100 protein-coding genes, 3 tRNA genes, 1 pseudogene and 1 riboswitch (2 of these 105 running past the window's edge) are annotated in these 113207 nt (G+C 63.0%); of the genes and pseudogenes, 61 read left to right on the top strand and 43 right to left on the bottom strand.

The features are described 5' to 3' along the window. Positions 1-1939 carry the 5' portion of a PAS domain S-box protein gene (locus DCO45_RS09975; protein ID WP_116925694.1) on the bottom strand. 581 nt of this gene lie to the left of the window's left edge, so the window shows 1939 of its 2520 coding nt (coding positions 1-1939); its start codon is at positions 1937-1939; the stop codon falls past the left edge of the window. Positions 1940-2155: 216 nt separating this feature from the next. Between DCO45_RS09975 and aceE the strand changes: the two genes are divergently transcribed. From aceE to lpdA, 3 genes are read left to right on the top strand one after another with little or no spacing between them, the layout of a single operon-like run. Continuing rightward, positions 2156-4861, top strand: coding sequence for a pyruvate dehydrogenase (acetyl-transferring), homodimeric type (aceE, locus tag DCO45_RS09970; protein WP_116925693.1), 2706 nt, complete (start codon positions 2156-2158; stop codon positions 4859-4861). A 21-nt stretch (positions 4862-4882) separates the two neighbouring features. After that, entirely contained in the window at positions 4883-6571 is a 1689-nt protein-coding gene (aceF, locus tag DCO45_RS09965) for a dihydrolipoyllysine-residue acetyltransferase (protein ID WP_116925692.1), read from the top strand. A 15-nt stretch (positions 6572-6586) separates the two neighbouring features. Beyond that, positions 6587-8452, top strand: coding sequence for a dihydrolipoyl dehydrogenase (gene lpdA / locus DCO45_RS09960; RefSeq protein WP_116925691.1), 1866 nt, complete (start codon positions 6587-6589; stop codon positions 8450-8452). Between the two features lie 100 nt (positions 8453-8552). Here lpdA and DCO45_RS09955 read toward each other — a convergent pair whose 3' ends face one another. After that, positions 8553-9194 (bottom strand): DUF2621 family protein, encoded by a 642-nt coding sequence (locus DCO45_RS09955; protein WP_116925690.1) that lies wholly within the window; start codon positions 9192-9194, stop codon positions 8553-8555. A gap of 295 nt (positions 9195-9489) precedes the next feature. Here DCO45_RS09955 and DCO45_RS09950 point away from each other — a divergent pair, with 295 nt between their 5' ends. From DCO45_RS09950 to DCO45_RS09935, 4 genes are all read left to right on the top strand, one after another. Beyond that, positions 9490-10410: a tripartite tricarboxylate transporter substrate binding protein gene (locus tag DCO45_RS09950; RefSeq protein WP_243419313.1), complete on the top strand. Its 921-nt coding sequence runs from the start codon at positions 9490-9492 to the stop codon at positions 10408-10410. Positions 10411-10558: 148 nt separating this feature from the next. Continuing rightward, positions 10559-11539, top strand: a complete 981-nt coding sequence (locus DCO45_RS09945) for a tripartite tricarboxylate transporter substrate binding protein (RefSeq protein ID WP_347707644.1) — start codon at positions 10559-10561, stop codon at positions 11537-11539. Positions 11540-11729: 190 nt separating this feature from the next. After that, a complete protein-coding gene (locus tag DCO45_RS09940) occupies positions 11730-13058 on the top strand; it encodes a putative DNA modification/repair radical SAM protein (protein ID WP_116925688.1) in 1329 nt (442 codons plus the stop codon). 11 nt (positions 13059-13069) lie between these two features. Further along, positions 13070-13975: a TIGR03915 family putative DNA repair protein gene (locus tag DCO45_RS09935; protein ID WP_116925687.1), complete on the top strand. Its 906-nt coding sequence runs from the start codon at positions 13070-13072 to the stop codon at positions 13973-13975. A 22-nt stretch (positions 13976-13997) separates the two neighbouring features. On the opposite strand, the gene DCO45_RS09930 is transcribed toward DCO45_RS09935, so the two are convergent. Further along, entirely contained in the window at positions 13998-14951 is a 954-nt protein-coding gene (locus tag DCO45_RS09930) for a bile acid:sodium symporter family protein (RefSeq protein WP_116925686.1), read from the bottom strand. Between the two features lie 770 nt (positions 14952-15721). On the opposite strand from DCO45_RS09930, the gene DCO45_RS09925 reads away from it, so the two are divergent. From DCO45_RS09925 to DCO45_RS09915, 3 genes are all read left to right on the top strand, one after another. Beyond that, positions 15722-17029: a cation:proton antiporter gene (locus DCO45_RS09925; protein WP_243419308.1), complete on the top strand. Its 1308-nt coding sequence runs from the start codon at positions 15722-15724 to the stop codon at positions 17027-17029. After that, positions 17019-18131, top strand: coding sequence for a YbdK family carboxylate-amine ligase (locus DCO45_RS09920; protein ID WP_116925684.1), 1113 nt, complete (start codon positions 17019-17021; stop codon positions 18129-18131). Before DCO45_RS09925 ends, DCO45_RS09920 begins: the two co-directional genes overlap by 11 nt. A gap of 94 nt (positions 18132-18225) precedes the next feature. Next, positions 18226-19008: a glutamine amidotransferase gene (locus tag DCO45_RS09915; RefSeq protein WP_243419307.1), complete on the top strand. Its 783-nt coding sequence runs from the start codon at positions 18226-18228 to the stop codon at positions 19006-19008. Here DCO45_RS09915 and DCO45_RS09910 read toward each other — a convergent pair. Next, positions 18981-19295 (bottom strand): DUF2322 family protein, encoded by a 315-nt coding sequence (locus DCO45_RS09910; RefSeq protein WP_116925682.1) that lies wholly within the window; start codon positions 19293-19295, stop codon positions 18981-18983. The two genes, DCO45_RS09915 and DCO45_RS09910, sit on opposite strands and share 28 nt — an antisense overlap. A 130-nt stretch (positions 19296-19425) precedes the next feature. Beyond that, complete coding sequence (locus tag DCO45_RS09905; RefSeq protein WP_116925681.1) at positions 19426-19908, bottom strand: EVE domain-containing protein; 483 nt, start codon at positions 19906-19908, stop codon at positions 19426-19428. Between the two features lie 454 nt (positions 19909-20362). Here DCO45_RS09905 and infA point away from each other — a divergent pair, with 454 nt between their 5' ends. From infA to DCO45_RS09890, 3 genes are all read left to right on the top strand, one after another. Beyond that, a complete protein-coding gene (infA, locus tag DCO45_RS09900; RefSeq protein WP_021028051.1) occupies positions 20363-20614 on the top strand; it encodes a translation initiation factor IF-1 in 252 nt (83 codons plus the stop codon). A gap of 82 nt (positions 20615-20696) precedes the next feature. Continuing rightward, positions 20697-20773 (top strand) — tRNA-Pro (locus tag DCO45_RS09895). A gap of 274 nt (positions 20774-21047) precedes the next feature. Beyond that, positions 21048-21124 (top strand) — tRNA-Pro (locus tag DCO45_RS09890). A 93-nt stretch (positions 21125-21217) separates the two neighbouring features. On the opposite strand, the gene DCO45_RS22675 is transcribed toward DCO45_RS09890, so the two are convergent. Next, positions 21218-21412: a hypothetical protein gene (locus tag DCO45_RS22675; protein WP_133248128.1), complete on the bottom strand. Its 195-nt coding sequence runs from the start codon at positions 21410-21412 to the stop codon at positions 21218-21220. Positions 21413-21601: 189 nt separating this feature from the next. Between DCO45_RS22675 and nrdA the strand changes: the two genes are divergently transcribed. The 12 genes from nrdA (at position 21602) to DCO45_RS09830 (ending at position 38565) form a co-directional block, all read left to right on the top strand. Next, complete coding sequence (nrdA, locus tag DCO45_RS09885; protein WP_116925680.1) at positions 21602-23881, top strand: class 1a ribonucleoside-diphosphate reductase subunit alpha; 2280 nt, start codon at positions 21602-21604, stop codon at positions 23879-23881. A gap of 14 nt (positions 23882-23895) precedes the next feature. Further along, on the top strand, positions 23896-25029 hold the full coding sequence (nrdB, locus tag DCO45_RS09880; protein WP_116925679.1) for a class Ia ribonucleoside-diphosphate reductase subunit beta: 1134 nt from the start codon (positions 23896-23898) through the stop codon (positions 25027-25029). Next, the gene (gene yfaE / locus DCO45_RS09875; RefSeq protein WP_116925678.1) at positions 25026-25328 is read left to right on the top strand and encodes a class I ribonucleotide reductase maintenance protein YfaE; all 303 of its coding nucleotides are present in this window, start codon (positions 25026-25028) and stop codon (positions 25326-25328) included. The genes nrdB and yfaE overlap by 4 nt, the downstream gene beginning before the upstream one ends. 429 nt (positions 25329-25757) lie before the next feature. Beyond that, positions 25758-27860: a hydantoinase/oxoprolinase family protein gene (locus DCO45_RS09870; RefSeq protein WP_116925677.1), complete on the top strand. Its 2103-nt coding sequence runs from the start codon at positions 25758-25760 to the stop codon at positions 27858-27860. 2 nt (positions 27861-27862) lie between these two features. Further along, a complete protein-coding gene (locus DCO45_RS09865) occupies positions 27863-29539 on the top strand; it encodes a hydantoinase B/oxoprolinase family protein (RefSeq protein WP_116925676.1) in 1677 nt (558 codons plus the stop codon). Between the two features lie 78 nt (positions 29540-29617). Next, positions 29618-31000: an MFS transporter gene (locus DCO45_RS09860; protein ID WP_116925675.1), complete on the top strand. Its 1383-nt coding sequence runs from the start codon at positions 29618-29620 to the stop codon at positions 30998-31000. A 182-nt stretch (positions 31001-31182) separates the two neighbouring features. Then, positions 31183-32127, top strand: a complete 945-nt coding sequence (locus DCO45_RS09855) for a LysR substrate-binding domain-containing protein (RefSeq protein ID WP_116925674.1) — start codon at positions 31183-31185, stop codon at positions 32125-32127. 96 nt (positions 32128-32223) lie between these two features. Next, positions 32224-32495, top strand: a riboswitch (cobalamin riboswitch). Between the two features lie 239 nt (positions 32496-32734). Continuing rightward, the gene (locus DCO45_RS09850) at positions 32735-34771 is read left to right on the top strand and encodes a TonB-dependent receptor (RefSeq protein ID WP_243419306.1); all 2037 of its coding nucleotides are present in this window, start codon (positions 32735-32737) and stop codon (positions 34769-34771) included. A gap of 12 nt (positions 34772-34783) precedes the next feature. Continuing rightward, positions 34784-35884: an ABC transporter substrate-binding protein gene (locus DCO45_RS09845; protein ID WP_243419305.1), complete on the top strand. Its 1101-nt coding sequence runs from the start codon at positions 34784-34786 to the stop codon at positions 35882-35884. Further along, entirely contained in the window at positions 35881-36987 is a 1107-nt protein-coding gene (locus tag DCO45_RS09840; protein WP_243419304.1) for an iron ABC transporter permease, read from the top strand. Before DCO45_RS09845 ends, DCO45_RS09840 begins: the two co-directional genes overlap by 4 nt. Next, on the top strand, positions 36984-37775 hold the full coding sequence (locus tag DCO45_RS09835) for an ABC transporter ATP-binding protein (protein WP_116925671.1): 792 nt from the start codon (positions 36984-36986) through the stop codon (positions 37773-37775). Before DCO45_RS09840 ends, DCO45_RS09835 begins: the two co-directional genes overlap by 4 nt. Beyond that, complete coding sequence (locus DCO45_RS09830) at positions 37768-38565, top strand: (2Fe-2S) ferredoxin domain-containing protein (RefSeq protein WP_116925670.1); 798 nt, start codon at positions 37768-37770, stop codon at positions 38563-38565. Before DCO45_RS09835 ends, DCO45_RS09830 begins: the two co-directional genes overlap by 8 nt. A 10-nt stretch (positions 38566-38575) precedes the next feature. Here DCO45_RS09830 and DCO45_RS09825 read toward each other — a convergent pair whose 3' ends face one another. Continuing rightward, the gene (locus DCO45_RS09825; protein WP_116925669.1) at positions 38576-39490 is read right to left on the bottom strand and encodes a LysR family transcriptional regulator; all 915 of its coding nucleotides are present in this window, start codon (positions 39488-39490) and stop codon (positions 38576-38578) included. Between the two features lie 184 nt (positions 39491-39674). Between DCO45_RS09825 and DCO45_RS09820 the strand changes: the two genes are divergently transcribed. The 6 genes from DCO45_RS09820 (at position 39675) to DCO45_RS09795 (ending at position 48017) form a co-directional block, all read left to right on the top strand. Next, positions 39675-40526, top strand: coding sequence for an alpha/beta hydrolase (locus DCO45_RS09820; RefSeq protein ID WP_021028037.1), 852 nt, complete (start codon positions 39675-39677; stop codon positions 40524-40526). 216 nt (positions 40527-40742) lie between these two features. Further along, complete coding sequence (locus tag DCO45_RS09815; RefSeq protein WP_116925668.1) at positions 40743-41993, top strand: efflux RND transporter periplasmic adaptor subunit; 1251 nt, start codon at positions 40743-40745, stop codon at positions 41991-41993. Between the two features lie 24 nt (positions 41994-42017). Continuing rightward, a complete protein-coding gene (locus DCO45_RS09810) occupies positions 42018-45263 on the top strand; it encodes an efflux RND transporter permease subunit (protein ID WP_116925667.1) in 3246 nt (1081 codons plus the stop codon). 21 nt (positions 45264-45284) lie between these two features. Continuing rightward, positions 45285-46805, top strand: a complete 1521-nt coding sequence (locus tag DCO45_RS09805) for an efflux transporter outer membrane subunit (RefSeq protein ID WP_116925770.1) — start codon at positions 45285-45287, stop codon at positions 46803-46805. Positions 46806-46969: 164 nt separating this feature from the next. Continuing rightward, positions 46970-47046, top strand: a tRNA-Pro gene (locus tag DCO45_RS09800). A 149-nt stretch (positions 47047-47195) separates the two neighbouring features. After that, a complete protein-coding gene (locus DCO45_RS09795) occupies positions 47196-48017 on the top strand; it encodes a heparan-alpha-glucosaminide N-acetyltransferase (protein WP_116925666.1) in 822 nt (273 codons plus the stop codon). A gap of 22 nt (positions 48018-48039) precedes the next feature. On the opposite strand, the gene DCO45_RS09790 is transcribed toward DCO45_RS09795, so the two are convergent. Beyond that, positions 48040-49137, bottom strand: coding sequence for a site-specific integrase (locus DCO45_RS09790; protein ID WP_116925665.1), 1098 nt, complete (start codon positions 49135-49137; stop codon positions 48040-48042). A gap of 127 nt (positions 49138-49264) precedes the next feature. Here DCO45_RS09790 and DCO45_RS09785 point away from each other — a divergent pair, with 127 nt between their 5' ends. Beyond that, entirely contained in the window at positions 49265-50350 is a 1086-nt protein-coding gene (locus DCO45_RS09785) for a DNA-binding protein (RefSeq protein WP_116925664.1), read from the top strand. A gap of 84 nt (positions 50351-50434) precedes the next feature. On the opposite strand, the gene DCO45_RS09780 is transcribed toward DCO45_RS09785, so the two are convergent. Beyond that, positions 50435-50881 carry a ribonuclease HI family protein gene (locus tag DCO45_RS09780; protein ID WP_116925663.1) on the bottom strand — a complete coding sequence of 149 codons (447 nt, stop codon included), beginning with the start codon at positions 50879-50881 and terminating at the stop codon, positions 50435-50437. 221 nt (positions 50882-51102) lie between these two features. On the opposite strand from DCO45_RS09780, the gene DCO45_RS09775 reads away from it, so the two are divergent. The 5 genes from DCO45_RS09775 to phnX all read left to right on the top strand — a co-directional run bounded on the left by DCO45_RS09775 (position 51103) and on the right by phnX (position 57279). Next, positions 51103-52137, top strand: coding sequence for a putative 2-aminoethylphosphonate ABC transporter substrate-binding protein (locus DCO45_RS09775; protein WP_116925662.1), 1035 nt, complete (start codon positions 51103-51105; stop codon positions 52135-52137). A gap of 137 nt (positions 52138-52274) precedes the next feature. Beyond that, complete coding sequence (locus DCO45_RS09770) at positions 52275-53369, top strand: putative 2-aminoethylphosphonate ABC transporter ATP-binding protein (protein ID WP_207788066.1); 1095 nt, start codon at positions 52275-52277, stop codon at positions 53367-53369. Between the two features lie 81 nt (positions 53370-53450). Then, entirely contained in the window at positions 53451-55172 is a 1722-nt protein-coding gene (locus DCO45_RS09765; protein ID WP_116925661.1) for a putative 2-aminoethylphosphonate ABC transporter permease subunit, read from the top strand. 44 nt (positions 55173-55216) lie between these two features. After that, positions 55217-56350, top strand: coding sequence for a TIGR03364 family FAD-dependent oxidoreductase (locus DCO45_RS09760; protein WP_116925660.1), 1134 nt, complete (start codon positions 55217-55219; stop codon positions 56348-56350). 92 nt (positions 56351-56442) lie between these two features. Next, on the top strand, positions 56443-57279 hold the full coding sequence (phnX, locus tag DCO45_RS09755; RefSeq protein WP_116925659.1) for a phosphonoacetaldehyde hydrolase: 837 nt from the start codon (positions 56443-56445) through the stop codon (positions 57277-57279). Positions 57280-57378: 99 nt separating this feature from the next. Here the strand turns inward: phnX and ggt are convergent, their stop codons facing one another. Both ggt and DCO45_RS22665 read right to left on the bottom strand, forming a co-directional pair. Further along, on the bottom strand, positions 57379-59379 hold the full coding sequence (ggt, locus tag DCO45_RS09750) for a gamma-glutamyltransferase (protein ID WP_116925658.1): 2001 nt from the start codon (positions 59377-59379) through the stop codon (positions 57379-57381). Positions 59380-59554: 175 nt separating this feature from the next. After that, positions 59555-59905 carry a hypothetical protein gene (locus tag DCO45_RS22665; protein WP_133248126.1) on the bottom strand — a complete coding sequence of 117 codons (351 nt, stop codon included), beginning with the start codon at positions 59903-59905 and terminating at the stop codon, positions 59555-59557. 101 nt (positions 59906-60006) lie between these two features. On the opposite strand from DCO45_RS22665, the gene DCO45_RS22660 reads away from it, so the two are divergent. The 10 genes from DCO45_RS22660 (at position 60007) to DCO45_RS09700 (ending at position 66556) form a co-directional block, all read left to right on the top strand. Continuing rightward, positions 60007-60468, top strand: a complete 462-nt coding sequence (locus DCO45_RS22660; protein WP_133248125.1) for a hypothetical protein — start codon at positions 60007-60009, stop codon at positions 60466-60468. A gap of 211 nt (positions 60469-60679) precedes the next feature. Then, a complete protein-coding gene (locus DCO45_RS09740) occupies positions 60680-61906 on the top strand; it encodes a replication initiation factor domain-containing protein (protein ID WP_165841171.1) in 1227 nt (408 codons plus the stop codon). Between the two features lie 23 nt (positions 61907-61929). Further along, entirely contained in the window at positions 61930-62247 is a 318-nt protein-coding gene (locus DCO45_RS09735) for a hypothetical protein (protein ID WP_116925655.1), read from the top strand. A 2-nt stretch (positions 62248-62249) separates the two neighbouring features. Then, positions 62250-62471 (top strand): hypothetical protein, encoded by a 222-nt coding sequence (locus DCO45_RS22655; protein WP_133248124.1) that lies wholly within the window; start codon positions 62250-62252, stop codon positions 62469-62471. A gap of 203 nt (positions 62472-62674) precedes the next feature. After that, positions 62675-62806: a hypothetical protein gene (locus DCO45_RS23350; protein ID WP_279324807.1), complete on the top strand. Its 132-nt coding sequence runs from the start codon at positions 62675-62677 to the stop codon at positions 62804-62806. Then, positions 62806-63021: a hypothetical protein gene (locus DCO45_RS09725; protein WP_116925653.1), complete on the top strand. Its 216-nt coding sequence runs from the start codon at positions 62806-62808 to the stop codon at positions 63019-63021. The genes DCO45_RS23350 and DCO45_RS09725 overlap by 1 nt, the downstream gene beginning before the upstream one ends. A gap of 77 nt (positions 63022-63098) precedes the next feature. Continuing rightward, positions 63099-63341: a hypothetical protein gene (locus DCO45_RS09720; RefSeq protein WP_116925652.1), complete on the top strand. Its 243-nt coding sequence runs from the start codon at positions 63099-63101 to the stop codon at positions 63339-63341. Positions 63342-63448: 107 nt separating this feature from the next. Further along, positions 63449-64870 carry a hypothetical protein gene (locus DCO45_RS22940; RefSeq protein ID WP_165841170.1) on the top strand — a complete coding sequence of 474 codons (1422 nt, stop codon included), beginning with the start codon at positions 63449-63451 and terminating at the stop codon, positions 64868-64870. Between the two features lies 1 nt (position 64871). Then, a complete protein-coding gene (locus tag DCO45_RS09705) occupies positions 64872-65195 on the top strand; it encodes a DUF2523 family protein (protein ID WP_116925650.1) in 324 nt (107 codons plus the stop codon). Next, on the top strand, positions 65192-66556 hold the full coding sequence (locus DCO45_RS09700) for a zonular occludens toxin domain-containing protein (RefSeq protein WP_116925649.1): 1365 nt from the start codon (positions 65192-65194) through the stop codon (positions 66554-66556). Before DCO45_RS09705 ends, DCO45_RS09700 begins: the two co-directional genes overlap by 4 nt. Positions 66557-66678: 122 nt before the next feature. Here DCO45_RS09700 and DCO45_RS09695 read toward each other — a convergent pair whose 3' ends face one another. Further along, the gene (locus DCO45_RS09695) at positions 66679-66903 is read right to left on the bottom strand and encodes a hypothetical protein (protein WP_116925648.1); all 225 of its coding nucleotides are present in this window, start codon (positions 66901-66903) and stop codon (positions 66679-66681) included. Between the two features lie 250 nt (positions 66904-67153). On the opposite strand from DCO45_RS09695, the gene DCO45_RS22650 reads away from it, so the two are divergent. Beyond that, on the top strand, positions 67154-67918 hold the full coding sequence (locus DCO45_RS22650; RefSeq protein WP_133248123.1) for a hypothetical protein: 765 nt from the start codon (positions 67154-67156) through the stop codon (positions 67916-67918). A 230-nt stretch (positions 67919-68148) separates the two neighbouring features. Here the strand turns inward: DCO45_RS22650 and DCO45_RS09690 are convergent, their stop codons facing one another. From DCO45_RS09690 to DCO45_RS09630, 13 genes and pseudogenes are all read right to left on the bottom strand, one after another. Further along, a complete protein-coding gene (locus DCO45_RS09690; protein WP_133248122.1) occupies positions 68149-68409 on the bottom strand; it encodes a hypothetical protein in 261 nt (86 codons plus the stop codon). A 79-nt stretch (positions 68410-68488) separates the two neighbouring features. Further along, complete coding sequence (locus DCO45_RS09685) at positions 68489-69013, bottom strand: hypothetical protein (RefSeq protein ID WP_133248121.1); 525 nt, start codon at positions 69011-69013, stop codon at positions 68489-68491. 340 nt (positions 69014-69353) lie between these two features. Then, a pseudogene (locus tag DCO45_RS23205) lies at positions 69354-69440 on the bottom strand (tripartite tricarboxylate transporter substrate-binding protein); the annotation flags it as partial. Positions 69441-69489: 49 nt separating this feature from the next. Further along, positions 69490-70440: a 2-hydroxyacid dehydrogenase gene (locus DCO45_RS09675; RefSeq protein ID WP_116925644.1), complete on the bottom strand. Its 951-nt coding sequence runs from the start codon at positions 70438-70440 to the stop codon at positions 69490-69492. A 74-nt stretch (positions 70441-70514) separates the two neighbouring features. Next, positions 70515-71195: an amino acid ABC transporter permease gene (locus tag DCO45_RS09670; RefSeq protein WP_116925643.1), complete on the bottom strand. Its 681-nt coding sequence runs from the start codon at positions 71193-71195 to the stop codon at positions 70515-70517. Between the two features lie 10 nt (positions 71196-71205). Further along, a complete protein-coding gene (locus DCO45_RS09665; RefSeq protein WP_116925642.1) occupies positions 71206-71889 on the bottom strand; it encodes an amino acid ABC transporter permease in 684 nt (227 codons plus the stop codon). Further along, positions 71886-72683, bottom strand: coding sequence for an amino acid ABC transporter ATP-binding protein (locus DCO45_RS09660; RefSeq protein WP_116925641.1), 798 nt, complete (start codon positions 72681-72683; stop codon positions 71886-71888). The genes DCO45_RS09665 and DCO45_RS09660 overlap by 4 nt, the downstream gene beginning before the upstream one ends. Positions 72684-72723: 40 nt before the next feature. Further along, positions 72724-73578, bottom strand: a complete 855-nt coding sequence (locus DCO45_RS09655) for a transporter substrate-binding domain-containing protein (RefSeq protein ID WP_116925640.1) — start codon at positions 73576-73578, stop codon at positions 72724-72726. A gap of 197 nt (positions 73579-73775) precedes the next feature. After that, complete coding sequence (gene hydA, locus DCO45_RS09650) at positions 73776-75248, bottom strand: dihydropyrimidinase (RefSeq protein ID WP_116925639.1); 1473 nt, start codon at positions 75246-75248, stop codon at positions 73776-73778. Positions 75249-75397: 149 nt separating this feature from the next. Then, positions 75398-75817 carry a VOC family protein gene (locus DCO45_RS09645; protein WP_116925638.1) on the bottom strand — a complete coding sequence of 140 codons (420 nt, stop codon included), beginning with the start codon at positions 75815-75817 and terminating at the stop codon, positions 75398-75400. Positions 75818-75908: 91 nt separating this feature from the next. Then, the gene (locus DCO45_RS09640) at positions 75909-76943 is read right to left on the bottom strand and encodes a threonine/serine dehydratase (protein WP_243419303.1); all 1035 of its coding nucleotides are present in this window, start codon (positions 76941-76943) and stop codon (positions 75909-75911) included. After that, positions 76943-77956 carry an N-carbamoyl-D-amino-acid hydrolase gene (locus DCO45_RS09635; RefSeq protein ID WP_116925637.1) on the bottom strand — a complete coding sequence of 338 codons (1014 nt, stop codon included), beginning with the start codon at positions 77954-77956 and terminating at the stop codon, positions 76943-76945. The genes DCO45_RS09640 and DCO45_RS09635 overlap by 1 nt, the downstream gene beginning before the upstream one ends. A gap of 148 nt (positions 77957-78104) precedes the next feature. After that, complete coding sequence (locus tag DCO45_RS09630; RefSeq protein ID WP_116925636.1) at positions 78105-78773, bottom strand: aspartate/glutamate racemase family protein; 669 nt, start codon at positions 78771-78773, stop codon at positions 78105-78107. Between the two features lie 178 nt (positions 78774-78951). Between DCO45_RS09630 and DCO45_RS09625 the strand changes: the two genes are divergently transcribed. Continuing rightward, positions 78952-79896, top strand: a complete 945-nt coding sequence (locus tag DCO45_RS09625; protein WP_116925635.1) for a LysR family transcriptional regulator — start codon at positions 78952-78954, stop codon at positions 79894-79896. 93 nt (positions 79897-79989) lie between these two features. Here the strand turns inward: DCO45_RS09625 and dkgB are convergent, their stop codons facing one another. Then, on the bottom strand, positions 79990-80793 hold the full coding sequence (gene dkgB / locus DCO45_RS09620; protein ID WP_116925634.1) for a 2,5-didehydrogluconate reductase DkgB: 804 nt from the start codon (positions 80791-80793) through the stop codon (positions 79990-79992). Between dkgB and DCO45_RS22645 the strand changes: the two genes are divergently transcribed. After that, complete coding sequence (locus DCO45_RS22645) at positions 80792-80995, top strand: hypothetical protein (RefSeq protein WP_133248120.1); 204 nt, start codon at positions 80792-80794, stop codon at positions 80993-80995. The genes dkgB and DCO45_RS22645 overlap by 2 nt on opposite strands. A gap of 66 nt (positions 80996-81061) precedes the next feature. On the opposite strand, the gene DCO45_RS09615 is transcribed toward DCO45_RS22645, so the two are convergent. Continuing rightward, positions 81062-82243, bottom strand: coding sequence for an MFS transporter (locus DCO45_RS09615; protein WP_116925633.1), 1182 nt, complete (start codon positions 82241-82243; stop codon positions 81062-81064). Between the two features lie 75 nt (positions 82244-82318). On the opposite strand from DCO45_RS09615, the gene DCO45_RS09610 reads away from it, so the two are divergent. Then, the gene (locus DCO45_RS09610; protein ID WP_116925632.1) at positions 82319-83221 is read left to right on the top strand and encodes a LysR family transcriptional regulator; all 903 of its coding nucleotides are present in this window, start codon (positions 82319-82321) and stop codon (positions 83219-83221) included. Between the two features lie 85 nt (positions 83222-83306). Here DCO45_RS09610 and DCO45_RS09605 read toward each other — a convergent pair whose 3' ends face one another. Together DCO45_RS09605 and DCO45_RS09600 are read right to left on the bottom strand one after the other, a co-directional pair. Further along, entirely contained in the window at positions 83307-85274 is a 1968-nt protein-coding gene (locus tag DCO45_RS09605; RefSeq protein ID WP_133248119.1) for an AI-2E family transporter, read from the bottom strand. Positions 85275-85436: 162 nt separating this feature from the next. Continuing rightward, entirely contained in the window at positions 85437-87827 is a 2391-nt protein-coding gene (locus DCO45_RS09600) for a Tex family protein (RefSeq protein WP_116925630.1), read from the bottom strand. 223 nt (positions 87828-88050) lie between these two features. Between DCO45_RS09600 and DCO45_RS09595 the strand changes: the two genes are divergently transcribed. Next, positions 88051-89217 carry a DUF72 domain-containing protein gene (locus DCO45_RS09595; protein ID WP_116925767.1) on the top strand — a complete coding sequence of 389 codons (1167 nt, stop codon included), beginning with the start codon at positions 88051-88053 and terminating at the stop codon, positions 89215-89217. Between the two features lie 151 nt (positions 89218-89368). Continuing rightward, a complete protein-coding gene (locus DCO45_RS09590; RefSeq protein WP_116925629.1) occupies positions 89369-89860 on the top strand; it encodes a hypothetical protein in 492 nt (163 codons plus the stop codon). 53 nt (positions 89861-89913) lie between these two features. Here the strand turns inward: DCO45_RS09590 and DCO45_RS09585 are convergent, their stop codons facing one another. Beyond that, the gene (locus DCO45_RS09585) at positions 89914-90924 is read right to left on the bottom strand and encodes a bile acid:sodium symporter family protein (protein WP_116925628.1); all 1011 of its coding nucleotides are present in this window, start codon (positions 90922-90924) and stop codon (positions 89914-89916) included. Positions 90925-91012: 88 nt separating this feature from the next. On the opposite strand from DCO45_RS09585, the gene DCO45_RS09580 reads away from it, so the two are divergent. The 4 genes from DCO45_RS09580 (at position 91013) to DCO45_RS09565 (ending at position 93869) form a co-directional block, all read left to right on the top strand. Further along, positions 91013-91933 (top strand): LysR family transcriptional regulator, encoded by a 921-nt coding sequence (locus tag DCO45_RS09580; protein ID WP_116925627.1) that lies wholly within the window; start codon positions 91013-91015, stop codon positions 91931-91933. 108 nt (positions 91934-92041) lie between these two features. After that, positions 92042-92578, top strand: coding sequence for a superoxide dismutase family protein (locus tag DCO45_RS09575; protein WP_116925626.1), 537 nt, complete (start codon positions 92042-92044; stop codon positions 92576-92578). A gap of 74 nt (positions 92579-92652) precedes the next feature. Continuing rightward, positions 92653-93324, top strand: coding sequence for a pyridoxamine 5'-phosphate oxidase (gene pdxH / locus DCO45_RS09570; protein ID WP_182341255.1), 672 nt, complete (start codon positions 92653-92655; stop codon positions 93322-93324). After that, positions 93324-93869: a GNAT family N-acetyltransferase gene (locus DCO45_RS09565; RefSeq protein ID WP_243419302.1), complete on the top strand. Its 546-nt coding sequence runs from the start codon at positions 93324-93326 to the stop codon at positions 93867-93869. The genes pdxH and DCO45_RS09565 overlap by 1 nt, the downstream gene beginning before the upstream one ends. Here the strand turns inward: DCO45_RS09565 and DCO45_RS09560 are convergent. From DCO45_RS09560 to DCO45_RS09535, 6 genes are all read right to left on the bottom strand, one after another. Continuing rightward, complete coding sequence (locus tag DCO45_RS09560; protein WP_279324806.1) at positions 93866-94813, bottom strand: AEC family transporter; 948 nt, start codon at positions 94811-94813, stop codon at positions 93866-93868. The genes DCO45_RS09565 and DCO45_RS09560 overlap by 4 nt on opposite strands. Positions 94814-94965: 152 nt before the next feature. Continuing rightward, positions 94966-95436, bottom strand: a complete 471-nt coding sequence (locus DCO45_RS09555) for a GNAT family N-acetyltransferase (protein WP_116925624.1) — start codon at positions 95434-95436, stop codon at positions 94966-94968. 29 nt (positions 95437-95465) lie between these two features. Continuing rightward, positions 95466-96602 (bottom strand): NAD(P)/FAD-dependent oxidoreductase, encoded by a 1137-nt coding sequence (locus DCO45_RS09550; RefSeq protein WP_116925764.1) that lies wholly within the window; start codon positions 96600-96602, stop codon positions 95466-95468. Between the two features lie 90 nt (positions 96603-96692). Beyond that, the gene (locus tag DCO45_RS09545) at positions 96693-98213 is read right to left on the bottom strand and encodes an efflux transporter outer membrane subunit (protein ID WP_116925763.1); all 1521 of its coding nucleotides are present in this window, start codon (positions 98211-98213) and stop codon (positions 96693-96695) included. 20 nt (positions 98214-98233) lie between these two features. Beyond that, positions 98234-101404: an efflux RND transporter permease subunit gene (locus tag DCO45_RS09540; RefSeq protein ID WP_116925623.1), complete on the bottom strand. Its 3171-nt coding sequence runs from the start codon at positions 101402-101404 to the stop codon at positions 98234-98236. Positions 101405-101430: 26 nt separating this feature from the next. Then, positions 101431-102672 carry an efflux RND transporter periplasmic adaptor subunit gene (locus tag DCO45_RS09535; RefSeq protein WP_279324805.1) on the bottom strand — a complete coding sequence of 414 codons (1242 nt, stop codon included), beginning with the start codon at positions 102670-102672 and terminating at the stop codon, positions 101431-101433. Positions 102673-102964: 292 nt separating this feature from the next. On the opposite strand from DCO45_RS09535, the gene DCO45_RS09530 reads away from it, so the two are divergent. The 3 genes from DCO45_RS09530 (at position 102965) to DCO45_RS09520 (ending at position 105738) form a co-directional block, all read left to right on the top strand. Then, a complete protein-coding gene (locus tag DCO45_RS09530) occupies positions 102965-103369 on the top strand; it encodes a CbiX/SirB N-terminal domain-containing protein (RefSeq protein WP_116925621.1) in 405 nt (134 codons plus the stop codon). 170 nt (positions 103370-103539) lie between these two features. Continuing rightward, positions 103540-104481, top strand: coding sequence for a CysB family HTH-type transcriptional regulator (locus tag DCO45_RS09525; RefSeq protein WP_116925620.1), 942 nt, complete (start codon positions 103540-103542; stop codon positions 104479-104481). Positions 104482-104574: 93 nt separating this feature from the next. After that, positions 104575-105738 carry a pyridoxal phosphate-dependent aminotransferase gene (locus DCO45_RS09520; protein ID WP_116925619.1) on the top strand — a complete coding sequence of 388 codons (1164 nt, stop codon included), beginning with the start codon at positions 104575-104577 and terminating at the stop codon, positions 105736-105738. 78 nt (positions 105739-105816) lie between these two features. Here DCO45_RS09520 and rng read toward each other — a convergent pair whose 3' ends face one another. The 7 genes from rng to DCO45_RS09485 all read right to left on the bottom strand — a co-directional run bounded on the left by rng (position 105817) and on the right by DCO45_RS09485 (position 112596). Next, positions 105817-107304: a ribonuclease G gene (gene rng, locus DCO45_RS09515; protein WP_116925618.1), complete on the bottom strand. Its 1488-nt coding sequence runs from the start codon at positions 107302-107304 to the stop codon at positions 105817-105819. A 21-nt stretch (positions 107305-107325) separates the two neighbouring features. After that, positions 107326-107940, bottom strand: a complete 615-nt coding sequence (locus tag DCO45_RS09510; RefSeq protein WP_116925762.1) for a Maf family protein — start codon at positions 107938-107940, stop codon at positions 107326-107328. A gap of 153 nt (positions 107941-108093) precedes the next feature. Further along, positions 108094-108561 carry a 23S rRNA (pseudouridine(1915)-N(3))-methyltransferase RlmH gene (rlmH, locus tag DCO45_RS09505; protein ID WP_116925617.1) on the bottom strand — a complete coding sequence of 156 codons (468 nt, stop codon included), beginning with the start codon at positions 108559-108561 and terminating at the stop codon, positions 108094-108096. A 73-nt stretch (positions 108562-108634) separates the two neighbouring features. Beyond that, entirely contained in the window at positions 108635-109354 is a 720-nt protein-coding gene (rsfS, locus tag DCO45_RS09500; protein ID WP_116925616.1) for a ribosome silencing factor, read from the bottom strand. Between the two features lie 258 nt (positions 109355-109612). Next, positions 109613-110548: an oxygen-dependent coproporphyrinogen oxidase gene (gene hemF, locus DCO45_RS09495; RefSeq protein WP_116925615.1), complete on the bottom strand. Its 936-nt coding sequence runs from the start codon at positions 110546-110548 to the stop codon at positions 109613-109615. Between the two features lie 54 nt (positions 110549-110602). Beyond that, positions 110603-111880 carry a phosphoribosylamine--glycine ligase gene (purD, locus tag DCO45_RS09490; protein WP_116925614.1) on the bottom strand — a complete coding sequence of 426 codons (1278 nt, stop codon included), beginning with the start codon at positions 111878-111880 and terminating at the stop codon, positions 110603-110605. Then, positions 111877-112596, bottom strand: coding sequence for a YebC/PmpR family DNA-binding transcriptional regulator (locus tag DCO45_RS09485; protein WP_116925613.1), 720 nt, complete (start codon positions 112594-112596; stop codon positions 111877-111879). Before DCO45_RS09485 ends, purD begins: the two co-directional genes overlap by 4 nt. A 78-nt stretch (positions 112597-112674) precedes the next feature. Between DCO45_RS09485 and DCO45_RS09480 the strand changes: the two genes are divergently transcribed. After that, a protein-coding gene (locus DCO45_RS09480; protein WP_116925612.1) for a helicase HerA-like C-terminal domain-containing protein crosses the window boundary here: on the top strand, positions 112675-113207 show its beginning. 988 nt of this gene lie beyond the right edge of the window; the window shows 533 of its 1521 coding nt (coding positions 1-533); its start codon is at positions 112675-112677; its stop codon lies off the right edge, out of view.

The following is a 113207-nucleotide window of genomic DNA, read 5'->3' as shown; positions in this document are numbered from 1 at the left end:
TCTCCAAGGCCCCCAGCAGCGCTTCTTCGCTCAGGCTCCCGTTCTTGACGCGGGTGATCATGCCCGAGCAGTAGTTGCTGATCGCCGACAGTGGCTGGTTCAGCTCATGGGCCACGCTCGACGCCATCTCGCCCATGGTCACCAGGCGGCTCACGGTGGCGGCCTTCTCGGCCTGGCGCGCGGACTGCTCCTCGGCCTGGCGGCGTGGCGTGATGTCAGTGGCGATCACCATCTGCGCCAGGCGCCCGTCCACCCAGTTGAGGTAGCGCGAGCGCACTTCCAGCCATTTGCCCAGCTCGGCGATATAGATCTCGGCATTGCCGCTGACAGCAGTGGTGATCTCGTCACTGGGCAGGCCCATGAGCCCATCTTCATCGTCCATGCTGGTGTTGGCATTGCTGTTGCTGGGCAACACGCCGGCCTGGGCCACCAATTGCAAATGGCCCACGGTTTGCGAGCCAAACCACTGCCGGTAGAGCTTGTTGGCGAACAGCAACTCGGCACTGCCCAGCGGCGCGACCGACACCGAGGCGTCCAGTGCCTCGAGCACGATGGTGAAGCGCTCATACGACGCCGAGAGCTGCTCGCGGATGCGGTTGGGCTCGGTGATATCGGTCATCGAGGTCATCCAGCCGGTCTGGCGGCCGTGGCCGTCAATCAGCGGCGAGACATAGAGCCGGGCCTCGAACATCGTGCCGTTCTTGCGCTTGACCCGCATCTGGAAACCACCGGGAAACACCTTGCCGCTCATCTCGTCGATCAGCATGTCGTGGTAGGTGCTCTGGTCGCCCTCGGGCCAGTACGGGTAGGGCGGCAGCTTGCCCACCAGCTCTTCCTCGCTCCAGCCGGTCATCTGGCAAAAGGCGGCATTCACATAAGAGATGCGGCCTTGCAGATCCAATGCGCGCATGCCCGTGAGCACGCTGTTTTCCATCGCTCGGCGGAAATTGGTCTCACCCTGCAGGGCTTCTTGCGCGCGTATGCGCTTGCGGGTGTGGCGCCAGGTCGCCACCAGCAGCCAGGCGGTCATAAAGCTCAGCACACAGACCAGCCAGAACAGGCCGTTGCTGACCAGGCCGAGCGAGGTGTGGTAGCCCTGGGCGCGCAGCTTCAAACTGTTACCCACGGGAGCGACTGGCATCTCGAATTCATTGGGCGCCGCGCGCCAGGGCAGCAGCCGCTGGGCGGCGACACGTGGGGTGAGCGGAGTGCCGGCCAGCGTGGTTCCCTTGCCGTCCTGCAGGGTCACCGCGTAGCGGGCCAGGATCTCGGTGGGCGTGCCGTAACGCAGCAGGTTGTCGATCGAGAACTCGGCCAGCAGCACGCCGCCAAAGCGGCCCTTCTGGCTGATGGGGACCTCCAGCAGCAGCATGGGCGCTGTCTCGCTGGTGGCCAGTGGCTGCGAGAACACAGGCTGCTGCAGATCGCGCGCCATCTCAAAGAGCTCGAGCAGCTCCTTTTTCTGGATCACCTCGTCCACGGTGAGCAGGTTCTCTGCGGCCACGCTGGGGCCAAACTGGGTGGCGCGCACCTGGCGGCCGGTATCAATCCAGGTCAGGGCCTGCAGCTCGGCGTACTGGCTGATCAGCGTGTCAGCCCGGTCGTTGAAGCCATTCTTGTCCACGTCCTGGTTGCCCACGTCGCGGGCCAGGCGCATCAGTTGCTCCTGGCGCTCGGACAGGCGCAGCCGAATGCGCTGCTGGGCATATTCCACATCGCGGCGCATGGCCTCACGCTCACGCTCGAGCTCTTCGCTGCGCAGGTACCAAAAAGCGGCCACGATGGCGATGAAAAACATCACCACGGCCACCAAGGGCGCAATGGCCGCATAGCGATCTTGTCTCGAAGGTGACAATCCTCGCCACCAGGTCTGCCACATCTGCACCAAACGAGGACGGCTGTTTGGGGATGGGGTGGCGGGGCGCTCGGTCGAATTCATGGAGGGTGAGTGTAGTCCAGGGCAGGGCGGCCATGCCCTGATGCCGGGCAAATCGTTGATCTGGTCCCCGATGCATCCTGCTGCAGCGCCCATGGATTGTGCGTTTGCAGCAATTTCCCATAATATGAAAATGAAGACCGCTATTTGAAATCTTCAAAAAATGTGAGAAACTCTGGCACAGTCATTCATAGCAGATCACTTGAAGGAGACGCGAGCATGTCCGAACCATCCGAACAAAAAGCCGTCAACGGCCCCACCCGCACCGACGACCAAGAAACCCGAGAATGGATGGACGCGCTGTCCGCTGTGATCGACCGTGAGGGCGCAGATTACGCCCACTCGCTGATCGAGCAATTGCTCGAGCACGCGCGCCAGAACAGCGTCGATCTGCCTTTCTCCGCCAAGACCGGCTACGTCAACACCATCGAGACCGAGCAGGAAGCGCGCAGCCCCGGCAACCTCGAGATCGAACAACGCCTGCGCGCCTACATGCGCTGGAACGCCATGGCCATGGTGGTCAAGGCCAACCGCCTGCACCCACCAGAAGGCGGTGACCTGGGCGGCCACATCGGCTCCTTTGCCTCGCTGGCCAGCATGTTTGGCGCCGGCTTCAACCATTTCTGGCATGCCGAGAGCGACAACCACGGCGGCGACTGCCTCTACATCCAAGGCCACGTATCGCCCGGCATCTATGCCCGCGCCTATCTCGAAGGCCGCATCAGCGAAGAGCAGCTGCTCAACTTCCGCCAGGAAGTGGACGGCAAAGGTCTGTCGAGCTACCCGCACCCCAAGCTGATGCCCGATTTCTGGCAGTTCCCCACCGTCTCGATGGGCCTGGGCCCCATCATGGCGATCTACCAGGCGCGCTTTTTGAAGTACCTGCACGCCCGCGGCATTGCCAACACCGAAAACCGCAAGGTCTGGGTGTTCTGTGGCGACGGTGAAATGGACGAGGTCGAATCCTTGGGCGCGATCGGCCTGGCCGCGCGTGAAAACCTCGACAACCTGATCTTCGTGATCAACTGCAACCTCCAGCGCCTCGATGGCCCGGTGCGTGGCAACGGCAAGATCATCCAGGAGCTCGAAGGCGAGTTCCGCGGTTCCGGCTGGAACGTGATCAAGCTGATTTGGGGCAAGGGCTGGGATGCCTTGCTGGCCAAGGACCATGACGGCGCGCTGCGCAAGATCATGATGGAGTGCAACGACGGCGACTACCAGGCGTTCAAGGCCAATGACGGCGCCTATGTGCGCAAGAACTTCTTTGGCCGCGATCCACGCACCCTGAAGATGGTCGAGCACCTGAGCGACGACGAGATCTGGAACCTGCAGCGCGGCGGCCACGACTCGCAAAAGGTCTACGCTGCCTTCCACGCAGCGCAAAACCACCAGGGCCAGCCCACCGTCTTGCTGGTCAAGACCGTCAAGGGCTTTGGCATGGGCAAGGTCGGTGAGGGCAAGAACAATGTCCACCAGACCAAGAAGCTGGCCGATGAGGACATCAAGGCCTTCCGCGACCGTTTCAACATCCCGATCCCGGACAGCCAGATTGCCGAGCTGCCTTTCTACAAGCCAGCCGACGACACCCCGGAGATGAAGTACCTGCACGAGCGCCGCAAGGCCTTGGGCGGTTACCTGCCCAAGCGCCGCGAAAAGGCCGACGAGCAGTTCACCGTGCCTCCGCTGGACACCTTCAAGGCCGTGCTCGAAGCCACGCCCGAAGGCCGTGAGATCTCGACCACGCAAGCCTATGTGCGTTTCTTGACCCAGCTGCTGCGCGACAAGGAAATCGGCCCCCGCGTGGTGCCCATCCTGGTGGACGAGGCCCGTACCTTCGGTATGGAAGGCCTGTTCCGCCAGATCGGTATCTACAACCCGCATGGCCAGCAGTACACCCCGGTCGACAAAGACCAGGTGATGTACTACAAGGAAGACACCAAGGGCCAGATCCTGCAGGAAGGCATCAACGAAGCGGGCGGCATGTCCAGCTGGATTGCTGCGGCAACCAGCTACAGCCACAGCAACCGCATCATGATTCCGTTCTACATCTACTACTCGATGTTCGGATTCCAGCGCATTGGCGATCTGGCCTGGGCCGCTGGCGACCTGCAGGCACGCGGCTTCTTGCTGGGCGGCACCTCGGGCCGTACCACCTTGAATGGCGAAGGTCTGCAGCACGAAGACGGCCACAGCCACATCCTGGCCGGCACCATCCCCAACTGCATCAGCTACGACCCGACCTTCTCGCACGAAGTGGCCGTGATCATGCACGAAGGCCTGCGCCGCATGGTGCAGAACCAGGAAAACATCTTCTACTACCTGACGCTGCTCAACGAAAACTATGCGATGCCAGGCCTCACGCCCGGCACCGAGGAGAAGATCCTCAAGGGCATGTACCTGTGCAAGGCCGGTGGCGCCGGCGACCTGCGCGTGCAACTGCTGGGCTCGGGCACCATCCTGCGCGAATCCTTCTTTGCGCAAGAGCTGCTGGCTGCCGACTGGGGCGTGACTGCCGACGTCTGGAGCTGCCCATCGTTCAACGAACTGACCCGCGACGGCCAGGATGCAGACCGCTGGAACCTGCTGCACCCGCTGGAAACCGCCAAGGTGCCGTTTGTGACCGCCGAGCTGGGCAACAGCACCGGCCCGGTGATCGCCTCGACCGATTACATGAAGTCCTACGCCGAGCAGATTCGCCCCTTCATCCCCGCGGGCCGCACCTATAAGGTGCTGGGCACGGACGGCTTTGGCCGCTCGGACTTCCGCCGCAAGCTGCGCGAGCACTTCGAGATCGACCGCCACTACATCGTGGTAGCCGCCTTGAAGGCGCTGGCCGAAGACGGCAAGCTGCCCGCGCAAAAGGTCGCCGATGCGATTGCCAAGTACGGCATCAACGCCGACAAGATCAACCCGCTGTACGCCTAAATTGCACCAGGAGACACCACAATGGCATTGATTGACATTCAAGTCCCCGATATTGGCGACTTCGCAGAAGTGGGCGTGATCGAGTTGCTCGTCAAGCCCGGTGACACCGTCGCCAAGGACCAGTCGCTGATCACTGTCGAGTCCGACAAGGCCTCGATGGAGATCCCGTCCAGCCACGCTGGCGTGGTCAAGGAAATCGTCGTCAAGATTGGCGACAAGGTGGCCGAAGGCTCGGTCATCATCAAGCTCGAAGCGGCCGATGCGGCCGATGCCGCTGCTGCCGCTGCTGCCGCACCCGCTGCGCCGGCACCAGCCCCCGCCGCTGCGGCAACCGCTCCTGCAGCTGCACCTACGCCAGCACCCCAGGCTGCTGCTGCGCCTGCGGCCTCGGGCCCGGTCGAAGTGAAGGTCCCCGATATCGGTGACTTCAAGGATGTGGCCGTGATCGAGCTGCTGGTCAAGGTGGGCGATACCGTCACCGAAGAGCAGTCGCTGTTCACCGTCGAGTCCGACAAGGCCTCGATGGAGATCCCATCGCCCGCCGCTGGTGTGGTCAAGGAGCTCAAGGTCAAGATTGGCGACACCATCAATGTTGGTGATCTGGTCGCCATTCTGGAAGGCAGCGCCGCTGCTGCTCCAGCGTCCGCACCGGCTACGCAAGCACCGGCGGCAGCTGCGCCGGCTTCCGCTGCCAGCGCACCTGTCCCTGCTGCAGCACCTGTCGCCGCACCGGCTGCAGCTGTTCCCGCCCACAACCCCACCGTGCCGCCCTCGGGCGCGATGCCCTATGCATCGCCATCGGTGCGCAAGTTTGCGCGTGAGCTGGGTGTGCCGCTGGACGAGGTCAAGGGCTCGGGCAACAAGGGCCGTATCACCGCCGATGACGTGCAAGCCTTCACCAAGCAGGTGATGGCTGGTGCCGTGCAGACGAAGGCACAGGCTGCCAAGGCGCCTGCCGGTGGCGGCTCTGGCGCAGGTCTGGATCTGCTGCCATGGCCCAAGGTCGATTTCAGCAAGTTCGGCGCTGTCGAGCGCAAGGACCTGTCGCGCATCAAGAAGATCTCGGGCGCCAACCTGCACCGCAATTGGGTGATGATCCCCCACGTCACCAACAATGACGAAGCCGACATCACCGAGCTCGAAGCCTTCCGCGTCTCCACGAACAAGGAAAACGAGAAGAGCGGCGTCAAGGTCACCATGCTGGCCTTTGTGATCAAGGCCCTGGTCTCTGCACTCAAGAAGTTCCCTGAGTTCAACACCAGCCTCGATGGCGACACCCTGGTCTACAAGCAGTATTTCAACATCGGCTTTGCCGCTGACACGCCCAATGGCCTGGTGGTGCCGGTGCTCAAGGATGCCGACAAGAAGGGCATCATCCAGATCAGCGCAGAAATGGGTGAGCTGGCCAAGAAGGCACGCGATGGCAAGCTGGGCGCGGCCGACATGCAAGGCGGCTGCATCTCCATCTCGTCGCTGGGCGGCATTGGTGGCACGCACTTCACGCCTATCGTGAATGCCCCTGAAGTTGCCATCCTGGGCCTGTCCAAGTCGGCGATCAAGCCGGTGTGGGACGGCAAGCAGTTTGTGCCACGCCTGATGCTGCCACTGAGCCTGTCGTACGACCACCGCGTCATCGATGGCGCCTCGGCCGCACGCTTCAATGCCTACCTGGGCCAGGTGCTGGCGGACTACCGCCGCATCATCCTGTAATCGGAGACGCACACTATGGCAATCGTAGATATCAAAGTCCCCGACATTGGTGATTTCGCTGAAGTGGGCGTGATCGAGCTGCTGGTGCAGCCTGGCGACACCGTCGCCAAGGACCAGTCGCTGATCACCGTCGAGTCGGACAAGGCCTCGATGGAGATCCCGTCGAGCCATGCCGGCGTGGTCAAGGAGCTCAAGATCAAGATCGGTGACAAGGTCGCTGAAGGCTCAGTGATCCTATCGCTGGAAGCCGCAGAAGGCGCAGCTGCTGCCCCCGCACCTGCTGCTGCACCTGCAGCCTCGTCGCCCGCTCCGGCCCCTGCAGCAGCGGCGCCTGCTCCCGCAGCGCAGTCCGCACCAGCTGCAGCGCCGTCCCCGGTGGCCAGCAACTACAGCGGCCAGGTCGATGAAGACTGTGACGTGGTCGTGCTCGGTGGCGGGCCAGGCGGCTACTCGGCCGCCTTCCGCGCCGCTGACCTGGGCCTCAAGGTGGTGCTGGTCGAGCGCTACAAGACGCTGGGCGGTGTCTGCCTGAACGTGGGTTGCATCCCCTCAAAGGCTTTGCTGCATGTGGCTGCCGTGATGGACGAGGTCAAGCACCTGGACGTGGCCGGTATCAAGTTCGCCGCGCCCGAGGTCAATATCGACCAGCTGCGCGCCCACAAGGATAAGGTCATCGGCAAGCTGACCGGCGGTCTGGGCCAAATGGCCAAGATGCGCAAGGTCACGATCGTGCGCGGCTATGGCAATTTCGTCAGCGCCAACCACATCGAAGTGCAGGAAACCTCGGGCGATGGCCAGGAGCAGACCGGCGCCAAGAAGGTCGTGCAGTTCAAGAAGGCCATCATTGCTGCAGGCTCGCAAGCCGTGCATCTGCCCTTCATGCCCAAGGACGAGCGCGTGGTCGATTCCACGGGTGCGCTGGACCTGAAGGCCGTGCCCAAGCGCATGCTGATCCTGGGCGGCGGCATCATCGGCCTGGAAATGGGCACCGTCTACAGCACGCTGGGCGCACGCCTGGATGTGGTCGAGATGATGGATGGCCTGATGCAAGGCGCTGACCGCGATCTGGTCAAGGTCTGGCAGAAGATGAACGCGCCGCGCTTTGACAACATCATGGTCAACACCAAGACCGTGGCCGCCGAAGCAACGCCCGAAGGCATCAAGGTCTCGTTCGAGCCAGCCAAGGAGGGCGTCACCGTGCCCGAACCTCAGGTGTACGACCTGGTGCTGCAAGCCGTGGGCCGCACGCCCAATGGCAAGAAGATCGGCGCAGAGGCTGCAGGCGTGTCCGTGACGGACCGTGGCTTTATCAATGTCGACATCCAGATGCGCACCAATGTGCCCAACATCTTCGCGATCGGCGACATCGTGGGCCAGCCAATGCTGGCACACAAGGCTGTGCACGAAGCGCATGTGGCCGCCGAAGTCATCGCCGGTGAGCTGCAAGACAACAAGGAGCTGGCCGCTGCCGCTTTCAATGCCCGCGTGATTCCATCGGTGGCCTATACCGATCCCGAAGTGGCATGGGTGGGTCTGACCGAAGACCAGGCCAAGGCCCAAGGCATCAAGGTCAAGAAGGGCCTGTTCCCCTGGGCTGCCTCGGGCCGCGCCATTGCCAATGGCCGCGACGAAGGCTTTACCAAGCTGCTGTTCGACGACTCGCCCGAAGCCCATGGTCACGGCAAGATCCTGGGCGGCGGCATGGTCGGCACGCACGCCGGCGACATGATCGGCGAGATAGCACTGGCCATCGAGATGGGTGCAGACACTGTGGACATCGGCAAGACCATCCACCCGCACCCGACCTTGGGCGAGAGCATTGGGATGGCAGCCGAAGTGGCCCATGGCACCTGCACCGATGTGCCGCCAGCGCGCAAGTAAGACCAGCCGGTCTTGATCTAATCCGCAAAAGACAGCCTACGGGCTGTCTTTTTTTGCCTGTGCGCCCAGCGTTCAATGCCGTGCAGACCACGGCATGGGTTTACTCATAGTCAAACTCCGCCCGGTACTCATCCGGGTTGATGCCTTCGGCGCGCAGCGGCTCCACCAGGCGAAAGCGCGTGACCTTGGCCGATGCGGTGATATAGCCTTTGATGACCCACTCGCGGGTGACGGGGCTGCGCGCCTCCTGGGCCAGCTGTTCGATGATGCGCGTGGTCTTGCGCCGGGCCAGCATGCGAAAGAACGCCGGTACATGGGCGAGCAGGCGCTGGAGCAGGTGCTCGGCATCGGCGGTCCATTCGCCTTGCTTGGGCAGCTCGGGCACAAAGCCCCATTCGTCTTCTGTCAAGGCGCGCCACAGCACGATGGCATGGCCATCGGCATCGCTCACGCAGGCCATTTCTTCGAGTTCAGGGGTGCGCATCGGCGCATAGCGTGAGGTGCTGCCTGCCGCCAGCAGGCTTTGGTAGGCCTGGGCCACATCGGCCACCTGCAGGCGCAGGCTCGTCTGCGACTCCACCTTGGGCACCTGCAGCAGCCGCAGCAGAGCGCTGCCGGTGTCGATATCGACATAGCCCTCGCCGCTGCGCGCAGCGGCAAAGCCGATCACATCGCGCCAGAGATGCGTGGCCTTTTCCAGATCGCTGCAGGGAAGGACAAGGTGGCTGATTCCAAAAAACATGGCATACGCTGTGAACAATAAGAGCGCCGATGATAGCGGCCTGCGTGCCGTATCGATCAGAACTGATCGATGCGTACATGCGAGGCGCCACCCACTCGCAGTTGTCTTGGTGACAGGCGAGGCGGCCAAGGCGAGTCAGGATGGGCGAAGATTCCCGGCTAGAAAAAGCCTGCGCAGCGCATCGGCACTTTCTGCCACAGCGCCTGCTGCTCTTGAGGAGACCCACCCCATGACCCCCCATGCGTTTGCCACTACCGCCGCATTGGCCATTGCCGCCAGCTTGGCCGCCGCTGCCATGCCAGCAGCCGCTGCCTACCCGGACAAGCCCATCAAACTGATCGTTCCGTTCCCACCGGGTCAGGCCACCGATATCTTTGCCCGCGCGCTCGCCGAGAAACTGGGCCAAAAGCTGGGCCAGCCGCTGGTGGTAGAGAACAAGGCCGGCGCGGGCAGCAATATTGGCTCCGAGCAGGTCGTCCGCAGCGCCGCCGACGGCTATACCTTGTTGGTCGCGGGCAGTGCAATGGCAGTCAACCAGACGCTCTACAAAAAGGTGAACTTTGACCCCCGAGTGGACCTGGTCGGCATCAGCTTGATCGCCAAGGTGCCGCTTGTCTTTCTGGCCAACCCGGCCAGCGGCATCAAGAGCATGAACGACCTGGTGGCCAGGGCGCGGGCCGAGCCGGGCAAGCTGAGCTATGCCAGCGCCGGTATTGGCGGCACCCAGCACTTGAGCGCGGAGATGGTCAAGGCCCGTGCTTCGCTGCAGATCGAACATATTCCCTACAAGGGCAGCGGCCCGGCCCAGGCGGATTTTCTGGGCAACCAGGTGCCGTTGATGGTCGACTCAGTCACCGCCGCGCTGGCCAATATCCAGGCTGGCAAGGCCGTGCCGCTGGGGGTGACGTCAGCCACACGCTCCAGCCAGTTGCCCCAGGTGCCAACGATTGCTGAATCCGGCCTGCCGGAGTTCAAGGGCTTTGAGGCGGTCGGTTGGCTGGGCCTGATGGCCCCCAAGGACACGCCCAAAGCCATCGTCGACAAGCTGAACCAAGAGACGGTGGCCATCCTCAACAGCCCCGAGATGCAGAAGTTCATTCGCGACCGGGGCTCCGAGCCCGCGCCGACCAGTGGCCCGGAGATGGACCGCTTTGTCGCCAGCGAAATTGCCGAATGGGGCAAGGCGGTCAAGCAGTCGGGCGCGACCGTAGAGTAGGGCGTCGCCATCGGCCTCGCCGGCCAGTGCAGGCCGGTTCGCAGTCAGAATCCTTACGGGCTGCCGACCATGTCACCCATGCGTCCCCGTGCCTGGGAGCGCTTTTCTACACTCTTTGTCGCCTATAGACTGAAATGGAGACAAAGAGATGGTGTTGACGCGCAGAAGCATGCTGCAAGCGGGGGCTGCCACGGCAGCTGGTGCATGGATGGGGGCGGGCGCATCGCTGGCCCATGCCAGCAAGACCTTTCCCACCCGGGCGATCAAGCTGGTGGTGGCTTTTCCGGCCGGCGGCCCCACGGATCTGACGATGCGCCAGCTCGCTGAGAACGCGGCCAAGGTGCTGGGCCAGCCGATTGTCGTGGAAAACCGCCCGGGTGCGGCAGGATCACTGCCCGCTACCCAGTTGCAGAACACCGCAGCGGACGGCTACACCATCGCCCAGCTGCCGATGAGCGTGATGCGCCTGCCCTTTACCACCGGCCTCAAATGGAACCCGGTGGAGGACCTGAGCTACATCCTCAATGTCACCGGCTATGCGTTCTGCATGGTGGCCAGCACCCAGTCCGGGCTCAAGAGCTGGCAGGACGTGGTGGCCTGGGCCAAGGCCAATCCTGGCAAGCTCACGCTGGGCAATACCGGCACCTACACCTCGCCCCATGTCACCTCGGCCATCATTGCGCAGCAGCTGAGCCTGGATGTTGTGCATGTGCCTTACAAGGGCTCGTCCGAGCTGATGCGCGCCACGATGGCGGGTGAGGTGATGGTCGCGGCCGATACCAGCGCCGTGATCCCCTATGTGGACCAGGGCCGCATGGTCGCCTTGAACGTCTGGACCGAAAAGCGCCTGCCGACCTTGCCCAACACCCCCACCTTGATCGAGCTGGGCCTGCCGACCACGCAGTACTCGCCCTTTGGCCTGGTGGGCCCCAAGGGCATGCCCGCCGATGTGCAAGCGGCCTTGCACAAGGCCTTCAAGGAAGCGATGGAGATGGAAAGCTACCAGGCCATGCTGCAGCGCTTTGAGATGCTGCCCATCTACATGAACAGCGCCGACTACAAAAAGTTTGCCGCCGAGTCCACCGTCAAGGAAAAGGCCGTTCTGGCCAAGCTGGGGCCGCAGGCTTGATGGGGCTGTGATGGCTGTCTGGGGGCAGTTTTCCTGAAAGCTGTATTTATATACAGTATTTGCAGAAAACTACTCCGGTCTGAATAGCGCCGCCATGCGTCCCGGAGGGGCGCGCTCCCAAGGAGGATCACTCCCATCTTGGTGAACGCGAGGAGATTTTGCTAGAATACTGTACATATACACAGTATTTATGCAAACCCTCACCAAACTCCAGGTCCTGGCCGATGCCGCCAAATACGATGCCAGCTGCGCGTCGAGCGGCAGCAAGCCCCGCAACTCCCTGGGCGGCAAGGGGATGGGCTCGACCGAGGGCATGGGCATCTGCCACAGCTATACGCCCGATGGCCGCTGCGTGTCACTGCTCAAGATTCTGCTGACCAATTTCTGCATCTACGACTGCCGCTACTGCATCAACCGCAAAAGCTCCAATGTGCAGCGTGCCCGCTTTAGCGCGGCAGAGGTGGTGGGCCTGACCTTGGACTTTTACCGCCGTAACTGCATAGAGGGCCTGTTTTTGTCCAGCGGCATCATCCAGTCGTCGGACTACACGATGGAGCAATTGGTGGAGGTGGCGCGCAGCCTGCGCGAGGACCATGATTTTCGCGGCTATATCCACCTGAAGACGATTCCGGATGCTGCCCCTGAGTTGCTCGCCATGGCAGGCCGCTATGCCGACCGGCTCAGCATCAATATCGAGCTGCCCACCCAGCAGGGCCTGCAGCAGTTGGCGCCCGAGAAGGATGCCGTAGGTATTGCCGCGGCCATGCACCAGGTGGCCGAACATATCGAGCTGGCCCGGCAGCAGACGCAAGACCAGCAGGGCAGCAAGCTGGTATCGCTGCCCCGCCAGCGCCAGGCAGCCCGGGCCGCAGCGCCCAGCTATGCGCCCGCTGGCCAAAGCACACAGATGATAGTGGGCGCCGACAGTGCCAATGACGCCACCATCTTGCGCACAAGCAGCGCGCTCTACACCGGCCAGCGCCTGCGCCGCGTCTACTACTCGGCCTTCAGCCCCATCCCCGATGCATCGTCCGATCTGCCGCTGCAGGCGCCGCCGCTGATCCGCGAGCACCGGCTCTACCAGGCCGATTGGCTGATGCGCTTCTACGGTTTCAGCCCTGCCGAGATCACTGCGCCAGCCGCCGGCGGCATGCTCGATCTGGAGCTGGACCCCAAGCTCGCCTGGGCGCTGTCGCAGCGCCAGCATTTCCCGGTGGACCTGAACCGTGCGGCCAAGGCATGGCTGCTGCGGGTGCCGGGCTTGGGCGTAGGCAGTGTCGAGCGCCTGCTCGCTGCCCGCCGGGTGCGCCGGCTGCGGCTGGCCGATCTGCAGCAGCTGCGCGTTGCCACCAGCAAGGTGCTGCCTTTTGTCGAGTTGGATGACTACCACCCGCCGCTGGCCATGCTCGACAGTCCCAGCTTGCGCCAACAGCTGCTGGCCCAGATGGGGCAGGGCGCGGTGCAGCGCCGGCACAGCGGTATGCAGTTGGCGGCTGCCGCGCAGATGGCGCTGTTTTGAGGAGGCCCGGCATGCAGGCAGAGAACGACAGCTTGACCGTAATGTTGGAAGCACCGGACGACTTTGCCGGCTTTCGCCAAGCGGCGCGGGTATTGCTGGCCCTGGGCGCAGCGCCCGAGGTGGTGCATTGGCGCTGGACGGATGAACTGTCCACCCAGGCCGAGGATGGTGATTTGTTTGCGGATGCTGGGGCAGCCCATGCTGCGGCTGCCGGTGCTTGGGTTGCCGATGCGCCGGCCCGCGTTATTACCCCCGATGCGTTGGACCGTTTGACCATTGCACCCGGCCAGCCGGTGCATATCCGCAAACCCCAGCTGGCTGTGCTGCGCCATGCCTGCTGCCACCGCAACCCGGGCCGCTTTATGCTGTGCTACCGCTGGTTGTGGCGGCTGCAGTGCATGCCCAGCCTGGCAGGCGATGCGCTCGATGCCGATTGGCGCGAGATCGAACGCCTGGCCCGTGCGGTGGGGCGAGAGATCCACAAGATGCATGCCTTTGTGCGCTTTCGGCCCGCGCAGGACGAGAAGGGCGCACCGTTGCATGTGGCCTGGTTCGAGCCCGAGCACCACATCGTGCGCGCGGCCTCGGGCTTTTTTAGGGAGCGCTTTAGCAATATGCGCTGGGCGATTCTGACGCCAGGCTGCAGCGTGCTCTGGGACCAGGAATGCCTGCAATGGGGGCCTGGCGCCACGCAAGCCCAGGCACCGGGCCCCGATGCGGGCGAGGCGCTGTGGTTGGCCTATTACCAATCGACCTTCAATCCGGCGCGGCTCAAGGAGCAGGCCATGCTGCGCGAAATGCCGCGCCGCTACTGGAAGAACCTGCCCGAGACGCAGCTGATCAGCGGCCTGGTCGCAGGCGCACGCAGCCGCACCGGGCTGATGCTGGCGGCGCAACCAGCAGCGCAGCGCGCCTGATCAGCCCTGCGGATCTGCAAGATCAGTGCAGCGAAACGTCTTCGCGGCGCACATGGTCATTGGCCGTGCCCGTGGGGCGGCTGGACCAGTAACCGGCCAGCAGCGAGCCAGAGATGTTGTGCCAGACCGAGAAAATGGCGCCCGGCAGCGCGGCCATGGGGCTGAAGAACTTGGCGCCCAGGCTGGCTGCCAGGCCCGAGTTCTGCATGCCCACCTCAATGGCCAGGGTACGGCAGACCGATTTGTCAAAGCCCAGCAGGCGACCGCCCCAGTAGCCACCCAGGTAGCCGATCAGGTTGTGCGCAATGACGCCCGCCAGCACGACGCCGCCGACGGTAGCAATGCGGTCACGGCTCAAGGCCACCACGGTGGAGAGCACCAACAAGATCGCCACCATCGATACGAGCGGCAGCAGGCGCTCTACGCGCTTGATCTGCGCATGCCAGAAATGGTTCAGCAGCAGGCCCAGGCCAATGGGCAGCAGCACGATCTGCGCAATTTCCATCAAAAGCGCGCTGACCGGCACGTCGATCGAGGCCGAGATATACAGGCGCGCGAGCAGCGGCGTGGCCACAATCCCCACCAGGGTCGACAGCGCACTGATCGTCACTGACAGCGCCACATCGCCTTTGGAGAGAAAAATCATCACATTCGAAGAGGTGCCACTGGCCACGCTGCCCACCAGCACCATGCCTGCGGTCAGCTCGGGCGGCATGTTCAGCGCCTTGGCAATCAGCCAGGCCGCTAGCGGCATGATGAGGTAGTGCAGGAACAGACCCGCCGCAATCGGGGCCGGGCGCTGCAGCACGCGGCTGAAATCGGCCACGCGCAGGGTCACGCCCATAGCAAACATGATCAGCATCAGCAGCTGGGCAATATGGGGCTTGAAGCCCAGGAAGGCCGAGGGCGCGCTGTAGGCGATCAGCGCCATCACAGCCGCCCAGACGGGGAAAAGACGGGTCAACAAGGCAAGCACGGATATATCCAGACCAAAAACGGGCCCCAGGTTGTGCGGAGGGACAAATCCGGATGCACAGGGGCCAAAAAGCAGGGAGTGGCTGATGCGTGGTCGCGGCTGCGCTGTCACGCTCGTCCGCCGGGCAAGGTGCCCGACCAGGGATAGCGGTCCGGGGCAGCGAAAGGGCGGTGAACGCGGCGCTACCGGTGGGTAGCGGGCAGGCGCTGGGAGCTTGTGGCTGGCCGCATCAGAGCCGCGATCATACGGTTACGGCTGCAACTGGTTGGGGCGGGCGGCGGGGTGGCATCACTGCGCAGTCGGATATTGGCGCGCACTGCCTGGCGGTGCTGGGGCAGGTGCGGGCACCGGGCTTGCCAGTGCAGCTTACCGATGGGATGCTGGCATCTTTTGTACCCACCGCATGCTACGTTCCAAATAGCACGCTTGGGCGCCAATGCAGGGCTGGGTGCTCGGCACACCTGCCTGGTAAAAAGAGCAGCTCATGCGGCCTGCATTGTAGGACTGAAGGCTTTTTGTGCCCAGCGCCGGCATGCTGTGGTGGCAATCGGCAGATCATCCAGTAAAGTTGTTGAGATTGGTTAACGATCTGATGCATAAGTGCAACAAGGTGCCTGGGCACCACGCTGGTGCATCCCCTGCCTCGCAGTGCCTGCCATGGTCTGGCTTTTGAAGCTGGCCACGTCAGACAGCGGCACTGCCAGGCGATCTACAGCTCTGTGCCCTGCGGCCATGCATGCAGGACACACTTTTTGGAGGAGGGTGCAGATATGCCACCCCAAGCAGCATCTTCCATGCCGCTGCCGCAGATCGGCGGCTGGCTTGAACACAGTGTGGGCCCCTTGATGAGTTGGTGCGTGCTGGTTGCAGCTGCGGCACTTGCCGGGCACGCGGTTTTCCGACTCACCGGTTTTCCGCGCATGCTGGGCTATACAGTGGTGGGCCTGCTCGCTGGCTGGCTGGGCTTTGGCGATCTGCCCTGGCCGCTGCAGGGCAACACCCAGGTGCTGCTGCACACGGCAGTGGGCACCAGCATGCTGATTGCGGCCTCGCAAATCTCCCTGAAATGGCTGATGCGACAGCCATTTTTGCTGTTGCAAAGCCTGGTCGAATCGATGGCCGCTCTGGTGCTGGTCACGGCCACTTTGCAATTGCTGGGCATGGGTTGGGCGGTGTCGCTAGGGGTAGGGGTGGTGGCCATGGTGGCCTCGCCCTCGGTGCTGCTGCGCATCTCGGCCGACCTGCGCTCCAGTGGCGCCGTGACCGACCGCAGCTTGCTGATGGCCACCTTGGGCTGCATATATGCGCTGGTGCTGGGCCTGGTGGTCACCGTGGCCTGGTCGCCCGTCGCGGGCACGGATGCGCAATCGGGCCTCGTGCTGACGGCAGCTGGCATGGGCCACTTGCTGTGGAGCCTGGGTTTGACCCTGCTGTGGGCGCTGCTGACCACCGCCGCGCTATGGCCGGTGCTGCGCTGGCGATCGTCGCGCAGTGATTCCACGGCGCTCTACATGCTCGCGGTGCTGGTCGCTGCCAGTTTGCTCGCGGAGCGTCTTGGCGGCTCGGCGGCGCTGGGCTTTGTGCTGGCCGGTGTCATGCTGCGCAACCTGAGCCCCAAGCCCATGGTCTGGCCCTCGGCCTTTATGGCCGGCAACACCATGCTCAATTTGCTGATGTTTGTGCTGGTGGCCAGCATGGCCGGCCAGATTGCACCCAGCGCGGCGCTGATCAGCCTGGTCGCTGCCGTCAGCCTGGCGCGGCTGCTGGGCAAGATGGGCGGCGTGCTGCTCTTGGGCGCGGGCACCGGCATTGGCTGGTTGCGCCAGTGGCCGGTGGCCTGCGCACAGTCGCCCAGCTCGGGCCTGGCCTTGCTGCTGGCTTCCGGCCAGGTGGCGCAATGGGCTGCGATCAACCCGGAAGTGGCAGTGAGCGTGTCGTCCATCGCGCTGCCGATGATTGTGCTGTGCGAGGTGATTGGCGTGCTGCTGGCCTCGCTCGCTTTGTGGCGCAGTGGCGAGGCGCACCGCGGCATCGGCCTGTCTGCCCTCACCAGCAAGGAGAAACGCCATGACGCTTGAAGCCTTCCACCAGTCCGAGGCCTTGACGCTCGGCGTCGAGCTGGAGCTGCAGCTGGTCAACACCAACCACTATGACCTGACACCTTATGCGCCCGATATGCTGGCCTTGCTGAAAAACGCGCAGGTGCCCGGCTCCATCGTGCCCGAGGTGACCACGAGCATGATCGAGATATCGACCGGCATCTGCACCGACGCCCAGGACGCCTACCAGCAGCTGAGCGTCACGCGCGATGCGCTGGTCAAGGCGGCAGACAAACTCAATATTGCGCTGGCCGGCGGCGGCACGCACCCGTTCCAGCAGTGGCACCAGCAGCGCATCTACAACAAGCCGCGCTTCAAGGAGATCACCGCGCTCTACGGCTACCTCACCAAGCAGTTCACCATCTTTGGCCAGCATGTGCATGTGGGCTGCCCGGGCGCCGATGCGGCGCTGATGATGCTGCACCGCCTCTCGCGCTATATCCCGCACTTTATTGCGCTGTCGGCCTCCAGTCCATTTGTGCAGGGGCAGGATACGGCCTTTGATTCGGCGCGGCTCAACTCGGTGTTTGCGTTTCCGCTCTCGGGCCGGGCGCCGTTTGCGCTGCACTGGGAAGACTTTGAGCGCTACTACGACAAGATGACGGCCACTGGCGTGATCCACAGCATGAAGGACTTCTACTGGGATATCCGGCCCAAGCCGGAGTTCGGCACGGTGGAGGTGCGGGTGTTTGACACGCCGCTGTCCATCGAGCGTGCCGTGGCGCTTGCTGCCTATGTGCAGGCGCTGGGCGCCTGGTTTCTGGCCGAGGAGCCGTTCGAGCCCAGCGAGGACGATTACCTGGTCTACACCTACAACCGCTTCCAGGCCTGCCGTTTTGGCCTTGAAGGCGCCTATGTGGACCCGGCAACCAGCGAGTCCTTTGGGCTGCGCGAGCATATCTTGCTGACATTGCAGCGCATCCAGTCCTATGTGCCGGAGAACAGCAAGGAGGCCTTGCAGCAGTTGCGCAAGACCGTCAACGAAGGCGTCAACGACGCGAGCCGCCTGCGCGAAGCCTATGCCCATGCCCAGCAGCTGCCTGAGGTGGTGCGCCAGTCGACCTTGCGCTTCCGGTACTGAGGCAAAACCGGCAATTAAATCCACCGGGTTGAAGGCCATCCGGGGCTGGCCTGCATTACAGTGCATGGGCCAGCCCTTCTTTTTGCCTTCACCCGTGTCTGAAAAAACTCTGCTGCTTATCCAGGTCGGCACACCGCCCGACGACATCCGTGCCCAGGTCGGCGATCTGCCGCTGTGGTTCTCCGCCGTCCTCGCCGCTGGGCCTGCCTTCCAGGTGGTGCGGGTGTTCGAGGGCGAACCCTTGCCGCCGCATGATGCACACAGCGCTGCGATCATCACCGGCTCCTGGGCCATGGTGACGGACCTGCTGCCCTGGAGCGAGGCGACCGCCCAATGGATACGGGAGGCGATGGCGCGGGACATGCCGCTCTTTGGCATTTGCTACGGCCACCAGCTGATGGCCCATGCGCTGGGCGGCCGGGTGGACTACCACCCCCAGGGGCGCGAGATGGGGTGCCTGGATATTGCGCTGCTGCCAGGCGCAGAGCACGAGGCCTTGCTCGCTGGCTCAGGCCGGCACTTCAAAGCCAACCTGACCCATATGCAGACGGTGCTGGAGCTGCCGCCCGGCGCCCGGGTGCTGGCCCGCTCGGCCCATGATCCGCACCAGGTCGTGCGCTATGGGCCCCATGCGGTGTCCACCCAGTTCCATCCGGAGTTCAGCCCGGCTGTGGCTGCCGCCTGCATCGAGCTGCGCGCGCAGGTGCTGCAAGCTGAAGGTTTTGACCCGGCGGCGATGCTCGCGCAGCTGAGCGACACGCCCGTGCCCCAGCAGATGCTGCAGCGCTTTGTGGCCGCCTATGCCGGCCAGCCAGCAGCTGCGCCGGCGCTGCAAGCGGCCCAGGTGCCTCAGGCCGAGACGATCTTGACGGTATAGCCCTTGCCGGAGGCGATCACCTCCATCAGGCGATCAATATTGGGATGCGCGCCGGGGCGGGCCTTGGCGTCATCCGTGTGCTCGGCAAAGATCGTGAGGCCTTCTTCGGCCGCTGCCACATTGATGCCGCCATGCTTGGCCGCCAGCGCGTTGTAGACCTTGACCGAACCGGCTTTGCCCGGTGCATTGGGAATGGTGGCCGCCACCTGGCCATCGGCAGCGATCAGTTGCAGCTCGGCGATATGGTCGATGGAGGGCAGGGACTGGAGGTTGTCAGCAAAAGCCATGGGGATTCCTGGGCGCAAAGGTAGTATCAAAAAAATAGCTGCCGGTGCTTATTGCATGGGCAGCTCACGGGTTTTGTATTATGCAGCAGCGCTTGCCGCCAACGGGGGCTGGCAGCGCTCCTCGCGCGCATTAGCCCTGGGCCTTGACCAGGTCCATGATAAAGCGCCAATGCGCCTCGTCCACCGGCGTGATCGACAGGCGATTGCCTTTTTGCAGCACGCGCATCTCTTGCAGCTCTGGGTACTGGCGCAGTGCAGCTACCGTGATCGGCCTGATCTTGCGCAGCGCCTGCACATCGAGCATCAACCAGCGCGGGGCCTCCGGCTTGGACTTGGGGTCATAGTATTTGGACTGCGGGTCAAACTGGCTGGTATCGGGCCGCAGCTGGCCTGCAATGCGGGCAATGCCGTAAATACCGGGCTCGGCGCAGCTCGAATGCCAGTACAGCACACCGTCACCCACCTGCATGTCATCGCGCATGAAGTTGCGCGCCTGGTAATTGCGCACCCCATCCCAGGCAATGGTGGCATCGGGGGCGCTGAGCGCATGGTCGATCGCATAGTCGTCCGGCTCGTTTTTCATCAGCCAGTAGCGGGGGGATGCAGCATTCATGGTGTTCGTTGGTGAAGGGGAGGGAGCCATCGGGTTGCACGGCCTGGAGCCAGCCGCGCATGCATGCGCCATGCTAGCCGATGCGCCGGCGCTGCTGCTGCCAGCACAGCCATGCGGGCCTGCGGATCACCGGCGGCGTTTATACGAGACAAGCCACAGCGGAATTGGCAGCAACATAGTACAATAGAGAGCTTTGCAAGCTTTTATAGCTTGGAGGCGTTGGCTGCCCTGGCAGCTGCGCCGTCAATATTGTGTGGGATGCTGGCTGTTGCGCCCCGTTGTCGGGCTGGCAGATATCCGCTTGGTTGCCTTGAAGGCCCTTGCCCCTTGGGTGGCGAGAGTTGGCAAGGCCCTCCCGAACCATGGAGAGAGCCACCGCTTGTTGGTGGCACTGAGAACAGCATGGCGAACCGGTTTCGCACATGCACCACTAGACAAGGATTCGTCGACTTATATGGCTAAAGAAGAACTGATTGAGATGCAAGGCTCCGTGACCGAAGTGCTGCCCGATTCGCGCTTTCGCGTGAAGCTGGACAACGGCCACGAGCTGATCGCTTACACAGGCGGCAAAATGCGCAAGCACCACATTCGCATTCTGGCCGGTGACAAGGTGTCGCTGGAGATGTCGCCCTACGATCTGAGCAAGGGCCGCATCACTTTCCGTCACCTGCCTGGCCGTGGCCCGGCACCGACCCAACAACGTTAACCGCATCGGTGGTGGCCGCTGTAAAAAAATCGTCAAATACGAAATGCAGCTGCCCAAACCCTGGTTACAATAACGGCTTAGTCGGAGCGTAGCGCAGCCTGGTAGCGCATCTGCTTTGGGAGCAGAGGGTCGCGAGTTCGAATCCCGCCGCTCCGACCATTCCATTTAAAAACCTGTTGCATGCAAATGCAGCAGGTTTTTTGTTTTGGCAATTCTTGGCAATTCGCGATATGGCGCGGTTTATCCTGATGGCGCGCCGGCAAGCATCTTTCACATGCTGCTTCATGCACGGCGGGTGGCGCGGCCCTCTCGGTTTTGCTGTGCAAGCGGGCAGGGCGGCTGTCTCGCCAACCACCCCAGCAGATGAAAAGTTGTCAAAGTAATCATTTTTCGCCGGAAGGCGCTCCAGCTCGATATACAATAGCGGCTTAGTCGGAGCGTAGCGCAGCCTGGTAGCGCATCTGCTTTGGGAGCAGAGGGTCGTGAGTTCGAATCCCACCGCTCCGACCATCCTTATCGAAACCTGTTGCACGCAAGTGCAGCAGGTTTTTCGTTTGGGCGGTGCTGCAAAAGGGTAAGGTACCGCCTGCCATTCAGCTTGGTCTATGGCTTGATGGCCCAGGCGATCAACCAGATGGTGATCGCCATCAACATCGGGGGATGATGCCCCTCTTCATCACCGGGAATGTGCCCGCCCGGATACATATATTTACCGGCGCTCTGCGCGTTGATTTTGCAGCATTCTTCGCCCAATCCGCCAGTGCCTAGCAGAAATCGAGCCTGATTTTCTGCTGCCAAGAACGCTACAGGTAGCGTACACTCAAGCCCATAGACACCATATGTAGTGTCCACCGCTTCCCCACAGGTTGTTGATGCTGGTCTCGCTCCAGCCAAAACGCGCCAGCCATGCCTGGCGCGTTTTGGCGCGGGACTGCCGCGTCTTGCGCCCGTGGTCCTGCGTTTTTTATCCCATTAGAAACATCGCAAATGAACCAGACAAGCACTATGAGAGTCACCAAGCGTGACGGTCGCGTTGAGCCTATCGACCTCGACAAAATCCACCGGGTGATTGACTGGGCGGCCAAAGGCCTGAGCAATGTGTCGGTCTCCCAGATCGAGCTGCAGTCGCATATCCAGTTTTATGACGGCATCCGCACCGATGCGATCCATGAAACCATCATCAAGTCTGCGGCCGACCTGATCTCCGAAGACGCACCCGACTACCAGTACGTGGCAGCGCGCCTGGCCATCTTCCACCTGCGCAAGATCGCCTTTGGCCAGTTCGAGCCGCCCCATTTGTACGATCATGTGCAAAAGCTCACCGAGCTCAAGAAGTACGACCCGCACCTGCTGGCCGATTACAGCCGCGAAGAGTACGACGAGATCAATGGTTTCATCGACCACTGGCGCGATATGGACTTCTCCTACGCAGCCGTCAAGCAGCTCGAAGGCAAGTACCTGGTGCAAAACCGGGTGACCAAGCGCATCTACGAGAGCCCGCAGATCCTCTACGTGCTGGTGGCGATGAGTCTGTTTGCCAAGTACCCGGCCGACCGCCGTCTGCAGTACATCAAGCGCTTCTATGACGCCGTCTCGCGCTTCAAGATTTCGCTGCCCACGCCCATCATGTCGGGCGTGCGCACCCCGCTGCGCCAGTTCAGCTCCTGCGTGCTGATCGAGTGCGATGACAGCCTCGACAGCATCAATGCCACCACCAGCGCCATCGTCAAGTACGTCTCGCAGCGCGCCGGTATCGGCATCAACGGCGGCCGTATCCGTGCGCTGGGCAGCGAGATCCGGGGCGGCGAGGCACAGCACACCGGCTGCCTGCCTTTCTTCAAGATGTTCCAGTCGGCCGTCAAGTCCTGCTCGCAAGGCGGCGTGCGCGGCGGTGCAGCCACCTTGTTCTACCCGCTGTGGCACCTGGAGGCCGAGTCGCTGCTGGTGCTGAAGAACAACCGCGGCGTCGAGGAAAACCGCATCCGCCATCTGGACTACGGTATCCAGATCAACCGCATGCTCTACCAGCGCCTGATCAAGGGCCAGAGCATCAGCCTGTTCTCGCCCCATGATGTGCCCGGTCTGTACGAGGCCTTCTTTGCCGACCAGAACAAGTTCGAAGAGCTGTACGTCAAGTACGAGGCTGACGAATCCATCCGCAAGCGCACCCTGCCAGCAGTGGAGCTGTTCTCGCTGATGATGCAAGAGCGCGCCAGCACCGGCCGTATCTACATACAGAACGTTGACCACTGCAACACCCACAGCCCGTTCAACCCGGCCGTGGCTCCCGTGCGCCAGTCGAACCTGTGCATGGAAATCCTGCTGCCCACCAGCCCGCTCGAAGACATCAAGGACGAAAACGGCGAAATTGCGCTGTGCACCCTGTCTGCCTTCAACCTGGGCGCGCTCGAGTCGACCGATGAGCTCGAAGAGCTGGCCGACCTGATCGTGCGTGCGCTCGATGCACTGCTGGACTACCAGGACTACCCGGTAGCCGCTGCCCGCATTGCGACCGAAAAGCGCCGCTCGCTGGGCGTGGGCGTGATCAACTACGCCTACTACCTGGCCAAGAACGGCGTGCGCTACTCCGACGGTTCGGCCAATGGCCTGACCCACCGCACCTTCGAAGCCATCCAGTACTACCTGCTCAAGGCCTCGGTGCAGCTGTCGCGCGAGTTCGGCCCTTGCACCGCCTTTGCCGAGACCAACTACGCAGCCGGCATCCTGCCGATCGACACCTACAAGAAGGATATCGACGCGCTGACCGATGAGCCCCTGCACCTGGACTGGGAAGCCCTGCGCGCCGAGATCAAGACCCACGGCCTGCGCAACTCGACCTTGACGGCGCTGATGCCCTCCGAGACCTCCAGCCAGATCGCCAACGCGACCAATGGCATCGAGCCTCCACGCGGCTTTGTCTCGGTCAAGCAGTCCAAGGACGGCATCCTGCGCCAGGTGGTGCCGGAGATCGATCGCTTGAAGGGCCAGTACGAGCTGCTCTGGCAAATGCCCAACAACGATGGCTACCTCAAACTCGTGGGCCTGATGCAGAAGTTCGTCGACCAGTCCATCTCGGCCAACACCAACTACGATCCCCAGCGCTTTGCCGATGGCAAGGTGCCGATGCAGCAACTGCTCAAGGACCTGCTGCAGGCCTACAAGTTTGGTGTGAAGACGCTCTACTACCACAACACCCGTGACGGTGCCGAAGACATGCAGGGCGCAGCGGCAGAAGACGATTGCGCCAGCGGCGCCTGCAAGATCTAAGCGGAGAGAAGGCGATGGCATACAGCACCTTCTCCAAGGTCGACAATGACCAGCTCAAGGAACCGATGTTCTTTGGCAATTCGGTCAATGTCGCCCGCTACGACCAGCAGAAGTACCCGATCTTCGAGAAGTTGATCGAAAAGCAGCTCTCGTTTTTCTGGCGCCCTGAGGAAGTGGACATCACGCAGGACCGGATCGACTACCAGAACCTGCCCGACCACGAAAAGCACATCTTCATCAGCAACCTGAAGTACCAGACGCTGCTCGACTCCATCCAGGGCCGCAGCCCCAACATGGCCTTCCTGCCGCTGGTATCGCTGCCCGAGCTCGAGACCTGGATCGAGACCTGGGCGTTTTCCGAGACCATCCACTCGCGCTCGTACACGCACATCCTGCGCAACATCGTCAACGATCCATCGGTGATCTTTGACGACATCATGCGCAACGAGAGCATCAAGCTGCGCGCGGGCGATATCTCGTCGTACTACGACGACCTGATCCGCGATGCGATGCTGCACGCCCAGCTGGGCGCAGGCAGCCACACGATCAATGGCGTGGTACACCAGATCGATGTGTACCAGCTCAAGAAGAAGATGTACCTGTGCCTGATGAATGTGAACATTCTGGAGGCCATCCGCTTTTATGTGAGCTTTGCCTGCTCTTTCGCGTTTGCCGAGCGCAAGCTGATGGAGGGCAATGCCAAGATCATCCGCCTGATCGCCCGCGATGAAGCGCTGCACCTGACCGGCACCCAGCATTTGCTCAACATCATGCGCTCGGGCCAGGACGATCCGGACTTTGCCAAGATCGCCAAGGAGACCGAGCAGGAATGCTTTGAGATGTTCAAGACGGCGGCGATGCAGGAAAAGCAGTGGGCCGAGTACCTGTTCCGCGACGGCTCGATGATTGGCCTCAACAAGGACATCCTGAGCCAGTATGTGGAGTACATCACCAATATCCGCATGACCGCGATCGGGCTCAAACCGGCGTTTGACAACGCCAAGAGCAACCCGATCCCCTGGATCAACACCTGGCTGTCGTCCGACACCGTGCAGGTGGCCCCGCAAGAGGTGGAGCTGAGCTCCTACCTGGTGGGCCAGATCAACGCCGAAGTCTCGCTCGATGACCTGAGCGGAATCGAGTTGTGACCACCGTCAGCACCACGGACACCCTTATACGCGTGCTGCCAGGGGAGAGCCTGCTCGAAGCGCTGGAGCGCACGGGCCACGATGTGGAGTACCAGTGCCGTGGTGGTTATTGCGGCAGCTGCCGCCTCACCTTGGTGGAGGGCGAAGTCGTCTACACCCAGGAGCCGCTGGCCTTTGTCGGGCCCAATGAGGTGGTTCCCTGCTGCTGTGTGGTCAAGACCCCCATCAAGGTGGAGTGCAGCCTGCGGCAAGTGGAAACCAGCGCCGACGATAAGAACCAGCTGGCCCTGGACTTGTAATTCTTCTGCCGTTCTGCGCACAGGCCCCAAGCTTTGCTTGGGGCTTTTTTTGTGGCGTGGTGGCAAGCGCAAAGGCAGCCGATCTTGGGTTCCGTCTGGCGCTCAGGCGCCTGGTTTTTCCTCCCTCGTCAAAGCTTTACACAAGCAAGTCCTGATGGTTTTACAGCACCTGTCCGCCCTGATTGGTGCAAGCATGCCGCCGCATGCTGCAGCACTGTGCAGCGCTGGTGCATGGCCGACCAAAAATATGGTCTTTTTGCACTGTCGACGTGCATGGCCACCGGGTAAGCGCGTAATGGTTTTTACCCGCGAAGCACAGCTTGTGCCCGCCCTCGAATTTCTTGTTTGCGCCGACTGGGCGATCACTTGATCATCGCTGCCAGGTCAGAGCTTCTGATCCACACAGCTTGCATGATTCGGAGATACCAGATGGCAACAAGCCAAGTCATACGCGCCGGGGCAGACATCGGCGGCACTTTCACAGATATCGCGCTCGAGGTCGATGGCGTCCTGTTCAGCGAGAAGGTCCTGACGGACTATGAAAAACCTGAGCGCGCCATCGTCACAGGCCTCAAACAGGCGGCAGCCCAGGCAGGCATTGCGCCAGCGCAGATCGGCACGGTGATCCACGGCACGACCCTGGCCACCAACTCGCTGATCGAGCGGCGCGGCGCCAGAACCGCCTTCATCACCAGCGAAGGTTTTCGCGATGTGATCGAGATGCGCAACGAGGGCCGTTTTGAGCAGTACGACCTGGCCATCCAGCTGCCCGCGCCGCTGATTGCCCGCAACCACCGCTATACGGTGCAGGGCCGGCTCGATGCCAAGGGCCAGGAGCTGCAGCCGCTCGATGAGGCAGAGGTGCAGGACGTGATTGCCCAGCTGCGCGAGGGTGCATACGACAGCGTGGCCGTGGGCCTGATGCACAGCTACAAGAACCCGGCCCATGAAAAGCGGGTGCGCGCGCTGATTGTAGAGGCGCTGCCCCAGCTGTCGGTGTCCATCTCCAGCGAGGTCTCGCCGCAGATCCGTGAGTTCGAGCGCTTCAACACCGTCTGCGCCAATGCCTATGTGAAGCCGCTGATGTCCTCCTACCTGCAGCGCCTGGCCCAGGCCTTGGTGGCAGAGGGCATGCATTGCCCGCTCTACCTGATCCACTCGGGCGGCGGGCTGATGTCGCTGGCCAATGCGGCCGAGTTTCCGGTGCGCCTGCTCGAATCCGGCCCGGCCGGTGGCGCCATCTACGCCAGCGATTTTGCGGCCAAGTACGGCCAGGACAAGGTGGTGTCCTTTGACATGGGCGGCACCACCGCCAAGATCTGCCTCATCGACCAGCATGTACCCAAGACAGCGCGCGTGTTTGAAGTGGCGCGTAGCTACCGCTTCAAAAAGGGCAGCGGCATGCCGATCTCGATCCCCGTCATCGAGATGATCGAGATCGGCGCGGGCGGCGGCTCCATCGCCCATGTGGATGACATGCGCCAGGTGCGCGTGGGGCCGGAGAGCGCGGGCTCGGAGCCGGGCCCTGCCAGCTACGGCCGGGGCGGCGCCCGCCCGACGGTGACCGATGCCGACTTGCTGCTGCATAAGCTCGACCCGGCACGCTTTGCCGGCGGCAGCATGCGGCTGAACATGCCTGCCGCGCAAGACGCGATGGCAACCCATGTCGGCCAGGCGCAAGGCCTGGACGCGGTGCGTGCGGCCTATGCCGTGGCCGAAGTGGTGGACGAGAACATGGCCAATGCCGCGCGCATGCATGCCGTGGAGTCCGGCCAGGACCTGGAGGCCTACACGATGATCGCCTACGGCGGCGCTGCGCCGCTGCATGCCGTGCGGCTGTGCGAAAAGCTGGGCATCCATCGCCTGCTGATCCCGACGGGCGCCGGCGTGGGCTCGGCCATCGGCTTTTTGCGCGCGCCCTTTGCCTATGAGTCGCTGCGCAGCTCGGTGATACGCATGAGCCAGTTCGATGGCGAGGCCGTCAATGCCATGCTGCGCGAGATGGAGGTGGAGGTGAGCGCCTTTTTGCACGACACCGGCTACGACGGCGAGACCGTCAAGGAGCTGCGTGCCTTTATGCGCTACTGCGGCCAGGGCTGGGAGATCCCTGTGTCGGTGCCGGTGCAGCACTTTGGAGCGGACAGCGTGCCCGCCCTGAACGCGGCCTTTGTGCAGAACTATGTGGCCTTGTTTGGCCACGCGATCGACGGGCTCGACATCGAGGTGGTGAGTTGGGCACTGTCCTTGCGTTCCAAGACCTTGCCGCCGGCCAAGGCCGCGCTGCAGCGGGGCGGCACGCCCCAAAAGGGTGCCGGTACGGTGCTGGACCGCCGCGAGGTGTTTGACGGCAAACAGGGACAGTTCTATGCCTGCGATATCTATGAGCGCCTGGGCCTGCCCCGGGGCCAGGCCGTGCCCGGCCCGGTGGTGATTGTGGAGAAGGAAACCTCGACCTATGTGAGCCCCGGATTCAAGGTGGTGCTGCAGGCAGATGACTGCATGCTGGTCGAGCGCATGGACAGCGGAGTGTGATCATGGCAAACAATACAGACGTTCATTACCAAATCATGTGGAACCGCCTTATCTCGGTGGTCGAAGAGCAGGCGGTCACCTTGATTCGCACCGCCTTTTGCACCAGCGTGCGGGAGGCGGGGGACTTGTCGGCCGGCGTGTTCGACAAGCAAGGCCGCATGATGGCCCAGGCCGTGACCGGCACCCCAGGTCACGTGAACTCGATGGCCGAGTCGGTCGCGCATTTCGCCAAACGCTTTGAGCGCAACACGCTGCAAGATGGCGATGTGCTGGTCACCAACGACCCCTGGCTGGGCACCGGCCACCTGCACGACATCACCGTCGTCACCCCAGTCTTCTATGGCCGCGATGGCCACAGCGCCCATATCGGTTACTTTGCCGCCACCGCCCATGTGGTGGACATCGGCGGGCGCGGCTTTGGCCCGGACGGCAGCGATGTCTACGAGGAGGGCCTGTGCATTCCGCCGATGAAGTTCTTCCGCGCCGGCGCACTCAATGAGGACCTGATCGAGATCCTGCGCAACAACGTGCGCGAGCGCGACCAGGTGATTGGCGACTTCCATTCGCTGGCCGTCTGCAATGCCACGGGCATGCGCCGCTTGAAGGGCATGCTCGACGAGTTCGGGCTCCATGACCTGGAAGACCTGGCCGGCTTTATCTTTGCCAACAGCCAGCGCGCCACCCGCGAGCGCATTGCCGCCTTGCCCGACGGCACGCAGCGCTACGCGATGACCGTGGACGGATACGAGAAGCCCATCGAGCTGGTCGTGGCCGTGGAGATTGCGGCCGACAAGCTGCGAGCCGACTTCACCGGCACCTCGGATCCCAGCCGCTACGGCATCAATGTGCCGCTGACCTACACCAAGGCCTATGCCTCCTATGCGCTCAAATGCGCGATTGCGCCGGAGATCCCCAACAACTGGGGCTCGCTGGAGCCCTTTGAGATCAGCGCGCCCGAGGACTGCATCCTCAATGCCCACCGCCCGCGCCCGGTGTCGGTGCGCCATGTCATCGGCCACCTGATCCCCGATGTGGTGCTCGGCGCGCTGCAACCCATTTGCCAGGGCGAGATTCCGGCCGAAGGGGCCAGCTCGCTGTGGAACCTGCAGATGCGCTTCAAGGGCATCAGCCCGGCCACGCGCAACCAGCAGCACGAGATCCTGATGTTCAACACCGGCGGCACCGGCGCGCGCCCCTCGAGCGATGGCCTCAGCGCCACCGCCTTCCCCAGTGGCGTGCAGGCCATGTCGGTCGAGGTGACCGAGAGCATCGGCCCCATCATCATCTGGCGCAAGGAGCTGCGGCCCAACTCGGGCGGCGCCGGCCGCTGGCGGGGCGGCCTGGGCCAGCGCATCGAGGTGGGCTCGGCAGAAGGCTTTGAGTTTGACCTGAACGCCATGTTTGACCGCGTGCATTTTGCAGCGCGCGGCCACAACGGCGGCCAAAGCGGCGCACTGGGCAAGGTGTCGCTGGACGACGGCACCGCCTTGCGCGGCAAGGGCAAGCAGCAGATCCCGGCTGGGCGCCGATTGATTTTGGACTTGCCCGGCGGTGGCGGCAACGGCGATGCGGCGCTGCGCCCCACCGCGCTGGTGCAGCGCGATGTGGCTTATGGCTATATCAGCGCCGAACAAGCCAAAACCGATTACGCCCAGGCCACGCCGCTGCCCCCGGCCTGATCGCGTGCCCAAGTCCAGCGGCATAGCCGCTGGTCCTTTCCCATATTTCTCCCCCTGCAGGACACCAAGGACTTCCCGATGCGCACCCACAATCCCATGGCAGATGGCTTTGCCGCCCCAAGTGCAAGCCTTTCGGACTGGTCATCCCCCCATGCGGCGGCGGCGCCGCGCGCGGTGCAGTCCAAGGAGCTCAACCGCATAGTGCTGGCCTCGGTGGTGGGCAGCTTTGTCGAGTGGTTCGAGTTCTCGGTCTACGGCTACCTGGCAGCGGTGCTGGGCAAGGTGTTCTTTGCCACCAGCTCGCCCACCATGCAGATCACCGCATCCTGGGCGGCCTTTGCGATTGCGTTTTTTGCCCGGCCCATTGGCGGCATCTTCTTTGGCTCGCTGGGCGACAAGTACGGCAGAAAGCGGGTGCTGACCATCACCATCATCATGATGGCGATCTCCACCTTTTTGATTGGCGTGCTGCCCGGCTATGCGAGCATCGGCATTGCCGCGCCGCTGCTCCTGATCGTGCTGCGCCTGATGCAGGGGCTGTCGGCCGGTGGCGAGGCCAGTGGCGCGGCCATCTTTGTGGCCGAGTACTGCCGCGACCGCAACCGCACCTTGCTCACCAGCTGGGTTGAGGTGGGCTGCATGGCGGGCTTTTTCTTCGGTGCCTCGGTCTCGGCCATTCTGACGATGTTCTTCAGCGCCGAGCAGATCCTGGACTGGGCCTGGCGCATTCCGTTTCTGATTGCGCTGCCGCTGGGCGCCATTGGCCTCTATATCCGCAAGTACCTGGAAGAGACCCCCACCTTCATGGCCATGAAGCAGCAGCATGACGCACTGGCCCAGGCGAGCTGGAAGGTGCTGTTTGCCACGCACAAGAAAGAGCTGTTCCAGTCCGCTGGCATCATCATCGTGACCAATGTCACCTTGTTCACCGTCGTCACCTATATCCCGACCTACTTTGTCAGCGCGCTGCATGTCGATGTGGCCACCGGCCTCAAGCTCTCGCTGGGCCCGCAGCTTTTTTTGGTGGTGATGATTCCCATCATGGGCCTGCTGGCCGACAAGCTCAGTCGCAAGACGATGATGATCGCTGCGAGCCTGGCGATTGCGGTATTGGCCGTGCCTTGCTTTCACCTGCTGCTCGAAGGCAGCACCGCCGCCAAGATCTCGTCCTTGATGGTGCTCAACTTCTGTCTGGCCATGCTGCTGGGCAGCATCTACTCGATCATCCCTTCGATGTTCCACACCAGCGTGCGCTTCAAGGGCATGGCGCTGAGCTACAACGTGGCTGTGGCGATGTTTGCCGGCACCGCGCCGATGATCAACTCCTGGTTGATTGCCCGCACCGGCAACCCGGTCGTGCCTGCCTACTACCTCATTGGCGCGGCAATCATTGGCCTCATCGCCCTGGTCAGCAGCCGGGACCGCACCGGTCTGCCGATGCATGGTGATCCGGTCCAGTAAGGCCATGCGCTGCTGAGCGCTGCGCCAGCCCGAACGCATCCCTTCTGGATGCGTTTTTTTATGCATCAGCGGGGCAGGGCGCAGCAGGCAAGAGCGGTGGCATGCCGGCCCGCTGGGCGCCGGGCTGCGACCTATAATCATCGCCAGCCCGGGCTCTGCCTCTCCTGGCCTGGCGCTCCTCCATGAAATACAAGCTCCCGCCCCTGCAGCCACTGCGCGTGTTCGAGTCCGTCTACCGCCATGGCTCGATCCGCAAGGCGGCCGACGAGCTGTGCCTGACGCCACAGGCCGCCAGCCAGCAACTCAAGCAATTGGAAAGTGCGCTGGATGTGCAACTGTTCGAGCGCGGCGCGCGGGGCCTGGCGGCCAGCGCCGAGGCGCAGACCTTGTACCACTATGTGGAGCAGGGGCTCGATGCACTGAGCCAGGGGCTGGAAGCCGTGCGCTCCCACCACAAGGCTGCGCAGTTCCATATCCAGGTCAGCCCATACTTTGCAACCCAGTACCTGATCCGCTCGCTGCCCTCGTTCACCAAGGATTACCCGGAGCTCGATCTGCGCATCTCCATCGGTGTGGAGCTGCCTTCGTTCGATAGCGGCGATCTGGATGCAGCCATTGTCTGGGGCTACGGCGGTGTGGACCACCTCGATGAAACGCCGCTGCTCGAAGACCTCAAGGTGATCGTGGCTGCGCCGCAGCTGCTGGCCGAGCACCCGGTGGAGACAGCGCAGGATTTGCCGCACCACCGGCTGATATCGCCGCTGACGCACAACAGTCTGTGGCAGGACATTTATGCGATGCTGGGCCTGGAGCCCGGCGGCAAGCATGTCAGCCCCATGCTGCTGCACACGCACGATGCGATGCTGCAAGCCGTTCTCAGCGGGCAGGGCGTGGGCCTACTGTCCTATGTCGATGCGCTCAGCTATATCCACAGCGGCAAGCTGCTCGCACCCTTTGGGGCGGAGCTGCTGCGACAACTGCCGATGGACAGAACGCCCAAGTTCCACCTCTACACCCGCCGGGGCGGGGGAGAGCGCCCAATCCAGGCCAGCTTTCGGCAGTGGCTGCTGGGCCAGCTGCGCAGCACTGACTTCATCGGCTATGCGACGCGGCTGCCGCAGGGCTGATACAGCCACTGGGGCATGCGCTGTATCGCCCAGCTGACACAGGCCATGGCCAAAAGGCACTGCCCGGGCTTGCGGCTGGTACACTGGCTGCGCTTTGAAAAAAGCCTATCTACAGGTGCTCGCATGCGAGTGAAACGGGAACAAGGTCGGGAGTGCGCTCCCCCAAGCCTTGGCTGCCCCCGCAACGGTAGACAGGAAACGTAGCCGATGCGGCCCGCTCCCACGCGGGCCCAGTCACTGGGGTTGAGAGAGTGTCCACGCCTGCCAGGCAATAAGACACCCGCACCCTGGGAAGACCGGCTACCGGGTCAGCGCCTGCGCTGCACCGCCTGTAAGCCCGGAGACCGGCCTGTTCCTAGTCGCAGTGCGCGCTGTGCCTCTGGCCAGCACGTGCTCTCTCAACTGTCTGCGGGGTGTGGACGGCGGTTCTTCGCGCGACCCCGTCTTGGGGGGTGACCGCGTGCAGTGCAGCCCCCGCATCAGGCAGTTAGCGCCTTTTGTTGAAATGACTGCAGTTCCTTTTCCGAAAAACCGGCTCCTGGCCGCCCAGCGGCTCTCTTCCTCCTTGCGCCTGGTTGGCAGCTCCTGTGTTCTGTGTTTGCCCGCCTTGGGCATCACAGTAGCCCATGCCCAAGAAGCCTCACTGCCTGAAGTGGTGGTGAGCGACCAGCGCAGCGAGCCCAATGCGCTCCAGCTGCCGTCGACCTCGGCGAGCAAGCTGGCCGTGCCGCTGCAGGACCTGCCCGCCAGTGTCAGCTCGGTCTCGGCCGTGCAGGTGCAAGAGCGTGCCGACTACGAGGTGGTCGATGCCGTGGGCCGCAGCGTGGGCCTGAGTGCCAATGGCACGCCTGGCAATGGCGGGCTGTCGTTCTCCAGCCGGGGCTTTACCGGTGTGAACTCGGTCGGCGTGGCCGAAGACGGGCTGAGCCTGGGGGTTGCAGCCGGCACCGTGGCCTATCCCAATTCCAGCTGGGGCTATGAGCGCTTTGATGTGCTGCGCGGCCCCGCATCGCTGATGTACGGCAGCGGCACCATGGGCGCCACGGTGAACGCGGTGCGCAAGGAACCCAGCCGCAGTACATCGACCGAATTGCTGCTGGGCGCTGGCTCCCACGGCACCGCCCGCGCGGGCCTGGGCAGCACCGGCGCGCTGAGCGACAGCCTGAGCTACCGCCTGGATGTTTACGGCGATCGCACCGATGGCGAGCGCCAACTGGGCAACAGCGACAGCAAGAAGATCATGAGCGCCATCCGCTGGCAGGCGAGCAGCGATCTGCGCCTGGACCTGACGGCCGATGTCAGCGACCAAAGGCCCGAGCGCTACTTTGGCACCCCGGTGGTCGATGGCAAGCCGGTGGCGGCGCTGGGCGACCGCAATTTCAACTTTCTCGACAGCGACATCCACTACAAGGACCAGCGCTACAAATTGAGGGCCGAGTGGAATGTGAGCGAGGCGCTGGTGCTGCGCAACGAGACCTACCATATGAAGGCCGACCGCCACTGGAAGAACATCGAAGGCTATGACTACGATGCCAGCACGCGCACGGTTCACCGCTACGACTACCTGGAGATCGGCCACGACCTGGAGCAAAGCGGCAACCGCTTAGGCGCCGTTTTCAAGCCCGGCCAGCATGAGATAGCGATGGGCTGGGATGTGTCGCAGGCCAAGTTCACCGCGCTCAACAGCTCGCCCTATACCGGTGAATCCGATGTGCCGCTGACCGGTGGCACCAGTGGCTACTGGGACAGCCCAGACCCTTACAAGCCGCGCATGACCTCGCGCATCCGCCAAAACGCCTTCTACCTGGAAGACGCCTGGAAGCTGGGCGAGCAGTGGCTGCTGATGGCCGGCCTGCGCCGCGACCTCTATGATTTTGACCGCATGGATTTGCTCAGCCAAGCCCGCTTTGACAAGACCTTGGGCGGCACCTCCTGGCGCCTGGGCCTCACGCACAAGCTGGGCCAGCACACCAGCATGTATGCGCAAGTCAGCACAGGCCATGACCCGGTCAACAGCCTGCTGTCGCTGACCCAGTCGCAAACCGGCTTTAGCTTGAGCAAAGGCCGCCAGGTGGAAGTGGGCATCAAGCAGCAGCTGCCCAATGGCCAGGGCGAATGGACTCTGGCGGTCTTCGATATCCGCAAGAAAGACATCATCACCCGCGATCCGGACCGCCCCGCGCTGTCGATCCAGGGCGGCAAGCAGTCGTCCAAGGGGATCGAGCTGGCAGGCAGCTGGCGGGCGACCAAGGCCTGGCGCTTCGAGGGCAACCTGGGCTATGCGGATGCCCAGTTCGACGAGCTGCTCGAAGGCGCCACAGCCATTGACCGCGCTGGCAACCAGCCGGCCAATGTGCCGCGCTACACGGCCAATGCCTGGGCCCATTACCAGACGGGCGATTGGCGCGCATCGCTGGGTCTGCGCCATGTTGCCAGCCGCTACACCAGCAACGCCAATACCGCGCAGCTCCCCGCCTACACGGTGGCCGATGCGGTGCTGGGCTGGAACCTGAACCGCACAACCACCTTGAACCTGGTGGGCCGCAATCTGGCCAACAAACGCTATGCTGCATCGTCCTACGGCTCGCAATGGCTGATGGGCAATGGCCGCAGTTTTGAGCTGATGGCCCATCTGCGTTTCTGAGCAAGGTAGAGCATGACCACAAGCGCTTCCCGGCAAACCCTGCGTGCCCTGGCGGCAGCTGCTTCCCTGATGCTGACCGGCTGCGACGGGCCAGCGGGCCAGCAGCCGCCCAGCCGCCCCAGCCAGGCGGCGGCCATCCCCATGGCCGAAGCGGCAGCAGTGCCCGCAGGCCTGCGGGCTGCGCCGTTGGAGATCGATGTCTGCGGCCAGCCCCAGCGCTATGACCGGGTGCCCCAGCGCGCCATCACGCACGATGTGAACATCACCGAGATGTTCCTGTTTCTGGGCCTGGGCCCCAAGCTGGTGGGCTACTCGGGCATACCGTCGCGCAAGGAAATCAGCCCCGAGCTGATGACCCAGCTCGCCCAGGTGCCCAAGCTGTCGTCGCAGGACATGAACCTGGAAAACATGCTCGAGGCACGTGCTGACTTTGTGTTTGGCGGCTGGAGCTATGGCTTTCGCCCCGGCGGGGTCACGCCCGAGCTGCTGGCCCAGCATGGCGTAGCCAGCTATGTGCTGTCCGAGTCCTGCATCCACGTGCAAAAGCGCGAGCGTGTGGCGCTGGGCGATACCTTGGCAGACCTGCGCAATGTGGCGCGTATCTTTGCTATCGAAGCCCAGGCGCAAGGGCAGATTGACAAATTGCAGGCCTCGATCGACCAGCTGGCCGTGCAGATGCAGGGCAATACGCACAGGCCGCGCGTCTTTGTGTTTGACAGCGGCGAGAAGATACCCACGACCGTGGGCGGTTTTGGCATGCCCCAGGCCATGCTCGATGCCGCAGGCGGCAGCAATATCTTTGCCGACATCGCCAGCAACTGGCCCAAGGGCAACTGGGAGGATGTGATCACCCGCGACCCGGAATGGATCGTCATCATCGACTATGGCCAGCCCAGCGCCCAGGGCAAGATCGATTTTCTGCGCGCCAAGCCTGAGCTGGCTGGGGTGTCTGCGATCCGCGAGCAGCGCTTTTTTGTCATCAGCTATGCCGAAGCCACGCCAGGCCCGCGCAATGTGCATGTGGCCCAGCGCCTGGCTGCCGCCTTGCACCCGGATCGCCGTATCACCGTGGACTCCGTTCCCTGGCTGCCTGCAGCGGAGCCCAAGCCGTGAGCCATGCGCCGGGCTGCGACGGCCTGCATGAACGCCAGCGGCGCGCGCCCTGGTCCTTGGCGCTGTGCCTGCTGCTGCTCTTGGCCCTGCTGCTGGCCAGCGGCCTGGCCGCCATCACCTGGGGCTCGGCATCGCTGCACGCGTCAACGGTGTGGTCGGTCATCTGGCAGCAGCTGCTGGGCGGCGGGTGGCAGCCAGATGCTGGGCAGGGCGGCATCAGCCAGCAGCACTACCAGATTGTCTGGATGGTGCGCATGCCCCGGGTGCTGCTCGCGGCGCTCGTCGGCGCCGGCCTGGCCGTCGTGGGCGTGGTGATGCAGGCGATGGTGCGCAACCCGCTGGCCGACCCCTACATGCTGGGCGTGTCCTCGGGGGCATCGGTGGGGGCCGTTTCGGTACTGGCCTATGGCAGCCTGGCGGTGGCTGGCCTTTATGCGATCACCGCAGGCGCCTTTATCGGTGCACTGCTGGCTACCGCGCTGGTCTATGCGCTGGCCCAGCAACAAGGGCGCCTGCATGCGACCCGGCTGATCCTGAGCGGCGTGGCCATCGGCTACATGCTGATGGGGGTCACGAGCCTCATCACGTTGACGGCCGGCCAGCGCGAGCTGGCCAATGCCTTGCTGACCTGGACCTTGGGCAGCCTGGCCGCAACGCAGTGGAGCGCCCTGGGCCTGCCCGCAGCCGTGCTGGGCCTGGGCCTGCTGTGGCTGCTGCTCTGCGCCCGCCAGCTCAATGCCTTGCTGATCGGCGACGAGGGCGCGGCCACCTTGGGACTGAACACTGCCAGCCTGCGCTTGCAGTTGTTCGTCGTGGTGTCGCTGCTGACGGGCACCATGGTGGCGGTGAGTGGCGCCATCGGCTTTGTCGGCCTGGTCATCCCCCATATCACGCGCATGCTGGTGGGCAGCGACCACCGCCGCGTGCTACCGGTCAGCGCCTTGATGGGGGCGAGCTTTCTGGTGCTGGTCGATCTGGCCGCGCGCACCTGGTTTTCGCCCAGCGAGCTGCCCGTGGGCGTCATCACCTCGCTCATTGGCGGGCCCTTCTTTATCTGGATGCTGTGGCGCCGCACCAGTGCGATGCCGGGAGGCAGCGCATGATGCTGACGGCGAGTAACCTGTCCTGGACCGCCGGCCACGGCGCCCAGGCCACGCAAATCGTGCGCCAAGCCAGCCTGCAAGTGGCAAAGGGCGAATGTGTCGGTCTGGTCGGCCCCAATGGCTGCGGTAAATCGACGTTGATGCGCATGCTCTACCGCGTGCTGCAGCCCCAGGCCGGTGGCCGTATACAGCTGCAGGGCCGCGATATCTGGCAGATGAGCGCCCGCCAGTTTGCACAGCAGGCGGCCGTGCTGGGCCAGGAGTCTGGCCTGGGCTTTGACTGCACGGTGCAGGAGCTGGTGATGATGGGCCGCTACCCGCACCAGTCGCGCTGGGCAAGGGACAGCGCCCAGGACAAGGCCGTCGTCAGCGCCTGCCTGGCGCAGGTACGGGCCAGCAGCCTGGCTGACCATCCGCTGTCCTCGCTCTCGGGCGGCGAGCGCCAAAGGGTGCTGCTGGCCCGTGCGCTGGCCCAGCAGCCGCAGCTTTTGTTTCTGGACGAGCCCACCAACCACCTGGATATCCAGTTCCAGCTGGAGCTGCTCAGCCTGGTGCGTGCCTCGGGCTGCACGGTGCTGATCGTGGTGCATGACCTGAACCTGGCCGCGCAGTTCTGCGACCGCCTCTATGTGATGCAGGCCGGCGCGATCGAGGCCGAAGGCAGGCCCGAGCAGGTACTGACGCCGCAGACCATTGCGCGCGTGTTCCAGGTCGAGTCCCTGGTGGACCGCCATCCGCGCCTGGACAAGCCGCGCGTGAGCTACTGGAGGGACAAACCCCATGGCTAAACCACCCGATGCCTTGTTGCTGCTGGGCCGGGGCGGCCTGGGGTCCGCCGCCAAGAACGAATTGCAGGCCTTGCTGCAGGCCTGCCAGCAGGGAGCTCCGGGCCTGCCTATGCAGCTGGCCTTTGTGGACCGCAACCAGCCGGCCTTGCCCGAGGCGCTGGACAGCCTTTGCGCTGCACTTGCGCCGGCCGATCTGGCGCGGCAGACCATCGTCATCCAGCCGGTCATGGTGCCCGATGAGCCCGCCCTGCGGCGCTGGCTGCAAAAGGTCGCCATGCGCTGGCTCGCCAGCCAGGCCAAAGATGCCCGGCCCCAGCTGGTATTTGCGCAGCCGCTGCTGCAGTCGGATGGCTTGGTGCCCGCCTTGCTGAACAACGTGGCGCTCGCAACATCCCAGCCCGATGTGGTGGCCGAGGAGGGCGACGAGGGCTGGCAAACCGACCCCGTGGCGTGGAGCACGGTGCCCGCGCACCAGCGCCATGTGCTGTGGTGCATGGGGCCGCGCTGCGTAGCCAAAGGGGCTGCAGCGTTATGGCCCCGGCTCAGCCAGGCGGTGCAGGCCAGTGCGCCCCTCAAGCAGCAGCTGCAGCTGCTGCAGACCAGTTGCCAGTACCCCTGCAACCAGGGGCCGCTGATGATCGTCTATCCCGATGGCGTCTGGTACGGCAACCTCGATGAAGACAGCCTGGTGCCGGTGCTCAAAAGCCACATCGAAGGCAGCGAGGCCTGCGCGGCGCACCGGGTGCATTCGCCCCGCGTGCCTCCGCCCTGCAGCGATTCAGATCCATGAGCGCAGTGCGCTATTTGCACTGCAGCAGCGGATCGGCCGCAAAAATCTCCACCACCCAGTCGACAAAGGCGCGGACCTTGGCGCTCAGGTGCGAGTTGGGCGGGTAGACCACATAGACTGGCAGCAGAGGCTGGGTCCACTCCGGCAGGATCTGCACCAGCTGACCGCTTTTCAGGTATTCGCGCGCCTGGTAGCTGGTGATCTGTCCTACGCCCTGGCCGCTGAGCAGGCTGGTGGTATAGGCATTGGCTTCGTTCACGGCCAAGGTCGAGGGGTTGGTCATCTCGATGACCTCGCCGTTGTGCTGAAACTCCAGCGGATAGCGGCGCTGGGTCACTGGCGAGAAATAAATCACACTGTTGTGGCCGTTTTCCAGATCGCGCGGATGCTGGGGCGTGCCGTACTGCTGCAGATAGCCGGGCGAGGCCACCGTCGAAAACTCCACATTGCCCACGCGGCGCGCCACCAGCGACTGGTCACGCAACTCGCCGCCCCGGATCACGCAGTCCACATTGTCGGCAATCAGGTCCACCGTACGGTCCGTCACACCCAGGTCGATCTGGATATCGGGGTAGCGCGCCTGGAAGGATGCCAGCTGCGGAATGATCAAAAGCCGGGCGATCGAGGTGCCCACGTCCACACGCAGGCGCCCGCGCGGCGTGGCCCGCACCTGGCTCATGCTGGCTTCGAGCTCATCAAAATCGCTCAGCAGCCGCACGGCGCGGTCGTAGTAGGCAGCGCCGTCGGTGGTGACGGTCACGCGGCGCGTGGTGCGGTTGAGCAGTTTGACCCGCAGCCGGTCTTCCAGCGCCTGCACATGCTTGGTCACACTGGCCTTGGGCAGCTGCAGCGACGAGGCCGCAAGCGTGAAGGTGCCCGACTCCACGACCCGCGCGAACACCCGCATTGCCTGTATCTGATCCATCTGCCTCTCCTTGCACTGTGCTTGCACTGTCGCGCACGCGCGCGCCAAAGTAGGTGGATTCTCACACGCCAAAGATCATGCCATTGTTCCTGATTTGGAAATAGTGCGGCCATAATTTGCGGATTGATCGGTTGCAGCAACGCAACTACATTTACCCCATGCCTACTTTCCACCGGGCTAGCTTATGTCTGACACCACCGTAAAAACCCGTTCACCGGCTCCTGACTTCATCGACACCGTCGCTCCGACGGCGTCGGGCGAGTCGGTGGCCGTGCGCCTGTACGGTAGCAAAGGCAAGTCGGGCGAGCCTTCGCCCTTGGTGCTGCATTTTCATGGCGGCGCTTTTGTTGAAGGCGATCTCGACAGTGGCTGCACCGTAGCGGGTCTGCTGGCCTCAGCAGGTGCCCGTGTGGTGTCGGTGGCGTACCCGCTCTCGCCTGAGCATCCATTTCCGCGTCCATTGGAGATCGGATATGAAATGCTCCAGTGGAGCTACAAACATCGCACACGCCTTGCCGGCAAAGGTGCGCCGATGTATGTGGCTGGTGAGGAGGCGGGCGCCAACCTGGCGGCCGGCGTGTGCTTGATGGCGCGTGATCAACGCCATCCGCCGCTGGCAGGGCAGATCCTGCTCTCACCCATGCTCAATCCCTGCGCCGGCACGGCATCGCTTCGCGCTGCCAATGGCGATGCGACGGAATGCAAATGGGCCGAGGGCTGGAGCAAGTTCCTGGGCTGCACCTATGACGGTATCCATCCCTACGCCGTGCCCGCGATGGCACAGCGCCTGGCTGGGCTGCCGGCAACGCTCATCATGGTGGGCGATGAAGACCCGATGCACGACGAGGCACTGGCCTATGCCAGCCGCCTGCAGGCAGCCGGTCATCTGGTGCAGCAGCATGTGTTCAAGGTCGCGCAACAGTGGCCCGATGCATTGCTCGAGCCCCGAGCTCCCGAGCCCTGTCCCTGTGCCGGGGCGGTGCTGGAACAACTGGCACTTTTCTTCGAGACATCCCGATGTCGGGCGCAAGCCTGATCCCCTGAACGAAGCGCAAGGCATGAGCGGCGCCTCTTCCCGGTAAAGCCCTGGGAGCGGCGGCGGGCGGCTGCGCCTTCACCACCCTTAAAAACGCTTTCTCGCAACGCATTGCCGGATGGGCAAGGATTTTCTGTCGGCTCTTGTTAGCCGCAGGGGCATGCCGTTGCCGCAGGAAACCTCAAAAACGATTCACGCACACATCAGGACTTGGCCATGAGCAACAACAAAACTTCTTCTTCCCCTCAACGCCGCTGGTGGACGGCCATCGGACTGGCAGCCGCCGTGGTAGCTGCCGGCGGCACGGCATTGGGCCTGCAAAGCTCGCACGCGAGTGCCCCGGCCGAGGCCGCAGCGCCGCCCGCGATGCCGGTCTCCGTCGCCCAGGTGCTGCAGCAGGACGTGCAGCTCTGGGACGAATTCTCCGGCCGGCTCGAAGCCGTGCAGCGCGTCGATGTGCGCCCCCGTGTGGCCGGCGCGCTGCAGGCGGTGCACTTCAAGGAAGGCGCCCTGGTCAAGGCCGGTGACCTGCTCTTCACGGTGGACCCTGCGCCATATGCCGCCGAAGTAGACCGTGCCGAAGCCCAGGTAGTGGCCGCGAAGGCGCGCATGGGCTATTCGCAAAGCGAAGCCGAGCGTGCTGCACGCCTGTGGGAAGAGCGCGCGATTGCGCAAAAGGAGCTGGACGAGCGCAGCAACGCCCGCCGCGAAGCAGACGCCAACCTGCGCGCCGCCCAGGCCGCGCTGCAGACGGCCAAGTTGAACCTGGGCTACACCCAGGTGCGCGCGCCGGTGGCCGGCCGCATGGGCCGCATCGATGTGACCGTGGGCAACCTGGTCAGCGCCGGTGCCGGCGCGCCAGTGCTGACGACCCTGGTGTCCGTCAACCCCATGTACGCCAGCTTTGATGCCGACGAGCAAATCGTGACCAACGCGCTGCAAGGCCTGCGCCAGGGCAAGAGCGCGCGGGCGCTGATCGAGAGCATTCCCGTGCAGATGGGGGTGGGCACGAGCGGCGCCACCCCTTACAACGGCCACCTGCAGCTGATTGACAACCAGGTCGATGCGCGCAGCGGCACGGTGCGGGTGCGTGCGGTGTTTGACAACGCCGATGGCGCGCTGATGGCCGGCCAGTTTGCCCGCGTGCGCATGGGCCAGCCCCACAGCCAGCAAGCGCTGCTGATCAATGAGCGTGCGGTGGGCACGGACCAGAGCAAGAAGTTTGTACTGGTGGTGGGCGAGGGCAACAAGGCCGAATACCGCGAAGTGCAGCTGGGCGCGCCGTTTGAAGGCCTGCGCCTGGTGACCTCGGGCCTCAAGGCCGGCGAGCGCATTGTGGTCAATGGCCTGCAGCGCGTGCGGCCCGGCGCCGTGGTGGCGCCGCAGGATGTGCCCATGTCCAGCAAGTCCGAGCTCAAGAACGATGCGCAGCAGGCAGCCAACGATGGCTCCAAGCCAGCCGCCTAAACCGATAACAAAAAAGCCAAGCGTATGAATTTATCCCGATTTTTCATCGACCGCCCGATCTTTGCGGGCGTGCTGTCGCTGCTGATCTTTCTGGCAGGGCTGATCGCCATGCGGGCCTTGCCCATCTCGGAGTACCCCGAGGTGGTACCACCCTCGGTGGTGGTGCGCGCCCAGTACCCCGGCGCCAACCCCAAGGTGATCGCCGAAACCGTGGCCACGCCGCTCGAAGAATCCATCAACGGTGTCGAAGGCATGCTCTACATGGGCAGCCAGGCCACCACCGATGGCGTGATGACCCTGACCGTGACCTTCAAGCTGGGCACCGACCCGGACAAGGCCCAGCAGCTGGTGCAAAACCGCGTCTCGCAAGCCGAGCCGCGCCTGCCCGAAGAAGTGCGGCGCCTGGGCGTGACGACAGTCAAGAGTTCGCCCGACATCACCATGGTTGTCCATATGGTCTCGCCCAATGGCCGCTATGACATCGATTACCTGCGCAACTACGCCGTGCTCAATGTCAAGGACCGCCTCGCGCGTATCCAGGGCGTCGGCCAGGTGCAGATCTTTGGCGGTGGCGATTACTCGATGCGTGCCTGGCTCGACCCGCAAAAGGTGGCGCAACGCGGCCTGTCGGCCAGCGATGTGGTCGCCGCCATCCGCGGCCAGAATGTGCAAGCCGCTGCCGGCGTCGTCGGTGCATCGCCCGGTCTGCCCGGCGTGGACACGCAGCTGTCGATCAACGCCCAGGGGCGCCTGTCCAGCACTGAAGAGTTTGGCGACATCATCGTCAAGACCGGCTCGGACGGTGCGGTGACGCGCCTGCGCGACATTGCCCGCCTGGAGTTGGGCGCGGCAGATTACTCGCTGCGTTCGCTGTTGAACAACGAACCGGCCGTCGGTATGGGCGTGTTCCAGGCCCCGGGCTCCAATGCGCTCGAGATCTCGGAAAACGTGCGCAACACCATGGCCGAGCTGCAAAAGAACATGCCCGAAGGCGTGGAGTTCCGCATCGCCTATGACCCGACCCAGTTCGTGCGCGCCTCCATCGACTCGGTGATCCACACCTTGCTCGAAGCCATCGCGCTGGTCGTGGTCGTCGTGATTGTGTTCCTGCAGACCTGGCGCGCCTCCATCATTCCGCTGCTGGCCGTACCGGTGTCGGTCGTGGGAACGTTCGCCGTTTTGCACCTGCTGGGCTTCTCGATCAATGCGCTCAGCCTGTTTGGCTTGGTGCTGGCCATCGGTATCGTGGTCGATGATGCCATCGTCGTGGTCGAGAACGTCGAGCGCAACATTGAAGCGGGGCTGAGCCCGCGTGAAGCCACCTACCAGGCGATGCGCGAAGTCTCGGGCCCGATCATTGCGATTGCGCTGGTGCTGGTCGCGGTGTTTGTGCCGCTGGCTTTTATCAGTGGTCTGACCGGCCAGTTCTACAAGCAGTTTGCGGTGACGATCGCCATCTCCACAGTGATCTCGGCCATCAACTCGCTGACCCTGTCGCCGGCGCTGGCAGCGCTGCTGCTCAAGGGCCATGACGAGCCCAAGGATGCGCTCACCCGTGGCATGGACCGTGTGCTGGGTGGCTTCTTCCGCCGCTTCAATGCCGTCTTCCACCGTGGCTCGGAAGCCTACAGTGGCGGCGTGCGCCGCGTGATTGGCCACAAGGCCGGCATGTTTGTGGTCTACCTGGCGCTTGTCGGTGCCACCTGGGGCCTGTTCCATATGGTGCCCGGAGGCTTTGTGCCGGCGCAGGACAAGCAGTACCTGGTCGGTTTTGCCCAGCTGCCCGATGGCGCAACCCTGGACCGCACCGAAGACGTGATCAAGCGCATGGGTGATATCGTCAAAGAAAACCCCAATGTGCAGGACGCCATCGCCTTCCCCGGTCTGTCGATCAATGGTTTCACCAACAGCTCGAACTCCGGCATCGTGTTTGTCTCGCTCAAGCCCTTTGCCGAGCGCACCCGCGCCGACCAAAGCGGTGGCGCCGTGGCCGGCCAGCTGAACCAGGCCTTTGGCCAGATCCAGGACGCCTTTATCGCCATGTTCCCGCCGCCCCCCGTGTCGGGCCTGGGCACCACGGGCGGCTTCAAGCTGCAGATCGAGGACCGGGCGTCGCTCGGCTACGAAGCGATGGACGGCGCGGTCAAGGCCTTCATGGCCAAGGCCTACCAGACGCCTGAGCTGACCGGCATCTTCTCGAGCTGGCAGGTCAATGTGCCCCAGCTCTTTGCCGATATCGACCGCACCAAGGCGCGCCAGCTCGGTGTGCCGGTGACCGACATCTTCGAGACGCTGCAGATCTACCTGGGCAGCCTGTATGCCAATGACTTCAACCAGTTTGGCCGCACCTACAGCGTGCGGGTGCAGGCGGATGCGGGATTCCGCGCCCGTGCCGAAGATGTGGGCGCGTTGAAGGTGCGCTCGACCACCGGCGAGATGGTGCCGCTGTCGGCGCTGATGAAGCTCGAGCCCAGCTTTGGGCCTGAGCGTGCGATGCGCTACAACGGCTTCCTGTCTGCCGACGTCAATGGCGGCCCCGCCCCCGGTTTCTCGTCGGGCCAAGCGCGCGAAGCGGTAGAGCGCATTGCTGCCGAGACCTTGCCGCAGGGCATCAGCTTTGAATGGACGGAGCTGACCTACCAGGAAATCCTGGCGGGCAATTCGGCAGCGCTCGTCTTTCCGCTGGCTATCTTGCTGGTGTTCCTGGTGCTCGCTGCGCAGTATGAAAGCCTGACCTTGCCGCTGGCGATTGTGCTGATCGTGCCGATGGGGCTGCTCGCCGCCATGACCGGTGTCTGGCTCTCGCATGGCGACAACAATGTGTTCACCCAGATCGGCCTGGTGGTGCTGGTGGGGCTGTCAGCCAAGAACGCCATCTTGATTGTGGAGTTTGCCCGTGAGCTGGAGTTTGCCGGACGCACCCCCGTGCAAGCCGCGATTGAGGCGAGCCGCCTGCGTCTGCGCCCCATCCTGATGACCTCGATGGCCTTCATCATGGGCGTGCTGCCGCTGGTGCTGTCCAAGGGCGCCGGTGCCGAGATGCGCAGCGCCATGGGTGTGGCGGTGTTTGCCGGGATGATTGGTGTGACGGCGTTTGGTCTTTTCCTGACCCCCGTGTTCTATGTACTGCTGCGCAAGCTCGCAGGCAACCGCCCGCTCAAGCAGCATGGCGCCCATGTGGCTCCGATCACGACGCCGGTGCCAGCCCCCGTGCATGGCGCAGGCTCGGGCCAACCCATCTTGGCCGCGGCGCGCGGACATGACGAATAAGAGAAGAACAACATGCAAAAAATGACCCTATTTACCCATGCCAACGCCGGGCGGGGCCCGGTGGGCCAAAGCCTGCGCCGCGCACTGGCCCCCCTGCGCTTGAAACTGCTCACGCCGCTGGCAGCGGCCCTGCTGCTGGCCGGTTGCGCAACCGCGCTGCCGCCTGCTGTGCAAAACGCTGGCGTGCCGGTGCCCGCCGCTTTCAGCACACCGCAGGACCAGGCCTCCTGGACCACGGCGGCGCCAGCCGAGGCCCAGCCCCGGGGCGCCTGGTGGCTGGCCTTTGGCGATGCCGAGCTGACCCGGCTGGTGGAGCGCGCAGCGGACGCCAACACCGATGTGCAAACGGCCGCAGCGCGTCTGGCTGAGGCCCGGGCGCTGCTGCGCTCGGCCGATGCCCAGCGCCTGCCGCAAGTGGGCGTCTCCGGTGGCGCGGCGCGCCAGGCCGGTGCCAACACCAGCAATGGTTTGCAGCCGGCGACCTTGGTGACAGCCGGGCTCAACCTGTCCTACGAGGTCGACCTGTTTGGCCGTCTCTCGCAAGCCAGCCAAGCTGCCCAGCTTGACGCCGATGCCCGTGCCGCCTTGCTGCAAAGCACGCGGCTGATGGTGCAGTCCGATGTGGCGCAGACCTATCTGCAGCTGCGCGCGCTGCAAACCGAGCAGCAGCTGGTGCAGCAAAGCCTGTCCGCCTACCGCGACACCTTGCGCTTGATCCAGCGCCGCTTTGACGCGGGCGACGCCGCCGAGCTGGAGGTGGTGCGCATGCAAAGCGAGGTGTCGGCGACCGAGTCCGAGGCCTTGGCCTTGGAACGCCAGCAGGCAACACTCAGCAATGCGCTGGCAGTGCTGGTGGGCGAGGTGGCGACCGGCTTTGTGCTGCCCGCTGCCCTGGGCGAGGTGCGCTTGCCGGTGATCCCGGCAGGTGTGCCAGGCACCGTGCTGGCCCGCCGGCCCGATGTGTCGGCCGCGCAAGCCAGCGTGCTGGCCGCACAGGCCCGCGTGGGCGTGGCGCAAGCGGCCTGGTTTCCGGCGATCACCTTGACGGGCAATGGCGGCTTTGCCTCGCCCGACCTGGGCGACCTGTTCAAATGGTCGGCCCGCTCCTGGGGCCTGGGCGCGCTGCTGTCGCTGCCGCTGTTTGACGGCGGCCAGCGCGAGGCGCAGGAAGAGGGCGCCAAGGCCCGGCTGGAAGCGGCAGTGGCGGCCCAGCGCGGCCAGGTGCTGGGGGCCTTTCGCGAGGTGGAAGACCAGCTGAGCAGCCTGCGCCTGCTGCAAGGCCAAGCCACGGTGCTGGGCCAGGCCGTGCAGTCGGCCGAGCGCGCCACGCACCTCTCCGATGTGCGCTACCGCAACGGCCTGGTCAGCCAGCTCGAACTGCTCGACGCCCGCCGCAACGAGCTGCGCAACCGGCGCCAGGCGCTGCAGGTGCGCACCGCCCAGTACACGGCCACCATTGCGCTCATTCGCGCATTGGGCGGCAGCTGGGACAGCGCGCCGCTGGCAGAGAACGGCGCAGCCAGCGCCAAGGCAGCAGGTTAAGCGGCGGTCGCCACCGGCCACCATCCGGGCTGCGTGGCCGCAGCAAGGCGGGGGCCTGTGGCGCAAATCGCACGAGCTGACACCCGGCTTGCGTAGCGCAACGAGAAGATCAGTTCTGATTTTTCCAAACGCGCTCCAAAATCGGGTTACAATAGATGCTTAGTCGGAGCGTAGCGCAGCCTGGTAGCGCATCTGCTTTGGGAGCAGAGGGTCGTGAGTTCGAATCCCACCGCTCCGACCATTATTTAAAAGCCTGTTGCATGCAAATGCGACAGGCTTTTTCATATTGGAATCTTTGAAAACGGTGGCTGGGTTTGCTGCTTGCCAGCAACGCCAGGCAGCAGCTGCGGTGCAGATGTGGCACGATAGCGCAGCCTCCGCCATTGACCTATGCCCACCCAGTTCCATCCTGTCACCTACGCCGATTCAAAGCCCCGCGCGCCGCGCGATCGCTGGGACCACCTGGATGTGCTGCGAGGCCTGGCGATGGTCTGGATGACGGTCTTCCACCTCTGCTTTGATCTGAGCCATCTGCAGCTGTGGCGCCAGGATTTCTACCACAACCCCGTCTGGACCTGGCAGCGCAGCGCCATCGTCAGCCTGTTCCTGCTGTGCGCAGGCCTGGCCCAAGCCGCAGCCCAGAGCAAGCAGACCAGCGCCACCCGGTTTTACCAGCGCTGGGCGCAGGTAGCGGGCTGCGCGCTGCTGGTCAGCGCCGGCTCCTACCTGGTGTTTCCCAACAGCTTTATCTACTTTGGCGTGCTCCATGGCATGGCCGTGATGCTGCTGCTACTGCGCCTGCTGCAAGGCTGCAGTGACCGCCTGCTGTTGTGCCTGGCGATGCTCTGCATGCTTGCGCCAGGCCTCTACCACTATGCCGCCAGCAGCTTGCCTGCTACGCTTGTCGAGTGGCTCAACACCAAGCCGCTCAGCCCCTTGGGCTTGGTGACGCGCAAGCCCGCTACCGAGGATTTTGTTCCGATCCTGCCTTGGTTGGGTGTCATGCTGCTGGGCTTGAGCGTTGGCCGCCAACAGATGGCCAAGCCCGGTGCCTGGCTGCAGGCCTACCTGGCGCGGCCTGCGCAAAGCTGGGCCAGCTGCAGCCTCGCCTGGCTGGGGCGCCACAGCCTGCCTTACTACATGCTGCACCAGCTGGTGCTGCTGGGCGGTTTGATGCTACTGGTGCTGCTGCTGCCTACCGCACTGGATTGACCCAAGGCACTGCACTGCAGGCTCAGTCCGCCTGCGGATCGTCAAGCAGGCGCGCTGCCTTGTTGGCCAGAGGCGCCTCGGCGCGGAAATAGCCCAGCACCGTCGCCGCACTTTGGTGGCCGGTCATCGCCATCGTGTCGGCCAGCGCCATGTTCTGCCGGCCCGCTTCGGTCACAAAGCCCGAGCGCAGCGAGTGCGCAGAAAAATCCCCCTCAACCCCCGCGAGCGCGCAGCGCTCCTTGACGATGTTGTTGACCGACAGCGCGCTCAGTGCCGCGTCGCCCACCAGGCCATTCTTGAACACGCGTCTAAATATCGCGCCCTCACGGATGCCTGAGCCCTCCAGCCACTGGGCGAGCGCCGCACCGGCCACGCCAACGACGGGCTTGAAGTTCTCCGGCCGGGCGGATCCGCTCTGGTTGGTTTTGGACAGGCGCAGGTCATAGAGGTACTGGCCCGGGCCCATGCTCTGCAGCCATTCCATGCGCGCGTCCGCCACCTCCGATCTCCGGCGCCCACCGCTAGCCCAGGCAAACAGCAGCAAGGCGCGGTCACGCCGGCCTTTGAGACTTTCATCGCAGGTGGCCAGCAGCTGCTCCAGCAAGGGGCGGGTGAGGGCGGCCTTTTTCTGCTCCAGCATGCCCCGGCGCGCATAGGCCTTGCGCAGGTGCTGCAGCGCCTCGCGCACTTCCGTGCTGTGGCAGGGATTGGGCAGGGCCTGGTGGCTGTGCGCCTTGGAGAGCACCGCAATCCGGTGCACCAGGGTGGAATGCGCCAATGATCCCCGTTTTCCCTTGAAGCCAAGTTGCACCAGCTGCGCGTCCAGCGTCGGCGGCAGGCCCGACTGCGCGCCTTGCGCGCCCAGGTGCTCGCCGTGGTCAGCCACAAACTGCAGCACCACATTGGCCGGCAAGGGCAGGGCAATGGCCTGGCCATAGCGCAACCAGTACCAGGCGGCCCAGTAGCGCAGCGCCCCTTGGTAGCTGTTGGTGGTGTTTTCAGAGGCAGCCTCCAGCCGCAGCGCATGTAATGCGTCTTGCGCCGATGCGGACAGCAGCTCCGGCTTCAATGGCGCGGCGCCAGGCGGCGCTGCGGGCAGCGAATCCGTATCTACCGGCATAGGAAGTGGTATGTAAGACTTCATATTAATTAAATATTACATGCTATGTATGATATATTACATACAAAAGATGGATTACTTGCGATAACAATCTCTTATCGATAGTAATCGAAAAAGGGTTCAAAAAATGGAAATGTCGCGTGCCACGCGCAGCGTGCAAAAAGAAGATGTCTGGCAGGCGGCCGATGCGCTGCTGCTAGAGGGCAAACGGCCGACGATTGAGCGGGTGCGCCAGAAGATCGGCCGGGGCTCGCCCAATACGGTAAGCCCCATGCTGGAGGCCTGGTTTGCGACCTTGGGGCCGCGCCTGGGAGCGGGAGGCGGGGGCAGCGTCCTCAATGGCGAGCCTGATAGCGCTCTCGGCAACGGCTTGCCGCCCGTGCTGGTGCAGGCGCTGCAACAGGTCTGGGAGCAGGTGCAAGCGCAGGCAGCGCAAGCGGCCGATGCGTTGTTGGAGCCCGTGCGCGAGGATCTGCAGGCGCAGCAGCAAGCGTTGGACGACGCTCAGCAGGCCCTGGCGCAAGAGCGCAGCCTGATGGCCCAGCAACGCGCCGCCACCGAGCAGGCGCTCGCCGTAGCCCATGCCCAGATCAAGATGCAAAGCGGGCGCCTGGCTGATCTGGAGCAGGCCGGCCGGCAAAAAGACCAGTTTGCCGCCACCCAGCAGCAGCGCCTGCAGGTGCTGGAGCAGGAGCTGTTTGCCAACCGCAAGGCCCGCGATGAGGCCGACCTGGCCCATGCCGAGCAGCTGCGCGAGCTGCAGCACAGCGCCCAGCTGCAGCAGCACAGGGCATTGCAAGAGCTTGACCGCGCTCGCCAGGACACCAAGCAGGCGATGGCGGCCCAGCGCGCCGAGCAAGAAAAGCTGGCCAAGCTCGAAGCCCAATGGCAGCAGGACCGCCAGACCCTGCAGGGCCAGCGTGAGCAGCAAGCCGCGCAGCTGCAGCAGGCGCAGGCCCAGGTGCAGCAGCTCCAGCACCAGCTGCAGAGCGCGCAGGCAGCCCATGCGCAGGCGATGGCGCTCCAAAGCCACCAGCATGAGACTGCGCTGGCCCAGCTGCGGCTGGAGCTGGCCCAAGCGGGCAGGGCAGGGGATGCTGTCGCCGCAGCAGACACTGGGGCAGGCAACGGCCGCCGCCCCATGCGCAGCGTGGCGCCAGCGGCCCGGCCTCTGCGCAGGCTGCCGGGCTCGCGCCTGCGCGGCAAAAACTAGGCCGTCTGCGCTACGGGTCTCGCCTCAAGCCAGCTTCAACGAGATAATTCCAGACTAGGCCAGATAAAACACCACCAGGCCCGATCAGGCCATGCTGGTCATCGCTGCTGCATCTACCCCATCGTCTGCCGGTGCCGCTTCACCGCGCGCCAAGGCATCGGCTACGGTGTTCTTGTGGCGCGGCACCCAGCGCACCTCCAGCTGTGCAAAGCCAGCACGCAGAGAACGGGCCTGTTCATACAGTGCAGCCAGGCGGGCAATCGGCTTGGCGGCGGGCTCTGCCATTTGCGCGGCCAGAATGCTGCTGTCGGTGTGCAGTAGCACCTCGCGTGCGCCCATGCCTTGCAGCCATTGAAGGGCATGGATGGCGGCCAGTGCTTCGGCCTCGTTGTTGCAGCCGGTATGGCCTACTGCCTGGCTAAAGCGGTGGCTCGCCCCATCGGGCGCATAGGCAATGCCGCCAATGCGCATGCGCCCCGGGTTGGGCAGGGCGCTGCCGTCGATATAGGCGATCCAGGTGGCTGATGTCATGCGAACAGCATAAAGTGGCGCCCAATCCAGCGCAGGGCCACCGGGAATGGCGGCCTTCAGGCGCAGGATGGCAGGCCACTGTAGCACCTGCGATACAGCCCAAATGCCTCGTCAATATGACGAGCGCCTGTGTCATCCAAGATTCGCCAATCCGCCATGCCATTGTCACAAAGGCTTCCGATACTCCATCGATCCTATTAACCCAGGCGAGAGAGTACGCAATGAAGAACTGGAAAAAGCTGGTGGCTGCAGCTGCCGCCATGGCAGCAACGGGCCTGGTGTATGCCCAAAAGACGGAACTGACGGTCTACACGGCGCTCGAGATGGACCAGCTCAAGGCTTACGAGACGGCCTTCAACAAGAACCATCCCAACATCGCGCTGAAATGGGTGCGTGACTCGACCGGCGTTATCACCGCCAAGCTGCTGGCCGAAAAAGCCAACCCTAAGGCCGATGTGATCATGGGCGTGGCGGCATCGAGCCTGGCGATTTTCGACAAGAACGACATGCTCCAGGGCTATGCCCCCAAGGGCCTCGACGCCATCACGGCCAAGTACCGCGACAGCAAGAACCCACCCAGCTGGGTCGGTATGGATGTGTTTGGCGCCACCATCTGCTTCAACACCGTCGAAGCCAAGAAGCGCAACATCCCCATGCCCACCAGCTGGCAAGACCTGACCAAGCCCGAGTTCAAGGGCCAGGTGGTGATGCCCAACCCCGCCTCGAGCGGCACCGGCTACTTTGACGTCGCTGCCTGGCTGCAGCTGTTTGGCGACGACAACGGCAACGGCGGCGGCTGGAAGTACATGGATGCGCTGCACGAGAACATTGCGCAGTACACCCACTCGGGCTCCAAGCCCTGCAACATGGCCGCCCAGGGCGAGTATGTCGCCGGTATCTCGTTTGAATACCGCGCGCACGCCAACAAGGCCAAGGGCGCCCCCATCGAGTTGGTGTTCCCCAAGGAAGGCCTGGGCTGGGATCTGGAAGGCATCAGCATCTACAAGGGCACCAAGCAAGCCGATGCCGCCCAGAAGCTGGTGGACTGGGCCGTGAGCAAGGAGGCGATGGAGCTGTACGGCAAGAACTTTGCCGTCACCGCCATGCCCGGCGTCGCCCCCAAGCTGGCCAATATTCCTGCCGACTATGAGTCGCGCCTGATTCCGCTGGACTTCTCCAAGATGGCCGACAGCCGCGAGCGCGTGCTGGCCGAGTGGACCAAGCGTTACGACGCCAAGAGCGAGGCCAAGAAGTGAGTGACAGGGAGACAGCACGTTTGCCAGTAGCGCAGGGCCAGGCGGCGCAGACCACGCCCGTGCGCGATACCTCGTATGCATTCGAGTCCGCCGAGCAGGGCTTGCGCCGTGGCCGCGAAGAAGGCGGCCCGCCCTTTTTGGAGATTCGCCATCTGCACAAGTCCTACGGCAGCTTTACTGCCCTGCAGTCGATCAACCTGCAGATTCGCCGTGGCGAGCTGGTGTGTTTTCTGGGCCCCTCGGGCTGCGGCAAGACCACCTTGCTGCGCGCGATTGCCGGGCTCGAAGCCCAGACCAGCGGCGAGATCTGGCAGGACGGCAAGAACATCTCCCAACTGCCTGCTTCCCAGCGGGACTACGGGATCGTCTTCCAGTCCTATGCGCTGTTTCCCAATCTGACGGTCGCCGACAACGTGGCCTATGGCCTCGTCAGCCAGCGCCAACCCAAGGCCCTGGTGGCCCAGAAGGTGCAAAGCCTGCTGGATACCGTGGGCCTGTCGGTCAGTGGCGGCAAGTACCCGGCCCAGCTGTCGGGTGGCCAACAGCAGCGCGTGGCCCTGGCCCGTGCGCTGGCCATGTCGCCCGGCCTGCTGCTGCTCGATGAGCCTCTGTCCGCCCTGGACGCCACCGTGCGCGTGCACCTGCGCAACGAGATCCGTGCGCTGCAGCAGCGCCTGTATGTCACCACCATCATGGTCACGCATGACCAGGAAGAGGCGATGGCCATGGCCGATCGCGTTGTGGTAATGAACCATGGCGTGGTCGAGCAGGTGGGCACGCCCCGCGACATCTACCAACGCCCGGCCACCCCGTTTGTGGCCGAGTTCATCGGCAAGGCCAACAAGCTGCAGGCCCTGGCCGCCGGCAATGGCGGCATCACCTTGGCAGGCCACAAGCTGTACTGCCCGCAGGCGCCGCGCATGAGCCCCGGCGAAAGCCTGCATGTCTACCTGCGGCCAGAAGACTGCAGCGTGCATGACTGCACGGCCATGCCACCCATCGGCAGCGCGCCTGCGCCCAATGGCGCGCCGGTGCTGACCGGTGTCGTCGAGCAGCTGGAGTTTCTCGGAGCGCTGTGCATCGTCCATGTCGATGTGCAGCGCCTGCCCGAGCGCCATATGCAGCTTCAGCTGAGCCCTGCGCAGTGCCTGCAGCTCGATATCCAGGCGGGCCGCTGGTTGCAGTTTTCCATCCATGCGCAGCAGTTGAAGATTTTTGCCCAGGCCGCCTGAGCCCGGCCGTTGCCCTGGCAAGCGCCGGGGCAGGGGCCGCTCGCGGCCATGCCCCGGGCCACGGGGCCTTACCGACACACTATGACCTCATCCGTTTCAGCGCCCGCAGCGCTCCCCCGCCATACCGGCCTGCATGCAGCGCCCAGTGACCGCATCGCACCACTGGCGCTAGTCGCCATCACCGCGCTGCTGCTGCTTGGCCTGTTGGCACCGCTGGCTGCCTTGCTGGGCCAGGCCTTTGCGCCGACCTCGGGCGACCACGGCTCGGCCTTCATGCGCTTTGTGCGCTATTTCCAGTCGCCCGCGCTGCTGGGCAGCCTCTGGAACAGCCTCTGGGTATCGCTGGTGGTCACCGCCGTGGTGATCCCGCTCGCCTTTGGCTTTGCCTATGCCATCACGCGCTCGGGCATCCGCGCCAAGGGTCTGCTGCGCAGCATCAGCCTGCTGCCGTTGCTGGCTCCGTCGCTGCTGTCTGCCATCTCGCTGATCTACTGGTTTGGCAACCAGGGCGTGCTCAAGTCCGTTCTCAATGCGCTGGGCTTTGAGAGCATCTACGGCGCGCCCGGGATTGTGCTGGCCCAGTGCTTTGCCACCTTTCCGCATGCGCTGATGATCCTGATCACCGCACTGGCCCTGGGCGACCAGCGCTTGTATGAGGCCGCCACCGCGCTGGGAGCCACCCGCACGCGCCAGTTCTTGACTGTGACCTTGCCAGCGGCGCGCTACGGCGTGGTCTCAGCCGCGCTGGTGGTGTTCACCTTGGTGATCACCGATTTCGGTATCCCCAAAGTGATTGGCGGCAATTTCAACATGCTCGCGACCGATGTGTTCAAGCTGGTGATCGGCCAGCAGGATTTCCAGCGTGGCGCCGTCGTGGCCTTGCTGCTGCTGCTGCCGGCCGTCATCACCTATGCGATTGACCGCCAGGTGCAGAAAAAGCAGACCGCGGTGCTGACCGCGCGCGCTGTGGTGCTGCAGCCCAGCCGCCATGCGGCCACCGACCGCTTTTGCAGCCTGCTGTGCTGGACGCTGGCCGCGCTGATGCTGGCCATGTTCGGCATGGCCATCTTTGCGTCGCTGGTGCAGTTCTGGCCGTACCAGCTGGGCCTGACCCTGAGCCACTACACCAGCGGCCTGGTCGATGCCGGCGTGGATACCGCCGTCTTCAACAGCCTGACCATGGCTGCGAGCGCTGCGGTGGCCGGGCCCATCGTGGTCTTCATGGGCGCCTATCTGCTGGAAAAAACCAAGGGCATGCCCGCGCTGCGCCCGGTGCTGCGCATGCTGGCCATGCTGCCGATGGCCGTGCCCGGCCTGGTGCTCGGCCTGGGCTATATCTTCTTTTTCAATGCCCCCGGCAACCCGCTGAACTTTCTGTACCAGACCATGCCCTTGATGGTGCTGTGCACGGTGATGCACTACTACACCACCGGCCACATGACCCTGGTGACGGCGCTCAAGTCGATTGATGGCGAGTTTGAATCGGTCAGCGCCTCGCTCAAGGTGCCGTTCTACCGCACCTTGTGGAAGGTGACCCTGCCGATGTGCCTGCCGGCCTTGCTGGAGGTCTCGCGCTACTTCTTTGTGGCCGCGATGACCACGATCTCGGCCGTCGTCTTCCTCTACTCGCCAGAAACGCGCCTGGGCGCGGTTGCGATCCTGAACCTGGATGAGGCCGGCGACATGGCCGCTGCCGCTGCGATGGCGGTGATGATTGCCGCGATCAGCTGCGTGGTGACCGTGCTCTACCAGGCGCTGGGCTGGTGGTTGAACAAGCCCACGCAGGCTTGGCGCAAGCGCTGATCGCGTGGATGGACAAGATGATTCGAGAACCAGGAAAGACAGGAATGACGGTGGGAAGCACAAGTTTTGATGTGATGGTGGTGGGTGCAGGCATTGTGGGCCTCGCCCATGCCTATGAGGCGGCGCGCCGGGGCCTTAAGGTCTGCGTGGTCGACCGGGATGCCGCCTGTGTGAGCGCATCGATCCGCAATTTTGGCTTTGTGACGGTGACCGGCCAGGGGGCAGGGGACACCTGGCGCCGTGCGCGCCATGCGCGCGACGTCTGGGCCGAGCTTGCGCCCAAGGCCGGTATCACTGTGCAGCACCAGGGCCTGAACCTGGTGGCCACACGCGACAAGGCGCTGGATGTGTTGCAGGCCTTTATGCACACCGAGATGGCCCAGAGCGTGAACTGCGCACTGTGGAGCCCTGAAGAGGCCGCGCGCCACGCACCCGAGCTGCGGCTGGATCAGGCCAAGGCCGTGTTGCACAGCCCCATTGACCTGCGGGTCGAATCGCGCGACGCAATCGCCCAGCTGACGCGCTGGCTGGCCGAGCAGATGCAAGTCACCTTCCGCTTTGGCGAAGCGGTGTGGGAGGTGGCCACGCCCAAGGTGGTGACATCCAAGGGCCAGCTGCATGCCGAGCGCGTGGTGGTCTGCACCAATGCCGACATCCATGGCCTTTACAGCGAGCTGTTTGCCAAACACCAGGTGCAGCTGTGCCAGCTGCAGATGCTGCGCGTGCAGCCGGCTGGCGATCTGCGCCTGAACGCATCGGTGATGGGCGACCTGAGCCTGGTGCGCTACCACGGCTACAGCAAGCTGCCCGAGGCCCGCGCTTTGCTTGAGCAACTGCAGCAGGAAGAGGGCGAGAGCCTTGCCCATGGCATCCACCTGATCGCCGTGCAAAGCGCCGACGGCAGCCTGGTGGTCGGCGATTCGCACCACTACGGCGCCTCCGTCCAGCCCTTTGCGCAGGACGAGGTCGATGCGCTGATGCTGCGCCATATGCGCGAAGCATTGAACATTGGCGACTACCGCGTCACCGAGCGCTGGCTGGGCATCTACCCTTCGGCCCCACGCACGGACTGCTTTATCGAGGCGCCGGACGCTGCCACCCGCGTAGCCATCGTCACCAGCGGCACGGGCGCGAGCACCGGCTTTGGCGTGGCACACGACACCTTTGCCCATTGGTAAGGGTTGCTGGGCCCGCAGAACGACACATCTCTTATATAGACAGCCCCAACACGGACCCTGGCCAGTGGCCGGGCCAAGGGGCAGAGGACACCATGACGAATTTTCACAACCCCCAACGCGTACAGGCCGTTGTTTTTGACTGGGCCGGCACGATTGTCGACTTTGGCTCACGCGCGCCAATGGGCGCCTTTGTGCAGCTGTTCAAGGATTTCGGCATCGAGATCAGCATTGCCCAGGCCCGGGGCCCTATGGGTTCGGCCAAATGGGACCATATTGCGGCGCTGTGCCAACTGCCCGAGGTGGCAGCGCAGTGGGAGCGCCGCTATGGCAAGCCGGTGGCCAACAGCGATATCGACCATCTCTACGAAGTGTTCACGCCGATGAACGCGCGCGTGGTCGGAGACTTTGCCGAATTTATCCCTGGCGCGCTCGAAGTCGTCAACCGCCTGCGGCTCGATGGCATCAAGATCGGCAGCACCACCGGCTACAACCGCCCAATCATGGATGTGCTCGAGCCCATCGCAGCCCGCGCCGGCTACGCGCCAGACAACATCGTCTGCGCCGGCGACCTGGCCGCTGGCCGCCCCAGCCCCTTGATGATGTACCGCTGCTTTGCCGATCTGGGCATCTGGCCGGCCTCGACCGTGGTCAAGGTGGACGACACCAGTGTGGGCATTGCCGAAGGGCTGAATGCCGGTTGCTGGACGGTCGGTGTGGCCGTCAGCGGCAATGCCAATGGACTGTCCCTGCCCGAATGGCAGGCACTGAGCTCGGACGCGCAATCAGAGATCCGCAGCACTGCGAGCGAACAGCTGCGCAGCGCCGGCGCCCATTTTGTGATCGACAGCGTGGCCGACCTGCTGCCGGTGATTGAGCAGATCAACCAGCACCTGCAGCGCCAGGAGCTGCCTGCCCAAGCTGCCGCTTGAATCGATTGCGCAAAAAGCGCGAGCAGGGCGCCAACCAGCAAAAAAGCCGCCGCGGGCATCAACCCACAGCGGCTTTTTGACGATGGTGAAACCCGAGGCTTACTTGGCCTTGTAGGTATCGCCCAGCACCACACCTTCACGGCGTGGATCTGCGCCACCGGTCAGGCGGGCTTCGCCTGCTGCATTGGCGGTGCGAATCACGGTGCCCACACCGCTGGACTGCGCATTGACCGACACGGTATGCCCCATGGCGCGCAGTGCCAGCACCAGCGGATCGTTGTCACCGCTGTTGGTGGCATTGATGTTGGGGTGCTCGCCGCCCAGGTTGGTGGTGCGGCTGTTGGAGGCGCCAAAGTTCACCAGGTTGGTGGCTTGCTGCGCATCGAGGCCCCAGTCCAGTGCGCCCACCAGGGTCTTGGTCACGAACTGGATGATGGTGGCACCGCCAGGCGAGCCAGTAGCCATTTTGAAGGCGCCAGGTTGGCCGTCCGCCGTGGCGTCAAACACCAGCGTGGGCGCCATCGAGCTGCGTGGGCGCTTGCCCGCTTCCACCTTGTTTGCGATCGGCAGACCATCGGCCGAGGTGGGTGCGGCGGAGAAGTCGGTCAGCTGGTTGTTCAGGATAAAGCCCTGGGTCATATGGTAGGAGCCCATGCCCGCTTCCACCGTCGTGGTCATGCTCACCACGTTGCCCTTGGCGTCGACGATGGTCATGTGCGTGGTACCCGCTTCGGTCACCTTGCCCACGCCCAGACGGGTGTTGCCAAACTGGCCGGCAGTCGCGGTGCCCATGCTCTGGGTGGGCGAGATCAGCGCGGCGCGCGACTTCAGGTAGCTCTTGTCCAGCAAGGTGCTATAGAGCGGGCCGGGCAGGGGGGTGAAGTCGGTGTCGGCCACATACATGTCGCGGTCGGCATAGGCCATGCGCTCGGCTTCGCTCACCAGGTGCACGCCCATGGCGGTGGGCTTGCCGCCTTCGACATCCAGCGCGGTGGGCTTGTGGGGGGCCAGGTCAAAATTCTCCAGCACACCCATGGCCTGGGCCACGGCAATACCGCCGGACGACGGTGGTGGCATGCCGCAGATCACATACTTGGCACGGTAGGTGGTGCAGACGGCATCACGCTTCTTGGCCTGGTAGCCGGCCAGATCGGCCAGCGTGGTCACGCCAGGGGTGATGGGCGCGCCAGTCGTGACGTTCTGGGTCACGGCAATCTTGTCGACAATGCCTTGTGCCACCGATCCGGTGTAGAACGCATCGGCACCGCCGGTCGCCATCTTCGTCAAAGTGGCTGCGTAAGCGGGGTTCTTGAAGGTTTCACCCAGGCCCTTGGTCGAGCCGTCGGCGTTGAAATACAGAGCCAGCGCATCGGCATCGGCCTGCAGTGCGGTCTTGGCACCGGCCAGCGCATCGGACATGCGGCCGCTAATCTTGAAGCCATTGGTGGCCAGGTCAATGCCGGGCTGGATCAGGTCCTTCCAGGGTTTGGCACCGTGGTCCTTGTGGGCCAGGTCCAGCATGCGCACAGCGCCAGGCGTGCCGATGGAGCGGCCGCTGGCACGGGCGCTGGGCAGTGGCGTGGTTTGCGTGCCGCTGTCGATATAGCGCAGGTAATCGGGTGTCGCGGCCGCAGGGGCTGTTTCGCGGCCGTCGTAGGCCGTTACCTTCTTGGTCGCTGCATCGTAGTACAGCATGAAGGCGCCACCACCAATGCCGCTGGACTGGGGCTCGACCAGACCCAGCACCATCTGCACGGCCACCGCTGCATCCACCGCCGAGCCGCCGGACTTCAGAACCTCGCAACCGGCCTTGGAGGCCAGTGGGTTGGCCGTCACCACCATGTACTTATGGCCTTCAACGACCTTTTTGCCAGTGCGGTAGCCCGAAGCCAGCTCAGGGAACGAAGGATCGCCCGGCAGACCGGAGCCCACCACTACCGAGCCGTCCGACGTGCCAGCTTCGCAAGCGGTGCTCACCAGATCGTCCTGGTCGTTATGGCTGGAGCCACCGCAGGCGGTCATCGTCAGCGCGACGATCGCTGCCAATGCGGCCATGCTGTAGCGCGCAGGTACGGCGCCCAGCGATTTTTCGTTTTTCATATAACTTTTCCTTGGATCAATTGACAGGAAATTGTCTTAGCAAAACGAATCATCGAAAGGCTGTATAAGCCGTGGTTAACCCTCGGTTTGGCAACAAATTGACCGCCTTGCCCAGGCGGGGCGAGTAGATGGTTCCTGGTTCGGTGCTGGTCTGTTGGCTAGGCAGAAATATGACTTAACATAATATACATCGTATCAACTCAATAACCGGGCTTGCGTGGGCTGAAACGCCAGCGGTTGCCCCGCCAATCGCTAGCGCTAATTTTCCCAGCGACCTAGCCAGGATCGCTCCTTTCTTTGATCCCTCAAGCTCGTCTAGCTGTGCCTTTGCTAGAAACTTAAGAGCATCAAGTCCAGCAAGCTCGGCAAGTGCGGCAATGTCGTGCGGCTGGGCTTTTCTTTTTCCAGACTTCCATCCGAACACGTGTTGAGTCGGGATTTCAAGCTCGCTAGCAATCTTGCTGACTGATCCAAGTTTTTTTGAACCCATGTCAATAAGGGTTACCACTAACGGATGATCGTACATAGGGCTACACCAAATTTGGTTTAGAGTTGCACCAAGTTTGATGCACCTGTTTTGGTGCAATCAATTTTGGTAGGTAACGGACTTATACCACAGGGGCAAACATGGCGATTACGGCTAGCGGCGATCAGAAGTATCTCTGGCGTGAAGCATTCCTGACTGAGCCCGTTGGCCGCTGGGTCTGTGCTGCTGGTCACTCCTTCGGCTGGTCGCTCAAGCGCTCGGACGAAGCGTCTTTGCACCGTGTCCAGCGTCGCGCCTCACCCGAGGTTTTCGATACCGATCCAGCCGATCAGGAAAGCTTCGATCAGGAGACCCTCTGCCACCTTCGCGGGGTTGTTGCTCGCCTGGGCGGCGCTGCTGTCTTGTCGCAGTCGCTTAAGAGTCTCGCTCTTCTTAGTGGTGTATCCGTTCCGCATGTCCTCACCCAGCCTGTGAATGAGAGCGAAAGCTCGCAGAGTTTCGAGGCTTGGCGCCGCTCCGATTTCATTCAGGCGCTGGTGAATGGTCGCAAGTTGGTCATTGGTCAGGGTGGTCAATCTTCTTCCTTCGGTGGTGCGTTGTGAACTGGCCCGCGCAAGCCTACTACAACCGCCAGGCTTGGCTATCGCTGGTGGAACCTCTCATGCTGGCTACAGCAAATGCAGCCTGTCAAAAAGCCTTGCGCGGCGCGGCCAAAGGGGCCCCGCTTGCGGGGAAAAAGCCGCTCCGCGCTGGCTTTGAATGGGCGTCGGTTCGCAAACCCTCCCCGATGGTAATCACGGGGAGATACTAAAAATGAGCGCAGTGCCAAAGTCCTCACTGGTATTGGATGGCAACGCCATCAAGCTTCGCCTGGAAGCTGAACGGGCAAGCACCGGCAACGTGGTCCATGTCGACTGGCTGCGGTTTACCGTTATCCGCCGCAACGCTCCAGCGGTGCGCCTTGATGACCTTTTCCCGCCCAAAGGCTCAATGGTCGAGTGCTGGTCGAACGATCTGGAATTCGAAGTGCGTCGGCGTCGCCTGATGCAGATTCTGCAGGAATTGCCAGACCCTGACTTCTCCGCATCTGCCCAGGCCAAGGCGCTCGCAGAAGACGTTTGCGATGCGCTCGGTCCAGATTTTGTTATAGAGCCCGAGCTTAAAAAAGGCTTCGATTTCTACCGTTTCCGCTGGTCGATCACCCGCAATAGCAAGGAAGTCGCATGGATCGGCTTCCTGTCGTCAAGCGAGTCACCACGACAGCAAAAGCAAAGCGAAACCATTCACGCCAACATCACCGGCGCTGGCTGCACATTTGCCGCACCTGGCTACCGTGAACGCTTCGCCCGCCTTATCGACTCGACCGAAGCAAAGATCACCCGTTGCGACCTGGCGCTAGACCTGTTCCAAGGCATCGTCGGCGGCATGGATCGCGTCAAGCAAGACTACCTCGACGGCTTGATGAATGTCCGCGGTCACCTGCCGGCCTATGCCAATAACGGCGACTGGGCAAACAACTTTGGCCGCAGTGTCTACATCGGTAGCAAGGAAGCCGGTAAGCAAACCAATATCTACGAAAAAGGGCACCAGCTCTACGGCAAGGAAGCGCCCTCGCCATGGGTTCGCATCGAGCTTCGCTACGGCAACAAGCTGCGCGTGCTGCCCTCCGACATGCTGCGCCGTCCTGACGACTTCTTCAAGGGCGCAAGCGACTGGCATAACGCCATCTACAACGAATATTTCGAGACCCAGCACGCTGTGCCCGAAGGTGTGCCCGTCATGCCTCCCGCTGCTGTCGAAACCGTCAAAGCCGAAGTGGCCCGGGCCATCACCTGGTTCCGTCGCGTTGCTGGCCCTACTGCCTCCCTGCTCTATCAGCACCTCGGTTTCGAACAAATGTTTGAGCTCCTGAGCGACAAGCGACTGCCAGGCCGTCTGCAGCATTTCACCGAGCGGGACGTCATCCTGACCGTCAAGCAGGCTTATTCCCACGTAACAGGCGCTGGAGCTTCGGGCCGTCCAGCAGTTGCCCTGTGTTAAGGCCCATTTCGGAGTTTTTGAGTATGAAAGTTCAGATGCAAGCCGTGTGCACCGGCATCAAGACCAGCAAGGGTGAATTCGAAGGTCGTCCCTTCGATAGCACCACGTTTCAACTGGCCGTTGACCTGGGCCAGACCAGCAGCGGCGAGAGCATCGGCCAAGTAACTCGCCCGTTCAAGCTGGGCACCTCGGCCGAGTTTGAAAAGTGGCGCCAATACAAGGATTCCTGGCCTCAAGGCGGCGTGCTGTGTGATTGCGATTTCGATATCACTGCAGGCGCTGGCAACGATTCCAAGCTGGTGCTGCTGGGCATCAAGCCAGCAGGCAAAAAGGCGGCCTAACCATGGCTCGGTTCATCGTCCAAAGCCGCACTACTGGCCGCTTCCTGTGCCCTACGGGTGATGGTGGCGTGGAGTGGGTCCGCTCCCTGCGCGATGCTGGTGGCGGCGTCATCACTGATGAAGAAATGGCTCTTCAGCTGGTCGTAGATCACGCTGATCTGGATGAAGAACCGACCATCGTTGACCTCGATTTGCTTGGCACTGCTGGGGATTACACGCAATGAAAACCGCCCTCCTCAATGCTGCCTTTTCCCTGGTGCACCTGCTCTGCCCTCTTCTGTTCGTCATGTGCATTGTGCGCGTGATGGTGGCCGGTGCTTAACCATGAGGGTCCTGGCTTCCCTTTATTTGGTGGTGGCAATCCACACCCTCTATCAACTCTCGCGGCTAGCGCATTGATCGCTGACGCTCATTTGAAGGACTAAATATGGATGACTTGCACTGCAACGCCTGCGGCGCTGACTTTGACGCGGCAGATAGCGATTGGGACTTTGACAAAGACGATCCCACCGCGCAATGCCCTGAATGTGGCTCTGACGACATTTCCACGGGCGACTAATGGCGCACTACTTCGTCTGCTTGGCTGACCAGCTGCCCTGCCCTGATCAAAGCCAGGTGCTGGTAACAGAAATCGGCGTCGAAGACTTCGCAGCCATTGGCATAACGCCTGGCTCTGTGGGCACGGCGTTCACCTTCGGCGTCGGTCTGATCTTCGCTATTGCGGTGATTGGCTTGGTTGCCGGCTGGATCGTTCGAACCATCCGCACCCTATGAGATTTCAGCGCAGAGCCTGGCGGCTCTCCGGTGCAATTTCGCACCTTTTCAACTCTCTTTTTCAAAGGAAAAACGTCATGAAGAACAAACTGCAAAATCTGCGCGCTCTGGCTGCTCAAAACGTTGCCCGTCTGGGTGTGGCTGCTGGTACCGCAATGATGGCTGTGTCCTCGCATGCTGCCGGTATGGATGCGCTGTTCGATGAAGTGGACATGGGCACCACCGCCACCAAGATCACGGCCCTGGCTGTGGTGATCGTCGGCATTGCCCTGGTCATCAAGGGCCCTGCTGTGGTCAAGCGCATCATCGCCAAGATCTAAGCACTGCCATGCTGCTAATCGCCCTCGTTGCGTCAATCCATGCCCTGTTTGCGTTGATTGGCGCAATGGGGGCGTTCTGCTTTTTCATGCTGGCAAAGGATTAGCCTATGTGGCGTCTATTCGTTCTTTTTGCGCTTCTATGTAGTGGCCCTGCGCATGCGCTGGTGCCTGCAAAGGAGAGTTATTTCATCAATACCAGCGCTCCGAAACCTGTCGAGCTTGGGCCTTTTAGTAGTCCAGAGTCTTCCTGTGGAGAGTGGTATTCCGCTAGCAGTGCAGCTAGTGGTTGGAGCGGTAATAAAGATCGCGTTGATATGGGATATGCCACGGGTACTGGTGCGTATGGGCGATGCCGGGCTGGGGATGGTAAGTCTTCGTACGCGAGCAGCTTCATCACGATGAGGAAGGTATGCCCTGCAAATTCCACTTCTTCGGCAACAGCCGGTCAGTGCTATTGCGATGCCGGTACCGAAGAAATAAACGGCCAGTGCGTGCCACCTCCCAAGTGTGAGAAGGATCTAGAGCGCGATTACAACTTCGTCGCAGGTAACAAGATACCTGCATCGATCTGCACGGGGCGCTGCAAATACAGCTTCGATGCAAGCACGCCTATTGGCTGGTCCAGCAACCCGATCACCGGAAAAACAGGCACTGCCAACTATGTCAGCACCGGCGATAACTGCACCAGTAACGGCCCTGATATGGAGCCTCCGAAGCCACCGGAAACCGATCCAGGAAATGGCGAAGGTGGCGGTGATGATGGCGGTGGCGGTAACCCTCCGGGAGGTGGCGGCGGTGGTGGCGGCAATCCGGGTAGTGGTGGTGATGGTGGTGGCGGCGGCGGCGAGGGTGAAGGTGGTGGCGAAGGAGGTGGCGAGGGTGAAGGCGGCGGCGATGGAGGCGGTGAAGGTGGCGGCGGCTCCGGCAGTGATGACGGTGGTGATGGAGGTGGCACCAAGGATGGCGAGGATGATGACGACGACAAAGATGACGACGACAAAGATGACGACGACAAAGATGACGACGACAAAGATGACGACGGCGGCGGCGGTGGTACCAAGCCCGGTGATGGCCCTGGTGATGGTGACGGCAAGGATGACGAAGGCGGCGGCGAGGGCGGCGGTGATGGCGAGGGTGGATCAGGCGGCGGTGGAAGTGGCGGCGGTAATGGTGGCGGTGGTAACGGCGATTGCGAAAAAGGCAAAGAATGCGGCGAAGGTGATGGCAATTTGACCGTTGGCGTGCCCACTCTCTACGAAAAGAAATTTGAGAACGGCCCTGCAGGTGTTTGGGCTGAGAAGTCTGCCCAGCTCAAGGCCTCGCCCATCTTCGGCCTGACTCAGCGCCTGTTTCCTAACTATGGCGATGGTGGATCGCCTCCGGTGTGGACCATCGATCTAAACCTGGGTGGTGCATTCAACCTGGGCGTCTATGTGATCGACATCGATCCGCGCGTGTGGATGGCCATAAAAGCGATCACGCTGATCTGCGCTCTAGCGCTTGCAAGAAAACTGGTATTCGGGGGCTGACATGGAAGGCATCATCAAAGCTTTTGACAAGATTCTTAAGTGGTTTAGCGATGTATTTGTCGCGATCTTCACTGCAGCTTGGGACTTGCTCAGTGACCTGTTTTGCTGGGTGCTGGATGCCCTCCTTGGCATTGCCGTAACTGCGGCTAATGCGCTTGATGTGTCGCAGCTTGAAGGCTTCGCAAACAACATGGGCGAGATGCCTGGCGAGATAGTCAACATCATGCAGCTTGCTGGCTTGGGCACTGCCGCGCAGATCATCGGCGCGGCAATTGGCATACGCCTGCTGCTGCAAATCATCCCCTTTACAAGGCTCGGATCATGATCAACGGATTGGAGGGAATCCCGGGCTCTGGCAAGAGTTATGAGGGTGTTGTTTACCACGTCCTCGAGGCTTTGAAACAAGGCCGCCTGGTCATCACAAACCTGCCGCTGAACGTCGACCAGTTCGCGGCCATCGATCCGGCTTACCGCGACCTGATTGAGTTGCGCACGCGGCCTGCCAAGCAGCTCGGCGTCTGGGATGCAACCGACATTGCTGAGCGCCCAGCGTTTCAGCTGTGGGCGGATAGAGATCCTGCAGATCCACCTGAAAGCGTTTTCACCTTCGGCACGGTATGGGATTTCTACACCACCTGGCGCGGCCCTAACGGTCAAGGCCCTCTTTATGTGATTGACGAATGCCACGTGTCATTCCCCAAAACCGGCACGCCTGATAGCGTTGTGCAGTGGTTCAAGCTGCACCGGCATTTCAACGCTGATGTGCTGCTGATGACGCAGAGCTTTCGCGATATCAATCAGCCGATCGCGCAGCTGATCGCCACGCTGATAAAGGTGCGCAAAGCCGACATTCTGGGTAAGGCTGATCACTACATCCGCAAGGTGCATGCAGGCTATCGCGGCGCGGTCATCCAACAAGGTGAGCGCAAATACAAGCCGCAATACTTCGGCCTCTATCGCAGCAACACGCAAAGCAGCGCAAGCGCTGAAGCCAGCGCGGAAGACGTCAAGCCCTTTATCGTCTACTTCAACCGCTTCAAATGGGTCTGGCTGATCTTCTGCGCCGTCATCATGGTGTGGGCCTTTTGGCCTAAGCCAGGTCGCACGGTATGGGGCACAAAGACGCCTGAGGCACGCGCAGCAGCGACTGTGAAGGGATCACCGCAAGCGCATGTGGTGCCCACCCCTCCTTCATCCAACGCGCCCAGCAATGGCCCAGCTAAGCAGGCCAGCAACCAGGAGCAAGAGCCAGAGCCAAAAGAGGTGCCAAAAACCATCGATCCGCTGTTTGGCAAGCTCCTGCACCTGACCGGCTACATGCGTAAAGCGGACAAAGAAATCTATGCGTTTGTTGTGTCTGGTGAGGGTCGCCAGCTATTCGATCTGACCAGTGACGAGCTGGTCAACGCTGGCTACACCATCAAGGCCAGCAGCCCTTGCCTGGCGTTCGTGCAATACCGCGATGTGATCCGGCCTGTTACCTGCGATGCGCCCTATCAAAGCGGCACGGTCAACAAACCTATCGTGATTGATTCGGGCTCTGGCGGGCGATCAGATCGCAATGATGAAAACAGGCCACGCGGCCAGGCCAGTGCAGAGGCCATCGGCTGGGAGCAGCGCATGCAGGCCCGCAATGCAGAGGTGCGTTCAGTCTTTGAATCGCGGCACCTCTCCGCTTCTTTCTGAGGACAAACAAGGGCCCCGAGAACGGAGACCTTGTGTCGTAGTGGTGGGGTCGGGGTATGGGGTGACAAACCCCATGTAGACACTCGTTCTATCTCGTACCGCTTGCCTGGGGCGCGGCCCCCTCACCTGTCCGCAGCCTGGTGTTTTTCATCCTTCACCAGTGCCCACTTGTAGCCGATTGGTGCCATCTGCTGGGTGGTGGGCTCAAGGCGCAAACGCGATTCGTTGATGCCGTTTCGGATCGCGCATTTCAGCACCAGGTAAGCGATATAGATGGATATGGCCGTGCTCAGGGCGCCCAGCAGCGGCAGGATGATCCATGCATTTGGATAGGTCACCGTGTACATATTTTCCTCATTTTTAGATGTAACGCTGCGCATTATGCGTGCTATCTAATCTCTTGCTTTTGCGTTTAAGAAACATATGTCAGATCCCAGTGTGTCTAGAATCATTCGTGCCGTTTGCAACTTGATGCGCGAAGCAATCCTGTAGTCTCGCTCAAGGTGAAAATCCAATTAAGACTTTTTTTTGGACAGCATAGCTTGCCAATTTAAGGGGCAAAGCTCTGCTAAAGTGCTGGTCCGGAGACCAACTATCATGAATGATCCACACGTAGTCGCTGTGCACTATGAACTGAAATTTGAAGCTGATGTGCAGTACAAGCCGCCACTTGTGCTTGAGATCTTTCAAGGCTCAGAGTTCGACATTGAAGTGGAAGGATCCAAAGTCCGGATGCTTCCTAAAATTCACTTTGCTGATCGTCAATCAGCGCGCACAGCAGCCGACCGCTTAGCGCGCAACTGGGAAGTGTTGATATCACTGGAGGTCGGAACAATCGGTGCCAGACTTGTCTATGAATGGACAGAGATTGTTGACCGTAATCCCACGACGGGCGTTATAGAACTTCACTCCGAAATGGAAATTTCTCTTTCTGCTTTCGGTACGGCCTCAGTCATACGGCCATTTAATAAATATCCTACGGCTCCAGACAGCACTTTTAACCTTAGTCCTGATACTGAATTTATTTGGCTGCGTTACAAGTTTTACAAGGAAGGACGTGAGCCATTGCTCAGTATGGCGTACTTCGTTCTATCAGCTATCAATGCTCGAGCGGGAAACCAGAAGCAGGCGGCAAAAGATCTAAATATTCAGGAAGAATTTCTTAAAAAGATTGGCGAACTCTCCTCTGGTCGCGGTGATAGCTTGTCGGCAAGAAAAATGACAAAATTTACAGTGCCTCTCGAGCCGGACGAGCGAGTGTGGCTGGAAAAAGCAGTTGAGAAATTGATAATTCAAGTCGGCAGAAGTTGGGCCGGATCACCTGCCCAACGGCTCACAATGGGTGATGTACCGCCTTTGTAATGTTTTCTCATCGAATTCGACACTCTGCGAAACTCACCATTCCAATTAAAAAAAACCCACCTTCAAGGTGGGTTTTTTGGATGAGATATGTTGTTTATACGTTAATTCTGTATCTCAGAGTTAACAGTAATATACATCGTATCAATTAACTAAGGAGCTGTCTGCAGTGCTCAGCAGTACTTGCAGCTGCCATTCCTTCAGCGCCGCCTAGAACCTGCAATTTCTTGCTCTTAGCGCTCAGGCCGAATATCTGCGTCAGACTTGTCATCCTTGACCAGCACCCAACGGTAGCCCGCTGGTGCAACTGGTGGCTGCGCCGCCTGCGTCAACCTCCGGCGGTCACCCAGACTGGAGGCATTGATGCCGTTTTTGATGGCGGCCTTCAGAATCTCGTAACCGACCCACAACGAGATGATGCTGCCAACCAGCCACCACAACAGCATCCAAGCGAACTGTCGATCCATCTCCATCTGCCATCTTGCCCAGTCCATTGCGACTCCTCCTGCCGCGCAGTGTAGCTGCGTGCGGGTCTGAAACCCGCCAGCGCATGCAAGCGCTGTAACAGGAACCTCAGCACCCCGCCCGAAACTGCTGGTCTCGCGCGCTTTGCCGTTCCTCGCGGATCCATTCCATCTTGCGTGCGGTACCGCCAACTCTGGCGGCGGCATCCGGATATTCCACCCTTTGCTTGAATTCCTCGCAACGCGCTTCGTTGGATCGTACGCTGCCAGGCGCCGCCGAATGGTAGTGATGACGGGCCCGGCTAGCGCGCCGAGCATCGTCCGCCCGTTTTCGTTGGGCGATGGCCATTTGGGTCTTCCAGTCCACATTGCTCGGCACTCGGACGCTCTCGACCAGGCCCCAACGCTCCTGCGAGCAAGGCCGATCGATCCACCACAGCTCGGTTTTGTCAGGCCTTTTGCACAGGTAGATCAGCCGGGTAAGCGGCCCATCGGGATTGCTGACTGCGGGCGTCACATCAATGGTTTTGGCGTTTTTGCAGGGCTCGGCGCTATAGCTATTGCCGCAGCGGTAGACCTCTTGGGCACCGGCTGAGCCTGCGAGCAGCAGGCCCAGGGCCATCAGAAAGCGCATACATTTCCTTACGTATTCTCTGCGCGAACCCTAGCGGCTGGTTCTGCTTCCAGCATTGAAAAAGGCCTGCATACGGGCTGGCCTTTGGTGGTGGGTGAGGTCGTCACCGTATCAGCGCCCTCCTCAGCTGGCCTTGATACCAAAGCGCTTGATGATGTCGCCATAGACCTGGGTCTCACGGCGCATCTTCTCGGCAAACTGGGCCGATGGCATGGCGACCAAGTCGGTGCCTTGGGCGGCAAGCCGTTGGCGGGTATCGCAGCGTCTTGCCACGCAACGCGTGGCCTGGCCACCAGGATATTGGGCGACTGTGAAATGAGCACCATCGGTACAAAGCTATCAACACTGTATAGCCATCCGCCTGCGCCCTGGTCACGACCTCGGCACCGAGCAGGCCGCCCGCCCCTCCCCTGTTCTCGACGACCATGAACAGGTGATGTCAGCCGCCCCGACTTGACATTGAGTGGATTGAGTTTTTAGCGGATTAGAGAGGAGCTCTTAGCGTACAAACCGGCTAAACGCTGCAAAGTCAGTGCAATGATTTCCTCGTGGGCTTCGACCGTAAAGCCGCCACGGTGCGGCTGCAGCAAGGTGTTGGGGCTTTGAACCAGGCTATCGGGCACCTGCGGTTCGTGCTCAAACACGTCGAGGGATGCCCCGGCAATCTGGCCTGCGGCCAGCGCTTGGGCCAGCGCTTGTTCATCGACCACGCTGCCACGGCCCACATTGATCACATAACCCTGAGGGCCCAAGGCGCTCAGGATGTCGGCATTGACCAGATGCAGTGTCGCGCTGCCTCCGGGCAAGGCTAAAAACAGAAAATCCACCGCAGTGGCCAGGCTTTGCAGATCGGCATGGTGGGTATAAGGCAGCGCTTCTACTGGGCGGCGTGAGAAATAGCTGATGGGCATGTCGAAGGCGAGCAAGCGCTTGGCAATCGCCTGGCCAATCGCGCCCATGCCGGCAATGCCCACGCGCTGGCCAGCCAGGCGGCGCACCGGCTTTCGGTCAGCGCCCCATTGCAGCGCGCGCACTTCGCGGTCGGCAAAATGGATGCGCCGGGCCATCGAAATCATCATGCCAATCGCAAGCTCAGCCACGTCCACCGCATTGACGCCTGCGCCTGTCAGCACCTGAATGCCACGTGCCTGTGCGGCGGCCAAATCCACGCACTCCGTGCCCGCACCCAGGTTCAAAATGAGTTCGAGCTGGGGCAGTTGCTCCATCAAGGTCGCATCAATTGCCTGGCCGCCGCTGGTACACACCAGGGCGCGAATGCGCGGCACGTACGGTGCGAGCTGGGCCATAAAGTCCGGTGCACTGTGCAAGACCAAAGGCAGGAAGCTGTCAGGCAAGCTGGCACTGAGGTCCTGGGCCAGCCAGGGGCCGAGAATGGGCAATGGGATGGGTGTAGCGTGCAGGGTCATGGGGCGTGCGCAATTAAATGGATCAATGAACCTGCGATTGAAACCATTCAATGGCAGGCCTGCTAGTGCGTCTATCAGTGGCTGAACATGGCGAGCTTGCGGTGCTCCAGGCGCGCCAGCCAGCGCGTCAGCGGCCACAATAAGGCCAGGTAGAGCAGTGCGGCCAGCACCACGGGCGAGGGGTTGTAGACCAGCGACTGCACATCGCGGGCGTTGCGCAGCAATTCCGGAATCCCGACCACGCTGGCAATCGCGGTGAGCTTGACCACCTCAATACAGTTGCCCAGCAAGTCGGCCTGCACATGGCGCGTGGCCTGCGGCAAGATCACCCAGCGCAGTGCTTGCAAACGGCTCAGACCGGTGGAGCGGGCCGCTTCCATCTGACCTTTGGGAATGGCCTCGATGCCGGCGCGAAACACCTCGGCAAAGTAGCTGGAGTTGTTCAGCGTAAAGGCCAGCATCACGGCAATCAGCTTGGGCACATCGCCGATGACAAAAGGCAGGCCAAAGTAGAGAAAAATCAGCAAGACCAGCGGCGGAAAGGCGCGAAAGAAATCAATATAGGCAATGATGCTCCAGCGCAGGCTGCGGCGGCTCGATTGCGTCTGGCCCAGGGCCAGCAGCAAGCCTGCAGCTGCACCCAGCGGAATCACCAGCACCGAGAGCCAGATCGTGGTCCAAAAACCTTGCAGCAAATACGGCAGCGCTTGCTGGAAGACCTCGAGGTTGAAGAAGTTTTGTAAGAAAATTTCCATGGCTTGGCACTTACGCGGTGGTTTTGGTTTTGTGCTCCAGCCACCGCGAGAAAATCACGATCGGCAAGAACACCAACAGGTAGAGAAATGCCCCAATCGTCAGCGGCGTGGGGTTGCCCGCCACCGCCGATGCGGCCTGCGCATTGCTCAGAATTTCCCCCAGGGCAACGATCGAGCCCAGTGCGGTGTTCTTGGTCGTCGAGATCACACGGTTGGTCAGCGGCGGTACCGCGCGGCGCAGCGCCTGGGGCAAGACCACCCAGCGCATCGCCTGCCACCACGACAGGCCGGTGGAGCGCGCCGCCTCGGTCTGGCCTTTGGCCAGCGAGGCCATCGCCGACCAGATGCTTTCTTGCGCATAAGCGGCCAGCACCATCGACAGGCTCACCCAGGTCGCGGCAAAGGCCGATAACTCCAGCCCCAGGGTCGGCAGGCCAAAATACAGCAGGATGAGCACCACCAGCGGTGGCAGCGAGCGCATCACGTCCGAGAAGATCACAGTGGCTGCCGTCAGCCAGCGCAGCTGCAATGCGCGGCCAATTGCCATGGCCAGACCCAGCGCCAGACCGGTGATGACGACCGCTATGCCGACCCCGATGGTGACCAGCATGCCACGCGCGATGTCGGCCCAGTATTCCTGCGCGATGGCAAGGTTGAAAAAGGTAAATAAAAAACCGCCACTGGACTCGCTCATAGGCTGCCACCTGCGCCAATGAATGCCTGCAATGCAGCGCCTTTGACTCCATTCGTGCCATGCATGTAGCGGCCCACAAAGCTGCGGGTGCGCTCTTGCTGGGGGTTCTCAAAAATCTCAGCCGGGGTACCCGCTTCGGCGACCACGCCGCCATCCATGAAGATCACGCGGTCAGCCGCTGCGTGGGCAAACGCCATTTCATGGGTCACGACCAGCATGGTCATGCCTTCATCGCGCAGCGCGCGCATCACCTGCAGCACCTCGTCAACCAGCTCCGGATCCAGCGCGCTGGTGGGCTCGTCAAACAGCATCACCTGGGGCTTGAGCGCAATGCCGCGCGCAATGCCCACGCGCTGCTGCTGCCCGCCCGATAGCTGGCTGGGAAACGCGCTCGCCTTGTGGGCCAGACCCACTTTGGCCAGCGCCTCCTGGGCAATGGTCTCGGCCTCGGCTTTGCTTTTTTTCTGCACCTGGCGCAGTGCCAGGGTGATGTTTCCCAGCACGTTCAGGTGGGGATACAGGTTGAAGTGCTGGAACACCATGCCGACGTTTTGGCGCACCTGGTTGACATCGACATCGGACCGCATGATGTCCTGGCCGTTGATGACCACCTGGCCGTCGCTGGGCTCTTCCAGCCGGTTGCAGCAGCGCAGCATCGTGCTTTTGCCAGAGCCAGAAGGTCCGATGACGCACACCAGCTCTGCCGGGTACACACGCAAGTTCACACCACGCAAGACGTCCAGCGAGCCGTAGGATTTGCGCAGTTCAACAAGTTCAAGAATGGGGGCACTCATAGGTTCTCAGCACTTCAGGGTTATCACAGCCATCGCGTGCTTACGAGCACTTCGGCTTAACGGGGGTGGCGTCGTAGTTCTCGGTGCCTGGCACGCCGTGGCCTGGGCTGACGGTGCGCTCCACGCTGTTGGTCTCGGGCGAGTAGCCATACCATTTTTCTGCGAGCTTGGCGATCGTGCCATCGGCCTTCATGCACTTGAGCACGTTGCTGACCTGGTCACGGCCGGCCTTGTCGTCGAGGCGGAAGGGAATCGCCCAGACCAGCCCGGTCTTGATGGTGTAGCCCGCCTGCAGCGCAGGCGATTGTTTGACGGCCCAGCCCGCCACCGTGCTGCCGGTCAGGTTGTAGTCGGCACGCTTGGTCAAGACGGCCTGAATCGCATCGGCGTTGGAGCCGTAGACGAAGTACTTGAAGCCGTACTTGTCGGCGTTCTCTTTGGCCCAGGCGTCGTAGTTCGAGCCCTTGTTGACCGCAACAACCTTGCCTTTCAGCGCCTCCAGCGACTCCAGCGCGGCTGCGTTTTTTCGGCCCATGAAGGTGTAGTTCGTCTCGGTGTAGCCCTCGGTAAACAGCATGGCTTTGGCGCGCTCAGGCGTGACCGTCACAGGCGCGAGCAGAAACTCGTATTTGCCGCTGTTGAGACCCGGCACCAGGCCCGAGAATTCGGTTGCATCAATGCTGAGCTTGCGGCCCAGGCGCTTTGCGATTTCTTCGCCCATGTCGACGTTAAAGCCTTGCAGGCCGCCGCCGATCTTGACCATGGCCTGCGGGGCAAAGGTGGGATCCAAGGCGGTTTTCAAAGGCGCAGCAGTTTGTGCGTGGGCTGCGCTGGTCAAAGCCAGTGCCAGTGTCAGCCAGGAGACGCGAGTGAGGGTATGGGCAAGGTTGTTCATGGGCGGAGTTGGTTCATTCATGGATGAAAAGCCATCACTGGCTGGGCCTGAAAGCTTGGGAGCTTGAGAAAATTATTGGGCGCATTGGCCAAGCTGTCGCCTGCCGTTTTATCGGTATGCCTTAACCTGTTGTTAAGGGCCCGCCAAAGCCAGGCTGGGCCTGGCTTTGGCACGCAAAAGGCGACGTCATCTGGCACTCAATACTGCTGCCAGGCCTTGCCTTTGAGCCCCAGCCATTGCGAGGCATCAGAGGGCTTGGGCTGCTGGGCTGCTTGCAAAATCGGCTCGGGGCATTCGCAAGGCAAGAATTGGCCACGGCCACGCTCGGCCTGCAGCTGGGCGTTCTCGACCACGACCTCGCCACGGCTGATCACGGTGATGGGCCAGCCATTGACCACACGGCCCTCGTAAGGCGTGTAGCCGACCTGGTCGTGCAGGTCGCTCCAGCGCACGCTGCGCTGGGCTTGGGGGTCCCAAATCGCAATGTCGGCATCCAGGCCGACGGCAATATCGCCCTTGCGTTTTTGCAGGCCATACATGCATGCATGGTTGGTGGCAGTGAGACGCACAAATTCTTCGGGCGTGAGGCGGCCAGTCAGCAGGCCCTCGGAGAACAGCAGCGGCAAGCGCAGCTCCAGGCCGGGCACGCCATTGGCCATTTCCTTGAAGGTGGTGGCATCGCCCTTGGGCAGCTTGCCGCTTTCATCGAACTTGTAGGGCGCGTGGTCAGAACTGTAGATGCCCAGGGTGCCATCCAGCAGGCCTTGCCAGACCTTGTCTTGCGCGGCCTTGTCGCGCACGGGTGGACTGCAGCAGAATTTTGCGCCTTCCAGGCCCTCCTGGTCCATGTCTTCTGCGGTCAGGAACAGGTATTGCGGGCAGGTCTCGGCATGCACTTTGCTGCCCAGTTGCCGGGCACTGCGAATCACTTCAATCGCCTCGGGGCCTGAGATATGCACCAGCAAAATCGGCACATCGAGCAGATTGGCCAGCTGGATGGCGCGCGAGCTCGCTTCGATTTCTGCAATCGCATCGTGGGCCACGCCGTGGAATTTGGGTGCCGTGAGGCCCTTGTCCAGCAAGCGGCGCGCAATCCAGCGGATCACGTCGTGGTTCTCGGCATGCACCATGACCATCGCGCCTTCGCGGCCTGCGACTTCCAGCACATCCAGCATCTGGAAGTCGTCGATCTTGAGCTTGTCGTAGGTCATGTAGACCTTCAGCGAGGTGATGCCCTCTGCAATCGCGCGTGGCAAATCCTGCTCCAGCATTTGAGGGGTGATCTCGGACAGGATCAGGTGAAAGCCGTAGTCGATCACCGCTTTCTCGGCCGCCAGCTTGGCGTAGGCGGCGATCACCTCGGGCACTTGCTGGCCTTTGTGCTGCGCAGCAAACGGGATCACGCAGGTCGTGCCACCAAACGCGGCCGAGACCGTGGCGCTGTAGAAATCATCAGCGCACATCACGCCCGCGCTGGACGCTTGTTCAATATGGGCGTGGCTGTCGATGCCGCCAGGCATGACCCACAGGCCTTGTGCGTCAATGTCACGCCGCCCTGCTGGCAGGTTCTCCCCAATGGCAGCAATGGTGCCGCCCTGAATGCCGATATCGGCCACAAAGGTGTTTTGGGAGGTGCTGATACGGCCGTTGCGGATGGTCAAATCAAACATGGCATCGTTTCTTTCTCAAGCTAGGTTCAGACAGATGCCCGGGTGGTAAGCAGGCTTCATGCCAACTTGCACCGGATTGGTGCTCATTGCATCGGCTTTGGTGCATGGAGCGGCCTTGGGGCAGTGTTTTTGGGAACCTGAATACATTCTTAGTGCGCGTAGATTTGCGCTTCTGAGCGGAAGCCTTTGACCTCGATCGGATTGCCAAAGGGATCGCGAAAGAACATGGTCCATTGCTCACCGGGCTCGCCCTCAAAGCGCACTTGGGGCGCGAGCACAAACTCCACACCGGCGACTTGCAGGCGGTCGGCCATGGCGCGCCAGTCGGGGTAGAGCAAGATGATGCCGAAGTGCGGCATCGGCACCATGTGCTGGCCGACCTTGCCGGTGTTGGCCGTGGCAAAGGGCTCGCCCAGGTGCAGGGAGATTTGGTGGCCGAAGAAATCAAAATCGACCCAGGTGTCGGTGCTGCGGCCTTCGATGCAGCCGAGCACGCCGCCGTAAAAGGCGCGGGCCTGGTCCAGATCGCGGATATTGAAGGCAAAGTGGAAAGCGGAAGGTAAATTCATGGTGTATGGACTCTGGAAATAGCTGGACGGTGCGGGCGCTGGCGAATGCATGGAACGCAGAGCAGGCCCGCTCGGGACGTGGCAGATGGCATCAAGCCAGGGCCTGGCTGAGCAAAGGCAAGTCGACATTGGCCCCTGACAGCACAACCACTGCACTTTGGCCCTCTAGCGGCAACTTGCCTGCGAGCAAGGCTGCCAAAGCCACTGCGCCGCCGGGCTCGACCACCAAGCGCAGGTCTTCGATGGCAAAACGCATGGCAGCCAGTACCTCGGCGTCGCTGACGCTGACGGCCTGGCTCAGGCGCAGGCCATTGATCGCATAAGGCAGCTCGGCCGGTGTGACGGCCTGCAAGGCATCGCAAATCGAATCGGCCGATTGGGGATTGCTCTGGCGCGTGCCACTGGCCAGTGAGCGCACGGTGTCATCAAACGCAGCCGGTTCCACGGCGACGCAGCGGGTCTGCGGGCTCAAGGCGGCCAGGCTCAGATTGCAGCCCGCCATCATGCCGCCACCGCCACAGGGGGCGGCAAACAGACCGAGTTGCGCCAGGTCATCGGCAGGCAAGTCCTGCAAGGCTTCGAGCGCGACCGTGCCTTGGGCGGCCAGCACTTCGGGAAAGTCGCCCGGTGGGATCAGGGTTGCGTCGGTCTCGGCCAGCAACTGCATGCCGATCTCCTCACGGCTTTGCGTCATGCGGTCGTAGTGCACCACTTTGGCGCCCTGCTCCAGCGCCTTTTTGACCTTGTTCTTGGGCGCATCAGCGGGCATCACAATCGTCGCCTGCACGCCCAGCGTGGCAGCGGCCCAGGCAATCGCCTGGCCGTGGTTGCCCGTGGAGTACGCGATCACGCCGTTCTGGCGCTGCGCTTGGCTGAGCGACAAGATCGCATTAAAGGCACCGCGCAGCTTGAAGGAACCGGTGATTTGCAGGCATTCGGGCTTGAGCCAGATGCGTGCACCCGTGCGTTCGCTCAGGCTGCGCGAAAACAGCAGTGGCGTGCGGCGTATATAGGGCGCAATGCGCTCGGCGGCCAACTCAACATCGGCAAACGTGGGCACGCGCATTACGCCAAACAGCTCATGCTGGATGCTGCTGGGCAGCTCGGCCAGGCTGGGCGCATTCATTAGTTCTGCTCCTGGGCGACGGCAGCGCCTTGGGGCTGCCAAACCGCAGGCGCTGTGCTGCCAGTTTGGTTGGTGAGCCGCTGGTAGGCTTCGAGGCGGCGGTGCTGCGCAAAGTTGAAGATGGTCGTGCGGCCCAACTCGCACATCGCGAGGTTGCAGTCGGCCACGACCAGCTCGTCGTCCCAGCTGGTAGCCATCGCCATGATCTCGCCTTGCGGGTTGACGATGATCGAGTGGCCCATCAGCTCAAAGCCGTCTTCATTACCCGCCTTGGCCACGCCCACGCCAAACGTGGCGTTTTGGTAGCAACCGGCCTGGATCGATAATTGCGAGTGGAAGTTGCGCAGGTGGTGGGCTTCAAAGCCACGGTTTTCCTGGTTCACGGCCGGGGTGTTGTAGCCCAGCATGACCAGTTCCACCTGCTGCAGACCCAGCTCACGCCAGGATTCTGGCCAGCGGCGGTCGTTGCAGATCAGCATGCCCATGTTGACGCCTTCAACTTCACCTACAGGCGCGCGGGTGACCGGAAAGCCCAGGTTGCCCACTTCAAAATAGCGCTTCTCCAGGTGCTGCACCTTGCGGATGGTGGAGAACTCCTTGTGACCGGGCAGGTGGATTTTGCGGTACTTCAATATGACCTCACCCGACGGTGCAATCACCACCGAGGTGTTGAAGCGGCGCTTGCGCAGCACGCCGGTTTCATCGGCTTCGTGGGCGATCTCGGCGTAGCCCAGGTAGCAGGTGATACCGTAGCGCTTGATTGCATCGAACAGCGGCTGGGTGGCGGGCGATGGCAGGGTTTCTTCATACCAGTTGTCAGCCTGGTCGAGGTCCTCGACATACCAGCGTGGGAAGAAGGTCGTGAAGGCCAGCTCGGGGAACACCACCACATTGGCGCCGCGCTGGTAGGCGCGCTCTACGAGGCGCACCATGCGTGCGACGACCGAGTCACGGCCTTCGGCTTTTTGAATAGGGCCCAGCTGGGCGGCAGCCACGGTAATAAGACGCTTCATAGTTGTAGAACTCAAGTGCTAGGAAAACAAACAGGCCTGGTGTGACACGGCAGCGCAGCGCACGCCCAGGTCAAGCCATCAAAGTCAATCCAAGGGGAAAAAGGGTGCAAGGGCTTGTGCCCATGCCGCTAGGGTGGCGAGCAGTGGCCTACCAGCCCAGCCGCGCACGGCCCAAGGCCATCGCAGCAGCTGCTTGGGTGGGCTCGACCACCGGCACGCCAGAGGCTTCAGCCAGTGCATCGCGGTAAGAGGCCATGCCTGCACAGCCCATCACCAGCACGTTCGCGCCCTGCTCGCGCACCAGGCGCTGCCCCACCTCCACCATGCGCGAGAGCGTGCGTTCCTGGTCGGCCAATTCAGTCACGCCCAGGCCGATTGCAGCTTCGCCAGCAATACGGCTGCTGATGCCCATCGCACCGTAGTTGCGCATATGGCGGGCTATCGAGGTTTCCAAAATCGCAATCACGCCCACCCGCTGGCCCATCGACAGGGCCGTCAGCATCGCGCACTCGCTGATGCCCAGCACCGGCACGCCACGCGGCTGCATGGCCTCGCGCACGGCGTACAGGCCGGGGTCGCTAAAGCAGGCAATCACCACTGCTGCGCAGTCATCCGGCAAGGCCAGGCAATGCTGCACCAGGAGCATGGCCACGCCATCGACATCCTGTTGGCTTTGCACACCGGGCGGGCCGCTTGGCAGCCAGTCACTGACGAAGCGCGGCCCTCCAGGCATGCGCAGCGGCGAGAGCGCGAGATCAATTCCTTGGGTGACCCTTAAGCTGCTGTTGGGGTTGACGACGTAAATGGCCGATGACATGAGCGCGCCTCGTACAAATTGGAATGACTGCAATTTACGAGTATTCGCGTGGCATAGAAATTGCTGAAATGTCGGTCTTGATTAACATGAGGTTAAGGCTTGCTGGTGGCGCCCTGCTCTGTGCAGTCTCCCAGCACCTTGGCCGCTTTTGTAGTCACCTTGACTAGTAAGGACCACAATGGCCGCACTGAACTTGCGCCAGATTGAGGTATTCCGCGCCGTGATGAGCACCGGCAGCATTGCGGGCGCTTCGCAAATCCTGTTTGTCTCCCAGCCGGCCGTCAGCCGTCTGCTGGCCTACACCGAGCAGCGCATTGGTTTTGTTTTGTTTGAGCGCATCAAAGGGCGCTTGTTTGCCACGCCGGAGGCGCGCCGCCTGATTGGCGAGGTCGAGCAGGTCTACCAGTCGGTGCAGCGCGTCAACGACCTGGCAGGCGACCTGGCCAGGCACCGCACCGGCATTCTGAACCTGGTCTCGGGCCCCTCGATTGGACAAAGCTTTATTCCGCAGGCTGTCGCCAGTTTTCGCCAGCAGTTTCCCGATTGCAAGATGACTTTTGCCTGCCACGGCCACGAGCAGATTCGCGAGCGCTTGCTGAACCACCAGGCCGATCTTGGCGTGATCAGCTCAGCGATTGAGCACCCGAATCTCGACATCACGCCGCTGTGCACCAACCGCCTGGTGTGCATCATGCCGGCCAACCACGCACTGTGCGAGAAAGAAGAAGTCACCCCCGAGGACTTGATGCAATGGCCCATGGTTGGCTACGGACACGACACGCCGATGGGTCGGCGCGTGACGGCGTACTGCCAGGATATGGAGCTGGAGCCCAACGAAGTGGTGGAGGTGGGCTCGCCGCAAAATGCGGGATCGATGGTCGAGATGGGTGTGGGCATTGCGCTGGTCGATGAATTCTCGGTGCGCAGCTGGCATGCCTCGCGACCCGTCATGGTGCGCCCCTTGAGGAATGCACCGGTATTGCAAACCAATTTGGTGCATCACAAATTCGAGCCCATGTCCCAGCTGGCGCAGCGCTTTATCGCCGAGTTGCGCCAGTTGGTTGAGCAATACGGCTTTGTGCTTGCGCGAGAGAGGGATATGGAACCGGCGGTGACCCCATAGCATGGGCCAGATTGCAGAACCATCCCGCCTTTGGACGCAGCGCGTTTGCTGCAAAGCGGCCAAGCGCCCATGCAGGCAAATGCGGCTACCGCCTCAATCCCAGATCGGAGCCAGCCCCTCAGGATTGACTTCGCGGCCATTGCGCTCCAGCTGCGCAATGCGGGCCATGTCCTCGGCATCGAGCACCAGCTGCTGGGCCAGCAGGTTGCTGGCCAGGTTCTCGCGCTTGGTAGAAGACGGGATGACGGCGTAACCCAGCTGCAGCGCCCATGCCAGGGCGACCTGGGCGACGGTGGCCTGGTGCTTGCTGGCGATCTCGGCCAGTACCGGGTCCTTCAGCACCTTGCCGTAGGCCAGGGTCATGTACGAGGTCACAGCAATTCCCTGCTCCTGGAGAAAGGCCGTCAATTGGTGGCTTTGCAGGTAGGGGCTGAGCTCGATCTGGTTGGTGGCGATCTCCCCTGCTCCGACAGCAGCGATAGCCTGGCGGGTCAGCTCGATATTGAAGTTGGAAATACCGATCTGGCGCGTGAGGCCCTGGGCCTTGGCTTCTGCCAGTGCCGTCATGAACTCTTGCAATTCCACGCCATTGCCGGGGGCGGGCCAGTGGATCAGGGTCAGGTCCACATAGTCGCTGCGCAGCTTTTTGAGGCTGTGCTTGAGGCTGGGAACCAGCTTGGCCTGGCTGTAGTTGTCGGTCCAGATCTTGGTGGTGACAAACAGCTCTTCGCGCGCCACGCCGCTGTCGGCCATAGCCTGGCCCACTTCGGCTTCGTTGCCGTAGATCTGCGCGGTATCGACCGCCCGGTAGCCCAGCTCCAGTGCATTGCGCACGGAATCGACGACCACCTGCCCTTGCAGACGGAAAGTACCAACGCCAAATCGAGGAATAGACATGAAAAACTCCTTGGAAAAAATACAGATAGAGACAGGTGCGGCAGACCTGCAGCGCTTGGATCACCAACCAGGTCTTGATCGCATTGGCAACCAGTTTGCGCTTTTCATCCTTGCAGATAAAGCCCTGGATCAACAATATTCTTTTGAAGAAATATCAACTATCAAGCCCTACCCACTCCGTGCGCGGCTTCACCAGGCCTAGAAAGCAAAAAAGCCCCTCGCGCAGCCTGTGGTCTGCACGAGGAGCCATTGGCCCAAATAGCAATGTTTAGATATTGCTAGCCGCCGCTGCAGCACCAGCCTGACCACGGCGCATGCGGCCCTGAATCAATACCAGGCCCAGCCCGCCTGCGGCAAGCGCCGCACCTGCCCAAGCTACGGCCCCGTAGCCCAGGCCGTGTCGGATCACGGCACCCCCCAAGGCCGCGCCCACGGCATTGCCCAGATTGAAGGCGCCCACATTGACGGATGAGGCCAGGCCGGGCGCCTCAGCAGCGGCCTGCATCACCCGCATCTGCACCGGGGGCACCATGCCAAAGGCAGCCGCACCCCACACCACCAGACCGATGCCGGCGCCTACATGGGTGGTCAGCGCCCAAGGCAATACCACCATGATGAGCGCCAGGGCCAGCAGGATGAGGCGCGTGGCGCCATCGAGCGACCAGTCGGCCAGGCGCCCTCCCAGGCTGTTGCCGATGGTGAAACCCAGGCCAATGAGTACCAGCGCAAAGGCGATAAAGCCGGGGCTGGCATGGGTGATCTCGGTCAGCACCGGGGCCACATAGGTGTAGAGCGTGAACATGGAGCCGGCGCCCAGCACCGTGGTGCCCATGGCCAGCAGTACCTCGGGGCGCGTCAGCACCTTGAGCTCGCGGCGCACATCAGGGCGTGTGCCGGCCTCGCCCTTTGGTAGCACCATCCACAGCGCGGCAATGGTGACCAGGCCCAGCGCGGCCGTGCCGGCAAAGGCCAGCCGCCAGCCCACTTGCTGGCCGATCCAGGTGGCAGCGGGCACACCGCCAATATTGGCCACCGTGAGCCCCATGAACATCGCAGCAATGGCGCTGGCCTGTTTGTCCTTGGGCACCACGCTGGCTGCCACCACCGCGCCAATGCCAAAGAAAGCGCCATGGTTGAGGCTGGTCACCAGGCGCGACAGCAGCAAGGTCGTGTAGCCGGGGGCCAGTGCCGAGAGCAGATTGCCCACGGTGAAGATCAGCATCAAGGTGACCAGCGCGGCGCGCCGACCAAAGCGGCTGAACAGCAAGGTCATCACCGGCGCGCCCAGCATCACGCCCACGGCATAGGCCGACACCAGCATACCGGCGGTCGGAATGCTGACATCAACGCCCTGGGCGATAACAGGCAAAAGCCCCATCGGGGCAAACTCGGTCGTGCCAATGGCGAAAGCACCAATGGCCAAGGCGAACAAAACAGCGGAAGACTTCATAGCCTCTAGTGTGCCCTGCTACTATTTGCAGATTAAGTACCATTGCCACCAAAATCTTTTGACGCCAGGGCAACAATGAAGACCACGCTCGATGAATTGCAGGCCTTTGTGGCCGTGGTCGATACCGGCTCGATCACCGCAGCGTCCGAATTGCTGGACCAGACGGTGTCCGCCACCAGCCGCACCTTGGGCCGGCTGGAAGAAAAGCTACAAACCACCCTGCTGCGCCGCACGACCCGCCGCCTGGAGCTGACCGAAGAAGGCAGCGCCTTCCTGCAACGAGCACGCGCGATTTTGGTGTCCGTCGATGAGGCCGAGGAGCTGATGGCCGCCCGGCGTGTGCGGCCCGCCGGGCGCCTGCGGGTGGATGCTGCCACGCCCTTTATGCTGCATGTGCTGGTGCCGCTGGTTGACAGCTTTCGCGCGAAATACCCGGAGGTGGAGCTGGAGCTGCACTCGCACGAAGGCATTGTGGATCTGATCGAAAAGCGCAGCGATGTCGCCTTTCGCATTGGTGCGCTCAAGAATTCGAGCATGCATGCGCGGCCGGTGGGCATCAGCCGCATCCGGGTGCTGGCCAGCCCGGCCTATCTGGCGCGCCATGGCACCCCGAGCAGCCCCCAGCAGTTGGCGCAGCATGTACTGCTGGGCTTTACCCAGCCTGATTCGCTCAATGAATGGCCGCTGCGTGATGCAAGCGGCGAGCTGCTGCGCATCCAGCCCGCGATTGCGTCCTCCAGCGGCGAGACGCTGCGCCATATGGCCCTGGCGGGTTTTGGCATCGTCTGTCTGTCGGATTTCATGACCCGGGCGGACCGCCACAGCGGCCAGCTGGTGACCTTGTTTGACGACCAGCTGCTCGATGTGCGCCAGTCCATCCATGCGGTGTACTACCGCAATACGGCGCTGGCCTCGCGCATCACCTGCTTTGTCGACCATGTGATCGGTGCGCTGGGGGCGCAGCCCTTCAGCGACTGATCGCTGCCACCCAGACCATGGACAACCGCCCTGCTCTGCCGGGCTTGGGGGCGCCTATTACTGCCTGCCTGCCAAAGCGCGCTCGTCAGGCAGCATCCTTGTCCGATGGCTCTTCATCCACCACCAGCGCCGTCAGGTCACTGATCCGGTAAGCGGCGCTATCGGCCTGCATGCTGCCCAGCGTTGCAGGCCGCAAGGGTCCGCGCCCCGGGGCGCCCAACAGCATCACGGTGATGTGCAGCTGCGGGCAGCGCAAGCGCAGGCTCTCGCACATCTGGCTAAGCTTGCCCAGCGGGTTGGAGTGAAAGCTGCAGATGCACAGATGGCGCACGCCGTCATAGAGGGACAGATCGCCCTGGCGCAGTACCGTCTCGATCGACACCGCGCGGGTGCTGCTGTCCACGCCGTGCAGCCGCAGCGCATGGGCGGCCATCGTGGCGGCATGCCGGTCAATATCCCACTGCATGCCCACGCAGACCACGGTCTGTGCCGGTGGCTGGCCTTCGGCAACTGGGGTCAGCGCCGCGGGCCGGTAGTGGCGCTGCAGGCCACTGAGCAGCATGGCCACGGCCTCTGAAAGGCGCTGGCGTTGCGGCGGGCTGGCGGAATGGCGGTACTGCTGCGCGGCAATCAGCAGCGCCGGCACGGCCACCTGGTCATAGAACTGGGTAACAGCCAAGGCCTGTTCATGCTGGCTGGGCTTCGGAGACAGGGCCTGGTCAATATTTTCCGAGGCCACGTCAATGGCCTGGTCCACATCGCCACGCCACAGCCGTTGCAGCAGTTTCTCGGGCGGGTCAAACACGGCCTGGCTGCCCAGCAAGATCTCCAAAAAGCCCATGCCCGGAATATAGCGGCCCAGCACCAGCAGGCAGACCGTCAGCGGCGTCGACAAGATCAGGCCGATGGGCCCCCAGAGCGCGGTCCAGAAGGTCGCTGCCAAAATAATGGACAAGGTCGACAAGCCCGTGCTGGCCCCATACAGCCAAGGCTCGATCACGTTGTTGCTGAGCAACTCCAAAAGCAGGATCAAGGCCAAGGTCCACAGCAGCAGGCTCCAGCCCGGGTCCACCGCAAAGGCCAGCGTGAGCGGGAACACCGCCGACGCCATCGGGCCGATATAGGGCACAAAGCGCAGCACCGCTGCCAAGATGCCCCAGAGAATCGCGCCAGGCACACCAATCCACCACAGCCCCAAAGCCATCGGCACGCCATAGCTCAGATTCACAAAAAGCTGCATGCGCAGATACTGGCCAATGCGGGTGGCGGCATCGTCGAGCGCGTCCGACGCCATATGGGTGTTGGGGCCCATCAGGCGCAGCAGCCGGTCCTGCAGGCCGCTGCGGTCCAGCAAGATCAAGACGACAAACAAGAACACGATGCCGGTGGTGGCCAGCGGCTCAGCCACCTTGCTCAGCAGCTCCAGCGCCTTTTGAATGGGTTTGACGGTGGGCTCTTGCACTTCCACCTTCTGCACCCGGCGCGTGCGCGCATCGCCCTGCCCGATCTCCGTCTCCACGGTATTGAGCACCTTGACGGCGCCGTCCCAGACGCCCGGGCCATTGAAATAAGGTTTGACATGGCGCAGCTTCTGGCGAATGGTGTTTTGGTAGGTGGGCAGCTCGGCGCTGAGGCTGGTGACCTGGCCGCCCACATAGATGGCGCCCGCACCCAGCGCGCCCAAGGCCAGCACCATCACCAGCGCCACCGACAGCACCCGGGGCATGCCCCAACGCTTGAGCCGGCTGACCGCCGGGTCCAGCAAAAAGCCCAGCAGCGCTGCCAGGGCCACCGGCAGCAGCACATCCCGGCCTACATACAGGCCCAGAATCACCACCGCCGCAATGACCATGCCCACCATCAGCCGCAAACCGGGCACGATCGCCAACAGCGGCGCCAGTGTTTCTTGGGTAGACGGCCCGGCGCGGCGGCGCCCCGCTGAGCGCCCGCTGCTGCGTCCCGTTTCGCGCAGCTCTGCACGCTGTGAGCGTTTGGGCCCGGGAACAGGCTGGGCTACAGGCTCATCATCGGGCGCGGGGTGGTCGGGTGGCATGGGGTGCAGAGCTCAGAGGGGGGGATACGCAAGCTGCTATTAGATCCAATTTCCGGGATGGAAGATGTCATCTTTGGCCGCTTTTTGGAGCGCTGACCGCAGTCAACAAAAAACCGCAAGGCCGGATGGCACTTGCGGTTCGCGCAGGCCATAGGCCCGGGCTTATTTTTTGAGGCCTTGCAGCTTGGCAAAGGCCGAGGCCATGGCGTTTTGCTGCGCAGGTTGTTTGGCACGTGCGGGCTGCGTGTAGCCGCCCCGGCCGCCACCGCCCTGGCCCCGGCCAGCGGCTTCAAAGCGGTTGTCGCGTGGGCCATCGCGGCGTGGGGGCGCAGCGTCCAGCTTCATCGTCAGGCTGATGCGCTTGCGCTCCACATCCACTTCCAGCACCTTGACCTTGACGATCTGGCCGGTCTTGACGGCTTCGCGGGCATCTTCGATGAACTTGTAGCTCATCTGGCTGACGTGGACCAGGCCATCTTGGTGCACGCCCAGGTCCACAAAGGCACCAAACTGGGCGACGTTGCTCACGGTGCCTTCCAAGGTCATGCCTTCGCGCAGGTCCTTGATGTCTTCCACGCCTTCGTTGAAGCGGGCCACGACAAAGTCGGGGCGCGGGTCACGGCCGGGTTTTTCCAGCTCGCCCAGAATGTCCGAGATCGTGAGCGCGCCAAACTTCTCGCTGACAAAGCGCTCGGCCTTGAGGCTCTTGAGCACCTCGCCACGGCCCATCAGCTGGTCCACCGGCTTGCCCGTCGTCGCAATGATCTGCTCAACCACCGCATAGGTTTCCGGGTGCACGCCGGTCATGTCCAGCGGGTTGTCACCACCCCTGATGCGCAAAAAGCCTGCTGCCTGCTCAAAGGTCTTGGCGCCCAGCCCCGCCACATCCATCAGCTGCTTGCGGTTCTTGAACGAGCCATTGGCATCGCGCCAACGCACCACCGACTTGGCCACCGTGCCCGACAGGCCGGAGACGCGGCTGAGCAGTGGGGCAGAGGCCGTATTCAGGTCCACGCCCACCGAGTTCACGCAGTCTTCCACCACCGCGTCAAGCTGGCGGGCCAGCTCGCTTTGGTTCACATCGTGCTGGTACTGCCCCACGCCAATGCTCTTGGGGTCGATCTTGACCAGCTCGGCGAGCGGGTCCTGCAGGCGGCGGGCAATCGAGGCCGCGCCGCGCAGGCTGACATCGACATCGGGCATCTCGAGCGCAGCAAACTCGCTGGCCGAGTAGACCGACGCGCCCGCCTCGCTCACCACCACTTTTTCAATCTTCTTGTCCGCTTTCTCGGCAATGCGGATCAGGTCGGCGGCCAGTTTGTCGGTCTCGCGGCTGGCCGTGCCGTTGCCAATCGCAATCAGGTTGATCTGGTGCTTTTCCACCAGGCGTGCCAGCACGGCCAGGGAACCGTCCCAGTCGCGGCGCGGCTCGTGCGGGTAGACGGTGGTGGTGTCCACCAGCTTGCCGGTAGGGTCGACCACCGCGACTTTCACGCCGGTGCGGATGCCCGGGTCCAGGCCCAGCACGGCGCGCTGGCCGGCAGGCGCTGCCAGCAGCAGGTCGCGAAGGTTGTCGCCAAACACCTTAATCGCTACTTTTTCGGCGTCTTCACGCAGGCGGGAGAACAGATCGCGCTCGGTCGACAGGCTGAGCTTGACGCGCCAGGTCCAGGCCACGCACTTGCGGATCAAATCATCGCTGGCGCGCTTGGCATGGCTCCAGCCCAGGTGCAGCGCAATCTTGCCCTCGGCGAGGCTCGGCTGGCCCGGCTCGGGCGCCACGCCGGGCTGCAGCTCGGGCTGGACCAGCTTGGCCTCGAGCACTTCGAGCGCGCGGCCCCGGAACACGGCCAGCGCGCGGTGCGACGGCACGCGGCCAATGGGCTCGTCGTAGTCAAAGTAATCGCGGAACTTGGCGACCTCGGGGTCGTTTTCGTTCTTGGACTCGACCTTCTTGGAGCGCAGCAGGCCTTCGGCCCAAAGCCATTCACGCAGCTTTTGCACCAGTGCCGGGTCTTCAGCCCAGCGCTCGGACAGGATGTCGCGCACGCCATCGAGCACGGCCAACGGGGTCGAAAAATCCGGACCGGGCTTGCCATCGTCGAGCACGGTGGCGGGCTTGCAAAAGGCCCGGGCTTCCTGCTGCGGGTCCAGGCTCGGGTCCGCAAACAGCTTGTCGGCCAGCGGCTCAATGCCAAACTCCTTAGCGATCTGGCCCTTGGTGCGGCGCTTTTGCTTGAAAGGCAGGTAAATGTCTTCGAGCTCTTGCTTGGTGGGCGCGCGGGCAATGGCCAGGCGCAGCGCATCGGTCAGCTTGCCCTGCTCGTCAATGGCCTTGAGCACCGTCTCGCGCCGCTCCTGCAGCTCCCGCAGATAGGTCAGGCGCTCGGCCAAATCCCGCAGCTGGGTGTCATCCAGACCACCGGTGGCTTCCTTGCGGTAGCGGGCAATAAAGGGCACCGTCGCCCCGCTGTCCAGCAATTCCACGGCCGACGTCACCTGCGATTCGGCAACCTTCAGCTCAGCTGCAATCTGCGCAATGATCTTTTGCATGCTCTACGCTCGCTCCAATGCTTCTCTGGCAAAAGAGCCAGTGTGCCATAGCTGCTGGCAGCCACTGGGGATTTGAACAGTTGCCGGATTTGAAAAATGTAATTTTTATAGCGATCGGCAGGACAGCTGCACTGGGGTGGCGCCTCACGGCGGGCTTTGCGCGCCAATCGTCAAACAATGCCAATCGGGCGGGCAGCCGCCGCCAATGGCATACTGGGACGCGATGTCCTCTGACCATGACCTGAATTTGGATTTGTTTGGCGCCGAGCCCGCGCCGGCTGCTGCTGCAGCCACCCCAGCGGCGCCGCCCGCCAACGCGCAAGACAGCGAAGCCGCCCCTCCTCCAGCCGCCACTCCACCCGCTCCTGCCGCCAAGGCGCGCAGCCGTGCGCAGGCCGTCGGTGCCGCATACCCCTTGTTGGGGGAGGACCTGGCCCCCGCCCTGCCTGCGCTGCTGCGCATGGGCGGCTCATCCTGGTCCTACCCTGGCTGGCAGGGCCTGGTCTGGGACAAGGCCTACAGCGAGCGCATTCTTGCGCAGCGCGGCCTGAACGCCTATGCCGAGCACCCGTTGCTGCGCACCGTCAGCATTGACCGCAGCTTTTACCGGCCGCTGGCAGCGTCCGAGTACGCGGTTTATGCCGCCCAGGTGCCAGAAGATTTTCGCTTTGTCGTCAAGGCGCCGGCGCTCGTCTGCGATGCCCAGGTGCGCAGTGAAGAAGGCCGCGGGAAAGAGCCCAACCCAGCCTTTTTGAATGTGGAGCTGGCCCTTGCCAGCTATGTGCGGCCCGCCTGCGAAGGGCTGCTGGACAAGCTCGGCGTGCTGCTGTTCCAGCTCAGCCCCCTGCCGCTGGGGCGGCTGCTGAACCTGCAGCCCACCTTGGCGGAACTGGAGCAACTGGCGCAGGCCGTGCAGGCCGAGCTGGCCGGATTGCCGGCAGAGCGCCGGCCCATTGTGGCCTTTGAAGTGCGCGATGCCGATTGGCTGCGCCCCGACATCGCCCCGCAGCTGGCCCAGATTCTGCGCCAGACCGGCGCGACCTACTGCCTGGGCCTGCATGCCAAGATGCCGCGCCTGCCCGAGCAACTGCCGCTGCTGCGCGCGCTGTGGCCCGGCCCGCTGGTATGCCGCTGGAATGTGAACCCCGTCTTTGGCCCCTATGGCTATGCCGATGCCGAAAAGCAATTGGCGCCGTTTGACCGCATCCAGCAGCCTGACCCCGCGACGCTGGCCCTGCTGGCGAGCACCTTGGCCGGCGTCTGCGGCAAGGGGCAAGCGGCCTATGTCACCGTCAGCAACGAAGCCGAGGGCTGCGGCCCGCTCAGCATTGTACGGCTGGCAGAGGCGATGGCCGCGCTGAAAAAATCTGAAAGCCCAAGCCCGGCCTGATTGCAATCGCTTGCGATGTTTTGCGCAAATTTGCCGCTGCCGCCCCGTTATCTGCGCTGGAGCAGTCTGGTGCAGGCCTATGATGGTTGCCCTGCGGGTGCGCAGCGCAGTGCCATTCCGGGCGAACGCCGCACCCAATCCCCCTTTAGCGATGGATCCCATGCGTTACCGCACTTTGTGCCAATTTGCCAGCCTGGCGGCCTTTTGCACTGCCCTGGCCTCTTCTTTCAGCGCCCAGGCGGCAGAAGTCCGTGCCAACCGGTTCACTGTGAGCGACAGCGTCACCAGCGTACAGCTGTGCGGCAACCGCAACCAGGGCAGCAACAAGGCGGAGCAGCCCTACCGCGTGGTGCAGGGCGAGCAAAACGGCCAGGCCTATTTGTTTGTGCAGTGGATGAACCAGCCCGAGGAAACGCCCCACTGGCGCGGGGTGGCCGCCCATACCCAGGGCTTTGCCGAGATCAACGACGACAACGCCGATCTGGGCTTGCAGGAGCTGCGCTGCAAGGCCCATGGCAAAGGCATTGTGATTACGGCCCAGGTGACCGGTGGCAAGCCCGCTGCCAAGCGCCGCACGATGCAACTGGAAGTGGGCCCTGCGCTGGAGAAATACAGCATCCGCTTCAGCCCGGCGCTGAAGTGATGCGGGCCGGGGCTTGATGCGCCCGGCCCGTTTTTGATGGCTTTCGCTGTGGCTTACTTGCCCGCAGCCGCTGTGCCCAAGGCCTTGTCACCCTCGAGCTGCTGCGCACGCTTGGCATACTTAGCGGCCAATACCCCGCAGACCATCAGCTGCATCTGGTGGAACAGCATCAGCGGCAGCACCATCATGCCCACGGTGCTGCTGGCAAACAGCACCTTGGCCATGGGCACGCCACTGACCAGGCTCTTCTTGCTGCCGCAAAATACGGCGGTGATTTCATCCTCTTTGCTAAAGCCCAGGCGGCGCGAGAGGAAGGTGGTCAGCAGCAAGGCCAGTGCCAGGATGATGGCGCTGATCACCAAGAGGCCCACCAAGGTGGTCACCGACACCTGGCGCCAGATGCCTTGCACCACGGCGGCACTGAAGGCGGTGTAGACCACCAGCAAGATGGAGCCCTGGTCCACCACCTTGGTGAGCTTGCCGTGCTTTTTGATGAACGGGCCCACCCAGCGCTGCAGCAGATGGCCTAGGGCAAAAGGCAGCATCAGCTGCAGCAGGATCTTGACCACCGCATCGACCAAGGAGCCGCTGGCACCATGGGCGGTGACAAACACGCTCACCAGCAGCGGCGTGATGAACACCCCCAGCAAGGTCGAGGCCGAAGCGCTGCAAATGGCCGCCGGGATATTGCCGCGCGCCATCGACACAAACGCAATCGAGGACTGCACGGTGGACGGCAGAACGCACAGGAACATCACGCCCACATACAGCTCGGGCGAGACCAGTGGCGTCAAGAGCGGCTTGAGCGCCCAGCCCAGAAGCGGAAACACGACAAAGGTGCTGCCGACGATAAACAGGTGCAGTCGCCAGTGCATGATGCCCGCGAGAATCGCCTGGCGCGAGAGCTTGGCGCCGTGCAGAAAGAACAGCAAGGCCACGGCGGCGGTCGTCAAGGTCTCAAAGCTGCTCGCCACCTGGCCGGTGGCAGGCAAAAAACTGGCCAGCAGCACGGTAGCCACCAGCATCAGGGTGAAGTTGTCGGGACGGAATTTCATGAGCGCCATTGGACGCCGTTCTCTAGCGAAAGTAAAATTAATTTATAAGATTGATTAATGATTTAAAGTCATATATACCCCCATCACCCTTCCATCCATGCATGTCAGCCTCCGCCAGCTCCAGGTGTTTCTCTGCGTTGCCCAGTGCCGCAGCTTCAGCCAGACCGGCCAGACCCTGGGCCTGACCCAGTCGGCCGTGAGCCGCGCGATGGTCGAGCTGGAGGGCCAGCTCCATGTGCGGCTGCTGGACCGCACCACGCGCGAGGTGCTGCTGACCGATGCCGGCCAGTTGCTGGCCCAAAAAGCCGCACCCTTGCTGCAGGAGCTGGCCGATACCCTGGCCGAAGTGGCCGATGTGGGCCACGCCGCGCGCGGCCAGGTGCGCATGGCCAGCAGCCCGACCTTGTCTGCCGCGCTGATGCCCGCCTGCATTGCCGCCTGCAACCGCGAGCTGCCGCAGGTCCAGCTGCAGCTGGTGGACCGCCTGCAGCAAGAGGTGCTGGCCCAGGTACGCAGCGGTGATGTGCATTTTGGGCTGGTCGTGGAGCCGCCCGAGCTGGGTGACCTGGACTGCATCAATCTGCTGCATGACCCGTTTGTCGCAGTGCTGCCGCCCGGGCACGCGCTGGTGCAGCAGGCGCACGATGCGACGAGTTTGCGCTGGGACCAGCTACGCGGCGAAGCGCTGGTGCTGCTCGACCATGCATCGGGCAGCCGCCGCCTGATGGACGCTGCGCTGCTGGCCAGCGGTTGCGGGCCCGAGCACAGCCCCGTCGTGCAAGAGGTCGGCCATGTGACCACCGCCTTTCGCATGGTCGAGGCCGGCATCGGCATCAGCATCATGCCGGGCCTGGCGATTCCGGCCCATGGTTTGAGCAGCCTGCAGGTGCGCGATCTGCGGCCCCAGGTGCAAAGGGCCATCATGCTGGTGCGGCGCCGCCAGCGCAGCCTGCCCGCTGCTGCGCAAGCGGTTTGGGATTTGGTCGCCAGGCGGCTGACGACGCTGCCCCCGCAGTAAGCATGCCGCCTCGATTGCTAGCCATCAGACTACAAAACAGGCCCAGCACGCATGCTAAAAACGGTGGCTTGTGACAACCCTTTAATACAAGGCACCAGGAGAGTTCGCATGATTCAACGCATCCCATCTATCGCCAAACTCGCAGCCGCTGCTGCCGTGGCCGCCGTTTTGAGCGCCTGCGCCACCACCGACCGCGCCACCCCGATTGCCGAGGCCACGATCAACCCTACCGAAGGCAACAACATCAGCGGCTACTTCCGCGTCTACGAGGTCAACCGCGACACCGTGCGCGTGATGGCCCAGGTCAAGGGCCTGCAGCCCGGCAGCGAGCATGGCTTCCATGTGCATGAGAACGGCAACTGCTCCTCGCCCGATGCGATGAGCGCCGGCGGCCACTACAACCCGAACGGCCACCAGCATGGCAAGGCTGGCCCGCAAGCCCATGTGGGCGATCTGCCCAGCCTGATGGCCGATGCCGCGGGCACCGCGTTCCTGGTCTGGGAGACCAAGGACCTGTCGATCGGCACCGGCAAGCCCAGCGACATCAAGGGCCGCGCCGTGGTCGTGCACAAGGACAAGGACGACTACACCACCCAGCCTACCGGCAACTCCGGCGCGCGTCTGGGCTGCGGCGTGATCCAGTAAGCCCCTCCTGCGCTCCCCAGCCTGTGGCGCCCAGCGGCCCACAGGCTTTTTTGTCGCTGCGCCGCGCCAAAGCGATGCACAATCGGGCCATGAGCGAACTCTCCCACTCCATTGCCGATTTGCGCAAAAGCTATGAACGCGCAGAGCTGAACGAATCGGCGTCTTGCGCCGCGCCCATCGACCAGTTTGACCGCTGGATGAACGAGGCGGTCGCCTCGCAACTGCCCGAGCCCAATGCGATGACGGTGGCCACTGTGGGAGCCGATGCCCGCCCCAGCACCCGCATCGTGCTCATCAAGGGCTACGACGCGCGCGGAATCGTCTGGTACACCAATTACGACAGCCGCAAGGGCCGCGAGATTGCCGGCAACCCATTTGCCGCGCTGATGTTCCACTGGGTCGAGCTCGAGCGCGTGGTGCGCATCGAGGGGCGCGTGGAGAAAGTCTCGGACGAAGAAAGCGATGCTTACTTCAACAGCCGCCCGCTCGACTCGCGCATTGGTGCCTGGGCCAGCCCGCAAAGCCAGGTCATCGACAGCCGCACCGTGCTGGTGACCAATGCCGCCAAGTATGGCGCGCAGTTCCTGCTCAAGCCCCCCCGCCCGCCGCACTGGGGTGGCTTTCGCCTGGTGCCCGACACCTGGGAGTTCTGGCAGGGCCGCAAGAGCCGGCTGCATGACCGTCTGCGCTACCGTCAGGCAGCGCCAAACAGCGCCGACTGGATTCGCGAGCGCCTGGCGCCCTGATGCTGATGGCTGCCGCTGCCTATGAGATCCGTTGGCTGAACCCGTCCGATGCCAGTGCGTTCCAAACGCTGCGCCTGGCGGGCCTGCGCGCATCGCCTAGCGCCTTTGGCTCCAGCTACGAAGAGGAAAAAGACCGTGCATTGGCGCTGATTGAGGCGCGCCTGGCGCCCAGCCCCGACCAGGGCGTGCTGGGGGCCTTTGCCGGGGGCCAACTGGTGGGCATGCTGGGTATCCGCCGCCAGGACGGCCTCAAGACCCGGCACCGCATGGCTTTGTGGGGCGTGTATGTGGCGCCCGCCTTCCGCGGCCAGGGTATCGCGCAGGCCTTGTTGGCGCGGGCCGTCGCCTTTGCCCGCCAGGTGCCTGGCGCGGTGCAGATCCACCTGAGCGTCAACGCCGCCAATGCCAGCGCCATTCGCCTCTACGAGCAAGCGGGCTTCCATGCCTATGGCACCGAGCCGGCGGCCTTGCTGGTCGATGGCGCGCTGCACGACGAGCTGCTGATGCAGCACCGCTTGCATCCTGCCGCCCAGCCCGCGCCCTAAACTGTCTGCAGCAGCTGGGCCAGGCCCAGCAAGATCAGCGGTATCGTCACCAGGGCCAGGCTGGTCGATACCGCGATGCTGGCCGTGACCTCCTCGCGCCCCACTTCATAGCGCTGCGTGAACAAAAACACATTGGCCCCCACCGGCAGCGACGCGGCCGTGGCCAGCACCACCAGCGGCAGGCCGCGCAGCCCCCACATCCATCCGATGGCCAGCAGCAGCACCGGGTGCAGCAGCAGTTTGACCACTGCGATACGGCTGGCAGGCAGCCAGTAGCGGCCCACTGCGCTGAAAAACAAGGTGATGCCCACGAGCATCAGCGCGATCGGGCCCAGCGCCTGGGCCAGCATCTGCAGTGAGGTATCGATCACCTCGGGCATCTTGAGCCCGGTCTGCGCGAACAGCAGCCCGCAGATGATGGGCAAGGGAATCGGGTGGATGATGCCGTTTTTCAGCGCCCGGCCCACGGTGATGGCCATTGCGCGGTAGCTGCGCGCGCCGCCTTGCGCCGCCTGCTGCTGGTGCATGACGGCCAGCTCGAACACGATGGTGGCCGAGGTCATCAGGATCAGCGCATGGACCGAGACGATGGTGAACAAGGTGACCAGGCCTTCTTGCCCAAACACCATTCCCACCAGCGGCACGCCGATCATGATGTTGTTGCTGAAACAGTTGGCCAGCGCCCGCGCAGCGCCCAGCGTGGTAAAGCCCTGCAGTAGCAAGGTCGTGACAAACAGCAGGCCCGCAGCGCTGAAGTAGACGGCAATGGTCTGCAGGTTGAGCTCTTGCACACGCACCGTGCTCATCGTGCGAAACAGCAAGGCCGGCGTGAGAATCAGAAAAACGATATTGGACAGATCGCGCACCGATGCCGCCTTGACCCAGCCCATGCGCCCTGCACCATACCCCAGTGCAATGAACAGCACCACGGGAATCAAAGACACCATCACCGCCATCGCTGCATCGCCCTTTGTTGATCAAACCCGGCGGCGATTATCGCCGCTGCACCGCGCCGGCCTCGTCGCCCAGGGGCGCGTTAGCCAAACCGCCGCGAATCCAAAGGACGCATGCAGCCTGCCGGCAGCGCAATGCCGCGCTACAGCACGCGCGCCAGAAAGGCCGTGCCCGGCACCGGGTTGACGCTCACCGGCGGCGCATCGACAAAGCCCAGATCCCGGTAAAGCGCTTGGGCGGCGACAAATTCCGGCAGCACATCGAGCGCCATGCGCTGGTAACCGGCGGCGCGGGCCTCCTGCAGCATCTGCTCGACCAGGCGCCGGCCCAGCCTGAGGCCGCGCGCCGCTGGCCGCACATAGACGCGTTTGAGCTCGCAGCACTGGCCATCGACATCGCGCAACGCCGCGCAGCCCACCACCGCATCGCCTTGCCAGGCCAGCAGCAAACGCCCCTGGGGCGCTGCATATTTGCCGGGGAGTGCCGCCAGCTCGGGCTCATAGTTCTGAAAACCCAGGTCGGCCTGGGGGCTGGCAATGTACTCGCGAAAGATCGCCAGCACCGCCTGCAGATCTTCAGGAAAACGGGCGTGGCGAATGGATAGATCAGGCATCGGCGGGGTTCGTATCAACAAGGCGGGGCTCAGTCCGGGTGCGACACACCCAGGCGTTCATGCAGGCGTTTGCTGGTGGTCGTGTACTCCAGCAGCAGTTTTTCGCCGCGCAGGTATTCTATGGCGGCCATCGCGGCCATCGTCGCTTCGTAAAAGCCGCTCAGAATCAGCTTGCGCTTGCCAGGATAGCTGACGATATCCCCTGCGGCATAGATACCGACGGCGTTGGTCTGGAAGGTATCGGTCGCCACTTGCAGCTGCTTTTTCGCAAGCGCCAGGTTCCAGTCGAGCAAGGGCCCGAGCTTGGGCGAGAGGCCCTGGAACACCCAGAGCTGGTCACAGGCCAGGCGCTGGTCCGCGCCATCGGCATCGACATAGTCGATAGCCTGCAGATGTTCCCCCGCATCGATAGCCTGGGGCATGCCAATGACGACCTCCACCCTGCCACTGGCACGCAGCTGCGCCAGGCGCTGCAGCAGCGCATCAGGCGCATTGAACTGGTCGCGCCGGTGCATCAGCACCAGCTGCGCGGCTTGCAAAGCGGCATGCCCTGCCGCTGTCCGCACGGCCTCGACGGCGGCCTCGTCGCCGCCATGGATCACAATGCGCGGCGCGGGGTGGCGCGCCAGTACCGGCTCCAGCCAGGCATCATCGAACGCGGGATGGTAGAAGACCTGGCTGCCCAACCAGGCGTCGAGCCCGGGCAGGCGCAGCTGCTTGGGCACAAAGGCCCCAACACCGGCGGTCACCACCACGGTACGTGCCAGCAGCCAGCGGGTCTGCAGCCCATCGATGGCCTGCAGCTGCACACGCCAACGGCCATCGCCATGGGGCAGCAGTTGCGCGACCTGGGTGTGGCCATGAAAAACGGGATGGAAGGGCTGGATCTGTTGCTGCAGTTGCGCGGCCAGCTCGCGGCCAGTGCACAGCGCAATGCCGGGGATGTCGTAGATGGGCTTGTCGGCATAGAGCGCAATGCACTGGCCGCCCATCTGCGGCAGGCTGTCGCACAGATGGGCCTGCACGCCCTGCAAACCCAGCTGGAAGGCGGCAAACATGCCTACGGGCCCGGCGCCGACAATCAGCGCATCCACTGCCTGCGCCTGGGATTCGTCAAACTCGGAAGAGGTAATGCGGTCAGCAGGCGTGTGCAAGGTGTCAGTCATGCCGCCATGGTAGTGCAGCGCGCATTGCCCTCGCAGCATTGCGCGTTTGCGTTTGCACTTGAGTTTGCGAGGGTCCTAGCGCCTGCGACCTCACGACACCTTGTCGATACCCCCGCCCAGCGCCTTGTACAGGCTGATGCGGTTGACCTGCTCGGCCTGCATCAAGGTGATCTGGGTTTGCTGGGCCGCATAGAGGCTGCGCTGCGCATCGAGCACGGTGAGAAAGTCGTCGGCCCCGGCCTTGAAGCGCGCCTGCGACAGCTGCAGCACGCGGCTGGCCGCCTGCACCAAAGCCACTTGCGAGTTCAGGCGCCGCTGCATCGTGGCGCGATCGGCCAGCGCATCGCTCACCTCGCGGAAAGCGACCTGGATGGCCTTGTCGTACTGGGCCAGCGCGGCGTCGCGGTTCGCTTGCGCGATGTCGAGGTTGGCCTGGTTGCGGCCACCGTCAAAAATCGGCAGACGGATCTGCGGCACAAAGCTCCAGGCGCGGTTGCCGCCATCGAACAGGCCCGAGAGCGCATCACTGGCAGTGCCGGCATTGGCCGTCAGGCTGATGGTGGGGAAGAAAGCCGCACGCGCCGCGCCAATGCTGGCGTACTGGGCCTGCAGGCTGTGCTCGGCAGCGGCCACATCGGGCCGGGCCAGCAGAACCTGCGATGACAGGCCGGTTGGCACCACGGTCATCGCGGTGGCGACGCCAGGCGCTTTGACCTGTGGCGTTGCGCCGTCGAGCAGCTGGCCCGAGCCCGCGCTTTTGACCTCATTGCTGCTGAGCGATGCACTGGGCGCCGGGGGCAGCATATCGCCCGACACCGGCCCGCCCACCAGCAACTGCAGCGCATTGCGATCACGCGCCACCTGCGACTCGTAGGCAGCCACATCGTTGCGGGCGGTCTCGACCGCCGTCTGGTTCTGGGCCAGCACCAGACCATTGGTGGCGCCCAGCTGGTGCATGCGCTGCACCAGTCCATAGCCCTGCTCGCGCGTGGCCAGCGTATCGCGCGCCAGTTGCAGGCGCTGCTGGTCGCTGGCCAGGGCCACCCAGGCATTGGCGATATCGGTGATCAGGCCCAGCTGCACACTGCGGCGGTTTTCTTCGACCAGCAGGTACTGCTGCAAGGCCGCCTCGCTCAGGTTGCGCACCCGGCCCCAAAAATCGAGCTCATAGCTGGCCAGACCCAGCTGCACACTCACCTGGTTGGCCACGGACGATGGCGCCGTCGACGAGCGCAGATCATCTGCGGTGCGGGTGCGGCTGCCTTGGGCATTGGCGTTCAGGCTGGGCAGTTGGTCGGCGCGTTGCACACCGTATTGCGCGCGCGCCTTTTCGATATTGGCGATCGCCACGCGCAGATCGCGGTTGTTCTGCAGTCCCTGCTCAATCAACTGGCGCAGGCCTGCGCTCTCCACCCACTGCTGCCAGGGCAGCAGCTCCAAGGTATCGGCCACAGCGGGCTCCACGACAAAGTCGGCAGGCAAGGTCTGCGCCACGCCGTCGAGCGTAGCGGGCACCGCCGTTGGAGGGCGCTGGTACTGCGGTGCCAGGTTGCAGGCGGACAGCAGGCCCGCTGCCAACAGCGACAGCGGCAAACGATAAGCACGGGTCATGGAAAAAGTGTCAAAACGGCTCATGGCGCGGTCTCCTGCGCTGGGCTGGCCTGCGCGGGCGCCTCGTCATGGCGGCTGTGGGAGCGGAACCAGCTGCGGATCAGCAGGAAGAAGACCGGCACCATGAAAATGCCGAGCACGGTCGAGGCCACCATACCGCCCAGCACCGCCGTGCCGATCGCATTGCGCCCGCCCGCGCCGGCGCCGGTGCCAATGGCCAGCGGAATCACGCCAAAGCCAAAGGCCAGCGAGGTCATCAGGATGGGACGCAGGCGCAGGCGCACGGCTTCGACCGTGGCATCGAACAGCTGCTTGCCCTGCTCCTGCAATTGCACCGCAAACTCCACAATCAAGATGGCATTCTTGGCCGCCAGGCCCACCGTGGTGAGCAGGCCCACCTGGAAATACACGTCGTTGGTCAGGCCCCGGGTATAGGTCGCCGCCAGTGCACCAATCACGCCCAGCGGCACGGCCAGCATCACCGACAGCGGCACGGTCCAGCTCTCGTAGAGCGCGGCCAGGCACAGGAACACGAACAGGATCGAGATCGCATAGAGCATCGGCGCCTGCGCACCGGACTGGCGCTCTTGCAGCGAGGCACCGGTCCATTCATAGCCCAGGCCGGCGGGCAGCTTGGCCAGGATGGCTTCGACCTCCTGCATCGCCGCGCCCGAGCTGATACCGGGTGCCGCGCGGCCTTCAAACTCATAGGCCGGGCTGCCGTTGTAGCGCAGCAGCTGGGGCGAGCCATAGGCCCAGTGGCTGTCCGAGAACGCTCCAAAGGGCACCATCTCGCCGTTCTTGTTGCGCACGGTCCACTTGGCGATGTCCTGGGGCAGCATGCGGTGCGGCGCATCGCCCATGATGTAGACGCGCTTGACCCGGCCATTGTTCAAGAAGTCATTCACATAGGTGCCGCCCATCGCACTGGACAGCACGCTGTTGATGTCGGCATACGACAGCCCCAGCGCTGCGGCCTTGCGGTCGTCCACATCGACGCGCAGCTCGGCCGCATCGTCCAGATTGGTGGTGCGCACGGCAGTCAGATTGGGGTTGGCACGCATCGCGGCGAGCACCTGGTTGCTGGCGGCCAGCAGGCCATCGTGGCCGATGCTGTTCATGTCCTTGACCATGAAGTTGAAGCCCGAGCTGGCACCCAGGCCGCGCACGGCCGGCGGCAGAATCACCAAGACGCGTGCATCGCGGATGCGCGACAGGTCCTTGGTGGCCTTGTTGGCGATGGCTGCCGACGACTGCGATGGAAGCTTGCGCTCATCCCAGGGCTTGAGGCGGATAAAGCCACGCGCCGAGCTCTGGTCGCCGTTGAGGCCCGAGACCTGGTTGAAGCTGATGATGTCGGGTTGCTGGAGCAGGTACTCGCGCACCTCGTCGAGCACATCCTGCAGGCGCGCATCTGCCGCGCCCGAGGGCAGGTTGACGTTCACGTACAGAAAGCCCTGGTCCTCATCGGGCAGGAAGGACGTGGGCAGCTTGTGCATCAGCAGCCACACACCCAGCAGCACCGCGATAAAGATCAGCATCATGCGCTTGGCGCGGCGCAGGCTGCGGGCGACGATGCCCTGGTAGCGGCTGGCAGTGCGGTCAAAGTTGCGGTTGAACCAGCGGAAGAACCGGTCGCTGATGCCAAACAGGCCCTTGCGAATGGCCCGCTCATGGCCGCCCGCATGCGCGGGCGCCTTCAGGATGGTGGCGCACAGCGCAGGGGTCAAGGTCAGCGCGACAAACACCGACAGCGCCATGGCCGCGACGATGGTGATCGAGAACTGGCGGTATATCACCCCGGTGGAGCCGCCAAAAAAGGCCATCGGCACAAACACCGCCGACAAGGTCACGCCAATGCCGACCAGCGCCGGCGTGATCTCGCGCATCGAGACCTTGGTCGCCTCCTTGGCGGACATGCCCGTCTCGTGCATCACCCGCTCGACGTTTTCCACCACGACAATGGCATCGTCCACCAATAAGCCGATGGCCAGCACCATCGCAAACATCGTCAAGGTATTGATCGAGTAACCGGCAATCGACAGCACGCCGAACGTGCCCAGCAGCACCACTGGCACGGCAATGGCCGGAATCAAGGTCGCGCGCAGGTTCTGCAAAAACACGAACATCACGATTACCACCAGCACCATGGCCTCGCCCAGCGCTGCGACCACCTCATGGATGGAGGCACGCACAAAGGGGGTGGAGTCCGAGCTGACGAAGTAGTCGATCTGGTTGGGGAAGTACGGCTTCATCTCGGCCAGCTTGGCCGCGACGGCATCGGACACCGCCATCGCATTGGCGCCATCGGCCAAGATGATGCCCATGCCAGCGCCGCGCATGCCATTGAGCTTGGCCTGCACGTTCAGGTTTTCCGCGCCCAGCTCCACCCGCGCCACATCCTTGATGGTGACCACCGAGCCATCGGTCGCAGCCTTGAGCACGATGTCCTCGAACTGGTCCACGGTCTTGAGCTTGGTGCGCGCGGTGATCGTGGCATTGAGCTGCTGGTTGTTCACCGCTGGCAGCGCGCCCAGCTGGCCGGCTGAGACCTGGGCGTTTTGCGCATTGAGCGCATTGGCCAGGTCCGACGGCATCAGGCCGAATTTCTCCATCTTGGCCGGGTCCATCCAGATGCGCATGGCATAGGACGTACCAAACACATTGATGTCGCCCACGCCTTCGAGGCGCCCGATCACATCGACCAGGCTGGCATTGATGTAGTCACCAATGTCGACCTCGGTCATCGTCGGGTCTTGCGAGTAGAAGCTGTAGGTGACCAGAAAATCCTGGCCGCCCTTGTTGATGAACACGCCCCGGCTCTTGACCGATTCGGGCAGGCGGTTGAGCGCCCCCTGGATCTTGTTTTGTACCTGCACCTGGGCGACGTCCACATTGGTGCCGGGCGCAAAGGTCAAGGTGATGCGGGCCTGGCCAGAGGCATTGCTGGTCGCGCTCATGTAGAGCATGTTGTCAATGCCCTTGAGCTGCTGCTCGATGATCTGGGTGACGGAGTTCTCCACCGTCTCGGCCGATGCACCGGTGTACTGGGTGCCGATGGTGACGCGTGGCGGCGCAATCTCGGGGTACTGCTCCAGCGGCAGCTTGGAGATGGACAGGGCCCCGCCCAGCATGATGATGATGGCGATCACCCACGCAAAAATGGGGCGCTGGATAAAAAACTGTGCCATGGATGCAGCCTCGGGTTCTGGGTGTCTTACTGGGCTGCTGCCGGCGCTGCGGCCTGGCCGGGAACGCGTCCCGGGCTGCGCACGCGCTCGGCCTGTGCCTTGAGGTCCACCTCGGCCACCCGCACCTTGTCACCGTCCTTGACGCGCTGGAAGCCATCGACCACCACGCGCTCACCGGACTTGAGCCCACTGCCCACCAGCCACTGGCTGCCCACAGCGCGGTCCAGTTGCAAGGTGCGCTTTTGCACCTTGTCCTCGGCGGTGACCACCAAGACGGTCGGCTTGCCGGTCAAATCGCGCACCACCGATTGCTGGGGCACGAGCAGCGCATCGGGCGCCACGGCCGTGGGCAGCAAGGCCTGCACATACATATTGGGCATCAGCACGCCATCGGGGTTGGGCACCTGCGCGCGCAAGGTGATCGTGCCCGTGGTGGAGCTGACAATCACGCCGGAGAACTTGAGCTTGGCCTCATGGCTGTATTCGGTGCCGTCATCGAGGCGGATGCGCACCGGAATCTGGTCGCCTTCGAGGCGTTGAAAGCGCCCCGCCTTCAGGTCGCGCTGCAGCTGCAGCATCTCGGTGCTCGATTGGGTGAAGTCCACATACATCGGATCGAGCTGCACCACGGTGGTGAGTGCCGTCGCCTGGTTGGCCGTGACCAGCGCACCGGGCGTGACGGCCGAGGTGCTGACCTTGCCGCTGATGGGCGAGCTGATGCGGGTGTACTGCAGATTGATGCGCGCATTGTCCAGCGCGGCCTGGGCGACGGCCACATCGGAGGCGGTCTGCGCGACCAGCGCCTGGCTGTCATCAAACACCTGGCGGCTGATGGCATCGATCTTGACCAGCTCGCTGTTGCGCGCTGCGTTGCTACGCGCCGTCTGCGCCGTGGCCTTGGCTTTGGCCAGTGCCGCCTCTGCGCTGTTGACCGCGGCCCGCGCGGGCCGGTCATCGAGCTGGTAGAGCGCCTGACCGGCCTTGACCGAGGCACCTTCGGTGAACAGGCGCTTTTCGACAATGCCGTTGGCCTGGGGGCGAATCTCGGCAATCATGAAGGCATTGGTGCGGCCCGGCAGCTCGGCAGTCAGCTGCTGCGATGCGGATTGCACGGTGATGATGCCCACCTCCGGGGCCTGCGGCGCTGCAGCGGTGGGCGCAGGTTTGTCCGTGCAGGCAGTCAGCAGGCCCAGGGCCGCGACCACCGCGCCAACCCGGGCGAGCTGGCCAAACGTACAGGGGGAGGAAAGCTTTCCGACAGTTGCCAAAGATTGAAACGGTGCCAGAGACTGGCGCGAAAAATTGGAAACATCCGGCATCATCGGTTTTGGCTTCAGGTAGAGCAAACTACTATTTTTACAGCTAAATATGTAGGCAGTGTAAAGCGTTGCGCAGGATGGGCAGGTTTTTCGGACCTGGCCGCGCAAGCTGTACATTTTGCTACATGCGGTATCAGCGCGGGCGCCAATCGCGCCCATCCATGGGAAAGCGATAATGATCAAAGGTTCCAAGCTTTACAGCCGCAAACACCTTTCCACCTTAGACCACCACCATCGCCCCATGCCATCGCCCTCCTCTGCCACTGGCCTCATCCTGCTGTCTCACGGCTCCAAGGACCCCGTCTGGCGCCGCAATGCCGAACACCTGCTCGCCCAGGTGCAGCAAGCGCAACCGGCTGCTGCTGTGGCTTGCGCCTACCTGGACTGGTGCGAGCCGCCGCTCGGCCCCGCCGTGGCCCAGCTGCTGCAGTCGCATCCGCAGCTGACCCACATCACCATCTGGCCCCTGCTTTTTGGCGTGGGCAAGCATGCCAGCGAAGACATTCCCGCGCTGGTCGAGGAACTCGCCCCGCGCTACCCCCAGCTGCAGCTGCGCATCGCCCCGGCGATGGGCGAGGATGCCCGGGTCATCCAGCTGTTGGCGGACATGGCTGGCGGCTATCTGCAAGGCAAGCTGCAGGGCTAGTGGCCCGAGTCGCATCGCCGAACTATATGGGCCTAGACGCCACGCCTATGGCGATGCGCGGCAAGCGCGGCGTGCCAAAATTCCGCCCCGCCGCTTGGGTTTCTGTCTAAGGGCTGCTTTTTATATTCCAATCAAGCATAATGATGCACATTCATATTCCGCATCATTGTATGAACCTGCATCAGTTCCGCTTTGTGCAAGAGGCCGCGCGCCGCAACCTCAACCTGACCGAGGCGGCCAAGGCATTGCACACCTCGCAACCCGGCGTCTCCAAGGCCATCATCGAGCTGGAAGAGGAACTGGGCATCGACATCTTTGCACGCCACGGCAAGCGCCTCAAACGCATCACCGAACCGGGCCAGCAGGTGCTGCGCAGCATCGAGATCATCATGCGCGAGGTCGGCAACCTCAAGCGCATTGGCGACCAGTACAGCGCGCAGGACAGCGGCACCCTCTCCATCGCCACCACCCACACCCAGGCACGCTATGTGCTGCCCACCCCGGTGGCGCGTTTGCGTGAGCACTACCCCAAGGTGACGGTCAGCCTGCACCAGGCCACGCCCGCCGAAGTCGCGCGCATGGTGATCGATGAGCAGGCCGACCTGGGCATGGCCACCGAGTCGCTGGCCGACTACCCCGAGCTGGTGACCCTGCCCTGCTACGAATGGCAGCACGTGCTAGTCATGCCGCACCAGCACCCTCTGGCGCAAAAGGAACGCATCAACCTCGAAGACATTGCGGCCGAGCCCTTGATCACCTACCACCCCTCCTTCACCGGCCGGGGCAAGATCGATTCGGCGATGGCAGCCCGCCAGCTCACGCCCAAGATCGTGCTCGAAGCGATTGACTCCGACGTCATCAAGACCTATGTCCGCCTGGGCCTGGGCATTGGCATCGTGGCCGAGATGGCCATGCGCGATGACCCGATCAAGGACCTGGCCGTGCGGCCCATGGGTCACCTCTTTGGCGAGAGTGTGGCGCGCGTGGCCTTCAAGCGCGGCGCCTATATGCGCAATTTCGTCTACAAATTTGCCGAGCTGATCAGCGACCGTTTGAACCGTGATCTGATCGGCCGAGCGATGGTCGGCCATGTGGCTGACTACGAACTCTGATCCGCAACCCTTTTCACCCCATTTTTTGATCGATGGATGCATGGATCTCGGTCCCGCTGGCCGGCCGTGGTCTTGTGTCCCGCCCCGTCCACCATGTCCGCTTCTGCCCTGACCCCATCGTTCCCCAGCCGCCTGCCCAACGTGGGCACCACCATTTTCACCGTCATGTCGGCGCTCGCGACCGAGCACAAGGCCGTCAATCTGGGCCAGGGTTTCCCGGACTTTGGCTGTGATCCGGCTTTGATCGACAGCGTCAGCCGCGCCATGCAGGCCGGCCACAACCAGTACCCGCCAATGACCGGTGTGCCAGCCTTGCGCGAGGTGGTGGCCCAGAAAATCGAAGCGCTCTATGGCAAGCGCTATGACGCCAACAGCGAAATCACTGTCACCGCCGGTGCCACCCAGGCCATCCTCACCGTCATCCTCAGCTGCGTGAGCCCCGGCGATGAAGTCATCGTGCTGGACCCCTGCTATGACAGCTATGTGCCCAATATCGAGCTGGCTGGCGGCGTGCCGGTGCGCGTGCCGCTGACCCCCAAGACCTTCCGCCCTGATTTCGGCAAGATCGCAGCAGCCATCACGCCCAAGACGCGCCTGCTGCTGATCAACACGCCGCACAACCCCAGCGGCACCACCTGGACCGCGCAGGAGATGCAGCAGCTGCAAGACCTGCTGGCCCCGACCAACATCCTGCTCTTGGCCGATGAGGTTTACGAGCACATGGTGTTCGACGGCGAGCGCCATGAAAGCGCATCACGCTACCCGGGCCTGGCCGCGCGCGCCTATGTGGTCAGCAGCTTTGGCAAGACCTTCCATGTGACCGGCTGGAAGGTAGCCACCGTGGCCGCACCGGCGCCGCTGACGGCGGAATTTCGCAAGGTGCACCAGTTCAATGTCTTCACGGTCAACACCCCCATGCAGGTGGGGCTGGCCGAGTATTTGAAGGACCCCGCGCCCTACCTGAACCTGCCGGCCTTCTACCAAAAGAAGCGCGACCTGTTCCGCGCCGGCCTCGAAGGCTCGCGCCTCAAGCTCCTGCCCAGCTCAGGCACCTATTTCCAATGCGTGGATATCTCGGCCGTGACCGATGCCAGCGAAGCGGAGTTCTGCCAGCAACTGGTCAAGGACCTGGGCGTTGCAGCCATTCCGCTGTCCGCCTTTTATGGCGACGGCTTTGACCAGCAGGTGGTGCGCTTTTGCTACGCCAAAAAGGATGAAACGTTGCTGGCGGCGCTGGAGCGCCTGCGCAAGCTTTAAGCAGCCGTCCCATAGCAAAAGCCCGGCGAGAACCGATCTTGCCGGGCTTTTTGCTGGGTGGATGCAGCCGGCTTGGAGCTACAGCAGCACGATGTCGTACTGGTCCGAACCATCCCGCCCTTCGGCCTGCAGCGAGATCGGCTTGCCGATGAAATCGGACAGGCCGGCCAGGTGCTGGCTCTCTTCGTCCAGCAGCATCTCGATCACCGGAGGGGCTGCGATCACGCGGAACTCCTTGGGGTTGAACTGGCGTGCCTCGCGCAAAATCTCGCGCAGGATGTCGTAGCAGACGGTGCGCACGGTCTTGACTTCACCGACGCCATGGCAGACCGGGCACGAGGTGCAAAGCATATGCGCGAGGGACTCGCGCGTGCGCTTGCGCGTCATCTCTACCAGGCCCAGCTGGGAGAACTCGCCGCACATGGTCTTGACGCGATCGCGCTGCAGCTGCTTGCGCAGCTCATGCAGCACCTGCGCCTGGTGGTCCTCGTGCACCATGTCGATGAAGTCGACGATGATGATGCCGCCCAGGTTGCGCAACCGCAGCTGCCGGGCAATGGCATGGGCCGCTTCCAGGTTGGTCTTGAAGATAGTGTCGTCAAAATTGCGCGCACCCACATAGCCGCCGGTGTTCACGTCGACCGTGGTCAGGGCCTCGGTCTGGTCCACGATCAGGTAGCCGCCCGACTTGAGATCCACACGCCGGCCCAGCGCGCGGGCAATCTCCTCGTCAACCGAGTACAGGTCGAAGATCGGGCGCTCGCCCTTGTAGAGCTGCAGCTTGGGGAGCGCGGCGGGCATGAACTCCTGGCCAAACTGCTGCAGCAGCACAAACTGCTCGCGCGAATCGATGCGGATCGACTGGGTGTTTTCCGTGACCATGTCGCGCAGCACGCGCTGCATGAGGCTCAGGTCCTGGTGCAACAAGCTCTTGGCGGCTTGCTTGGCAGCGCTGTCCTTGATGCGCTTCCAGACCTTGCGCAGGTAGCTGATGTCCTCGGCCAGTTCCTCATCGCTGGAGTCCTCGCCATTGGTGCGCAGGATAAAACCGCCGCCCCCGCCGGTTTGCGCCGTGCCCACCAATGCCTGCAGGCGGGCGCGCAACGCATCACGTTCGTTCTGGGGGATTTTTTGCGAGACGCCGATATGGTCGTCCTGGGGCAGAAACACCAGCAGGCGCCCGGCCACGCTGATCTGGGTGGACAGCCGCGCGCCCTTGGTGCCGATCGGGTCCTTGATGACCTGCACCATGATCGACTGGCCTTCGAAGATCTGCTTTTCAATCGGTACCTGGGGCTCGCCCTTGCGCGCAAACATCGGCGCCAGGCCACCCTCCTGGCGCTGCCAGACATCGGCCACATGCAAGAACGCGGCGCGCTCCAGACCAATGTCGATAAAGGCCGATTGCATGCCGGGCAGCACGCGCGATATCTTGCCCAGGTAAACATTGCCTACGAGGCCTCGCTCCAGGGTGCGCTCGTGGTGCAGCTCCTGCACGGCGCCACCCTCAATGATGGCCACGCGCGTCTCCTGCGGCGCCCAATTGATCAAAATATCATTTTGCATAGAAGTCATTCTTAGAGGGCCTTAAATGGCAAACCCTGCAGCCCGCAGCACCTGGGCCGTCTCGAACACGGGCAGCCCCATGATGCCGGAATAACTGCCGCTGATCTTGGCAATATACGCTGCCGCCCGCCCCTGCACGCCATAGGCGCCCGCCTTGCCCATGGGCTCACCACTGGCAACATACGCCTCGATCTGCGCGGCATCGATAGGCGCAAACTGCACGCTGGAGACGGACAAGGCCGTCAAGCGCTTGCGCCCGCTTTGCAGGGCCACAGCGGTCAATACCCGGTGCGTCTTGCCGCTGAGTGCCTGCAGCATCTCGCTCGCTTGCTGCGGCGTCTCGGGCTTGCCCAGAATATGCCGGCCCAGCGACACCGTGGTGTCAGAGCACAGAATCGGTGCTGGGTCCAAGCCGCGCCGCTGCAGCCGGGCCAACGCGGCATCGAGCTTCAGCCCGGTCACGCGCTGCACATAGTCGGTGGCCGATTCGCGCGGCAGCACCTGCTCCAGCGCTTCGGGGTCCTGGGGTTCGGGATCGCCGTCCTGGGCCACCAGCAAGCGGTGGGCGATACCAATCTGTTCGAGCAGTTGACTGCGCCGCGGGGACTGTGACGCCAGGTAGACGAAGGGATGCATGGTGGGAAGCGAGGCCTTGATTTGAAAAAAGCGCCTGCGCCCATCAATCCAGCGCAAGCAGCTATTATTTTTGCAGCATAACGCATCCGGCAACCCGCTGGCAAGCGGGGATATTGCCCTGCCCTCGCCCACCCGAGCGCAGGCGCTCTGGGCCTACTCGCGGTGGTAGGGGTGGCCGGCATTGACCGACCAGGCGCGGTAGAGCTGCTCGATCAGCAGCACCCGCACCATCGCATGGGGCAAGGTCATGTCCGAGAGGCGAATGCGCTCATGCGCAGCAGCCTTGAACTCGGGGTCCAGCCCATCGGGGCCACCAATGATCAGCGCCACATCGTCACCCTCGAGCTGCCAGCCCTTGACCCGCTGGGCCAGCGCCTTGGTGGTCAGGTTGGTGCCGCGCTCATCGAGCACCACAATGCGTGTGCCGCGCGGGATCGCCGCCTCGATGCGCTTGCGCTCGGCGGCGTACAGGGTCTCCACCGTCTTGGAGCCGCGCGGCTCGGTCTTGACCGCCTTGAGCTCCACCTTCAGCTCGGGCGGGAAGCGCTTGGCATAGTCGTCATAAGCGGTCTGCGCCCAATCGGGTACATGCTGGCCCACCGCAACAATGAAAATCTTCATGCGAAATCTCCAATGAAAAAGAGCTGTCCTGCTTGGCAGTACAGCTCTTTGCAACCCGCAGGTTGAGGGGGTGTTACTTGGCCTTGCTGGTCGCGCGCTTGGCCGCTGGCTTCTTGGCTGCAGGCTTGGCGACGGCCGACTTGGCTGCGGGCTTGCTGGCCTTGGGCTTGTTGACCACGACGGTCTTGACGGTGGCAGCAGCGCTGGTCTTCTTGGCCGCAGGCTTTTTGGCCACGGTGCCCGAGATCTTCTTGACCGCTGGCTTCTTCGCAGCGGTCTTCTTCACTGGTGCATCGGCAGCGCTGGCAGCAGCGGCAGGCTTGCGTGCAGCGGGCTTCTTCTTGCTGTCAGCAGCGGTGTCGGCAACGGCTTCTGGTTTGGCCTTGGCCGGCTTGGCGGTCTTGGGCTTGGCAGCGCCCAGCTTGACGCGCACGGGCGTGTCGCCCCACATCTCTTCGAGGCGGTAGTACTGGCGGATCATCGGCTGCATGATGTGGGCCACAACCGGGCCGCAGTCGACAATGATCCATTCGCCGTTGTCTTCGCCTTCGGTGCGTGGCTTGGGAAAGCCCGCTTCCTTGACGGCGTCCTTGACGCTGGCAGCCAAGGCCTTGGTCTGGCGGTTCGAGGTACCGGCAGCGACGATCACGCGCTCAAACAGCGGCGAGAGGTGCTCGGTATTGAAAACCTGGATATCTTGTGCTTTCACATCTTCCAGCCCATCAACGATGGCACGCTGCAGCAATTGCACAGATTTCTTGGCAGTGGATTCGGATTTTTTGGCGGTGGTCATCAGTCGGTGATGGATGAAAGTGTTTGTACTATAGCGCGTGTTGCAGTTATTGTTGATCGCGTCAACACGCCGTGGCAAAAGGGCAAGGCCTTCAAGAGATACTGCCGCACAGCCTGCGATGGGGCATGAATACGGTCAGCGGAACGTCAATTATACGCAAGCTGCGCCAAATGGCGCCCTGGTAAGGCCTTGCAGTGCAGACGGCAGGCCCCGCCAGCCCTGCCACAAGTGGTGCCGGCGGACTGAGGCGGCCGGTGTTTACAGCCAATCACGCGGCTGCAAAAAGTCCGCAAGCAAACGCGCTTCGGGCGAGCCCTCTGGGTCCTGGCGCTGGTAGCTCCAGCTCGCCAGCGGCGGCATCGACAGCAGGATCGATTCCGTGCGCCCGCCCGACTGCAGGCCAAAGTGGGTGCCCCGGTCCCAGACCAGGTTGAACTCCACATAGCGCCCGCGCCGGTAGAGCTGGAACTCGCGCTCGCGCTCGCCATAGACCTCGTCCTTGCGGCGCTGCACGATGGGCACATAGGCCTTCAAAAAGGCATCGCCCACCGACTGCAGCATTGCAAAGCCGCCCTCAAAGCCCAGCTCGGAGAAGTCATCAAAGAAGATGCCGCCGATGCCGCGCGCTTCGTTGCGGTGCTTGAGGAAAAAATAGCTGTCACACCACTGCTTGAAGCGCGGGTACAGCTCGGCACCGAAGGGCGCTACCGCATCGTGGCAGACCTGGTGGAAATGCTGCGCATCCTGCGCAAACGGGTAGAACGGCGTCAGATCCATGCCGCCACCAAACCAGCAGGTGGCCGGCTGGCCGGGGTGGCCTGCGGCAATCATGCGCACATTCATGTGCACCGTGGGCACATAGGGGTTGCGCGGATGGAAGACCAGGGACACGCCCATGGCCGTGAAAGGGGCACCTGCCAGTTCCGGCCGGTGCTGGGTGGCCGAAGGCGGCAGCTGCGGGCCCCGCACTTGCGAGAAACCCACGCCTGCGCGCTCAAACACCGTGCCGCCTTCGAGGATCTTGGTCAGACCCTGGCCTTGCAGCTTTTCGCCAGGTGCCTTTTGCCAGGCGTCGGCCAGAAAGCGCACGGCGCTGCCCGCCTCCTGCTCCAGCGCCTCAACGGCCTCGGTGATCGAGGCCTGCAGCGACTGGAGATAGGCGGCCACCGCCAGGGCCTGGGTTCCAGCGTTCACTTGGTCAACGGACGAGGACAGCACGGGCCTGGCTCACTGTGGGCTTGTTGGCAGTCACTTGACCGCGCGGTAGCCGATGTCATGGCGGTATTGCGCGCCATCGAAATGCACCTGGGCGGCAGCGGCATACACGCGCTGCTGCGCCTGCTTGACGTTGTCGGCCAAGGCGGTCACGCACAGCACGCGGCCACCGCTGGTGACGGGCTTGCCATCCTGCACCGTGGTGCCGGCGTGAAAGACCATCACCTCTTCTTCATCCTCGGGCAGGCCGGTGATCACATCGCCCTTGCGGGGAGCGTCCGGGTAGCCATGGGCGGCCATCACCACACCCAGGGCCGTGCGGCGGTCCCACTGCAGCTCGATCTGGTCAAGCTTGCCGTCGGTGGCAGCCTGCATCACATCGACCAGATCGCTCTTGAGGCGCATCATGATCGGCTGGGTCTCAGGGTCACCCATGCGGCAGTTGAACTCCAAGGTCTTGGGGTGCCCCGCCTTGTCGATCATCAGGCCCGCGTACAAGAAGCCGGTGTAGGGAATGCCGTCTTTTTCCATGCCACGGATGGTGGGCAGAATGATCTCGCGCATCGCGCGGGCATGCACATCGGCCGTCACCACCGGGGCGGGCGAGTAGGCACCCATGCCGCCGGTATTGGGGCCCTGGTCACCGTCTTTGAGGCGCTTGTGGTCCTGGCTGGTCGCCATGGCCGCCACGCTCTTGCCGTCGCACAGCACGATGAAGCTGGCCTCTTCGCCGTCGAGGAACTCCTCGATCACCACACGGGCGCCGCCGTCGTTATGGGCAACGCCGTACTTGTTGTCCACCAGCATGAAGTCCACGGCATCGTGCGCTTCCTGGGCCGTGGTAGCCACCACCACACCCTTGCCGGCGGCCAGGCCGTCGGCCTTGACGACGATGGGCGCGCCCAGCTTGTCGATGTAGGCATGGGCCGCCACCGGATCGCTGAAGGTCTCGTACTGCGCCGTCGGGATGCCATGGCGCGCCATGAAATCCTTGGAAAAAGCCTTGGAGCTCTCCAGCTGTGCAGCGGCCTTGGTCGGGCCAAAGATCTTCATGCCGTGCGCGCGGAACTCGTCGACCACGCCGGCGGCCAAAGGCGCCTCGGGGCCCACCACGGACAGCTGCACACCGTTGTCCTGCGCCCATTCGCGCAGTTGGACCACATCGGTGATCGGCAGGTTTTCTAGACGCTTGTCGCGTGCGGTGCCTGCGTTACCCGGGGCTACATAGACCTTGGAGACCTTGGGCGATTGCGCCAACTTCCAGGCCATTGCGTGTTCACGGCCGCCGCCACCAATCACAAGTACCTTCATAGCGCCGCGTTATGGTAAACATCTTGAACATCATCCAGATCTTCCAATGCGTCCAGCAATTTTTGCATCTTGGCCGCACCTTCCTCATCCAGATCTACGGTATTTTCGGGGCGCATCGTCACCTCGGCCACTTCGGGCTTGAAGCCCGCTGCCTCCAGCGCATTGCGCACCGCTTCGAATTCTGACGGGGGCGTCAGCACTTCGACGGCGCCCTCCTCGTCGGTGATCACATCCTCGGCGCCCGCATCGAGCGCCACTTCCATGATCTTGTCCTCGTCGGCACCGGGGGCGAACACCAGCTGCCCCAGGTTGCGGAACTGGAAGGACACCGAGCCTTCGGTGCCCATGTTGCCGCCGTGCTTGCTGAACGCATGGCGCACATCGGCCACCGTGCGCACGCGGTTGTCCGTCATGGTGTCAACAATGATGGCCGCGCCACCGATGCCATAGCCTTCGTAGCGGATTTCCTCGTAGGTCACCCCCTCGAGGTTGCCGGTGGCCTTGTCGATGTTGCGCTTGATGTTGTCGGCCGGCATGTTGGCCGCCTTGGCCTTGTCGATCGCCAGACGCAGGCGCGGGTTGGCGCTCAAATCCGCACCGCCCTGCCGCGCAGCGACCATAATTTCACGAATGATACGGGTCCATACCTTGCCGCGTTTTTCGTCCTGACGACCCTTGCGGTGTTGAATATTGGCCCATTTGCTGTGTCCTGCCACAGAATTTCCTTTGCTATTGTTTTATCTAGCTAGACTGCGATTTTACTTTTGACTTTGATGCTGGAGAGGAAACCTACGATGGCTGAACCCCTACTGGTTGCCAAAAATGGCACAACGGAGTGTTTTTTACTTCCCGGCCTCGCCAACCGCCACGGGCTGATCACCGGCGCGACCGGCACGGGCAAGACTGTAACCCTTCAGACATTGGCCGAGGGATTCTCGGGCATTGGCGTGCCGGTGTTCATGGCCGATATCAAGGGCGATTTGACCGGCATCAGCCAGGTAGGCCAGATTGGCGGCAAGCTCGCTGCCACCTTGCAAGACCGTGGTATTGACCTGCCCACGCCCAAGGCCTGCCCCACCACCTTGTGGGATGTGTTTGGCGAGCAAGGCCACCCGGTGCGCGCCACCATCTCGGACATGGGCCCGCTGCTGCTGGGCCGCATGCTGGACCTGAACGACACGCAGATGGGCGTGCTCAACCTGGTCTTCAAGATCGCCGATGACAACGGCATGCTGCTGCTGGACCTGAAGGACCTGCGCGCCATGCTCTCCTATGTGGGTGAGAACGCCAAGCAGTTCACCACCGACTACGGCAACATCAGCTCGGC

This window comes from Comamonas sp. JNW, assembly GCF_003105075.1.
Classification (GTDB): domain Bacteria; phylum Pseudomonadota; class Gammaproteobacteria; order Burkholderiales; family Burkholderiaceae_C; genus Comamonas; species Comamonas squillarum.
This window is presented reverse-complemented; position numbering and strand designations above follow the sequence as displayed.

What these genes read in the sequence shown, in the direction of transcription:
- aceE (WP_116925693.1), top strand. Translation starts at nt 2,156, where the DNA reads ATGTCCGAACCATCCGAACAAAAAGCCGTCAACGGCCCCACCCGCACC.
- aceF (WP_116925692.1), top strand. Translation starts at nt 4,883, where the DNA reads ATGGCATTGATTGACATTCAAGTCCCCGATATTGGCGACTTCGCAGAA.
- lpdA (WP_116925691.1), top strand. Translation starts at nt 6,587, where the DNA reads ATGGCAATCGTAGATATCAAAGTCCCCGACATTGGTGATTTCGCTGAA.
- DCO45_RS09955 (WP_116925690.1), bottom strand. Translation starts at nt 9,194, where the DNA reads ATGTTTTTTGGAATCAGCCACCTTGTCCTTCCCTGCAGCGATCTGGAA.
- DCO45_RS09950 (WP_243419313.1), top strand. Translation starts at nt 9,490, where the DNA reads ATGCCAGCAGCCGCTGCCTACCCGGACAAGCCCATCAAACTGATCGTT.
- DCO45_RS09945 (WP_347707644.1), top strand. Translation starts at nt 10,559, where the DNA reads ATGGTGTTGACGCGCAGAAGCATGCTGCAAGCGGGGGCTGCCACGGCA.
- DCO45_RS09940 (WP_116925688.1), top strand. Translation starts at nt 11,730, where the DNA reads ATGCAAACCCTCACCAAACTCCAGGTCCTGGCCGATGCCGCCAAATAC.
- DCO45_RS09935 (WP_116925687.1), top strand. Translation starts at nt 13,070, where the DNA reads ATGCAGGCAGAGAACGACAGCTTGACCGTAATGTTGGAAGCACCGGAC.
- DCO45_RS09925 (WP_243419308.1), top strand. Translation starts at nt 15,722, where the DNA reads ATGCCACCCCAAGCAGCATCTTCCATGCCGCTGCCGCAGATCGGCGGC.
- DCO45_RS09920 (WP_116925684.1), top strand. Translation starts at nt 17,019, where the DNA reads ATGACGCTTGAAGCCTTCCACCAGTCCGAGGCCTTGACGCTCGGCGTC.
- DCO45_RS09910 (WP_116925682.1), bottom strand. Translation starts at nt 19,295, where the DNA reads ATGGCTTTTGCTGACAACCTCCAGTCCCTGCCCTCCATCGACCATATC.
- DCO45_RS09905 (WP_116925681.1), bottom strand. Translation starts at nt 19,908, where the DNA reads ATGAATGCTGCATCCCCCCGCTACTGGCTGATGAAAAACGAGCCGGAC.
- infA (WP_021028051.1), top strand. Translation starts at nt 20,363, where the DNA reads ATGGCTAAAGAAGAACTGATTGAGATGCAAGGCTCCGTGACCGAAGTG.
- nrdA (WP_116925680.1), top strand. Translation starts at nt 21,602, where the DNA reads ATGAACCAGACAAGCACTATGAGAGTCACCAAGCGTGACGGTCGCGTT.
- nrdB (WP_116925679.1), top strand. Translation starts at nt 23,896, where the DNA reads ATGGCATACAGCACCTTCTCCAAGGTCGACAATGACCAGCTCAAGGAA.
- DCO45_RS09870 (WP_116925677.1), top strand. Translation starts at nt 25,758, where the DNA reads ATGGCAACAAGCCAAGTCATACGCGCCGGGGCAGACATCGGCGGCACT.
- DCO45_RS09865 (WP_116925676.1), top strand. Translation starts at nt 27,863, where the DNA reads ATGGCAAACAATACAGACGTTCATTACCAAATCATGTGGAACCGCCTT.
- DCO45_RS09860 (WP_116925675.1), top strand. Translation starts at nt 29,618, where the DNA reads ATGCGCACCCACAATCCCATGGCAGATGGCTTTGCCGCCCCAAGTGCA.
- DCO45_RS09855 (WP_116925674.1), top strand. Translation starts at nt 31,183, where the DNA reads ATGAAATACAAGCTCCCGCCCCTGCAGCCACTGCGCGTGTTCGAGTCC.
- DCO45_RS09845 (WP_243419305.1), top strand. Translation starts at nt 34,784, where the DNA reads ATGACCACAAGCGCTTCCCGGCAAACCCTGCGTGCCCTGGCGGCAGCT.
- DCO45_RS09835 (WP_116925671.1), top strand. Translation starts at nt 36,984, where the DNA reads ATGATGCTGACGGCGAGTAACCTGTCCTGGACCGCCGGCCACGGCGCC.
- DCO45_RS09830 (WP_116925670.1), top strand. Translation starts at nt 37,768, where the DNA reads ATGGCTAAACCACCCGATGCCTTGTTGCTGCTGGGCCGGGGCGGCCTG.
- DCO45_RS09825 (WP_116925669.1), bottom strand. Translation starts at nt 39,490, where the DNA reads ATGGATCAGATACAGGCAATGCGGGTGTTCGCGCGGGTCGTGGAGTCG.
- DCO45_RS09820 (WP_021028037.1), top strand. Translation starts at nt 39,675, where the DNA reads ATGTCTGACACCACCGTAAAAACCCGTTCACCGGCTCCTGACTTCATC.
- DCO45_RS09815 (WP_116925668.1), top strand. Translation starts at nt 40,743, where the DNA reads ATGAGCAACAACAAAACTTCTTCTTCCCCTCAACGCCGCTGGTGGACG.
- DCO45_RS09810 (WP_116925667.1), top strand. Translation starts at nt 42,018, where the DNA reads ATGAATTTATCCCGATTTTTCATCGACCGCCCGATCTTTGCGGGCGTG.
- DCO45_RS09805 (WP_116925770.1), top strand. Translation starts at nt 45,285, where the DNA reads ATGACCCTATTTACCCATGCCAACGCCGGGCGGGGCCCGGTGGGCCAA.
- DCO45_RS09795 (WP_116925666.1), top strand. Translation starts at nt 47,196, where the DNA reads ATGCCCACCCAGTTCCATCCTGTCACCTACGCCGATTCAAAGCCCCGC.
- DCO45_RS09790 (WP_116925665.1), bottom strand. Translation starts at nt 49,137, where the DNA reads ATGCCGGTAGATACGGATTCGCTGCCCGCAGCGCCGCCTGGCGCCGCG.
- DCO45_RS09785 (WP_116925664.1), top strand. Translation starts at nt 49,265, where the DNA reads ATGGAAATGTCGCGTGCCACGCGCAGCGTGCAAAAAGAAGATGTCTGG.
- DCO45_RS09780 (WP_116925663.1), bottom strand. Translation starts at nt 50,881, where the DNA reads ATGACATCAGCCACCTGGATCGCCTATATCGACGGCAGCGCCCTGCCC.
- DCO45_RS09775 (WP_116925662.1), top strand. Translation starts at nt 51,103, where the DNA reads ATGAAGAACTGGAAAAAGCTGGTGGCTGCAGCTGCCGCCATGGCAGCA.
- DCO45_RS09765 (WP_116925661.1), top strand. Translation starts at nt 53,451, where the DNA reads ATGACCTCATCCGTTTCAGCGCCCGCAGCGCTCCCCCGCCATACCGGC.
- DCO45_RS09760 (WP_116925660.1), top strand. Translation starts at nt 55,217, where the DNA reads ATGACGGTGGGAAGCACAAGTTTTGATGTGATGGTGGTGGGTGCAGGC.
- phnX (WP_116925659.1), top strand. Translation starts at nt 56,443, where the DNA reads ATGACGAATTTTCACAACCCCCAACGCGTACAGGCCGTTGTTTTTGAC.
- ggt (WP_116925658.1), bottom strand. Translation starts at nt 59,379, where the DNA reads ATGAAAAACGAAAAATCGCTGGGCGCCGTACCTGCGCGCTACAGCATG.
- DCO45_RS22665 (WP_133248126.1), bottom strand. Translation starts at nt 59,905, where the DNA reads ATGTACGATCATCCGTTAGTGGTAACCCTTATTGACATGGGTTCAAAA.
- DCO45_RS22660 (WP_133248125.1), top strand. Translation starts at nt 60,007, where the DNA reads ATGGCGATTACGGCTAGCGGCGATCAGAAGTATCTCTGGCGTGAAGCA.
- DCO45_RS09740 (WP_165841171.1), top strand. Translation starts at nt 60,680, where the DNA reads ATGAGCGCAGTGCCAAAGTCCTCACTGGTATTGGATGGCAACGCCATC.
- DCO45_RS09735 (WP_116925655.1), top strand. Translation starts at nt 61,930, where the DNA reads ATGAAAGTTCAGATGCAAGCCGTGTGCACCGGCATCAAGACCAGCAAG.
- DCO45_RS22655 (WP_133248124.1), top strand. Translation starts at nt 62,250, where the DNA reads ATGGCTCGGTTCATCGTCCAAAGCCGCACTACTGGCCGCTTCCTGTGC.
- DCO45_RS23350 (WP_279324807.1), top strand. Translation starts at nt 62,675, where the DNA reads ATGGATGACTTGCACTGCAACGCCTGCGGCGCTGACTTTGACGCGGCA.
- DCO45_RS09725 (WP_116925653.1), top strand. Translation starts at nt 62,806, where the DNA reads ATGGCGCACTACTTCGTCTGCTTGGCTGACCAGCTGCCCTGCCCTGAT.
- DCO45_RS09720 (WP_116925652.1), top strand. Translation starts at nt 63,099, where the DNA reads ATGAAGAACAAACTGCAAAATCTGCGCGCTCTGGCTGCTCAAAACGTT.
- DCO45_RS22940 (WP_165841170.1), top strand. Translation starts at nt 63,449, where the DNA reads ATGTGGCGTCTATTCGTTCTTTTTGCGCTTCTATGTAGTGGCCCTGCG.
- DCO45_RS09705 (WP_116925650.1), top strand. Translation starts at nt 64,872, where the DNA reads ATGGAAGGCATCATCAAAGCTTTTGACAAGATTCTTAAGTGGTTTAGC.
- DCO45_RS09700 (WP_116925649.1), top strand. Translation starts at nt 65,192, where the DNA reads ATGATCAACGGATTGGAGGGAATCCCGGGCTCTGGCAAGAGTTATGAG.
- DCO45_RS09695 (WP_116925648.1), bottom strand. Translation starts at nt 66,903, where the DNA reads ATGTACACGGTGACCTATCCAAATGCATGGATCATCCTGCCGCTGCTG.
- DCO45_RS22650 (WP_133248123.1), top strand. Translation starts at nt 67,154, where the DNA reads ATGAATGATCCACACGTAGTCGCTGTGCACTATGAACTGAAATTTGAA.
- DCO45_RS09690 (WP_133248122.1), bottom strand. Translation starts at nt 68,409, where the DNA reads ATGGACTGGGCAAGATGGCAGATGGAGATGGATCGACAGTTCGCTTGG.
- DCO45_RS09685 (WP_133248121.1), bottom strand. Translation starts at nt 69,013, where the DNA reads ATGCGCTTTCTGATGGCCCTGGGCCTGCTGCTCGCAGGCTCAGCCGGT.
- DCO45_RS09675 (WP_116925644.1), bottom strand. Translation starts at nt 70,440, where the DNA reads ATGACCCTGCACGCTACACCCATCCCATTGCCCATTCTCGGCCCCTGG.
- DCO45_RS09670 (WP_116925643.1), bottom strand. Translation starts at nt 71,195, where the DNA reads ATGGAAATTTTCTTACAAAACTTCTTCAACCTCGAGGTCTTCCAGCAA.
- DCO45_RS09665 (WP_116925642.1), bottom strand. Translation starts at nt 71,889, where the DNA reads ATGAGCGAGTCCAGTGGCGGTTTTTTATTTACCTTTTTCAACCTTGCC.
- DCO45_RS09660 (WP_116925641.1), bottom strand. Translation starts at nt 72,683, where the DNA reads ATGAGTGCCCCCATTCTTGAACTTGTTGAACTGCGCAAATCCTACGGC.
- DCO45_RS09655 (WP_116925640.1), bottom strand. Translation starts at nt 73,578, where the DNA reads ATGAACAACCTTGCCCATACCCTCACTCGCGTCTCCTGGCTGACACTG.
- hydA (WP_116925639.1), bottom strand. Translation starts at nt 75,248, where the DNA reads ATGTTTGATTTGACCATCCGCAACGGCCGTATCAGCACCTCCCAAAAC.
- DCO45_RS09645 (WP_116925638.1), bottom strand. Translation starts at nt 75,817, where the DNA reads ATGAATTTACCTTCCGCTTTCCACTTTGCCTTCAATATCCGCGATCTG.
- DCO45_RS09640 (WP_243419303.1), bottom strand. Translation starts at nt 76,943, where the DNA reads ATGAATGCGCCCAGCCTGGCCGAGCTGCCCAGCAGCATCCAGCATGAG.
- DCO45_RS09635 (WP_116925637.1), bottom strand. Translation starts at nt 77,956, where the DNA reads ATGAAGCGTCTTATTACCGTGGCTGCCGCCCAGCTGGGCCCTATTCAA.
- DCO45_RS09630 (WP_116925636.1), bottom strand. Translation starts at nt 78,773, where the DNA reads ATGTCATCGGCCATTTACGTCGTCAACCCCAACAGCAGCTTAAGGGTC.
- DCO45_RS09625 (WP_116925635.1), top strand. Translation starts at nt 78,952, where the DNA reads ATGGCCGCACTGAACTTGCGCCAGATTGAGGTATTCCGCGCCGTGATG.
- DCO45_RS22645 (WP_133248120.1), top strand. Translation starts at nt 80,792, where the DNA reads ATGAAAAACTCCTTGGAAAAAATACAGATAGAGACAGGTGCGGCAGAC.
- dkgB (WP_116925634.1), bottom strand. Translation starts at nt 80,793, where the DNA reads ATGTCTATTCCTCGATTTGGCGTTGGTACTTTCCGTCTGCAAGGGCAG.
- DCO45_RS09615 (WP_116925633.1), bottom strand. Translation starts at nt 82,243, where the DNA reads ATGAAGTCTTCCGCTGTTTTGTTCGCCTTGGCCATTGGTGCTTTCGCC.
- DCO45_RS09610 (WP_116925632.1), top strand. Translation starts at nt 82,319, where the DNA reads ATGAAGACCACGCTCGATGAATTGCAGGCCTTTGTGGCCGTGGTCGAT.
- DCO45_RS09605 (WP_133248119.1), bottom strand. Translation starts at nt 85,274, where the DNA reads ATGCCACCCGACCACCCCGCGCCCGATGATGAGCCTGTAGCCCAGCCT.
- DCO45_RS09600 (WP_116925630.1), bottom strand. Translation starts at nt 87,827, where the DNA reads ATGCAAAAGATCATTGCGCAGATTGCAGCTGAGCTGAAGGTTGCCGAA.
- DCO45_RS09595 (WP_116925767.1), top strand. Translation starts at nt 88,051, where the DNA reads ATGTCCTCTGACCATGACCTGAATTTGGATTTGTTTGGCGCCGAGCCC.
- DCO45_RS09590 (WP_116925629.1), top strand. Translation starts at nt 89,369, where the DNA reads ATGGATCCCATGCGTTACCGCACTTTGTGCCAATTTGCCAGCCTGGCG.
- DCO45_RS09585 (WP_116925628.1), bottom strand. Translation starts at nt 90,924, where the DNA reads ATGGCGCTCATGAAATTCCGTCCCGACAACTTCACCCTGATGCTGGTG.
- DCO45_RS09580 (WP_116925627.1), top strand. Translation starts at nt 91,013, where the DNA reads ATGCATGTCAGCCTCCGCCAGCTCCAGGTGTTTCTCTGCGTTGCCCAG.
- DCO45_RS09575 (WP_116925626.1), top strand. Translation starts at nt 92,042, where the DNA reads ATGATTCAACGCATCCCATCTATCGCCAAACTCGCAGCCGCTGCTGCC.
- pdxH (WP_182341255.1), top strand. Translation starts at nt 92,653, where the DNA reads ATGCACAATCGGGCCATGAGCGAACTCTCCCACTCCATTGCCGATTTG.
- DCO45_RS09565 (WP_243419302.1), top strand. Translation starts at nt 93,324, where the DNA reads ATGCTGATGGCTGCCGCTGCCTATGAGATCCGTTGGCTGAACCCGTCC.
- DCO45_RS09555 (WP_116925624.1), bottom strand. Translation starts at nt 95,436, where the DNA reads ATGCCTGATCTATCCATTCGCCACGCCCGTTTTCCTGAAGATCTGCAG.
- DCO45_RS09550 (WP_116925764.1), bottom strand. Translation starts at nt 96,602, where the DNA reads ATGACTGACACCTTGCACACGCCTGCTGACCGCATTACCTCTTCCGAG.
- DCO45_RS09545 (WP_116925763.1), bottom strand. Translation starts at nt 98,213, where the DNA reads ATGACCCGTGCTTATCGTTTGCCGCTGTCGCTGTTGGCAGCGGGCCTG.
- DCO45_RS09540 (WP_116925623.1), bottom strand. Translation starts at nt 101,404, where the DNA reads ATGGCACAGTTTTTTATCCAGCGCCCCATTTTTGCGTGGGTGATCGCC.
- DCO45_RS09530 (WP_116925621.1), top strand. Translation starts at nt 102,965, where the DNA reads ATGCCATCGCCCTCCTCTGCCACTGGCCTCATCCTGCTGTCTCACGGC.
- DCO45_RS09525 (WP_116925620.1), top strand. Translation starts at nt 103,540, where the DNA reads ATGAACCTGCATCAGTTCCGCTTTGTGCAAGAGGCCGCGCGCCGCAAC.
- DCO45_RS09520 (WP_116925619.1), top strand. Translation starts at nt 104,575, where the DNA reads ATGTCCGCTTCTGCCCTGACCCCATCGTTCCCCAGCCGCCTGCCCAAC.
- rng (WP_116925618.1), bottom strand. Translation starts at nt 107,304, where the DNA reads ATGCAAAATGATATTTTGATCAATTGGGCGCCGCAGGAGACGCGCGTG.
- DCO45_RS09510 (WP_116925762.1), bottom strand. Translation starts at nt 107,940, where the DNA reads ATGCATCCCTTCGTCTACCTGGCGTCACAGTCCCCGCGGCGCAGTCAA.
- rlmH (WP_116925617.1), bottom strand. Translation starts at nt 108,561, where the DNA reads ATGAAGATTTTCATTGTTGCGGTGGGCCAGCATGTACCCGATTGGGCG.
- rsfS (WP_116925616.1), bottom strand. Translation starts at nt 109,354, where the DNA reads ATGACCACCGCCAAAAAATCCGAATCCACTGCCAAGAAATCTGTGCAA.
- purD (WP_116925614.1), bottom strand. Translation starts at nt 111,880, where the DNA reads ATGAAGGTACTTGTGATTGGTGGCGGCGGCCGTGAACACGCAATGGCC.